This is a genomic window from Devosia sp. YR412 (assembly GCF_900110945.1).
GTDB lineage: Bacteria > Pseudomonadota > Alphaproteobacteria > Rhizobiales > Devosiaceae > Devosia.
This window is the reverse complement of sequence record NZ_FOFL01000001.1, coordinates 453,628-566,624: the sequence shown is the minus strand read 5'-3', so window position 1 is coordinate 566,624 and position 112,997 is coordinate 453,628. Positions and strand designations below refer to the sequence as shown.

The following is a 112,997-nucleotide window of genomic DNA, read 5'->3' as shown; positions in this document are numbered from 1 at the left end:
AGCGGTAGCGGATCGTCGCCCAGCCGCTCGCGATAGACCAGGTAATTGCCCAGCACGCGCTTCACATAGGTCCGCGTTTCCGAAAACGGGATCAGCTCTACCCAGAGCACCGGATCGACATTCTCGGCGCGCGGATCGCCATAGGCTGCGATCCATTTATTGGCATTGCCCGGCCCGGCATTATAGGCCGCCGCCGCCAGCACCAGCGAGCCGTCATAGCGATCGAGTTGCGTGCTGAGATAGGTCGAGCCGAGCAGGGCGTTATAGGCCGCATCGCTGACCAGCCGGTTCGGCGAATAGTCGACGCCCACCTTGCGCGCCACTTCCTTGGCCGTGCCCGGCATCAGCTGCATCAGCCCGCGCGCGCCGGCCGCTGAAACCGCATCGACCTGAAACATCGACTCCTGCCGCATCACCGCATAGACCGCCGCCCGGTCGGCCGCGAGATCGGCCTCGGCCAGTCGCGCATCCTTGGGAAAACTATAGGCGTCCAGCGGGGTGCCGCGCTGGTCGGCCTGGGTGGCGATGGCAATGGCCACCTGATGCGCGCCGATCTCTTCGGCAAGCTGCGCCGCCAGCAAAAGGTCGCCGCCGGCGGTGAGCGTGGTGCCGAGATGGCGCAACAGCGTCACGGCATAGCGCGACTGGCCATTGGCCGCGAGCAGGCGCACCGCCTGGACGACGGGCCTGGTATTGAACAGCGTCGCACTGGTGTTGGCCTCAGGAAGGGGACGAATGCCGGCGCCGGCCTGGCCCAGCTCGGTGCGTGCCAATTGTCCGTAATAGACCGTGCCGAACTGCGCGGCCTTTTCCAGCGCCGCCCTTGCGCTGTCCACATCACCCAAGGCGACATTGGCACGAGCCAGCCAGTAATTGGCCTGGCTGATGCTGTCGGGCAAGGTAGTGTGGGCGGTCAGCTCGGTGAAATGGGCTTTGGCCGCCGCCGCATCATCGAGGAAGGACAGCGCGATCCAGCCGGCCTGGAACAGCGCATCCACCATGCGGGCTTCCGGCCCGTTCGTGTAACCAGCCGCCACGCGATAGGCGAGCGCCGGCTGTCCGGTGTCGAGCAATTTGCGCAGCAACACCCGCCGCTCATACCACCACTCATCGGCATCCGGCACGGTGGCCGGCGCCTTGTCGAGCCAGGCAACGGCATCGCTCCAGAGCTCGAACTGCCGCGCCCGCTGGGCCCGCGAAAAGATATAGACCGGATTGCTGCGCAGGCTCGGATCGACCTTGTCGAGCAGCGCCTTGGCATCTTTGTCATCGCGCGACACGGCCGCCCGCGCCACCACCAGCGTCTTCTGCGCCGCGGTCAGATGCGGCAATAGCCGCTCGCTGCCGCGCGCTCGGTCATGCATCATCAGATGCATAGCCCGCGCCCAATGCGCTTCGCGATCCAGCAGGCTGCCGAGCTTGTCACTCACCTCGGCCTCTTGGGTTTCGGTCAGGAAATTCTCGATCCAGAGGCTTTTGGCAAGTGTAGTCGCGTGCTCGGTGTCACCACTGTCCAACAATGCCACGGCGAGCGCAATCTGCCCATCCACGGTGCTCGGCTTCCCGCCATCGAACGCTGCAATCACCGCCTCTGCCGGGGCATCTACCTTGCCTAGCGACTGTTCAATCCGCGTGCGGTAAAGGCTCTCCGGTGCGAACTCCGGCGCATCCGCCGCAAAATCCACGATCGCCTGATAGCCAATCTTGCCGCTGTTGAACTGGATGGCTGCCCACTGAACGGCCCGCCGTTCCACGTCGCTGCTGAGGCTCGCGGCCTGCTCGAAAGCGGCAACGGCATCGCCATCGACAAGCACCTTCAGCGCCGCCCGAAATTCCGCACTGCCCTTGGCCTTGACAACCGGCACGGCTTCGCCTGCCGGAATCGAGCCGGTGATTGCTAAATCGACTTCTTCATTGGCCGTCGCAAGGAAGAGGGGGGCAATCGTGGCCAGGCCCAAAACCGCTGCGATGAGCCCCGCCGCAAAGCTTCGCTGCATCTGCCGTCCTGTTGTCAGCCGCCAAGGTTGCCCCCCATCCTTGCGGTTAACCCCACGTTACCCCGCTTGGGTAAACATCGGGTTGCGCGCATGGACCTTGCCGGGTCGGGCGCAACAAAGCGTTGTGATGCTGCCCGATAAAAACTATGGTGCGCCGCGTGAAAACGGCATGGAAGCCGTTCTATAACATCCCGCCACGACGGAACTGTGGCGATCCAGATTGAGGAAATTTCGGCAAATGCTGCGAGGATCTATTACGGCGCTCATCACTCCCATGCTCAATGGGACTGTCGATGAGAAAGCCTTCGCCAGCTTTGTCGACTGGCAGATTACCGAGGGCACGCATGGCTTGGTGCCCGTCGGCACCACCGGCGAAAGCCCCACGGTCAGCCATGACGAGCATCGCCGCGTCGTCGAAATCGCCATCGAGACCGCCAACAAGCGCGTCCCGGTGATCGCTGGCGCCGGCTCCAATTCCACTGCAGAAGCCGTCGAACTGGCCAAGTTTGCCGAAAAGGCCGGCGCCGATGCCGTCCTGACCATCGTGCCCTATTACAACAAGCCCAATCAGGAGGGCATGTTCCAGCATTTCTCCGCTGTGGCCAAGGCTGTGGGCATTCCGGTCATTCTCTATAGCGTGCCCGGCCGCACGGTCGTTGACCTGACGGTCGACACCATTGCGCGACTGCACGAAGCCCATGCCAATATCATCGGCGTCAAGGATGCGACCGCCGATCTGGGCCGCACGAGTCTCCAGCGCGACAAGCTCGGCAAGGATTTCATCCTGCTCTCGGGCGAGGACATCACGGCGCTCGCCTTCAACGCCCATGGCGGCCATGGCTGCATTTCGGTCACGTCCAATATCGCGCCGCGCCTGTGCTCTGAGATGCAGGAACTGTCGCTGGCCGGTGATTTCAAGGGGGCCCTGCTGGTGCAGGACAAGCTGGTCCACCTGCACAAGAACCTCTTCATGGAGCCCAATCCGACGGCGGTGAAATATGCCGCCAGCCGGTTGAACCGCTGCGCCAATGAGCTGCGCCTGCCGCTGGTGCCGGTCAGCAAGGCCACCGAAGAGGCCGTGGACTTTGCAATGCGCCACGCAGGTCTTATCTAAGCTTCATGGCTCCCAAGAACGACAAAGCGAAAAACGGTGTGATCAGTCACGGTCTCGTGGCTGAGAACCGTCGCTCGCGCTACGATTATGAAATCGGTGAAACCATGGAGGCCGGTATCGTCTTGACCGGCACCGAGGTCAAATCGCTACGCCTGGGCAAGGCACAGATCACCGAATCCTATGCCTCGCCGGAGAAGGGCGAGCTTTGGCTGATCAACGCCCATATCCCCGAATATCTGCAGGCCAACCGCTTCAACCATGAGGAAAAGCGCCCGCGCAAACTCCTCGTGTCGCGCAAGCAATTGGCCCATCTCGGCGAGGAAGTCTCCCGCGCCGGCAATACCATCGTGCCGCTAAAACTGTTCTTCAACGACCAGGGCCGCGCCAAAATCCTGATCGGTATCGGCAAGGGCAAGAAGAACTATGACAAGCGCGAAACCGAGCGCAATCGCGATTGGAACCGCGACAAGTCCCGCATCATGAAAGAAGGCGGACGGGGTTAGGGCGCTACTCCTCGGCGCTGGGTGGCCGCGTGCTGGGTGGCCGGCCGACGGTTTTTGCCAGATCAGCGATATCGATGAAAAAGTCCGCCTGGCGGCGCAGGTCATCGGAAATCATCGGCGTCGACGTGGTGAGCGTCGAGACCACCGTCACGCGCTTGCCCTTGCGCTGCAATGCGGCGACCAGAGCGGTGAAGTCACCATCGCCGGAAAACAGCACCATGTGATCGTAATGCGGCGCGAGTTCGAGCGCATCGACGCAGAGCTCGATATCCATATTGCCCTTCACCTTGCGCCGTCCGGCGGCGTCGGTGAATTCCTTGGCCGGCTTGGTGATGACGTGGAAGCCATTGTAGTCGAGCCAGTCGATCAACGGGCGGATCGAGGAATATTCCTGATCTTCGACCAGCGCCGTGTAGTAATTGGCGCGCAGCAGATAGGCGCGGGCGTTGAAGTCGGCCAGGAGTTTCCGGTAATCGATATCGACGCCAATGGCTTTCGAGGCGGCATAAAGATTGGCGCCGTCGATAAACAGAACGATCTTTTCGCGGGAATCGATAGGCATCGCGATATCCTCAAGGCCGTAACCGGCCAATACGCACGCAATTTTCCTCAAAACTGCTGTCAAATTCGGTAGTCTTATTCCTGACACACCGCAAGATCACCCGCATGGCAGGGTTACCGGCGCCGAGACCGGCTAATCGTCCGCGCTAACCTTGTGCCGGGCAGGGGTGTCGTGTATGGGAAGCGTTCATTCCATAAATTTTGGAGACGTCTGTGGCACGCGTCACCGTTGAAGACTGCATCGAAAAGATCGAAAACCGCTTCGATCTCGTTCTCATGGCCGCGCATCGTGCACGCATGATTTCCTCTGGCGCGCAGATCACCGTCTCGCGTGACAATGACAAGAATCCCGTGGTGGCCCTGCGCGAAATCGGCGACGGCGCCATTTCGCCGGACGATCTGCGCGAAGACCTGATCCACTCGCTGCAGAAGTATGTCGAAGTCGACGAGCCCGAAGAGCACGCCGCTCCGCTGATCGAAAGCGCCAATGGCGATGATTCGATCAACTTCGACACGATCAGCGAAGAAGAACTGCTGCGCGGCATCGAAAGCCTCGCCCCGCCTGAGCGTCGCGACGACTAACTTCGAACCGTCCCGTAGGGCAAATCGCTCCTGTGGAGCGATTTGAGGCGAGAAGGCCATGAGGGCTATGCCCGAATGGCTAGGGCTTCAGAACTTTTGACACCCTCGGCGCGAGCCGGGGGTGTTTTCGTTTGGTGCACACCGTTCTGCGGTTCGCAGGAGAGGCCACACCTACGGTGTCACCCCGGCCTTGAGCCGGGGCCCATCTCGAGATCAAGCCACGGCCGCGAGGTCGATCGAACGGACCACCTTGCGGCTGGTCAGAAATCTCAGGATGGATCCCGGCTCAAGGCCGGGATGACACCGTGGCTGGGATGGATTTCAAAACAGTCCGCTTCACGGCAAACGCTGAAGGGTATTCTTCCTTCCGTTCGGCAACCAACTCAGCTATTCCCGGCCCTGTCATTCGGGCCTAGCCCAATGGCCTTCGCACCCAAAATCCCTCCACCGGCGTGATTTTGCCTTTGGCACGGTTCGAAGCTTCCCATTTCCCTCCAAAGCGCTAAGCTCAACGCTTAAGCGAGCGGCGATCTCTTCCCATGATGCGTCAGTATGAGCTTGTCGAACGCGTTCAGGCCTATAACCCGAACGTCGACGAGCAGTTGTTGAACAAGGCCTATGTCTACGCCATGCAGAAGCATGGCTCGCAGAAGCGTGCCTCGGGCGACCCCTATTTCAATCATCCGCTCGAAGTCGCGGCCATCCTGACCGAGCTCAAGCTCGACGATGCCTCCATCGCCGTCGGCCTGTTGCACGACACGATCGAGGATACCGACGCCACCCGCGCCGAAATCGATCAGATGTTTGGCTCGGAAATCGGCGCCATCGTCGATGGCCTGACCAAGATCGAGCGTCTCAACCTGGTCTCGCGCGAAGAGGCCCAGGCGGAGAACCTCCGCAAGCTGCTGCTCGCCATCAGCCAGGACGTCCGCGTGCTTTTGGTCAAGCTCGCCGATCGCCTCCACAATATGCGCACCCTGCAATATATGCCGCCCGAAAAGCGCACCCGTATTGCCCAGGAAACCATGGATATCTATGCCCCGCTCGCCGGCCGCATGGGTATGCAGGACATGCGCAACGAGCTCGAAGACATCTCTTTCAAGATCCTCCAGCCCGACCATTATGAAGCGATCATGGCGCGTCTCGACGAGATGCAGGCCGAATATCGCGAGACGATCTCCACCATTTCGACCGAGCTCAGCGAGCGCCTCGCCGCCGAGGGCATTACCGCGCGGGTCAAGGCGCGGGTGAAGTCACCGTTTTCGATCTTCAACAAGATCGAACGCAAGTCGATCGCGCTGGAACAGCTGTCCGACATGATCGGCTTCCGCGTCATCGTCGGCTCGATCGACGAATGCTATCACACGGTTGGCGTGGTCCACACCAAGTGGAAGGTCGTGCCCGGGCGTTTCAAGGACTATATTTCGGTCCCCAAGCACAATGACTACCAGTCGATCCACACCACCATCGTTGGCCCCGGGCGCCAGCGCGCCGAACTGCAGATACGCACCGAAGACATGGATCGCGTCGCTGAATTCGGCATTGCCGCCCATGCGCTCTACAAGGATGGCGCCTCGGCCGATCTCAGCCGTATCGAGAACGAGAGCCAGGCCTATGGCTCGCTGCGCCAGACCATTTCGCACCTCACCACCGGCAATTCTACCACCGAGGATTTCCTCGAATACACCAAGCTGGAACTGTTCCAGGACCAGGTGTTCTGCTTCACCCCCCGTGGCCGGCTGATCGCTTTGCCGCGTGGCGCAACGCCGATCGATTTCGCCTACGCGCTGCACACCGATATCGGCGACACGACGGTCGGCGCCAAGATCAACGGTGCCATCCTGCCGCTGGTCACCCAGCTCCGCTCGGGCGACGAAGTGGAAATCATCCGCGACCAGAACCACGTCCCGCCGATGAACTGGCTGGGCATTGCCGCCACCGGCAAGGCCCGCGCCGCCATCCGCCGTTCGGTGCGCCATGCCACCACCCAGCGCGCCTTCTCGCTGGGCGAGCATGTGCTCAACATGATGCTCGAGCGCGAAGGCGTCATGCTCGACGAGGCCGAGGCCAAGGCACTGGCCGAAGCGCTGGGCTCGCCCGGCCGCCGCGAACTGCTGATCGCCGTGGGCGAAGGCAAGATCGGCTCCGAACCGCTCGGCGTCGAACTGGCCAAGGTCAAGGGCCTGCGCAAGCGCCGCCGCAAGCTCGACCTGCCGGTTGCCGATACCGCCGATGGCTGGTTCGCCCTGCGCTCGACCGACCTGTTCCGCTTCCGCGTGCCGGGCGGTCAGCGCTCCGGCCCCAAGGCCAAGACCGCTTTGGCGCAGCTCGATTTTCACATGCCGGTCTCGGTCTCGGGGGAGGGCGTCGTGCCGGGCGATCGGCTGGTCGGCATCCTGCAGCCCGACAAGCCCATGCTGGTCTATCCGATCCACTCGGACGCGCTGATCGACCTGCATGACAGCGACGTGGCCTGGGTCGATGTGCGCTGGAACATCAAAAGCCAGGACGACAAGCTCTATCCCACGGTCATCACCATGGAGAGCGTCAACAAGCCCGGCTCGCTGGCGCAGATCTCGGCGGCCATCGCGGCCTGCGAGGCCAACATCAACAATCTGGTGATGCGCATGATTTCGCCGGACTTTCACCAGATGATCTTTGAAATCGAGGTGCGCGACCTTGCGCAACTGACCGATGTTCTGGCAACGCTCAAACGCAGTCCCGGCCTCTCAGCCGTCCAGCGCGCCGGGGTCCGCGAAGCGGGCATGATTTCCACGCTCGAATGGGACGGCAAGGTCGACAAGAGGTTTGCTGATGACGAAAGATGAAGTTCTGGCCATTTTCCGCGACTGCGGTGCCATGCTGGAGGGCCATTTCATCCTCTCGTCGGGCCTGCGCTCGCCGGTGTTTCTGCAGAAGGCCAAGGTGTTCCAGTATGCCGCGCAGACCGAAAAGCTCTGCAAGGCATTGGCCGAGCGCATCAAGGCTGAAGTCCCCGGCGTGACCAAGGTGGTCTCGCCGGCCATCGGCGGCATTATCCCAGGCTATGAAACCTCGCGTCATTTGGGCGTGCCCGCGCTCTATACCGAGCGCGTCGAGGGCAAGTTCGAGCTGCGCCGCGGCTTCGAGATCGAGCCGGGCGACAAGGTCATCGTCGTGGAAGACATCGTCTCCACCGGCCTCTCAATCCGCGAATGCGTCGAAGCGCTGCGCGGCATTGGCGCCAATGTGGTCGCCGCCGCCTGCCTGATCGACCGCTCCGGTGGCGAAGCCGATGTCGGCGTGCCACTGGTGTCGCTGATCGAGTTCAAGGTCCCCGCCTATCCCGCCGACGCGCTGCCGCCCGAACTGGCCGCCATCCCCGCGGTCAAGCCCGGCAGCCGCGGCATCCAGGGGGTGAAGTGAGTCCCTTCTTCACCTCTCCCCTGAGGGGAGAGGTCGCCGCGCAGCGGCGGGTGAGGGGTTCAGTGTCTGGGTGGAGCATGATGGTCAGTCTAACCTCTGAATCCCTCACTCCAACCCTCTCCCCTCAGGGGAGAGGGGGCCATGCCGCGGATGCGGACGCTTCTGTGGAAAGGCCAATCCCATGATCATCGGCCTCGGCTCGGACCTGATCCAGATCGAGCGCGTCGCCAAGACGCTGGAAAAGTATGGCGACCGGTTTACCCAGCGCTGCTTTACCGAGATCGAGCAGAAAAAGTCCGACCGCCGCGCCCAGCGCGCCGCCTCCTATGCCAAGCGCTTTGCCGCCAAGGAAGCCTGTTCCAAGGCGCTGGGTACCGGCATTTCCTGGGGCGTCTATTGGCGCGACATGGGCGTGGTCAACCTGCCGTCCGGCAAGCCGACCATGAAGCTGACCAATGGTGCGGCAAAAGCCCTCGCGCGCCTTGTCCCGGCGGGCCATGAGCCCCACATCCATCTCACCATCACCGACGACGCCGGCCTCGCTCAAGCCTTCGTCATCATTGAGGCGCTGCCGATTGCTGGCAATTGACCCGGCTCCTGCAAGGGAATAACGCTTCGCCACTGCATTTCCGGGGAATTCCATGAGTCAGCCCGCCGACAAGTCCATCAAGAAGTCTGCCGCCAGCGAATGGTGGGAGACCATTGTCGTCGTGGTCGAAGCGCTGCTGATCGCCATCGTGCTGCGCAGCTTCCTCTACCAGCCCTTTTCCATTCCCACTGCCTCGATGCAGCAAACCATGATGATCGGCGACTACTTCGTCGCCAATAAATTCGTCTGGGGCTATGGCAAGCATAGCTTCTCGCTCGGCCGCTATGGCGATTTTTCCGCGCTGGATTTCGAACTGCCGATTTCCAACCGCATCTTCGGCCGGGAGCCGAACCGCGGCGATATCGCCGTTTTCCGCCCGGTGCCGCAGAACATCGAATATATCAAGCGCGTCGTCGGCCTGCCGGGTGACCGCATCCAGGTCACCGCCGGCCGCCTCTACATCAATGGCGTGATGGTCGAGCGCGAAGAAGTCGGCAAGGCGCAAGATACCGACAGCAACAACCAGACCGTGGAAGTGACCGTCTATCGCGAGACCTTCCCCGAGGGCACCAACCACATCATCCAGGAAATCTCGGATAACGCGCCGCTCGACAATACCTCGGAATATGTTGTGCCCGCCGGCCATTACTTCATGATGGGCGACAATCGCGACCGCTCCGCCGATAGCCGCGTGCTGAGCCAGGTCGGCTATGTCCCGGCCGTCAACCTGATCGCCAAGGCCGAAGCGCGCTTCTTCTCGATCAAGGACAACCTGCCGCCATGGCAGCTCTGGCAGTGGCCGGCCAACGTCCGCTGGGACCGCATGTTCCAGGGCGTCGATACGCAACACGTTCCATGAGCCGTGCAGCGCGCAGTACCGAAAAGCTCCAGTTCCGCCTCGGCTACAAGTTTGCCGATCCGGACCTGCTGAACCGCGCGCTCACCCATTCCAGCGCCATTTCGCCGGCCAAGCGCATCGAGCGCTCCTACCAGCGGCTTGAGTTTTTGGGCGATCGCGTGCTCGGCCTCGTCGTCGCCGACATGCTGTATCGCCGCTACCCCAAGGCCAATGAGGGCGAGCTTAGCCGCACGCTCAACACGCTGGTGCGCAAGGAAACCTGCGCCGTCATCGCCCGCACTCTTGGTCTCGGCCAGGAGATGATCCTCGGCGAAAGCGAAGCCCGTACCGGCGGCGCCGAAAAGGAAGCCATTCTGGGCGATGTCACCGAAGCGGTGATCGGCGCCATCTATTGCGACGGCGGCATGGGCAAGGCCTATGAATTCGTCGAGCGCATGTTCGAGGAATTTCTGGCCGACGGCCAGGCCAACAAGGCCGATGCCAAGACCACGCTGCAGGAATGGGCCCAGGCCCGCGGCCTCGAGCCCCCCACCTATACCCAGACCGCGCGCACCGGTCCCGACCATGCGCCCGAATTCACCATCGCCGTCACCCTGGGTGATTTCGAACCGTTGAGCGCTATCGGACCTTCCAAGAAGATCGCCGAACACAAGGCCGCCGAACTGTTCCTGATCGCCCAGCAGGTGTGGCAAGAACCCAAAGATCAAAGCAAATGACAGATATTGAACCGATCGACACCGCCTGCGGCTTCATCGCCCTCGTCGGCGCCCCCAATGCCGGCAAGTCCACGCTGCTGAACTCGCTGGTCGGCACCAAAGTCTCCATCGTCACCCACAAGGCGCAGACCACCCGCAGCCAGGTGCGAGGCGTGGTTACGCTCGACAAGGCACAGCTGGTTTTCATCGACACGCCCGGCATCTTTGCCCCCAAGCGCCGGCTCGACCGCGCCATGGTCGATAGCGCCTGGGGCGGGGCCGGCGATGCCGATATCGTCGCGCTGATCGTCGACGTCGATCGCGGCCTGACGTCCGACCTCGAAAAGCTGATCGAGGGCCTCGAAAACATCAATCACCCGCGCATCCTGATCCTCAACAAGATCGACACCATCAAGAACGAGGAACTGCTGAAGCTCTCCGAGGCGATCAACGCCAAGTTGCGCTTTGAAGCCACCTTCATGATCTCGGCCCTCAAGGGCTATGGCGTGCAGGACTTCATGGACTGGTGCGTCAAGCATATCCCGCCCGGCCCCTGGCACTTCCCCGAGGATCACCTCACCGACCTGACCATGGCCATCACCGCGGCAGAGATCACGCGCGAAAAGCTGTTCCTGCGCGTCCACGACGAGATCCCCTACAATTCCACCGTCGAGACCGAGAGCTTCAAGATCCAGAAGGACGGCTCCTACAAGATCGACCAGGTGATCTATCTGTCGCGCGAGAGCCACAAGAAGATCGTGCTCGGCGCGGGGGGCCAGACCATCAAGTCGATCGGCGCGGAATCGCGCAAGGAACTGATGGCCATGTACGAGGTGCCGATCCATCTGTTCCTCTTCGTGAAAGTCCGCGAAAAGTGGGGCGACGATCCCGAGCGCTACCGCGAAATGGGTCTCGACTACCCGCACGGCAAGGACTGACCGCTCTTTGCCCTTGAAGGTCTGAGCAGATGGAATGGACCGGTGAAGCCCTGCTCATAGGCGTCCGTCGTCACGGCGAGTCGAGCGTCATTGCCGAGGCCATGGTGGCGGGCAGGGGGCGTCATCTCGGCCTCGTCCGCGGTGGCCGCTCGCGCCGCCTCTCGCCCGCGCTGCAGCCCGGCAATACCATCCAGCTCACTTGGCGCGCCAGGCTCGAAGACCAGCTCGGCATGTTCAGCGTCGAATTGCTGCAAGGCCGCGCCGCCGCCCTGATCGAGGACCGCACCCGGCTCTACCTCAGCCAGACCGTCTGCGAATTGCTGCACCTGCTGCCCGAGCGCGACCCGCATGATCGCCTGCTCGGCATGGCCGTCCGCCTGATCGACAGCGCCCCCGATGGCGCCGCACTGGCCCGTTTCGAGCTGGCCCTGCTCGACGACCTCGGCTTCGGCCTCGATCTCTCAACCTGCGCCGCCACCGGCACTACCGAAGACCTGACGCATGTCTCTCCAAAGTCGGGCCGCGCCGTCTCCCGCGCCGCCGCGCAACCCTACCTCGACCGCCTGCTGCCGCTGCCGAGCTTCCTCACCGGCCTCGGCAATGCCAGCCCACACGACATCGCCGACGCGCTGAAGCTCACCAGCCATTTCCTCGATGCCCACATCTGGGGGCCAAGGCAAGAGGCACGACCGGCGATGCGCGATGGGTTGGTGGAGCTGCTGAGTCGGGAGCGGGAGTAGCGGGGGATATCCGTGCTTTCTGGCAACGCTATCCACCTTATCCACGCCCCTCCACCAGCGCGCATAATGCCGCCATCCACCCCGCATCGGCGGCCTGCAGGCGACAGTGGCGGGAGTGGGCCGGGCACGGGACTATGCCAGTCGCCGTGGGTTCACGCCCGGGCCGTCGGTATGCGAGGTTATGCCGGCCGCCTGACGCGGTTCATAAAACCGGACGTCCCGAGACGGCGATCGTCTCACACTAAAAATCTCAAGAGGCGAAAGCCGTCTCGGGATCCGCCCACTCATGAAAACCGCATCCAGGCGGCGCTTCCGCTTGGGCGGTGATTGACACCGCGTCTCGCCCGGCTATGGTCCGGCCAGCATTTACGAGGACCTAATCCCATGACTTACGATCTCGCCAAGACCATCGATGACGCCTTCGAGGCTCGTGCCGAGATCAAGTTCGATACCAAGGGTGAAGTGCGCGAGGCCGTCGAGGAAGCGCTGCGCCTGCTCGATAGCGGCGAAGCGCGGGTTGCCGAAAAGGTCGATGGGCAGTGGCAGGTCAATCAGTGGCTCAAGAAAGCCGTGCTGCTGAACTTTCGCCTCAACGACAACAAGCTGATCGAGGGCGCACCGGGCGGTTCGCACTATTGGGACAAGGTGCCGACCAAGTTCGAGGGCTGGAGCGAGAACCAGTTCCGCGCCGCCGGCTTCCGTGCCGTGCCCGGCGCCGTGGTGCGCAGCCCGGCCTTTATCGGCAAGAATGTCATCCTGATGCCCAGCTTCGTCAATGTCGGCGCCTATGTCGACGAGGGCACCATGGTCGACACCTGGGTCACTGTCGGCTCCTGCGCGCAGATCGGCAAGAATGTGCATATTTCAGGTGGCGTCGGCATTGGCGGCGTGCTCGAGCCGCTGCAGGCCGGCCCGGTGATCATCGAGGACAATTGCTTTATCGGCGCCCGTTCGGAAGTGGTCGAGGGCGTGATTGTCGGCGAAGGCGCGGTGATTTCCATGGGCGTCTTCATCGGCGCCTCGACCAAGATCGTCGATCGCGCTACCGGCGAAATCCACATCGGCAAGGTGCCGCCCTATTCGGTGGTGGTCTCGGGCTCGCTGCCCGGCAAGCCTTTGCCCAATGGCGAACCCGGCCCGAGCCTTTATTGCGCGGTGATCGTCAAGACGGTCGACGCGCAGACCCGCAGCAAGACCGGCATCAACGAGCTGCTGCGCGACTGATGACACTTGACCCGCTCGACCTGCTCAAGCGCCTGATTGCCTGCCCCTCGGTGACGCCCGAGGAGGCCGGGGCGCTGGATGTGCTGGAGCAAGCGCTGGCGGCGATCGGTTTTACCGTCACCCGCCTGCGTTTTGAGGGCGATGGGTCCTATCCGGTCGATAACCTGTTTGCCATTCGGGGCACGGCTGGGCGGCGGCTGCTGTTTGCCGGGCATACCGATGTGGTACCGCCCGGCGATCTGGCGGGTTGGACGTCGGACCCGTTCATGCCGCGCGAGGCGGATGGCAAGCTTTATGGGCGCGGCGCGGCGGATATGAAGTCGGGCGTCGCGGCTTTTGTCGCGGCGGCGGCGGCCATCCCAGAGGATGCCGGCACGGTGATGCTGGCCATCACCAATGACGAGGAAGCCGACGCCATCAATGGCACAGACAAGCTGATGGCCTGGGCTGAAAGCCAGCAGCAGCATTTCGACTTTGCCATTGTCGGCGAACCGAGTTCAGCTGCCCAGCTCGGCGACAGCATCAAGATCGGCCGGCGTGGGTCGCTGTCGGGCACGATCACGGTGGCTGGCACGCAGGGCCATGTGGCCTATCCAGAGCGGGCCAACAATCCGATGCCGGCGCTGGCGCGGGTGGTGACGGCGCTGGATACGCAGATTGACACCGGCACGAAGCATTTCCCGGCGAGCAATCTCGAAGTCACGTCCATTGACGTCGGCAATCCGACCGGCAATGTGATCCCGGCCGCTGGGACCATCAAGTTCAACATCCGCTACAATGACCTGTGGACGCCAGAAACGCTGGCGGACTGGGTGCGCGGACGCATTGCCACGGTCGATGCCAAGGGCGCGGTATTCAGCTTCAGCGTGGCCGGCGTGCCGTCAAAATCTTTCCTGTCGCCACTGAGCGATGATGTGGCGACGCTGAGCGCAGCCATCAAGGAAGTCACAGGGCGCAAGCCGGAATTCTCGACCGGTGGCGGCACATCGGATGCGCGCTTCATCGCCCAATATGGGCCGGTGGTGGAATGCGGATTGGTCGGGCCGTCGATGCACAAGGCGGACGAACATATCCTGGTTTCAGACCTCGTCGGGTTGACCGAGATCTATCGCGCCTTCATGGTCCGCTTCTTTGGAGGGGCGGCATGAAAATCTGGGGCGCGATCAGCAACGCCGTGACCGGCTGGATGATGATCCTGCGCGGCGAACCGGGCTGGCGCGAGCGCTTCTCGATCAGCACGCCGGGTCTGATCATCGCGCTGATCATCTATGCCTGCGCCGCGTTTCTTGCTGTCGCCATTGCCTCGACCAGCATCGGCATGCCCAGCCTGCCGGGCGTGCTTGCCGCGATGTTCGTACTGGGCCTGCCGGTCATTGCGCTGGTGCTGACGCTGTTGGGCACGCGCATGGGGCTCAAGAGCAATGAGCCCATCTATCCCATTCTGGTGCCCGGAACCTATGTGCTGACGGCCTTCCTGTTGATCGAGGGTGCGCTGGCGATGATCGGCGGGCCGGTCGTCATGCTGGCCTGGGTCGGGCTGGGTTATCTGCTGTATCGGCTGGCCCGAGCCGCGACGGGCTGGAACTTAGGCATTGCTGCGGCATTTGCGGTTTTGACGGTCGTGCTGCTTGTGGCGATGCGCATGGCGCTCTACATGCTCAGCAATCCCGGCACCTGAACCCTCGAGACAAGCCCTTGGCCAAAACGACCACGACCTTCCTCGATGAGCTGATCGGCGCCGCCCGCGGCTGCCTCGCCCTGATCGTCGGCGACAGGCAATCCTCCGCCTATTTCGATTTCCGCCAGACCGGCTTGGTCGGCTCGTTCATCGCGCTGGTTGTGGCGCTGGCCGTACAGGCCTTCGGGCCGCAGCTGCTGGGTATTCCAACCCCATCCGGCGTGGCCGGCGGTGTGGTGATCCTTGGCGCGCTGGTGATCGGCGTGCAGTTCGGCATTGCCTGGATCGTGCTGCGCCAACTTGGCCGTAGCGATGGCTTTATCCCCTTCGTCGTGGTGCAGAACTGGGCGACGATGTTTCAGGCGGTGCTTGCCGTGGCGCTGATCGGCATTTTCGGCCAGCCGATCGCCATCGAACCGGGCGGGGAAATGGCGCAGCTGACCAGCGGCAGCATTCCCTTCATCGTTCTGGGCATTGCCGCCTTGGTGATCTCGGTCAATATCGCCCGGCTGATCCTGACGCTGAAGCCGCTGCATGTTGCGCTGTTCGTGAGCGCCCAGCTAACCACCGCGCTGGTGATCCAACCCATATTGGGCATGGCGCTCTAGTAGCTGACGCCGGTCAGATAGAGGCCGGCTGACGGCGCCATGGCGCCGCAGCGGGTGCGGTCTTTGGCATCGAGCGCGGCGCGGAAATCGCGCGGGCTCCACTTGCCCTCGCCGACCAGCCGGAGTGAACCGACCATCGAGCGCACCTGATGATGCAGGAATGAACGGGCGCTGGCGGTGATGACGACATGATCCGGCTCGGCCCGGACGGAAAACCTGTCCAGGGTCCGCACTGGTGAGTTCGCCTGACATTCCGATGAGCGGAAGGTCGTGAAATCATGCTGGCCAAGGGCAAGGCTGGCCGCGTGATCCATCGCCTCGGCATCAAGGCTTTTGGGAATGTGCCAGACATGGTCGCGCTCGATCACCGGCGGGGCGCGGCGGGTGAGGATGCGATATTCATAGTGGCGCGCCGTGGCGGAGAAGCGGGCCTCGAAGGTATCGGGCACAGCTTCGGCCGTGATGATGGCCGCCGGCTGCGGCCGCAGGTGAAAGTTCAGCGCCTCGCGGATGCGGAACGGGTCCCACTCTTTGCTGAGATCAAAATGAGCGACCTGGCCGAGGGCATGGACGCCCGCATCAGTGCGTCCCGCAGCCTGGGTGGTGACGGTCTCGCCCGACATGGCAAGGATCGCCTCTTCGAGCGCCTGCTGCACCGAGGGCCGATCGGCCTGGCGCTGCCAGCCCGAGAAGGGCGTGCCGTCATATTCTATGGTGAGCTTGTAGCGCGGCATTTAGCTGACGCTGGCGGGCAAGGTCCCTGCCCCACGCAGGAAGGTCGCGGCATCCATGGCGCCCTTGCCTTCGCGCTGCACCTGGGTGAGGCGAACGGCACCGGAGCCGCAGGCAATGGTGAGGTTGTCGAGCAAGGCACCGGGCGCACCGCTGCCCGAACCGAGCGTCGAACGCAGCACTTTCACGCGGGTCGGCTTGCCGGCCAGTTCGACTTCAAACCACGCGCCGGGGAAAGGCGAGAGGCCGCGGATGTGATTGTGCACGTCTTCGGCCGGCAGCGACCAATCGATGCGGGCCTCGGATTTTTCGATCTTTTTGGCATAGACCGCGTCATCTTCGGGCTGCGGCTTGAAATCCAGGCTGCCGCGGTCGAGCGCGGCCAGCGCCCGGCCCATCAGGTCGGCGCCGGTGCGCATCATGCTGTCGTGCAATTCGCCGGCGGTCATGTCCGGAGTGATCGGGATCACCTCGCCGAGCGCGACCGGGCCGGTGTCGAGGCCTTCGTCCATCTGCATAACCATGACGCCGGTCTGGGCATCGCCGGCCATGATCGAACGCTGAATCGGCGCGGCACCGCGCCAGCGCGGCAGCAGCGAACCATGGAGGTTGAGGCAGCCAAGTTCGGGCGCTTCAAGAATGGGCTTGGGTAGCAGAAGACCATAGGCAACGACCACGGCAAGGTCCGCACCATGGCTGGCGAAGACGATCTGCTCGGCCTCGCCTTTCAGCGACTTGGGCGTATAGACCGGAATGCCAAAACCTTCGGCCGCCAGGTGTACAGGCGACTTGCGCTCTTCCTGGCCACGGCCGGCCGGCTTGGGCGCGCGGGTATAGACCGCGACGACCTCATGGCCGGAGGAGACGATTTCAGTCAGCGTGGGAACGGAAAAATCCGGCGTGCCCATGAAAATGATACGCATGGGTACTCCTACCGAGCCTGTGCTTTAGCGAGCCGCCAGCTTGGCCTGCTTGTCGAATTTCTTGATGACGCGGTCGCGCTTAAGGCGGCTCAGGTAGTCGATATAGAGCACGCCATCGAGGTGATCGAGTTCGTGCTGGATGCATACGGCGAGCTTGCCTTCGGCTTCCTTGGTGACCTGCTGGCCGTCGAGATCGGTATAGGTGACCGTGACGTCATTGGGCCGTTCGACCTCGTAATAGAGCTCGGGGATGGAGAGGCACCCTTCTTCGGTGACCTGCATCTGCTCGCCGAAATGGGTGATTTCGGGATTGATCATCACCAGCGGCTCGGGCGTTTCGCCTTCGGGCGCCAGATCCATCACCACGATGCGCTTCATCACGCCGATCTGTGGCGCGGCCAGGCCAATGCCGGGCGCGTCATACATGGTGTCGAGCATGTCCTTGGCCAGCGTCTTGATCTCGTCATCGACCTCGATGATGGGATCAGCGACAGCGCGCAGGCGCGCATCGGGAATGACGAGAATTGGGCGGATGGCCATGGTGAAGGTCCGGCGAAAAGGGATTTTCCCTTCGATATGGTATTTTCGCCTGCGGGGTCAACTCTTGTGCCCCGCACCATGAGAACATTCTGCGAACGGACGAATCGCGGTAAGCTCACTTTATGGACACCATACTCTTCTCGATCGCCGATTATCCCGTGACACTGGCCATGGCCCTGCTGGGCGGGCTGGCTGTAGCGGCCCTCGTCTTCGCTGCCGTCATCATTGCAGTGACCAGCGGCAATGCGCGGCAGGCTGCCGAGACCGGCGCCCGGTTTGCCGAGCAATTGCGCGAGAGCTTTACTGCCCAGTTGGGCGAACGCGATCGCCGCATTCAGGAACTAGATCATCAGGTTCGGGTGGAGCGGGAGCGCGGTGCGGAACAGGCCGAGCGGCTGCAGGAAAAGAATTCCGAGCTTTTGGCCGATGCGTCTGCCCTGCGGGCGCGCATGACCGAGCAGGTGGCGCAAGCCCAGGCCAGCGAGGCACGGTTCCTTGCCGCCCGGCAGCAGATGACAGACGAGTTCAAGGCGATTGCCGGCGATGTGCTGAAGAACCAGAGCGAGACCTTCACCAAGCAGAACCGCGAGCAGGTCGATACGCTGCTCAAGCCGCTCAACGACAAGATTGGCGAATTCCACACTGGGCTGATCAAGGATCGCGCCACCATGGGCGAGCAAATCCGCGCGCTACTGGAAAGCAATGTGCAGATAACCACCGAGGCCAGTAACCTGACCAAGGCGCTCAAGGGCAATGCGCAGACGCAGGGCGCCTGGGGCGAGATGATCCTGTCGACCATTCTGGAACGGTCTGGCCTGCGCGAGGGCGAGCAGTATGTGACGCAGCAGAGCCATATCGGTACGGATGGCTCCCGGCTGCGCACCGACGTCGAAATCCTGATGCCCAATGACGACAGGCTGGTGATCGATTCCAAGGTCTCGCTGACGGCCTTCGAGGCCTATACCAATTGCGAGGACGAGACGCGGGACAGTCACCTGCGGGCGCATATCGTCTCGGTGCGCGGGCATATCCGCACGCTGGGCGAAAAAACCTATCAGAAGCATGCGCGGTCGAGCCTCGACTATGTGATGATGTTCGTGCCGATCGAAAGCGCGCTGGCCACCGCGATTCAGGCCGATGCGACACTGGTCGAATATGGCATGAGCCAGGGCGTCATGCTGACCACACCGACGACGCTGATGACCGTTTTGCGGACAGTACGGAACGTCTGGGACATCGAGAAGCGCCACCGCAATGCCGACGAGATCGCCGAGCGAGCGGGCGCGCTTTATGAGAAGGTCGCCGGGTTCTTGGCGAGCATGGACAAGCTCGACGGACATCTGGAGAAGGCGCGGCTGAGCTTTGAGGATGCCAAGGGGCAGCTCTCGACCGGGCGCGGCAATGTGGTGCGGCAGGTGGAAATGCTGCGCGACCTGGGTGCCAAGTCCAACAAGACACTGCCAAGCGGCTGGGATGGCGGCAGCGAGGACGCGCCGGTGTTGCGGATCGTCGGCAAGGATGAGCCGGGCGACTTGGCCTAGCCTGCACTGAGCTCGCTGCGGCTCTTGAGCACTTTGTCGCCGTCGTCCTGCTCGATCAGATAGGCCGGTTCCTTGCGACTGGCTTCGCGGGTGACTTCGGTGCCCTTGATGGTGCGTGAAACCTTGCTGGTGAAGCGCTCGACAATCTTGCCATGGGCTGTATTGGCGCCCCAGCTCCAGCTGACTTTCGAGCCTGTTCGGAATGCCATGTAACCTCTCCACGTCTTGGCGAGATCAACCCGGAACGATCACAACCGTTCCCCCGGGCGAACCACATGGGCGCTGTCGCGTTGGTGCAGACGATCAACCATGCGGGAGACGGAAATGGCGCAGCATCACGACCATCACGGCACCATGGTGCCACAGGATACCAATTTCGATAATGCCGACCAGCCGGGCATTGCCCAGCCCTATACGCAAAGCGAAGTGGAGGAACTGCTGTATGGCGAGGATCGCCCGGCCTCCGAGCGCCTGGCGCGGCTGCGGGAGTTGCGCGAGGAAAGCGCCATTCGCGAAAGCGGCGACTGGGGCGGGCAGGATCCGGCCGCGATGCTGGACGAGCTGGACCGGGCGATCGACGAACTCAGCGCGGTGATCGCCAATGGCGAAGAGGACGAGGAGTATGCCGGGCTCGCCACCAATTTCGACAATGACCCGAACGACCGGCTCGATGCGCTGTCACCCGACGATGATGAAGCGCGCTTTGCCATCGAGGGCGATGACGATGGCGAAGAGCCGGACGATGCGCTCGAAGAAGAGAACTGGGACGGTGGCGATGAATTCCGCACCGAGCGGGATTTGCACTAATTAGTTGTCGCGCTTTCGAACTGCAAAACCGGCAACCACTTTTGCTGAAAGCGCTCTAAATCTCGGTGCGGGCCTTGAGCGCTTGGCTGAGCGTGCCTTCGTCGAGATAATCCAGCTCGCCCCCGACGGGAACGCCGTGGGCGAGGCGGGTCACCTTGGCGCCCGAGCCGGCAAGGCGATCGGTGATGTAATGCGCCGTGGTCTGGCCTTCGACCGTGGCGTTGACGGCGAGCACGACTTCGCGGAAATCCGGCGCGCGGGCGATAAGGGCATCGACGGTGATATCATCCGGGCCGACGCCATCGAGCGGCGAGAGCACGCCCCCAAGGACGTGATATCTGACCTGGCCGACGCCGGCCCGCTCCAGCGCCCAGAGGTCGGAAACGTCCTCCACAACGATCAACATGCCACTATCGCGGCGCGGATCGGCGCAGATGGTGCAGGGGCTTTTGGTATCGATATTGCCGCAGACTTCGCAAGTGCGGACGACGGCGACGGCGCGGTCGAGCGCAGCGGAAAGAGGCAGCATAAGCTGCTCTTTCTTTTTCACCATATGCAAAACGGCCCGGCGGGCCGAACGCGGTCCCAGCCCTGGCAGGCGGGCCAGGAGCTGGATCAGCTGTTCAATCTCGGGTCCGCCGGAGGCCATTATCGGTTAGCACACTGTTAACGTTGAGACGCTCAGAAAGGGAATTTCATGCCGGGCGGGATGGGAAGGCCGGCGGTGACTTCGCTCATCTTGCGCTGCATTTCGGCTTCCGACTTGGCCTTGGCATCGGCGTGGGCGGCGATGATCAGGTCTTCGAGCACGTCGACATCGTCTTCCTTGAACAGGGACGGATCGATCTTGAGGCCCTTGAGATCGCCCTTTCCGCTGAGCGACACGACGACCATGCCGCCGCCGGAGCGGCCTTCGACGACGAGATCGGCAAGCTCGGCCTGCATGGCCTCCATCTTGCCCTTCATCTCGCCTGCGGCCTTCATCATACCCATAAGGTCTTTCATTCGTCGTCCTCTTCAACGGGGGGCGGGGGCGTCTCGGCCTCGGTGACGAGGGCGTCGTCGCGCACCGTCACATTGACCAGCTTAGCGCCGGGAAAGGTTTGCAGGATGGCCTTGACCAAAGGATCGTCATTGGCCGCGGCATGCGCTGCCTCGACGCGCTGTTCCTTCTCCTGCCGGGCGGTGAGGCCCTCGGGTGGCTTGGTCGAAACCATGACCAGCCAGCGCTGGCCGGTCCAGAGCTGCAGGCGGGCGGAGAGCGTGGCGATAATGCCCGGGTCGGTGCCGTCGGTGAGGGCAACCTCGATACGGCCCTGCTCGAAGGAGACCGGACGCATCGAGCCTTCGAGCGCCAGCTTGACCAAGACATCGCGCTTGGCCTGGGCCAGAGCGATCAACTCCTTGTAGGAGCTGACGGTCGAAAAGGCAGGGGCGATTTCGGGCTGGGCCGAGGCCTGCGGCACGGCGGGCTGGGTGGCCACGGCCTCGGTCATCACCGGACGCGGGGCTTCGACGCGCATGGCGGAAGCACCGCCACCGCCACCATTGGACGGGCCGCGCGCGATGGGCGCGGATTGCGGCAGGCTTGGCGCCGGCATATTAGCCAGCTTGGCGATCAGGTCATCGGGGCTAGGCAGGTCAGCGGCATAGGCTAGGCGGATCAGCGACATTTCGGCGGCTTGCAGACCGTTGCTGGCGCGGGCGACTTCGTCATGGCCCTTGAAGAGGATCTGCCAGGCACGGGTCAGCGCCCGCATCGGCAGCTTGCCGGCGAGTTCAGCGCCACGACGGCGCTCGTCGGGGGTGAGCGAAACGTCGTCGGCGGCAGCGGGCACGACCTTGATGCGGGTCACCAGATGGGTGAAATCGGCGAGGTCGGCGACGAGGGTCTGCGGATCGGCGCCCATGTCATAGAGCGCGCGCATGGTGTCGATGGCCGCCCCGATCTGGCCGCCCATCAGTTCCTCGAAGAGGTCGATGATGCGGGCGCGATCGCCGAGGCCGAGCATGGCCTTGACCGTCGATGCCGTCACCGTGCCATTGCCATGGGCAATGGCCTGATCGAGCAGGGAGAGATTGTCGCGAGCCGAGCCTTCGCCGGCGCGGACAATCATCGCCAGGGCCTCGGGCTCGAAGGTTATGCCCTCCTGGCCGAGGATGGATTCGAGATAGGCCGACATGATCTCGGGCGTGATGCGGCGCAGGTCGAAGCGCATGCAGCGGCTGAGGATGGTCACCGGCACCTTGCGGATTTCGGTGGTGGCGAAGATGAACTTCACATAGGGCGGCGGCTCTTCGAGCGTCTTCAGCAGCCCGTTGAAGGCCGCCGTCGAGAGCATGTGCACTTCGTCGATAACATAGACTTTGTACTTGGCCGAGGACGGCGCGTATTTGACCGAGTCGATGATCTCGCGAATGTCGTTGATGCCGGTATTGCTGGCAGCATCCATCTCGATCACGTCGACATGGCGACCTTCGATGATGGCGCGGCAGTGCTCGCCCTCGACGCTGAGATCAAGCGTCGGGTGAGCTCCATTGGCATCTTCATAGTTGAAGGCGCGGGCCAGGATGCGGGCCGTGGTGGTCTTGCCGACGCCGCGGACGCCGGTGAGGATGAAGGCATGGTGGATGCGGTTCTGCGCGAAGGCATTGCCCAGCGTCTGCACCATGGCATCCTGGCCAACGAGCGTGGTGAAGTCGCGCGGCCGGTATTTGCGGGCGAGAACGAGATAGGGCGATGATGGGGAATCGGAACCAGCCATTTCGCTTTCTTACCACATCGGGTGGGAAAGCCTCTGCTTGAGCTATTTCAAACAGCTTGAATGGGCAAAAGGCCGAAGTAGGAGGCTGGCAACGACCCGTGAAGGTCTCGTTGGGGCTGCTTCCTTCCGGACCTGACCCGGTTGGCGAGGAACACGTCCGCGCCAACCTCCCGGAGCGCTATATGCGAATAAATGGTCACAAAGGCAAGAGCGCGACACCCCGAATTGATGGCCTATCCCCTTTCCCTGCGACCCATTGATCCTTAACTCGGCTCTGCGAGCATCAGGAAGAATCAAGGAGAAGCCGGATCATGGCCAAGCGTCGCCCTACATCTTTGCGGACTTCGGTCGAGGACGTTGCTGCGTCCAAGCGGGCGCCGTCGACGCCACAGACCGAGTCGCCGGCGTTTCGGCTGGCCTTTGCCGATGATGACTTTCTCACTTCGGAAGAAACGCGCGGGGTGCGGTTTCAGCTCGAATATATGAAGCCAGAATTCCGCCTGCGCGAGCGCGGCATCAATTCGACGGTGGTGCTGTTTGGCGGTGCGCGCATCCCGGCGCCGGGCAAGCCGGCCTGGGCGGCCAAGAATGAGGTGCAGAAGGCCAACCTCGAGGCTGCGTCGAAATACTATGACGAGGCACGGCGCTTTGCGCAGCTGGCTTCGGCAACGTCGAAGGCGCTGGATTTCAAGGAATTCGTGGTGACGACCGGCGGCGGGCCCGGTGTGATGGAGGCGGGCAATCGCGGCGCGGCGGATGTCGGGGCGCCGTCGATCGGGCTCAATATCGTCTTGCCGCATGAGCAGGCGCCCAATGCCTATGTGACGCCGGACCTGAGCTTCAACTTCCACTATTTCGCGACGCGGAAGATCCATTTCCTGATGCGCGCCAAATGCGTGGCGGTCTTTCCCGGTGGCTTCGGCACGCTGGACGAATTCTTTGAGACACTGACGCTGATCCAGACCAAGCGTATGGACCCGATCCCGCTGATCCTGTTCGGCGCGGAATTCTGGAACAAGGTGATCAATTTCGAGGCGCTGGCCGAGGCCGGCACCATTGCGCCGGACGACACCAAGCTGTTCCACTTCGCCGACACGGCCGAGGAAGGCTGGGAAGTGGTGCGCAAGTTCTATGACCTGCCGGTGGTGAAGGAGGCCTAGCCCCCTTTCCTACTTCGTGTCGCTGGCCGGATAGACGCCGAGGATGCGGAACTGGTCGGTGAAGAAGCCAAGCTCTTCGAAGGCATGCTGCACGCTGACATCGGAGGGATGACCTTCGATATCGGCATAGAACTGGGTGGCGGTGAAGGCGCCGCCGACCATATAGCTTTCGAGCTTGGTCATGTTGACGCCATTGGTGGCAAAGCCGCCCATGGCCTTGTAGAGCGCGGCCGGCACGTTGCGGACGCGGAAGACGAAGGTGGTCTTGACCTTGCCGCTATTGGCGGGCGCTTCCTTGGGGGTCGGCGATAGCACGAGAAAGCGTGTGGTGTTGTGGGCGGCGTCCTCGATATTGGACGCCAGGATGTTCAGGCCATAGATTTCGCCGGCAAAGCGCGAGGCGATGGCGGCAACGGATTTGTCGCCCTTTTCCGAGACTTCGCGCGCCGAGCCGGCGGTATCGACGGCGTTGATGGTGCGGAAGCCATTTTCGGAAATGAACTTGCGGCACTGGCCTAGCGCTACGGAGAGCGACTGCACGGCCTTGATATCGCCAAGGGTGGCGCCGGGCACGCCGAGCAGGGTCATCTCGACGCGCAGATAGGTCTCGCCGATAATGTGGAGGCCGCTTTCGGGCAGGAGATGATGAATATCGGTAATGCGGCCATAGAGCGAGTTCTCGACCGGAACCACGGCATAATCGGCCTTGCCGGACTGCACCGCATTGAGGGTTTCCTCAAAGGTGACGCAGCCGAGCGCTTCTTCGCCGGGGAAGACATTGCTGGCGGCGGCGTGGCTGAAGGCGCCAGGTTCACCCTGGAAAGCGATCTTCTTGGTCATCGGGAGGTCCGTATCTGCTAGGCGAGAGGCTTTTGAACCGGGCGACAGACGGAGTCAATTGAAGCGCCACCCGGGGCTGCCACTCGCCCATGAGTCTCCTGGCCTCCTTTCCTAAAGGCCGGCGCCATTCGGGCGTAGCCCTCATGGCCTTCTCCCCTAAAATCGCTCCACCGGAGCGATTTTGCCCTTCGGGCCGGCTCGAAGTGTCGCAGCACGGTTTTGACCTGTTGCGCCGCTGAGCCTCTGCGACTATCTTCCGCGCGCGTTCGGACCCCTCCGTTGAGCCGATTTCCCTATGGGCTATCGAAAGTTGGGCGGGGTTCGCGTATCGTCCACAGGGGATGGACCGGCAGAGAGACCAAATGGATTCGTTCGAGCTTAACAAGATCATGGGCGCCGTGCTCGGCACGCTGCTGTTCGTCATGGGCGCCGGCTTCGTTGCTGAAGCCATCTACCATCCCATCGAGGGCCGTGGCCCTGGCTATGCCCTGCCGGAACCCGAAGTGGCCGCCGGCGGCGAAGCCGCGGAAGCTGCACCGGAAGTGCCGCTCGGCATTCTGCTGGCCAGTGCCAGCGTCGAGCGCGGCCAGGCTGCGGTGCGCAAGTGCCAGTCGTGCCACAATTTCGGCGAAGGCGAGCCCAACAAGCAGGGTCCGCATCTGTTTGACGTCGTGGGACGCCTGGAAGGCTCGATCTCCGATTTCGCCTATTCCGAGGGCATGCTGGCCCATAACGCTGCCGGCGACACCTGGACCTACGAAAACCTCAATCACTTCCTGACCAAGCCAAGCGACTATGTGCCCGGCACCAAGATGAACTTTGCCGGTATCCGTACCGCCGAAGAGCGCGCCGACATCCTGGCTTACTTGCAGACCCTGTCGGGCAGCCCGGTGCCATTCCCGCCGGCTGAAGAGGCCGCCGCTGCGCCAGCCGAAGGCGTCGATCCTGCAGCGCCGGCCGCTGAAGCTGCTGGCACGCCGCAGCCTGATGCGACTGCACCGACCGACCCGGCAGCGACCCAGCCTGACAATGCGGCCGAACCTGCTGCGCCTGCTGCCGTGACCGACACGCCGACCACCACCCAGAGCGAAAGCCCCGTACAGGGCACTGCAACGGGTAGCGGTACGCCAGCCGGCACGACCAATGGCGCGGCCCCTGCCGCACCGGCAGCAGCGCCTGCCGCACCCGCAGCGCAGTAGAACCTGCCGACTGCCTGACCTATTCAAGCCGCGCCCGTCAAACGGCGCGGCTTTTTGTTTCGAGGAGCCATTCATGCTGTTGCTGCACCTGTCCGACGTCGATGAAGCTGACTGGGCCGCAAAGCTCAAGGCGGAACTGGCGCCCTATCCCGTGGTGCAGCGCGGCGATGCCTTCGATCCGGCCGAGGTCCGCTACATCTTCGTCTGGAAGCCCAAGCCGGACGCTTTCGAAGGGCTGACCGGGCTCAAGGCCGTGCTGTCGCTGGGGGCGGGCGTCGACGCCTTGCTCAAGCATCCCGACCTGCCCGATGCGCCGATCGTGCGCTTCGTCGACAAGGACCTCAGCCAGCGGATGAGCGATTATGTGGTGGCGCATGTGACCATGCATCATCGGCTGTATTCGCGCTTCCGCGCCGACCAGCAGGCGAAACGCTGGAGCCAGTTCTATCCACCGTCCGCCTCGGAAACCACGGTCGGCATCATGGGCATGGGCGTCTTGGGGCAGGATGCCGTCAGCCGGCTGAAGCCGCTGGGCTTTGATCTGCGCAGCTGGAGCCGGACGCCCAAAGCGATCGAGGGTGTAGAGGGCTTTGCCGGGCAGGCGCTGTTCGGCGAATTTCTCGGCGGCACCGATATCCTCGTGAACCTGCTGCCACTGACGCCGGAAACAGCGGGTATTCTCAATTACGAGACCTTCAGCAAGTTGCGGCGCGGCCAGCTCGCGGGCGGGCCGGCGATCGTCAATGCGGCGCGCGGCGGGCATCAGCGCGAGGCCGATATCGTCAAGGCGCTGGGCGATGGCACGCTGGCGGCAGCGAGCCTTGATGTGTTCGAGGTCGAGCCGTTGCCTGAAAGCAGCCCGCTGTGGGAGATCGAGACCTGCTACATCACCCCCCACATCGCGGCGATTTCCGACCCGGCCAGCGGCGTGCGTTATTTCGGCGGCATTATCCGCGCGCATGAAGAGGGCAAGCCGCTGATCAATGTGGTGGATCGCAGCCGGGGCTACTGACGCGATTGTTATCGGCGCGTAAGGGGACGCGAGGGACTTGGCGGGCGATAAGGAAACGTTGACTGCCTGCAAATCAGCAAGGATCGCATGACCGAAACCACCGCGCCGCAGAAGCTCAAGCTCTATGACCGGATGAAACTGGCGACCAAGCACCGGCTGGCCGAACCGATCCTGGCGCTGCTGTGCTTTCTCGAAGCGATGATCCTGCCGATCTTTCCCGAGATCATGCTGGCGCCGATGATCGTGGCCGACCGCACGCGGGCCTGGCGGCTGGCGGCGATCTGCACGGTGTCATCGGTTGTGGGCGGACTGGCCGGCTATGCGATCGGCTATTTCCTGTTCGACACAGTCGGCAAGGCGATCATCGACTTCTATGGTGCCGGCGACGGCTTTAATTCGCTGAAGCAGAGCTTCAATGAGAATGGTCCGCTGATGATCATCATCGGCGCGATATCGCCGATCCCCTACAAGGTCATCACCATCACCAGCGGCGTCGCCGGGCTCGATCTGTGGACCTTTGTGTTCTACGGGCTCATTGGCCGCGGCCTGCGCTACTTCGTGCCCTGCGGGCTGTTCTATTTCTTCGGCAAGGCGGCCAATGAGTTCATCGAAAAGCACAAGGCGCTGGCCGGCTGGGCCATGGTGGTGCTGGTGATTGTCGGCTTTGCTGCGGCGCCGCTGCTGTTCCCCAAGGCTGATGCGACCATTCCTGCCGTGCTGGAAGCGGAAGACACGCTGACCGACCTGGGCGACGCCAGCTAGAGCGTCAGTGCCCAATATTGGCCATTGAGGTCGGCGCCGAAGGACTGGTGCCGCTCCTCGCGCTCGAGGGTAAAGCCGGCGGCCTGATAGATGCGGCGAGCTGAGACCAGGCAGTCCTGGGTCCAGAGGATGACCTTGCTGTAGCCCGAGGCGCGGGAGAAGCGCACGGCTTCATCGACCAGCCGCTTGCCGATGCCCCTGCCCCGGAAGGCGGGATCGACGTAGAGCATGCGCAGTTGGGCGGTGCCGGGCGCTTCATCGGCGGCCGGGATGATGAAGATGGAGCCGGCGACTTCGCCGCCCAGCTCGGCGATCCAGAGCGATTTGGGCGGATTGGCCGGCGCGGTTTCGAAATCGGCATAGATGCGGGCGATGAGGGTTTCGAACTCTCCGTTCCAGCCCTGTTCGAGATGGTAGAGCAGGCCCTGGCGATGGATCAGCCAGCCGAGTTCGCCGATGCGATGCGGGCGCAGGACCAAGGGTTCGTCATCGGGTTCGCTAAGCAACGTTTCGATGCGGCGCATGGCGCTGACCAGGTCGCGGCGGCCGAATTCGTCGAGCGGCTCGAGCAGGGCATCTGCGGCGGCGGCGTCACTCATAGCGTTGAGATGGGCAAAGACCTTGTCGCCATGGGGCGTCAGCGCCATGGGTGCGGCGCGGCGATCACCAATGCGTGGCAAGGTAGCAAGCACGCCCTGGTCGATAAGCCGCAACACCAGCCGGCTCATCTGGCCGCGATCCATGTCCAGCGTCTCGGCAATGCTGGAGGCAGTGGCCCTTCCCCGACGACCCAGTTCGTAGATGATCCGGGCTTCGGTCAGTGTGTAGGGGCTGTTGTGCATGCCATCTTCGAGCAGGCCGATGACCTTGGTGTAGAAGCGGTTGAAGGCGCGAATCTGGGCGATATCAGCGGCATTGATCGGCATGGCGGCGCTCCCAAAGGCTATTATTGATATAGACAACCATTTAGTTGTCAAAGTCAACTATATGATGGATGGTCGCAAACCAGTCGGCTTGGCCTCCTGGCGCACCAGCAAGCTTCCTCAACCATTACTTTAACTGGCTGTTAGGGTTAATGATTTATTCCATGGGCAGGTGCCGGCTGGCCCGAGGAGTTGCCTGTGACGTCGCTGATCCCCTTCATCAAGCCCTTGCGCAATCTGCTGCTGGCCGGTGTCGCGGTGGTGGCGCTGACAGCCTGCGCCTCCAATCGGATGCCCTCGCCGGACTATTCGGGCATGGCAGCCGGCCAGACCCAGCAGACGCTGGGCGAGCTGACGGCGCGCTACAAGAGCAATCCCAAGGATCGCAATATCGCCATCCACTATGCGGCAGCCCTGCGTGCTGTCGGACAAAACAAGCAGGCGGTATCGGTGCTGGAAATCAGCATGGACCAGTATCCGCAGGACCCCGATGTCAACGTGGCTTATGCCAAGGCGCTGACCGCCGATGGGCGGTTCGAGCAGTCGCTGCAGGTGCTGGACAATGTGATCCGCCCCGAGGCGCCGGACTGGAATGCGCTGCTGGTCAAGGGCGCGACGCTCGACCAGCTGGGCCGCAATGGCGAAGCGCGGGCGCTCTATACTCAGGCGCTGGTGTTTGCGCCGGGCGAGGCAGCGATCGAGGCCAATATGGGCCTGTCCTATGCCATGACCAATGAATTGCCGGCCGCCGAGCAGCACCTGCGCCGCGCGGTGCAGATGCAGGGCGCCACCAGCCGTGTCAGGCAGAACCTGGCGCTGGTCGTCGGGCTGCAGGGGCGGTTCGATGAATGCCGCGCGCTCTATGCGGCCGAGCTGCCGCCCGAGCAGGTCGAGAGCAATATGGCCTATGTCCGGGCGCTGCTCACCCAGCAGAACCGCTGGGACATGATCGACAAGGGCTAAGAGCTCTTCCCACAGCCAGAACGTTTATCGCGCGGACGGGTCACCGCCTGCGCAAAAACTGTTTGCCTTAGCCGCCGAATGTCGTGGCGACGGAGCCGCTCATCACCTTGATGATGGCGGGGGAGAGAATGACGATGAACAGCACCGGCAGAAAGAACAGGATCAGCGGCACCGTCAGCTTGGGCGGTAGGGCGGCGGCCTTCTTTTCGGCCTCCATCATGCGCTGTTCGCGGCCTTCCTCGGCCATGACGCGCAGGGCCTGACCGACCGAAGTGCCGTAGCGGTCGGCCTGGATCAGCGCGGTCATCACCGACTTGACGCCATCAAGGCCGGTGCGGCGGGCGAGGTTGTCATAGGCGCGGGTGCGGTCTTCGAGGAAGGAGAGCTCGGCCGTGGTGAGGGTCAATTCCTCTGCCAACTCGACGCTCTGGGCACCGATTTCCTTGGCGACACGCTTGAAGGCGTGTTCCACCGACATGCCGGCCTCAACGCAGAGCAGCATCAGGTCGAGGCAATCGGGCCAGGCGCGGCGGATGGAAGACTGCCGCTTGGTGATGGAGTTCTTGAGCAGGACATTGGGCAGATAGGCGCCGAGCAGCGCCGCACCGATGGCATAGGTCAGGTTGAGATAGAGCGGCCTCTCGCCGGGCGACAGCACCAGCAGATAGAGGGCGGCGACCAGGAAGATGCCGATCGGCGTGGCCAGGCGGGTGAACAGGAAGGTGGTCAGGTGTCCCTGCCCGCGAAAGCCGGCCATGGCGAGCTTGTCGACGGTCGCATCGTCCTGGAACGCCTTCTTGAGGTCGAAGCGTTCGACCACGTTTTTCATATAGGTCTTGGTTTCGCCCGTGCGGCGGATACCACGACTGTCGGGGGCAACGGCGCCGCGCAGGCGGGCCATTTCCTCGGCGCGCATCTTCTCGCGTTCGAGCGCAACGCGCTTGATGCGATCGCGCATCTTGGACTTGACGACAAAGCTGGAGCCGAAGGTGAAGACCACCGCCGCAGCGGAGACGGCAGCCAGTACCGAAATCAGGAATTCGCGCTGCGCCAGAAGAGCAAAGACGTCCATTTGGTTTCCCCGCTCAATATTCGAACTGGACCATGCGGGTCATGACGAAGATGCCCGCCGACAGCATGGTGACGCCGACGCCGAGCCAGATCTGACCAATTGTCGTGGTGAAGAGCGGGCCCAGATAGGCGGGGGACACCACACTGACCAGCGTGCCGACGACGAAGGGCAGCGAGCCAATGATGCTGGCCGAGGCCTTGGCTTCGGAGGACATGGCCTTGATCTTCTGCTTCATCTTCTTGCGGTTGCGCAGCACCTTGGCGAGGTTGGTCAGCGCCTCGCTGAGATTGCCGCCCGACTGCTGCTGCACGGTGATGACCACGACGAAGAAATTGACCTCGGGCAGCGGTACGCGTTCGAGCAGAACGGCAATGGCTTCGCTCATCGACATGCCGAAGGCCTGCTGATCGAGCACGCGGCCGAATTCGGATCGCACCGGCTCCTTGGCATCCTTGGCCACGACGCGCATGGAATCGTTGAGCGGCAGGCCCGTCTTGACGCCGCGCACGATGGCTTCCACCGCATTGGGCAGTTCGTCGAGAAAGCGGCTCTGATATTTCTTCCGCTTGCGGTTGATCCACATGCGCGGCAGCAGATAGGCGGCGGCCACGGCAAACACCGGCGCCAGATAGATCGGCACCTGCACCAAGACCAGCAGGACGAAAACCACGCCGCCGAAGATTATGGAATTGCGAATGAAGGTCGCCGGCTTGGTGGTCATGCCGGCCTGGAACAGCATTTGCGGCAGGGTGACGCGCTTCTTGGCGTTGAGCGCATCGGTCTGCGACTTGAGGGCAGACTGCACGCTCTTGCGTCGCTCGTCGCGGCTGCGCGTTGCTGCCACCTCGAGGCGGTTGACGCGAATATCCCCCTGCAGCGCCTTGCGCCGCTTTTCGGCTCGGCCGCCACTGAAGGCATTGGGCACCAGGGCGAAACCTGCCGCGCCGACGGTAACCATGGCCAGGATAATGAGGAGGATGGTGGTCATTTACGAATCCAGCAGAGCATGCTGCTCGGTATTGGACTTTTCGAGCGCTTCGATGAGGTTGGCTTCTTCGTTGAAGTAGCGAGCGCGCTCGGCAAACACCGGCTTGGTGATGCCGGTGGAGCGGTGCTTGCCCATCAGCATGCCGTTGCTGTCTTCGCCCATGATGTCATAGACGAAGATGTCCTGGGTCACGATCACGTCGCCTTCCATGCCGAGCACTTCGGTGATGTGGGTGATGCGGCGCGAACCGTCGCGCAGGCGGGCGGCCTGCACCACGACGTCGATGGACGAGGTGATCATCTCGCGGATGGTCCGGCTCGGCAGGCTATAGCCGCCCATGGTGATCATGGATTCAAGACGCGACAGGGCTTCGCGCGGGCTGTTGGCGTGCAGCGTGCCCATAGAGCCGTCGTGGCCGGTGTTCATCGCCTGCAGCAGATCGAAGCTTTCCGGGCCGCGGACTTCGCCGACGATGATGCGTTCGGGACGCATACGCAGGCAGTTCTTGATGAGATCGCGCATGGTGATCTCGCCTTCGCCCTCAAGGTTGGGCGGGCGGGTTTCGAGACGCACGACGTGGGGCTGCTGCAGCTGGAGTTCGGCCGAGTCTTCGCAGGTGATGACGCGTTCGTCCTTCTCGATGAAGGCGGTGAGGCAGTTGAGCAGCGTGGTCTTGCCCGAACCGGTACCGCCCGAGATCAGCACATTGGCGCGAACCCGGCCCAGGATGCGCAGCACTTCGGCGCCTTCGGGCGAGATGGAATTGTATTTGACGAGCTGCTGCAGCGTCAGCTTGTCCTTCTTGAACTTACGGATGGTGAGCGCTGCGCCATCGATGGCCAGTGGCGGTGCGATGACGTTGACGCGCGAACCGTCGGGAAGGCGAGCGTCGCAGATCGGGCTGGATTCATCGACGCGGCGGCCGACCTGGGAAACGATGCGCTGGCAGACGTTCATCAGGTGCGCGTCGTCGCGGAAGCGCACATTGGTGAGCTTCACCTTGCCGTTGACTTCGATGTAGCAACGCTGCGAGCCATTGACCATGATATCAGCGATGTCGTCGCGGGCCAACAAAGGCTCGAGCGGGCCGTAACCGAGCACGTCGTTGCAGATATCCTCGAGCAGGTCTTCCTGCTCGGAGATCGACATGATGATCGACTTGAGCGCGATGATTTCGGCGACGATGTCGCGGATTTCCTCGCGCGCCGCGTCCTGGTCCATGGTGGCGAGCTGGCTGAGATCGATGGAGTCGATCAGCGCGTTGAAAATCGCCGACTTGGTCTGGAAATACTCCTTGTCGCGCGCGGCATCGACCGGTGCGCGCACGTCGACGACTTCCTCATTGGAGCGGATACGGCTGGCCATGCCATCGCTGTCGGAGGCACGGCGCGCAGGCGCAGCGGGCTCGGCACGTGGCGGCGTGCTGAGCACCGGACGCGCCATTTCGCCGACGCCCGGAGTGTTGCCGCCAAAAGTTGTGCGCTTGCCAAACATGGTAACCTACCGTTCTGGAGGGCTCGTGGATGAGCGCCCTCAGGCTCGTTTTTTGAGGAACGACGGCAGCTTCATCAGGCTCGATGACTTGCCGCCGGAATGCGTGGTCTGCCGCCCCGTCACATGCATGGAAATGGCGCGATAGACGTCGTTGATCTTGTTGTTGGCGGCGACCTCGGCGATCATCTGGCCGTTGTTGGCTGCCGTGCCGAACAGGGCGGCATCAAAGGGGATCTGGCCGAGCAGCTGGCATTCCACCGATGCGGCGAATTCAGCCGGGCTGATCTCGGGCCGGCGCGGCATGGCTACCTTGTTGAGCACGAGGCAAGGTGCGCTTTCGGTGGGGCGCAAGGCGCGGATAGTGTCGGCCAGGTTTTTGGCATTGCGCAGGTTGGCGAGGTCTGGTTCGGCGACGATCACCACCTCGTCGACCGTGGCCAGCGTCTGGCGCACCCAGGCATTCCAGGCGTGCGGAATATCGAGCACCACGATGGGCATGGTGTTCTGGCACAGCTCGAGCAGCTGCTCGAACTCGCGCTCTTCGAAGTCGTAGGTGCGATCCAGCGTCACTGGAGCGGTGAGCAGGTTGATGTGATTGGCTGCCTTGCTCATCAGCCGGTCCAGCATGGTCTGGTCGACCTTCTGGTTGGCGTTGACGGCATCGGCGAGGCCGTGCGGCGGATCCTGGTTGAAATTGAGTCCGGCGGTGCCAAAGGCCAAATCCATGTCGAGGATCAGGCTGTCCTGCCGCAAGGCGGTGGCAATGGCCCAGGTGACGTTATGAGCGACGGTCGAGCCGCCAGCCCCGCCCTTGGCCGAGATGAAGCCGACGGTGCGGCCGATCGGCGCGGTGTTTTCCGAGGCAAACAGATCGGTGATGGCGCCGACGATCTGCTGGGCCGTAGCGGGCAGCACGATATATTCGGAAATGCCCGAGCGGATCAGCTCACGATAGAGCAGCACATCGTTGACATGGCCGAGCACGACGACGCGGGTCGAGGCATCGCAGACCTCGGCGAGCCGTTCCAGCGCGCCGGGGATCTCGTCGGGCGAGAGGTTGGTTTCGACGATGATGAGGTTGGGCGTCGGGTTGGACTTGTAGGTCTCGACGGCGCCGTCGATGCCGCCGTTATGCGTGGTCAAGGCAACCTTGGACATGCGCCGGTCGTGGATGGCGCTTTCCACCAGCTGGGCGGTCTGGGAGTGTTCGCAGAAGGCCTGGATGGTGATGCGCGGAATCAGCCGGGCGCCCGAGGCGATTTCGGCTGCCGGCTCTTCGGCTTTCCGGGGTTCTGAAGTCAGGAAACTCATGAACTAAACTCTTTCTTGACGCCCGGATCAGTCGAGGACGAAGCCGACGGAACCACTGATGCTGCCGCGCATTTCGCCCGTCTGGCCGACGCCGTACATGTTCTCCAGCCGGCCGAGGAAAATGCCCTCGGCATCGCTGGCCGCGGTGGTGCGATCGGTTGGAACGGGGATGGAATTGGCGGGACTGGGCGCCACAAGATAGGGCGTCACCAGGATGACCAGTTCAGTCTGGTCGGTGCGATAATCGCGCGAGCGGAACAGGGCACCGAGGATCGGGATATCGCCGAGCCAGGGGAACTGGTCGATCTGGGTGCTGGTGCGCTCCTCGAGCAGACCGCCGATCGACAGCGTCGTACCGCTCGGCAGTTCCACCGAAGTACCGGCCTCACGCTTGGTGATCGACATGTCGGCCTGCGGCTCGGAGACCGAGGTCTTGACGGTCAGGCCGATGCTGCCATTGGACTTGACCACCGGGGTAAAGGCCAGCTCGACGCCATAGGGCTTGAACTCGACTGTCCGGCTCAGGCGCGAGTCTTCATCAGTCGGGTCGTAGGTGACATAGGGCATTTCCCCGCCGGCCAGGAAGGTTGCCTCCTGCCCGGAAATGGCGGTCAGGGTCGGCTGGGCCAGGACACGCAGCGCGCCACGGGCTTCAAGGGCCCGGATCGCGGCATTGGTGGACGATCCATTCGAGCTATTGGCGAAATTGGCGCCATGCGGAATGTCCTCGTCGACCATCATGTTCGCAAAGCTGAGCAGGTTGGTGGTACCGACGTTGAAAGCGGTGCTCAGGTTGATGCCGAACTGCTTGGCGACCGAGCGTTTGACCTCCGACACCGTAACCTGCAGCATGACCTGCTGTGCCCCGGAAATATCGAGGATATTGGCGACGTTCTCGGGGCTACCGGCAAATTGAATGGCCACTGCTTCAGCACGATCTCGGTCTTCTGCAGAAAGAACGTTGCCGGTCAGCACGACGCGGTTGGTTTCCAGACCACCACCGCCGAGCGTGACGGATTCAACCCGGATGTGGGAGCCGGGGATGACCCGCGCCAAAGCCAGTTCGAGCGCATTGCCGACCTGGGATGGCTCTTCGGTGACCTTGACGTCGAGCGTCTGGATGGTGCGACCATTGTCGTCGATGAAGAAGATATTGGTGTCGCCGCCGGTGACGCCCTGGATCAGGGCGCGGGTGCGGCTGCGCATGATGGCCGCCGCGACCGTCGGCTGGGAAACAATGACTTCGGCAGCACCGGCCGGCAGATCGACCAGCACGGTCTTGTTGAGTTCAACCTGCAGCTCGCGCGTCGCGCCATAGGCGGCGCCCGAAATGGCGATGTGATTTTCCTGCGCCAGAACGAGCGAGGGCCCCGCGCTGGCCAGCATAGCGGCGGCAAGCAAGGGGGCGGCAAGCAGTCTGGCAGCGCGGCGGCGGGGCAAGGTGTGGTTCTGGTTCATGATCATCTCCGCCCTAGAGGGGCACCGAGGCTGGGTCGATGGTCGGTGTCGCCTGGGGCGTTGCGAGGGGCAGGACCGGTTGGGTAAAGGTGGTGGGGGCCGTTGTGGACATTGGCTGGCTGGCCACGGAGGTCGAACCGCCTGATTGGACAGCCTGTTCCTTGCCGAAGCGGATCAGCCGCACCGTCTGGCTCGTAGCGGGCCCTTCGACGGTGTTCTTGTTGAAATCAACCACCGAACGAAGCGACAGGCTCAACTCGCCGGCGGTTGAGCCATTGACCAGGGTTTCTGCCTGGTTTGGTGTCAATTCCAGCGTTGCGATGGTCGCATCGACGAAGGCTGTCGGCGCCGTGACGGCGGAGTTGGGGTCTTCCTGATTACCGGTGGTACCGAGTTCACCCAATTGCTGGCCGATGGCGATGACACGAACATTGGACAGAATGAGTTCGGACTGTTTTCCCGCGGCGCCCTCGGTCGTCAGGATGACGTCCACATGGTCATTGGGCACGATGAAGCCGCCGGCGCTGGACACGGCGGTCACGCCGACGGAAACGCCACGCATGCCTTCGGATAGCACGGCCGACAGATAGCCCTGGTCGGCGCGGACCAGCTTGGCCTCGCGAATGGGTTCGCCGGGGAAAATCTCGAAGCGGGCGACGGCGCCGGAGAGCTCGGCCGGCGCGTCGGGCATGACGGAAATATCGACATATTCGGAGCGCAGCGCAGCCTGCGGCCAGTCCTGCCAGGTGACGCTATCGGCGGTCAGTCGCTCGCCGACACCGATCGGCTTGTTGGCGACCAGGATCTGGGTGCTGACCTCCTCGACGCGCTCGGCGGTAACCACCGGCTGGGGCGCGGGATCGCCACGCGTCACCAGAAAGGCCGCAAGGCCCCCGGCGACAAGCGCCACAATCAGCAAGATGATACGCGCCGGCCTCATGACTCACTCCGGTTGTACGCGGGCATAACGCGCCCAATTCCACCAGGTCGAATTGTGAGGCCAAAGGGTCAAAGTTTGGTTAACCGGAGCTTTGCCGACGCAGTTAACACTCTGTGAATTTTATGTTTATGCGATCAATGGCAGTAACTTCCACCGGCCATACTCGCCAGCGTCACTATGCTGGTAGTCGGCCTTCAGGTGGTCAGGCGCTCGAAAATCGTCGAGTTGGTGTAGACCAGCATTCCGGCCAGCGCCAAGGCGATGCCATAGGGCACGCCCTGCTTGGGATCATGCAGGCGTTCGATCCAGTGATGGCGAGCGAGGAACGGCGTCAGCGGCAGGTTGCGCAGGCCTAGGATCGCCAGGGTCAGCGCGCCGCCCAACAGCGCTGCATAGACCAGGTAGGGCAAGGTGAGGCCAAAGCCCAGCCAAAGCGTCGTTGCAGCTGCCAGCTTGGCGTCGCCGCCGCCGATCCAGCGCAGCGCAAAGAAGGTAAAACCGACGGCCAGCACCACCAGCGAACAGGCGATGTGCATGCCAAACTGCTGCAGCGGCAGGTTGATCGCCAGCGCCACGACAAAGAAGCTGACGACAAGGAAGAGCACGAGCTTGTTGGAAATGCGCATGGTCAGCAGATCCGACGAGGCGGCCAGAGCCATGCCGATCGGAAAAAACAACATCGCCAGGGTGGACATAGCTCAACTCACGCGTCTTTGGACTGGGCCTAAACTGCGCGCTCGGCGTTAAGAAAGCTCAAAAGAAAAAGGGGCGCAAGCGCCCCTTTTGGTCGTCAGCGAGGAACCGGTCTCGATATTACGAGACGCCGGTAACCTTCAGCTTGTTAGCGATACCGTTGAACAGGTTGCTCAGGTTGGTACCCAGGGTGGTGGCGGCAAGAATGATGCCGACAGAGATCAGTGCAGCGATAAGGCCGTATTCAATTGCGGTTGCGCCAGACTCGTCCTGCGCGAAACGTGCGAAGATGTTCATTACCAGGCTCCATTACTACGTCATCCAGTGACGCTCATCGTTCGACACGTGATACATCGAACGGTGTGGAAACTAGCGAGAAGGTCTTGATATTGCGTTAATCGGAAGCATTGACATGCCCCAGGTATTAGACAAATTCTATATACTAATCATACGGTTAACGCATTGCGTCGCATTTTAGGCAGTCTAGAGACCAAGTACACCGCCTGACGCTTCTATTTCGATATTCAGATTATTACTCTTAGGATCAAATAGTATCAAATCATCGCACGCCAACTGCTACGCTCAACTTTCACGACATCAAACCTCACCCGCATTTTCGTTTGCCAATTGTAAACCATTCGGGCGGAAAATGGTGGGCATCGCGTATCAGTACCGCCGGAACCGCCCATGCGTCCCATGCTTGCCGTTTTCTTCGCCATCAGCCTGTCGCTGACGTCGAGCCTCGTTGCAATGCCGGCCATGGCGCAGGATGGCGCGCCGATCAGCGTCAACGTTAACATGGCACGCATCCTGCGTATCAATGCCGCGGCGGCGACGGTGATCGTCGGCAATCCGGGCATTGCCGATGTGACCATTCAGGATCCGCAGACCCTGATCCTGACCGGCAAGAGTTTTGGCCAGACCAATCTGATCGTCCTCGACAGCGCCGGCAATCCGATCGCCGATACTCTGGTCGAAGTGGCGCAGCTGCAGGCCGGTGTCGTCACTGTCTATCAGGGCCAGGCGCGCACCAGCCTTGCCTGTGCACCGACCTGCCAATCGGTGGTGATGATGGGCGACGACGTCCAGTTCACCAACAATGTGATCACATCGTCGCAGCTGGTGCAGCAGCTGGCCGATTGACGTTCACCAGCGCTTAACCGTGATCGCAGGCGCGCCACGGCGTCGGCGATTTCCTAACCATCAGTTAGCGATAGCTGCCTAGTTTTGCCCTGTTGCAAACCGGTGGACCCATGGCGACCAATCTCGCCTCGCTGATCAAGAGAGCCTTGCTGCCCAAGCGGCGGCGCGACTTCGTGCGCGACGAGCGCGGCGTGACCGCGGTCGAATTCGGCATCCTGGCCGTACCGTTTTTTTCGATCATTGGCGCCATCCTTGAAACCTCGCTGGTGTTTCTGTCCGGCCAGATTCTGGACAGCGCAGTGCAGGATTCAGGTCGCCTGCTGCGCACCGGGCAGGTGCAAGCGGCCAATTACACGCCGGCGAAATTCCGCGAATATGTCTGCGGCCGGCTCTATGGGCTGTTCAACTGTTCCAATCTGTTCGTCGAAGTGCAGGTGCTGACCTCCTTCAACGCGGCCACGATCAAGCCGCCGGTCGACTACAGCTGCAAGACCCAGGACGAGTGCAAGTGGAACCGCCCTGAAGCCTATAGTCCGGGCGCAGGTTCGAGCATTGTCGTGGTGCAGGTCTATTACAAATGGCCGATCATGCTGAATTTCGGCAGCCTGCTGGCCAATCTGGGAACCGGCGAACATCTGCTTGGTGCCGCAACGGTGTTCCGCAACGAGCCATTCTCATGAGCACGCTCCGCAGCCTGATGGCACGGCTTCGCCGGCTCTGGCTGGTCGACGAAGGCGTGGCCGCCGTCGAATTTGCCCTGATCCTGCCAGTGATGCTGCTGGTCTATATCGGCTCGATGGAGGCCAGTACGCTGATCGCCATGGATCGGCGCGTGCAACTGGTCGCGGGCGCCGTGGGTGACCTCGTGGCGCGCGCAGACTCGACCATTTCATCGAGCATGCTGACCGACTACTTTCGCGCCGCCAGCGGCATCATGACCCCCTACCCCTCCGGCAACGTTCGCCAGGTGGTGACACAGGTCGATGTGTCCTCAACCGGCGTCACCAGCGTGGCCTGGTCGCGGCAATATGTGAACGGCGTCTATGGCACGGGGACCGAGCATCCCAAGAACAGCACCTACAAGCTGCCCACGGCGATGATCGACATCTCCAAGGGGCAGAGCGTGATCGTGTCCAAGGCCAGCACGTCCTACCTGCCGCTTTATGGCATCGTGATCAACCAGCCGGTGTCGCTGTTTCGCGAAAACTTCTTCATTCCCCGCTTCGGGAATGGTCTCTCCGCGCCATAGCCGGCCCGCCGTCTTGCGCGGGTCATTGACGCATGGCACAAGCCGGGCATCCCTTTCCTATCCGGCGGTTACCTCATGAACGACGATACGCTTGTCCCCGTGTTCGACCTTGGCGGCGTGTTCGTCGACTGGAACCCGATGTATCTGTTTCGCAAGCTGTTCGAGAGCGAGGACGATGCGCTGTGGTTCCACCAGAACATCTGCACGCTGGACTGGAACCTCGAATTCGACGCTGGCGAGATCTATTCGGAAGGCGTGGCCAAGCTGATCACCCGCTTCCCCAAATACTGGCGCGAAATCCAAGCTTTCGACCTGCGCTGGAAAGAAACGCTGGGCAGCTTTATCCAGGGCACGATCGACATTCATGACGAGCTCATCGAGCAGGACATCCCGACCTTCGCCATCACCAATTTCTCCTGGGAGAAGTGGGTGAGCTGCCTCGGCGAATGGCCGTTCCTCGAAAAGTTCGACGGCGTGATCGTCTCAGGCCTTGAAGGTCTGGTGAAGCCCGATCCGCGGCTCTATCGCGTGTTCTGCGAGCGCTATGGCGTGGCGCCGGAGAATTGCGTCTTCATCGACGACAGCGAACCTAATATCGTCTCGGCCCGCAAATTCGGCATGAAGGGCATCCACTTCAAGGACCCGGTGGCGCTGCGCCAGGAGCTGATCGGGCTCGGCCTGCCGCTCAAGGCGAAGTAAAACAAGACCCCGGGGCGACCCGGGGTTTTTCATATCCGCTACTGGAAGCGGCCGCTCTTCTGGATGACTTCGATCTTGTAGCCATCGGGATCAGTGGCGAAGAAGAAGCGCGCCACGGGCACAGTGCCATTCTTGAAATCGACCAGCTTGCCGACGGTGAAGCCTTCGGCGATGAAGCGGTCATATTCGGCCTGGAGGTTGTTGACCACCACGGCCAGGTGGCCATAACCATCGCCGAGATTGTAGGGCTCGGTGCGGCCGTGGTTGATGGTCAGCTCCAGCTCGAAGCCATCGAGCTCATGGGCCATGTAGACCAGGGTGAAATCGGCAAATTCCAGCCGATTGACGATTTCGAGCCCGAAGGCGCGGCGGTAGAAATCGACGGAGCGGTTTTCCTCGATGACGCGGATCATGGAATGGGCGAGCTTGGCCATATTCATATCTCGTAGTTTGGGATGGACGAGGCAGCGAGGACCCCGCGCGTGGCGCGCCCCGTATGGAGCGCGACCAGCGCGTGAAGACCTATTTAGTCCCGTACATGCGGTCGCCGGCGTCGCCGAGACCGGGGATGATATAGCCCTTCTCGTTGAGATGGCTGTCGATCGAGGCGGTGAAGACCGGCACGTCGGGATGGGCTTCGGCAAAATTCTTGATGCCTTCGGGCGCGGCGAGCAGGCAGAGGAAGCGGATATTGTTGGCGCCGCGTTCCTTGAGCTTTTCGATGGCGGCGGTGGCCGAATTTCCGGTGGCCAGCATGGGATCGACCACGATGATCAGGCGATCTTCGAGATTGGACGGAGCCTTGAAGTAATATTCCACCGGCTCGAGCGTCTCGTGATCGCGGTAGATGCCGATATGGGCGACGCGGGCGGCGGGAACGAGGTCGAGCATGCCATCGAGCAGGCCATTGCCGGCGCGCAGGATCGAGGCGAAAACCAGCTTCTTGCCCTTGATCGAAGGAGAATCCATCAGCGCCATCGGCGTCTCGATCGGGATCATCTCCAGCTCAAGATCGCGGGTGACCTCATAGCACATCAGATGGGCGATCTCGCGCAGCAGGCGGCGGAAACCGGCAATGGACGTTTCCTTGTTGCGCATGATGGTCAGCTTGTGCTGGATCAGCGGGTGATCGATGACGGTTACGTTGCTCATGGGATCACCTCTTAAAGGAATGATTTGCCGTGGTGGCCGGGCTTTAGGCCGAGCCAGTGGGCTATGCTCTCACCTATATCAGCGAAGGTGGGGCGAATGCCAATCTCTCCCTGCGGCAGGGCTGGGGAAAAGACCAGGATGGGCACCTGTTCGCGGGTGTGGTCGGTGCCCGGCCAGGTCGGGTCATTGCCGTGATCGGCGGTGAGGATCAGCAGATCGTCGTGCCGCAGCTTGCTGATCAGTTCGGGCAGACGGCTGTCGAAATATTCCAGCGCCGCGGCATAGCCGGGCACGTCGCGGCGGTGGCCGTATTCGCTGTCGAAATCGACGAAATTGGTCATGACGAGGGCGTGGTCCTCGGCCATTTCCATGGCGTCGAGCGTCCTGTCGAAGAGCTGCGGCAGGCCGGTGCCCTTCATCTTGTGGGTCACGCCATGGCCGGCATAAATGTCGGAAATCTTGCCGATGGCATAGACCTGATGACCGGCGGCCTGATTGCGATCGAGCAGGGTCAGTTCGGGCGGGGAGATGGCGAAGTCGCGGCGATTGCCGGTTCGCTTGAAGCTTGTGGCATCCTCGCCGACGAAGGGCCGGGCGATGACGCGGCCGATATTGAGCGGCGCGGTGAGCTCGAAGGCGATCTGGCAGATGTCGTAGAGCTGGTCGAGACCGAAGGCGGTCTCGTGCGCGGCAATCTGGAAGACGCTGTCGATCGAGGTGTAGCAGATCGGCTTGCCGGTGCGGATCGACTCTTCGCCCAGCGCAGCAATGATGTCGGTGCCCGAGGCGTGCTTGTCGCCCAGGATGCCGGGGAGTTTGGCGCGTTTGATGAATTCCGCGATCAGCTCCGGCGGGAAGGTCGGTTCGGACTGCGGGAAATAGCCCCAGTCGAAGGGCACCGGCACGCCGGCGATTTCCCAATGGCCGGAGGGCGTGTCCTTGCCCTTCGAAACTTCACGGCCGACGCCGAAGCGACCGCCCTTGGCGGCGGCGGAAAGACCGGGTGGGAGGGTGCCCGTGGAGAGCTTTATCGCCGCACCAATGCCCAGGGCGTCGAGATTGGGGACGTTGAGCGGGCCCGCGCGCAAGCCGGCTTTGTCCGCCTTGCCGCTGGCCGCCCACTCGGCGATGTGGCCGAAGGTGTTCGATCCCACGTCGCCATAAAGATTGGCATCGGGCGCGCCGCCGATGCCGACGCTATCGAGGATGCAGAGTATGGCGCGGGGCATGGGAAAGTCCTCAGGCGGTGGGGGCGATGTGGTCGGCGATAAGCGGGAAGGCCGGGGCAGCGTCGCCGAGGCGGTAGGCGGCTTTGAAGCGGGTTTCGGCACCCTTGGCGGAAACCTCATCGCGGGCGTGGATGCGGGCAATGGGCGTGCCTGCGTCGACGCTTGTGCCGAGGCCGAGCAGGCGGTCGAAGCCGACCGTGTAGTCGATGCTGTCGGTGGGCGTGGCGCGGCCACCGCCGAGGGCGACGACGGCCATGCCGACGCCGCGGGTGTCGATGGCGGCGATGGTCCCCTGCCCCGTGGCGAAGACATCGCGGATGATCGGGGCTGGGGCGAGATGGGTATCCATGTGCTCGACGAAATTGGTTGGGCCGCCCAGCGCTGCGACCATTTTGGCGAAACGCTCGGTGGCGCGACCGCTGTCCAGCGCATCCTCCACTAGCTCGCGCGCTGCAGCGGCGCTGGACGCAGTACCGGTCATGGCGGCGACCTCGGCGCAGAGGGCGAGGGTGACTTCCTTGAGGCGGGCGTCCTGATGCTTGCCGGTGAGGAAATCGACCGCATTGCGGACTTCGAGGCCATTGCCGGCGGCCGAGGCGAGCGGTTCGTTCATGTCGGTGATCAACGCTGAGGTCTTGAGGCCGGCGCCATTGGCGACGTCCACCAGGCTTCGGGCCAGGTCGCGCGACCTGTCCAGCGTCGGCATGAAGGCGCCCGAGCCGGTCTTGACGTCGAGCACCAGCGCGCCGAGGCCGGCGGCGAGCTTTTTGCTGAGGATCGACGCGGTGATCAGCGAAATGGATTCGACCGTCCCGGTGACGTCGCGAATGGCGTAGAGCGTCTTGTCGGCGGGGGCTAGATCAGCGGTCTGGCCGATGATGGCGCAGCCGGCCTCGCGAACGACCTTGCGGAACAGGGCATTGTCGGGGCTGGTGCTATATCCGGGAATGGCATCGAACTTGTCGAGCGTGCCGCCGGTATGGCCAAGACCACGGCCGGAAATCATCGGCACAAAGATGCCGATGGCAGCCAGGATCGGCGCCAGCATGAGCGATACGTTGTCGCCGACGCCACCGGTAGAATGCTTGTCGGCGACGGGACCGTCGAGATCAGACCAGTCGAGCACGGTGCCGCTATCGCGCATGGCGAGCGTCAGCGCGACGCGTTCGGACATGGTCATGTCCTGGAAGTAGACCGCCATGGCGAAGGCGGCGGCTTGGGCATGGGAGACCGTGCCGCCGGCAAAGCCGGCGATAAACTGGGCGATGTCCTCGGGCGGGAGGGCATCGCCATTGCGTTTTTTCAGGATCACTTCCTGGGGCAGGAAGACCATTGGCTTGGTGCCTTCCTAAGCCCCGTAGGGAATCCAGACGTTTTTGACTTGTGTCGCCTTGCCGAGGAAATAGTCGCCCTCGAAGCGGCGATCGGCGAGATCGTAGTACAGGCCGCGGCTGGTCCAGGTCTGCTTGAGATTGGAGATCGAGGCCTTTTCCACCATGGTCGAAGCTTCCGCATCGCCGGCAAACCAGAGGCCATCGACGCCGTCGTGTTCGGCCAGGGTTTTGGCCAGGATGACGCTGTCGCCGGTCACGATGTTGATTACGCCATTGGGGACATCCGAGGTCTCGATGACCTGGTAGAGGTCGGTGAGCGACAGCGGCGACCGGGCGGAGGGAACGAGAACGACAGTGTTGCCCATGGCCAGCGCCGGGGCGATTAGGGCGATGGAGCCGAGCAGCGGGCGGCTTGGCGGGGCGACAATACCGATGACGCCGAGGGGTTCGATCATGGCAGCAGCGACGGCGCGCAGCGGCGGATTGTGCACGGCGCCATCGTATTTGTCGGCCCAGCCGGCGAAGGCAAACAGGCGTTCGACGGAGAGGGCGACTTCCGAAGTGCCATCCTCGCCGGTCTGCGCCTTGATGCGGGCAGCGAATTCATCACGACGATAGTCGAGGTTTTCGGCGAGGAAATAGAGGATCTGGGCACGGGAATGGGCGGCCGTGGTCGACCAGCTCAGCGCGCCACGGGCGGCTTCGACGGCGTTGCGGATGTCCTTGCGATTGCCCTCGCCGACTTCGCCGATCAGCTTGCCGGATGGGTCGACCACGGCGCGGGTATAGGCGCTGTCAGGCCGGGCCTGCTTGCCACCGATATACATTTTTGCCGTCTGGTCGACATGGCTGGCGTCGAGAGGGTTGCCGGCTTTTGCCGCTACGGGCTTGGCGGCGGGCGCTGGCTTGAGTGCCTTCTCCCAGGCGGGCCTGAGGTAGGCGCCCATGCCTTCGCGGCCGCCTTCGCGACCGAAGCCGGATTCCTTGTAGCCGCCGAAGCCGACGGCCGCGTCGAAATTATTGGTGCCGTTGATCCAGACCACGCCGGCTTTGATCTTGGGCGCGATGTCGAGGGCGAGGTTGATGTTCTCACTCCAGATGGTGGCGGCGAGGCCGTATTTGGTGTTGTTGGCCAAAGCCACCGCCTCTTCGGGGGTGCGGAAGCTCATGGCGACCAGCACCGGCCCGAAAATCTCTTCGGCCACCAGAGTGTTGGCGGGCGAGACATTGGTGACGAGAGCGGGCTTTAGGAAGCAGCCCTTGGCGGGCACGGGGCCGTCGGCCTCATAGATCACTGCGCCTTCGGCGGCGCCGCGCTTCATCAGGTCACGGATGCGCTCGACCTGCACCGGTGCGACCAGTGCGCCGACGTCGATCGACTTGTCCATCGGGTCGCCGACCCGGAGGCTGGCCATGCGCTTCTTGAGCTTGGCGATGAAGCGGGTTTCGATCGATTCCTGCACCAGAAGGCGCGAGCCGGCGCAGCAGACCTGGCCCTGGTTGAACCAGATGGCGTCGACGAGGCCTTCGATCGCCGAGTCGATATCGGCGTCCTCAAAGACGATGTAGGGCGACTTGCCGCCCAGTTCGAGGCTGAGGCCTTTGCCAGTGCCGGCGGTGGCGGCGCGGATCAGCTTGCCGACTTCGGTGGAGCCGGTGAAGGCGATCTTGTCGATATCGGGATGATTGACAATGGCTTGGCCGGTGTCGCCCTCGCCAGTGACGATATTGACCACGCCCTTGGGCAGGCCGATGCGGTCGCAGATTTCGGCAAACAGCAGCGCGGTTAGCGAGGTGAACTCGGCGGGCTTGAGCACCACCGTATTGCCGGCGGCCAGCGCCGGGGCGATCTTCCATGCCAGCATGAGAAGTGGGAAATTCCACGGGATGATCTGGCCGCAGACGCCATAAGGCACGGCATCGGGGAATTCGCGGGAAAGGTGCTGGGCCCAGCCGGCGTGATGGTAGAAGTGACGGGCGGCCAATGGGATATCGATATCGCGGCTCTCGCGGATCGGCTTGCCGTTGTCGAGGGTTTCGAGCACGGCAAAAAGGCGGGCGTGTTTCTGTACGGCGCGGGCGATGGCGTAGAGATATTTGCCGCGCTCATAGCCACTTAGGGCCGACCAGGCGGGGAAGGCGGCGCGGGCCGCTTTGACGGCGGCATCGACATCCTGGGCTGTGCCGTCGGTGATGTCGGCAAGCTTGTCGCCATTGGCCGGATTGTTGCTGGCAAAGGTCTTGCCGGGGGCGGTCCATTGGCCGTCAATGAAATGGCCGAATTTGCGAGAGTGACTGTCGAGCCAGGCAATCGCCTGCTCGGGGCCTTCGGGGGCCGGGCCGTAGTCAAGCGACTGGAATATCTGGGCAATCTTGTTCATGTGTGGCCTCCTCTAGAGTGCCTTAAGCCTCGATCAGACGAGAGGCTGCCTGTAGTCAGCGGCGTAGTGCCCGGTCAGGCCGTGCTCCAGCTGGCGCTCGATATCGGTTAGCAGACTGCTAGCACCGAAGCGGAACAAATGCGGTTGCAGCCAGTGCGTGCCGAGCTCTTCTTTCATCAGCGCCAGATATTTGAGCGCGTCGCCGGCAGTCGCAATGCCGCCAGCAGGTTTGTAACCGATTTCAATGCCGGTTTCCTCGTGGAACCAGCGGATCATGCGGATCATGGTCAGCGAGGTGACCAGATTGGCATTGACCTTTTCCTTGCCGGTTGAGGTCTTGATGAAATCGGCCCCAGCCATCATGCAGACCAGGCTTGCCTTGGCGATATTGGTCTGGGTGGCGAGTTCGCCGGTGCCCAGGATGGTCTTGATATGGGCGTCGCCGCAGGCCTTGCGGAAGGCCTTGACCTGATCGTAAAGCGCCTGCCAGTCACCGCGCAGCACCATGCCGCGCTCGATGACGATGTCGATCTCCCTGGCGCCATCGGCGACCGACATTTCGATCTCCTTGAGCTTGGTTTCGATCGGCGCGAGGCCATGCGGGAAGGCGGTCGAGACGGCAGCGACGGGAATGCCGGTACCCTCGAGGGCGGCGACGGCGGTCTTGACGAAGCTATGATAGACGCAGACGGCGCCGGGGAGGATCCGCAAGCCGCCGATATCAAGCTTGTCGAGAATGTCGCTGCGCAGGGGATGACGGGCCTTGGCGCAGAGGCGTTCCACCCGGCCATCGGTATCGTCGGCATTGAGCGTGGTCAGGTCGATCAGCGTAATGGCTTTGAGCAGCCAGGCGAGCTGATAGTCCTTCTTGACGGTGCGGCGCGCGCCAATGCTGCCGGCGCGGCGCTCCAGCGCCGAGCGGTTCATGCGGACGCGTTCGACCCAGTCGAGATCGAGCGGGAAGCCGGGATTGCGCTTGTGTGGCGTTTCGGTGTGCGTGTTATCGACGACGCGTAGGCTCATAGTTCCTCCACCAGCGCGGGAATGAGCTTTTTCAGCTTCTCCGCGCCCTGCACTGCCATGATCTTGGTGTGCTCATGGCTGATGTTTTCGGTCGAGAGGCCGGCGCCCATATTGGTGATGGACGAGCAGGCCCAGACCTTCATGCCAAGGAAACGCCCGAGAATGACTTCGGGTGCCGTCGACATGCCGACTGCATTGGCGCCGAGGCGGACGGCCATCTGGATTTCGGCGACCGTCTCGAAGCTGGGGCCGGAATACCAGAGGTAAATGCCTTCGCCGATCTTGATGTCGAGCTTTTCGGCAAGACCCGCTGCCTTGGCGCGCAGGTCAGGGGCATAGCAGTTGACCATGTTCACAAAACGGCGGTCGGTGGGTTCGCCGATCAGCGGGTTCATGCCGGCATAGTTGATATGATCGCTCAGCATCATCAGGTCGCCGGGGCGGAAGCGTTCGTCGAGCGAGCCGGCCGAATTGGTCAGCAGCAGGGTCTGGGCGCCCAGCTCGGCCACGGCTTCGAGCGCCGGGCGCATGGCGGCGGCATTGCCGTGTTCGTAATAGTGCTCGCGGCCGGTGAGGACGGCGACGCGCTTGCCGCCCATGGTGCCGATCAGCAGATCACGGCCATGACCGGAGACGCCACCGCCGGGAAAGCCCTTGAGCTCGGAATAGGGAATGGTGACCTCGTCGGTGAGCAGGTCGCCGACTGCAGAGAGGCCCGAGCCCAGCACGATGGCAGCGGCAATGGGTTCCTTGCCAGCGATCTTGGCGATCGTCTTGGAAGCCTTGGTCATTTGGGCAGGTACTCCGGGCCGAAAGAATAGGGCAGCAATTTTTCGAGGGTGGTGACGAGGGCGGTGCCATCGACGCCGTGCGAAATAACCTCGACATCGAGATCGGCGAATTCGCGGATGCGCTGGCGGCAGCCGCCGCAGGGGGTGACCGGGGCCGAACCAGGGCCGGTGACATAGATGCGCTTGATGCGCCTGGCGCCACCGGCGATCATGGCGGCAATGGCCGAGGCTTCGGCGCAATTGCCAACCGGATAGGCGGCATTTTCGATATTGCAGCCCGCATAGATCTTACCGTCATCGGCCAGGATGGCGGCGCCGACCGTGAAGCGTGAATAGGGCGCATGCGCCTTGGCGCGAACGGCTTCGGCGGCCGCAAAGAGGGCCTGGTCCATGGTATCGGTCATTCACGTCCTCCTGCCCTACTACCCTTCTCCCCTGAGGGGAGAAGGTGGCCCGCAGGGCCGGATGAGGGGGTCAGCATAGCGGGTTATCCTTGGGCATTCACCCCTCACCCCAGCTTTGCCAGGTCGCTATGCTCCCGGCGTCGCTACCCTCTCCCCTGAGGGGAGAGGGAAAGGCTAGCGCTCCTTGGTATACGGCACGCCGCCTGCCTTGGGGCCCACAGCTTTACCGATGAAACCGGCCAGCAGGATGACGGTCAAGAGGTAGGGCAGCGCCTGGATGGCCTGGACCGGGATCTCGATACCGCCCAGCTGGGCACCCTGCAGACGAATCTGCAGCGCATCGAGGAAGCCGAACAGCAGGCAGGTGAACATGGCGGGCACCGGCTTCCACTTGGCAAAGATCAGCGCGGCGAGCGCGATATAGCCCTTGCCGGCGGTCATGTTATTGCCGAAGCCCGAGCCCTGGGCGATGGAGAAATAGGCGCCGGCGAGACCCGCCAGCAGGCCGGTTATGATGACCGCCTGATAGCGCAGCTTCACCACCGAAATACCGGCGGTATCGACGGCCTTGGGGTTTTCACCGACGGCGCGCATGCGCAGGCCGAAGCGGGTGCGATAGAGCACATAGGCGGTGACGCCGACCATGATGAAGGCGATATAGACCAGGATATAGTGGCCCGAGATCAGGTCGGCATAGATCGGCCCGAGCACCGGCACACTGGCCAGCTCATTGGCAAAGGGCAGCGTGATCGGCTCGAAGCGCCCGCCTTCGGGCAGTGGCGGGGTGCGGCCGCCCTGGGAGAACCAGGTCTGGCCGAGGAAGGTGGTCATGCCGGCCGCCAGCATGTTAATGGCGACGCCCGCGATCAGCTGATTGCCCTTGAGCGTGATGGCGGCAACGCCCTGCAGCAGCGCCGTCGAGAGCGAGACAGCCAGGCCGGCGAGCAGGCCCAGCCAGGCCGAGCCGGTGATGGCGGCGACGGCGCCAGCAGCAAAGGCGGCGGCCAGCATCTTGCCTTCGAGGCCGATATCGAACAGGCCGGCGCGCTCGGAATAGAGACCGGCGAGACAGGCGAGCAGCAGCGGCGTCGAGAGGCGGATGGTGGCGTCGAGAATGGAGAGGACGGATGAAATATCCATGTCAGCTCTCCGACTTGGCGGTGGAGACCGCAATGGCATCGGCCTTCTGTTCCGGCGAGAACAGCATGAAGGCCCGTTCGAGCGAGGGACGGAACAGGCCTTCCATGGCACCGGTGAAGAGGATCACCAAAGCCTGGATGACGACGATCATTTCGCGGGTGATGCCGGGGATGACGAATTGCAGTTCCTGGCCGCCCTGATAGAGCGCGCCGAACAGTAGCGCTGCGAGCAGGATGCCGATCGGGTGGTTGCGGCCCATCAGCGCCACGGCGATACCGACGAAACCGGCACCGGCGACAAAGTCCAGCACCAGGCGGTTTTGCACGCCCATGACTTCATTGATCGCCACCATGCCGGCCAGCGCACCGGAAATGGTCATGGTGATCATGATCATCTTGGAGTTGGAAATGCCAGCATAGCGCGAGGCGGTCGGATTGGCGCCGAGCACGCGCATGGCATAGCCGAACTTGGTGTGCCAGACGAGAATATAGACCCCGATCAGCGCCAGCACGGCGATGACGATGGAGAGGTTGACCGGCGAATAGCCAAAGAAGGAGAAAAACTGGCGCAGCTGCGGCACGCGACCGGCGACCTCGATGGTTTCCGATTCCGGCGCCATGGTCGAGGCGGGCTTGAGCACGCGATTGACCATATAAACCATCAGCGCCGCGGCGATGAAGTTGAACATGATAGTGGTAATGACGACGTGCGAACCACGCTTGGCCTGCAGCCAGCCGGGCACGAAGGCCCAGAAGCCACCCACCGCGCCAGCGGCAATCACTGCCAGCGGCATGGCGATCAACCAATGGGTCTGGTCGAGCGCCAGCGCCACGACGACGGCGCCTAGGCCGGCCACATAGGCCTGGCCATCGCCACCGATGTTGAACAGGCCGGCCTGCGCGGCGACCGCCACGGCAAGGCCGGTGAAGATGAAATTGGTGGCGTAATACAGCGTGTAGCCGAGGCCTTCGCCATAGCCGAAGGCGCCATAGATGATGACCTGGATGGCGTGGAACGGGTTTTCACCGACCAGCAGCACGACGAGGCCGGAGACGAGGAAAGCCAGCAGGAGATTGATGGCGGGCAGCAGGGCAATGTCGGCCCAGCGCGGAATGGGTCTGCGGGCGCTCATGGTAGGGGTCCCTGTTCGGCAATGCCGAGGCCGCGAGGCGCGTCCTTGCCGATGCCGGCCATCATCAGGCCGAGTTCGCCTTCGGTGGCGGTGGCGGGATCGGCTTCGCCGACGATAACGCCGTCGAACATGACGAGGATGCGGTCCGCCAGCGAGCGGATTTCGTCGAGTTCGACCGAGACGAGCAGGATGGCCTTGCCCTCGTCGCGCATCTTGATGATTTCGTTATGGATGAATTCGATGGCGCCGATATCGACGCCGCGCGTCGGCTGGCCGATGACCAGCACGTCGGGGTCCTGCTCCATCTCGCGGGCCAGCACGATCTTTTGCTGGTTGCCGCCGGAGAACAGCGAGCTCTTGAGGTTGATATTGGCCGGGCGGACGTCGAACAGCTTGATGTGCTCGGCGGCGGCCTTCTTGGCGGCTGATATGTCGAGGAAGGGGCCAGCGCCATATTTTGCATTGCCCTGGTAGCCCAGGATGGCATTTTCCCACTCGGCAAAGGTGGTGACGAGACCCATGCGTTGGCGGTCCTCGGGCACGTGGGCGAGGCCGGCTTCGCGGGCGCGGGCGGCGCCGTCGTCGCCCTTGAGCGAGAGCGCGGTGCCCTTGAGCAGGACATTGCCGGATTTCTGGTCGCGCATGCCGGAGACCGATTCCAGCAATTCGCTCTGGCCATTGCCGGAGACGCCGGCGATGCCGACGATCTCGCCGGCGCGAATGGAGAAGCTCACATCCTTGACGCGGACATGGCCCATGTCGTCGGCGACGACGAGGTTTTGCACTTCGAGCAGGGTGGCGCCGGGATTGGCCGGGGTCTTGTCGACGCGCAACAGCACGCGACGGCCGACCATCAGCTCGGCCAGCTGTTCGGGGCTAGTTTCGCTGGTCTTGACCGTAGCGACCATTTCACCCTGGCGCATGACCGAGACATTGTCGGTAATGGCCATGATCTCGCGCAGCTTGTGGGTGATCAGGATCACCGTCTTGCCCTGTTCGCGCAGGGTTTCGAGCACGCGGAACAGGTCGTCGGCCTCCTTGGGCGTCAAAACGCCGGTGGGCTCGTCGAGAATGAGGGTTTCGGCGCCGCGATAGAGGGCCTTGAGGATTTCGACGCGCTGCTGCTGGCCGACCGAGATATCCTCGATGATGGCATCAGGATCGACCTCGAGGTCGTATTCATGCTCCAGGCGATTGAGTTCCTTGCGGGCGCGATCAAGGCTCGGCTTGATGAAGCCGGAATCCTCGGCACCCAGAATGACGTTTTCGAGGACGGAGAAATTTTCGACCAGCATGAAATGCTGATGCACCATGCCAATGCCGAGCGCCAAAGCGTGGCGGCTGTCGGTGATGGCGTGTTCCTGGCCGTTGACGCGGATCACGCCGCTGTCGGCGGTATAGAAGCCATAGAGGATCGACATCAGCGTCGACTTGCCCGCGCCGTTCTCCCCCACGATGCCGTGGATGGTGCCGCGCGCGACCTTGAGGTCGATGTCCTTGTTGGCGTGAACCGCGCCAAACCGCTTGTTGATCTTCTCAAGCTCGATCGCCCAGCCGTTGGCCGGGACGGTTGCAGCGGCCGTTTCCGGCCGCTGCGTGTTCATGGGGCCATCCTGGCTCATACTGTCGCTTAGAGCGGGCAGGTCGAGTCGGTGGTGTAGTCGTGCACCGTGAGGGTGCCGGCCTGGATTTCGGCGGACAGTTCGTCGACCTTGGCCTTCATGTCATCGGTGATGAGCGAGGCGTTGTTGTCGTCGAGCGCATAGCCAACGCCTTCTTCGCCGAGGCCGAGAACGGTCAGGCCGGGCTTGAAGGTGGCATCGTCTGCCGCTTCGGTCAGCGCGGTCTTGACGGCGACGTCGACGCGCTTGAGCATCGAGGTCAGCACCGAGCCGGGCTGCAAATAGTTCTGGTTGCTGTCGACGCCGATGGAGAACTTGCCGGCATCCTTGGCAGCCTGCAGCACGCCGAGGCCCGAGCCACCAGCAGCGGCGAAGACGACGTCAGCGCCGCCATCGATGGCAGCCTTGGTCAGCTCGCCAGCGGTGACCGGGTCATTCCAGGCAGCCGGGGTGGTGCCGGTGTAGCTTTCGATCAGCTTGACGTCGGGGTTCACGGCCTTGGCGCCCTGAGCATAACCACAGTAGAACTTGTGGATCAGCGGAACGTCCATGCCGCCGACGAAGGCGACAGTGCCGGTTTCGGACTTGAGGGCAGCCAGAGCGCCGACCAGGAACGAGCCAGTGTGCTCATCGAAGACGATCGACTGCACGTTTGGTGCGTCGACGACGGTGTCGATGACGACGAAATTGGTGTCGGGGAATTCGGCAGCGACGGTGGTCAGCGCAGCGGTCCAGGAGAAGCCAGCCATGACGATCGGGTTTGCACCCTGACCGGCGAAGCGGCGCAGGGCCTGTTCGCGCTGGGCATCGTTCTGCAGCTCGAGATCAAGGAAGGAACCACCGGTTTCCTTCTTCCACTCTTCGGCGCCGTTATAGGCAGCTTCGTTGAACGACTTGTCGAACTTGCCGCCCAGATCATAGATCACGGCGGGATCAGCAAGGGCAGCGCCGGTGAGGACCGCGGAAAGCGCGATGCCGCCAGCAATGGCCTTGGTAAAGGTGGTGAGTTTCATTGATCAGTCTCCCTGTATCGCACATGAGCGCTGGCGCATGCTGCCAGCGGACATTCCCTGTGCGCTAGCGAAAGATACAATCGTGCAAACCGCGCGCCTGCAAGAGGGAATCGAGCAATTTTTTCCGGTTGGTCAAAATTTGGTCAGTGTGCCCACAGGTGAGGGCCGCGATTGCCGCGCGCTTGGGCGAAGAGTTTAGAAGCGGGCCAAAAGCGAGGTGAAAATCTGGTTGAGATCGGCATCGGCATAGAGCACGGCGAGAATCGCCAGCGAGGCGATGGCGAAGAGGGCTAAGGTGTCGCGGGTCTTGGCGGTCATCTGGGATTTGCTTCAAATTGGCGAAGTGGCGTTAGCCGTTTGATAACCCAGGATGGCGCGTCCGATTGTGATGCTTTGAGGGCAGAGCCGAACGTGGTTAGCGGGTGGTTAAGACGGCGGCAGCGGCGTCACCGCGGCGCCCATGGCGGTGCCGAAGCGCTCGAAGAAGCCGTCGATGATCTTTTGCGCCGAATTGCCGATGATGGCCTTGCCCAGCTTCATGATCTGACCCGAGGCGCCGCCATGGGCGGTAAAGACCAGCAGCGTATCATCACCCTGGTCGGCAAGGACGATATCGGCGGAGCCTTCGGCCATGCCGAGCAGGCCGCCCTTGCCGCGGCCGCTCAAGGTATAGCGTTCGGCGGGGACGATATCGGACAGCGTCAGCTCGCCGCCGAAGGTCGGATGCAGCATGCCGAGATTGACCTTGATCTCGAGATCGAGCGCGGTTTCGCTGGCCCATTCGATCTTGTGGCAGCCGGGAATGGCGGCCTTGAGCATTTCGGTATCGTTGAGCGCGGCCCAGACGGCGACCCGCGGGGCGGCAATGATATAGCGACCACCGAAATCCATTAGCGGGCCGCCCCAATAAGGCCTTGATGCGCCATGAAAGAATTGCTCGCCATGTCGTGGTGTCCCGCTCTTTACGTGCGGCTTTTTCGCACCAATATGGTCTAAATAGTTGCTGCGGGGACTTGTTGCAATTGTATGCGACGGCACGAGCAGCGATCTATAGCCAACAGGCGAAATACGGGGAGCGAAGAATGGCCAATGAAGTGACCACTGCACCAGAGACCAAGCTGGCTCCTGCCGCCATGACGGAGAAGCCGCTGCAGTATCTGGACAAGGCCGTCAACGCCATCCGCGACCTCGGCGTGTGGCCGGAACAGCAGGGCGAACAGCCGATTACCGGCCTGCTGAGCCAGATCACCGAGCTGGATGAAACCCGCGTCGTGTTGATCGGCCGGACCTTGAGCCAGGCTTCGGCCTTCAACGAAGTGGTGCGCGAGCAGATCGCCGCGATGAAGATCGGCGAGCGCTACGAAGAAATCACCAAGGGTTTCGATTCCATCCGCGACGATGCCAAGGGCATGGTCGACCAGCTGGCCGACAACAAGCTCGACATGCTGGAGCGCGCCAGCAATGTCTGGATGAAGGTCAGCCGCGGCGACATCGCCACGCGCTTCAACAAGATCCGCGACACCTACCTGGCCGTCACCAAGGACACCAAGGACCAGATTGACCGCGAACACACCATTCTTGAAGCCTATCGCGACTTCCGCGGCGCGCTGAAGCAGGCCGAGGTGATGGCGCTCGAAGTGCTGGAAGTTGCCGAAAAGCGCCTGGGTGACAAGAAGGTCATTCTTGACGCGGCATCGACCGCCGTCGGCACTTATGCCGGCACCGTGCCGGCCGATCGTGCGCGTCTCGAAATGGATCGCGACGAAAAGCTGCGCGACATGCAGAACGAGGAAAAGCGCTACCAGATCGCCAAGGACCTCTCGGACAATCTGACCATTTCCTACAATACCTCGGAAGTGGTGATGGCGCGGCTGATGCAGACGACCAATGCCAAGGAGCGGGTCTACCAGCAGTCGATCTCGTTCTTTTCGACCAATGAGACGGTGCTCACGGCGCTCAGCGCCTCGTTCACCGGGATGTTTGGGCTGCATGAATCGACCGAGACGCTCAACGCCATGAAGGAGGGGATGAGCAAGTCGCTCGAGACCCTCAGCGAAATCGGCGACAAGGTGCAGGAAGAGGCCGTGCGCGCGGGCTATGGCCCGACGGTGCGCGCCGATGCGGTCAAGAAGCTGGTGGATTCGGTGGTCAACTTCCAGGAGAAGAGCCGCACCATCATCAACGAAATGCGCGTCGCCTCGACCAAGAATTCGGCAGAAATCCGCGACGCGGTGGAAGACGGCAAGCGGCGCCTGGCGACTTTGGCCGCCGAGGGCAATGCCCTGCTGCTCGAAACGAAGAACTAGAGGAACCGGACCACGGGTGAACGCCAACGATGAGTGACGTGACAGCGAAGCCCGCTGCGCCCCTGGATGAAGTCATGCTGGCGATGGACGTGGTCGACACGCTCCGTCACCGGCAGGACCTTGCCACGCGCGAGCTTGCCGGCGTCACCCGCGAACAGCAGCTGATCGACAAGCTGCGCGACATCTATCACCAGCAGGGTATCGAGGTTCCCGACCATATCCTCAAGGAGGGCGTGGCGGCGCTGCAGGAAAGCCGTTTCGTCTATGATCCGCCCAAGCCCGGCTTTGGCACCAGCATGGCCCGGCTCTATGTCGGCCGCAAACGCTGGGGCAAGCCGGTCGGCGCGGCGCTGGTAGCGCTGCTGGTGCTGTCGGTCGGCTATTTCGGCGCCTGGCAGCCGTATCAGCGCGGCCAGGCCGAGGCGGCGCGGATTGAGCTCAGTGAAGGCGTGCCAGCGCGGCTCGATGCGCTGTATCAGACGATTTTCGAAGAGACCAAGGTGCAAAAGGCCGTGGTGCAGGCCGAGGGCCTGCGCAATCGCGGCAAGGCCTATGCGGCCGAGGGTAATAGCGTCGCGGCCGAAAAGGCCGTGGCCGACCTCACCGCTTTGCGCGACGCGCTGCGCCAGGACTATTCGCTGCGGGTGGTCAATCGCGCCGATGTGCAATCGGGCTTCTGGACCATTCCCGAGGTCAATACCGCCGCGACCAACTATTACATCGTCGTCGAGGCGCTGGACGCCGACGGCAATGCGCTGGACCTGCCGATCCTCAATGAGGAAACCGGGCAGACCGAAGTGGTCGCCACCTGGGGCGTGCGGGTGCCGGAAAGCGTCTATGACAGCGTGGCTGCCGACAAGCGCGACGACGGCATCATCCAGAACAATGAAATCGGCCGCAAATCGAGCGGTTTCCTCGATGTCGAATATAGCCTGCCCGTGCTCGGCGGCGCAGTAACGCGGTGGTAAAGCAATGAGCATCCGCGGACCCGAAGCTTTGGCCAGTCTAGACGAGGCGATGCGCGACATCCGCCGCGAGGAAGAGGATATTGCCAAGCGCCTTGCCCGCTCGTCGGAAAAGCTGGGCAAGATCCGCGAGAACGAGGCTGAGCTGTTCCGCCAGCTGGCGCAGCTGCGGCTCGACCCGACAATCCAGGCCGAACTCGATGGCCGGATTTCGACGGCCGAGGCCAAGGCGCGCGACATGCTCAAGGCGCATGCCAAGGAGCTGAGCACGGCGGAAAAGGCCGTGGGTGATGTGGACGCTGCCCTTGCTCGCCTGACCGCCGAGCGCACCGAGGCGCTCAAGTCTTTCGAAGGGCATCAGGGCGAGCTGAAGGCTTTGGCAACCAGGCTGGGCCCGACGATTGCGCGCGAACCGGGCTTTGCCGGCAAGCGGCAGGCGGCCAGTGAAATGGCCGAGATTGCCGCGCAGAGCATGCGCAAGACCGAACAGGCCGAGGCCGACCGCGAGCAGAAGGGCAAGCCCTACCGCGACGATGCGCTGTTCATGTATCTGTGGGAGGCCGGCTATGGCACGGCCAGCTATCGCGCGAACAATTTCATCCGTTTCCTCGACAGCAAGGTCGCGGACCTGATCGGCTTTGCCAAGGCGCGGCCCAATTTTGCCATGCTGAACGAGATCCCGCTGCGGCTGCGCGAGCATGCCGAGCGGCAGATCGAGAATGCCGCGCTGGCCGAAGAAGAACTGGACACGCTCGAGACCGAGGCAATCGACAATGCCGGCGGCAAGCCGATGCGCGAGGCCATGGCGACGGCGCAGGCACGGATCGATGCACTGGATGCCGAGATCGTCGCTACCGAAGACCGCCGCGACGAGGCGACCAGGACGGTGGGGCAGCTGTCGCAGGGCGGCAATCCGGCGGTCGAAGGCGCGCTGGGCGAATTGGCAGCCGCGCTGGGCCGCGAGGATATCCAGACCCTGCTGGCCGAGGCACGGCTGACCCGCACCGGACAGGACGACACGATCGTCGCCCAGATCGACGATGCGCGGGCCCGTTCCAAGGAAGAGGCTGGCGAGACGCGCGAGCTGAACGAACGGCTCAAGACCCTGGCGGCGCGGCGGCGCGAGCTGGAAGACATTCAGTGGGAATTCAAGAAGCAGCGGTTCGATGATCCGCGCTCGACCTTCCGCGACGACAAGCTGGTGGGCGACGTGCTCAACGACTTCCTGCGCGGTGGGATTTCGGCGGCGAGCTATTGGGACCAGTGGCGGCGCAGCCAGAACTGGAGCGCCGGGACCTCGGATTGGGGCGGCGGCGTGGGCCTACCGAACAATGGCCGGCAGCGTTCGAATTCGCCGTGGCCGAATGGTGGCGGCAGCACGATGAACTGGCCCGACAACAGCTTCGGCGGCGGCGGCAAGTCCAAGCCACGCGGCCCCTCGGGCGGTGGTTTTGGCGGCGGCTGGGGTGGTGGATCGAGCAGCGGTGGCGGGTTCTCGCGGCCGCGCACGGGGTCTACGGGGACGCGCAAGCATGGCGGGTTCAAGACGGGTGGCGGTTTTTAGGGGCGGCTGCCCGCTGCCTGCCTCCAACCCATCCCAATTCTCGATGTCATCCCGGCCTTGAGCCGGGATACATCTCGATATGGTTCAACAGCCGCAAGGTGGTCTGAACGATCGACCTTGCGGCTATGGATTGACCTCAGGATGGACCCCGGCTCAAGGCCGGGGTGACACCGTGGGTGTGGCGCATACCCTGGAAGGCCCCCTCACCCGGCGCTGCGCGCCGACCTCTCCCCCAAAGGGAGAGGTAAGGAAGGTTATGCCGGGTTGATGAAACCGAACACGGTCGCGTAATTGCCGGTCTGTTCGGCAAAGCGCTGGCGATGCACCCGCTGCACCAGCACTTCGCCATTTTCAGGCGACCCGGCCAAGAGGGTCATGGTTTCGGCGATGTAGTCGGCCAGCGGCATGGCATTGGGGTCCCTAGCCTGCTGTTCGCCCATCAGGGTCGTCTGCACATAGGGGGGCGCGATTTCGACCACCTCAACCGCCGTCTTGCGCAGCTGGTAGCGCAGCGACTGGGTGTAGGAATGAATGGCCGCCTTGGTGGCGCCATAGGTCGGGGTCGAGGCCCGGGGCACAAAGGCCAGGCCCGACGAGACGGTGAGGATTGTCGCCTTCGGCTGGGCCAGCAGATGCGGCAGCAGGGCCGAGGTCAGCCGGATGGGACCGAGCAGGTTGGTGGCAATGGTGTCTTCGGCGATGGAGAGATAGTCGCCGCCCACAACATCCTCATCGACCATGATGCCGGCATTGTTGATAACGGCATTGAGCGCCGGGAAAGACTCGGTCACCTGCTTGCCGAAAGCGGCAATGCTCTCGGCGTCGGCCATGTCGACGGTAAAGGCCGCAATGCCGGGATTGGCCGCGACCACTTCGTCCAGCGCGGACTGGCGGCGGCCGGAGATGATCACCTGATTGCCCTGGGCGTGGAAGGCTTCGGCGAGGCCGCGGCCAATGCCCGAACCGCCGCCGGTGATGAGGATGGTATTGCCTGTGGTCTGCATCGAAAGTCTCCTTGCTCTTGCGTGAGGCAGACTTAGGCCCCATACTCTCCAACTGAAAGTAGGCGCTTGAAAGAGCGATACATACCCAACGGAGAGTGTCATTGAATCCGGTCGTTTCCGCGCCAAGAATTTATAATTGGGATGACCGCAAGGGTGCACAGCCGCTCGATCCGGCGCTCGATGGGCTGGTGAAGGACATTATCGGCAAGGTGGCGGACAAGTGGACCATGCTGATTTTGGAAGCGCTGGCCGATCACGGCACGCTGCGCTTCAGCGATGTCGGCCGCAAGGTGGGCGATATCAGCCAGAAGATGCTGACCAAGACCCTGCGGCAGATGGAAGAGGACGGGCTGGTGCAGCGCGTGGTGCATCCGGTGATCCCACCACATGTCGACTATAGCCTGACCGAAATGGGCGGCAGTCTGGGCGGGGCGTTCTGCGGCGTCTGGCTATGGGCCGAGGCGCACCATGCCCAGATCGAGGCCAGCCGCAAGGCTTTTGCCGCGCGGAACGCGGCCGTCTAGTTGGCCGGCGGCTGGGCCATCAATTCCCAGACATTGCCTTCGCTATCCTCGAAATAGGCGGAATAGCCCCATTCGCTTTGCGTGCCATCGGTGAGGATGGCGCCACCGGCGATCAATACCTTGCGCAGGATGTCGTCGACCTCGGCGGGGCTCCCGGCCTGATGGCTGAGGACGAAGCCCGGCGTGCCGGCCACGGCAACATCCTTGCCGGCGGTCTGGGCGATCTGTTCGCGCGGGAAGAGAACGAAGGAAAGGTCATTGGGGAAGAAGAAGGCGACATGGTCCTCGCCCGCCGCGATCTGGTCATCGGCCAGTTCGAACAGCGCACGATAGAAGGTGAAGGCCCGCTCGAGGTCATCGACGCCGATGGTGATGATGGAAATCGATGGCTTCATGGCGACGCTCCTTATGACCGGCGCACCCTAGACAGGTCGCGCCCGGAGGTCACCCCTCAGCCGTAATAAACCGCGATCCGCTGGCCATCGATCTCATGCACCTTGATGTCCATGTCGTAGATCGACGCCAGAACCTCGGGGACGATCATCGCTGCGGGATTGCCCTGGGCGGCCAGCTTGCCGTGTTTCATCGCGACGATATGGTCGGAGTACCAGGAGGCGAAGTTGATGTCGTGCAGCACCAGCACGACGGTCTTGCCCAGCTCATTGGCGGCCTTGCGCAGCAGGCGCATCATGGATGCCGCGTGCTTCATGTCGAGATTGTTGAGCGGCTCGTCGAGCAGGACATAGTCGGTGTCCTGGCACAGCACCATGGCGACGAAAGCACGCTGGCGCTGACCGCCGGAGAGTTCGTCGAGGAAGCGGTCGGCGAGATCGAAGAGGTTCAGATAGCCGATGGCCTGGTCGATATGGGTCCTGTCGTCTTCGGTCAGGCGGCCCTTGGAATAGGGATAGCGGCCGAAGCTGACGAGGTCGCGCACGGTCAAGCGTGCGGTCATGTGATTGTCCTGGCGAAGGATGGAGAGGCGCTTGGCCAGCACGTCGCTGGGCGCCTTGGTGATATCCATACCGTCGACGGTCACGGTGCCCTTGTCCATCGACATCAGCCGGCTGACCATCGACAGGAAGGTCGACTTGCCGGCGCCATTGGGGCCGATGATCGAGGTGATGCCGCCCGCAGGAAGGGTGACGGAGACGCCGTCGACCACGCAGGAGGAACCGTAATTCTTGGTGACGCCTTCGGCGACGATCATCGCGCGGCCCTCCGCAGAACGAGAATGATGAAGACGACACCGCCGAGGAATTCGATGATGATCGAGAGCGCGGTATCGAAGGCGAAAACGCGTTCGAGTACGGTCTGGCCGCCGACGAGGCAGGTGATGGCGAGCAGCACAGCGGCCGGCAGGACATAGCGGTGCCGCGACGTGCCCACCAGCGAATGGGCGAGGCTGGCGACGAGCAGGCCGAAGAAGGTGATCGGGCCGACCAGCGCGGTTGAGACGGCAACCAGCACCGAGACCAGCATCAGGATGATGACCACGGTACGCTTGTAGTCGACGCCGAGGTTGATGGCCTGGGCGCGGCCAAGCGACAGGACGTCGAATGTATGGCCCAGCCGCCAGGCGATGAGGCTGACTACGGCGACGATGGCGGTGGCGACCAGCAGCAGCGTCGTATCGACGGTGGCGAAGCTGGCGAAGAATGAGTCCTGCAGCACGTTGAAGGCATTGGGATCGAGCATGCGCTGCATGAATTGGCTGAGGCTGCGGAACAGGATGCCGAAGACGATGCCGACCAGCACCAGCAGGGTCAGGCTGCGCTCCTCGCCGAGGAACAGCCAGCGGAACAGCAGGCCGGAAAATGCCACCATGACCACGATCTCGACGCCGAACTGCAGCTGCGGATCAAGCCAGGTCAGCGCGCCGACACCGAGGAAGAAGACAATGGCGGTCTGCAGCAGGATGTAGAGCGCGTCGAAGCCCATGATCGAGGGGGTGAGGATGCGGTTGTTGGTGACGGTCTGGAACAGCACGGTCGAGACGGCAACCGAATAGGCGACGAGGAAGAGCGCGAGCAGCTTCCTGCCACGGAAGGGCAGGACGAAGCTCCAGCTGCCCTTGGCGCCGAGCGTCATGAAACAGGCGATTGAGACCAGCGCCAGGACCGCGAGAATGATCAGCGCGAGTGCCTGGCGCGACAGGCCGGAGATGCGGCCGACACCGGGCGCGGGCATGATGGCGGTGGCTGGATCAGGCTGCATGGCGACGCGTCCGCAGCAGGAGATAAAGGAAGATGGCGCTGCCGATGACGCCGACGACGACGCTGATCGGGATTTCATAGGGGTAGCGGATCAGGCGGCCGAGGATATCGCAGGCCAAAACGAACCCCGCGCCCATCACCGCCACCCAGGGCACGGTGCGGCGCATATTGTCGCCGACCATCAGGCTGACCAGATTGGGGATGATCAGGCCGAGGAATGGGATGGAGCCAGCCGACACCAGCACCACGGCGCTGATCAACGAGACGAGGACAAGGCCGAGCACCATGACCTGCTGGTAGTTGAGGCCGAGATTGGTGGTGAAATCCTTGCCCATGCCGGCGACAGTGAAGCGGTCGGCAAAGATATAGGCCAGCACGCCGCAGCCGAGGCCGATCCACAGCAGCTCGTAATTGCCGCGCAGGATGCCGGAGAAGTCCCCCATGGTCCAAGCCAGCAGTGAGGGCAGCAGCTCGAAGCGATAGGCAAAGAAACTGGTGACGGCGCCGATGATGCCGCCCAGCATGATGCCGACCAGCGGCACCAGCATCACGTCGCGCAAGGGCACGGCACGCAGGATGCGGAGGAACAGCGCCGTGCCGGCCAGGGCAAAGCCGGCCGAGATCAGCATCTTGCCCATCAGCGGCCAGCCGGGCACGAAAATCGTGGCAACGAGAAAACCGAGGCTGGCGGATTCAGTGGTGCCGGCGGTCGAGGGTTCGACGAAGCGATTGCGCACCACCATCTGCATGACGAGACCCGCCACGGCCATGGACGAGCCGGCGAGGATGATTGCGAGGGTGCGCGGGACGCGGCTGATCAGGAGGACCTGCATGGCGCGGCCCTCCGAACTGCCCGACAGCAGGGTCGCAACCGATACGTCGCTGACACCGACAAACAGGCTGATGGCGGCCAGGGCCAGGGTCGCCATCACGGCGAGGATGAGCAGGCGCACCGGTCAACCTTCCACTGCAAGAAAAGGCCCGGGCGCCATTGGCACCCGGGCAGATCGATCGGCCAGCTTAGCTGTTGAGACCGGCAATGACCTGGTCAAGCAACTGCATCACGCCCTGATAGCCATGCATGGTGATATAGGCAGGCTGGGGATCGAGATAGACGACGTGACCTTCCTTGGCAGCCGTGGTCTGGTTGACCAGCTCGTTGTCGAGCAGGGCCATTGCGGCAGCATTGCCGCCGGTGCCGACGCCAGCGTCGCGGTCGACGACAAACAGCCAGTCGGGATTGGTTTCGAGGATGAATTCGAAGGAGACGCCGTCGCCACCGTGATCGCCGTCTTCGACGTCAGCCATGGCCGAGGGAATGCCGACCTGGTTGTGGATCCAGGCGACGCGGCTATCCGGGCCATAGACGCCGACATTGCCGGCATTGGTGACGAGCACCAGTGCATTGCCCTTGCCTTCGGCAGCAGCCTTGGCTTCGGCGACCTTGGCGTCGAGCGCAGCGTTCAGCTCGGTTGCCTTGGCCTCGAGGCCGAAGATTTCGCCGAGACGGGTCAGGTTGCCCTTGATGCCACCGATGATGTCGGAATTGTCGGCCAGCGACATGTCGACAGTCGGCAGGATGTCCTTGGCGGTCGGATATGCGGCAGCCGAACGGGCGCTGACGAAGTAGACGTCGGATTCGGAAGCGGCAATGCCCTCGAAATCGGGCTCGAACAGCGATCCGAGCTGCAGCGCGTCAGCAGCAACCGCGCCAGCGAGGTAGGAGGGCGTATTGCCAGTCGGCACGCCGGCGACCGGAACGCCAAGCGCCGTCAGATTGTCGAACGTGGCCCAGTCCTGCACCAACACCTTGGACGGCACGCCTGGCAGGGTGGTTTCGCCCTGGGCATGGGTGACGGTGATCTCCTGCGCCATGGCGAGGCTCGTCATGGACAGTGCGCCAGCAAGGGCCGCGGCGAGAATGGTGGTGTGCTTCACGAGGGGCTTCCAATCCAGAAAGGTGAACGGGAGCGCGATCAATGTTGATGACGCCTGTCCGGTTTGGTAGCCGCGTGAACCAGGCGAGTCAAAAGATAAGATGACGCAGCGTGTCATCTTTAAAGTGCCCGATCCGAATTTAACCGGATCGGGCCATCTGACTACGACTTGGCTAACAGATTGCGCAGCTTGCCGAGCGCTGTCGCCGTGTCTTCGCGGTAGGCGATTGTGCCGGAAAACTCGCCCTGCTTGTCGAGCAGGAAGACCGAGGCGGTGTGATCCATGGTGTAATCGCCGCCTTCGAGCGGGACCTTTGCGGCATAGACGGCCCAGGCTTTGATGGCCTTTGCCGTCTCGTCGGGCGTGCCGACGAGGCCGGTGACCTTGCCGGTCCAGGCGACATAATCGCCGAGTACCGCGGCGGTATCGCGCTCCGGATCTACGGTGACGAAATAGGCGTTGAGGTCCTTGGCCTCGTCGCCCAGCGTCTCATACCAGGAGGCGATTTCGGCCAGCGAGGTCGGGCAGACTTCGGGGCAATGGGTGAAGCCGAAGAACAGGATCGACGGCTTGCCGTTGAAGCTGTCGCGGGTAAAGGGTTCGCCGGCAACGGTTTTCAGCTGGTAGTCGCCATGACCGAGGCCGGCCGCCTGGGCAGAGCGGGTGGTGGCGGCATAGGCGTAAAAGCCTGCGGCCACCAGAGCGACCACCGCCACCAGAGCCCAAAGGCCGGTGCGGACGCGTGAAAGCGCAGCCATCAGTGGGCATGCCCGGCGGCGGGCGCGTCGGCGGCCGAGGTCATCACCGGCAGCTCGACATCGACCGTGCCGGCCTTCTCAAAGGTCAGGGTCACGGTGACCTTTTCGCCTTCGACGAAGGCCTGGTTGAGACCCATGAACATCAGATGGAAACCACCGGGTGCAAGGGTCACGGTTTCGCCGGCGGGGATTTCGAGGCCATCGGCCAGCGCCCGCATCTTCATAACGTCGCCTTCCATGGCCATTTCGTGAATCTGGGTTTCCTTGGCAGCGCTGGAGGTGGCGGAGACTAGCCGATCAGCCTCGGTGCCGGTGTTTTCAATGGTCAGGAAGCCGCCGCCGACCGGGGCATTGGGCAGGGTGGCGCGGGTGAACGAGCCGGAAATATTGAGCGGGCCGAGATGGATGACGCCGTTATGGGCGAAGGCAGGCGTGACGATGAGGATAGCGGCCGCAAGAGCGGTGCGAAGCAGACGGATCATGATGAGCATTCCGGTTTCGAAAGGGGTCTGATGGCGCAAGCGCCGGGAAATCAGACCGCAGCCGGAGGGGCGCGGGGACCGCTGGGCGGCGCCGTCTGCGCGGGCAGAAACGCCTGCGTGACCGGCGGCAAGGTTGCGGCGACGGCGATGATATCGAGACCGGCCGGCAGGACGGTGAGGCTGGGCAGGATGAGGTCCTGCTTGCCGATGCCGGCGGCGGGGCATTTGGCGATGGAGATATCGCTGTCGTCGCCGGTAGCGCCCTGGGGCGTGCAGAGCACCCAGCCGGTGGTGGTGGTGGTATAGCCGAGCTCTTCGAACACCAGCTGGCTGGCGCGGGCCTGATGCAATGGCGCCAGCAGCGTCAGCAGATAGATGGCCAGCACGGCGAGTGCCGTCCCGATCTCTCTGGTGATGCTGCGTCTGGTGTGCATGGCGGCAGTCATAGATTGTCGGCGCGGCGGGTGGAAGGGGTGAAGTGTCGCAATCAGATCGCCCGATGATCCGGGTCAACCATCACACCACCCGACCCCTCTGGGGCCACCCTCCCCATTCAGGGGAGGGAGAGGAGAGTTCAGCGGCCTCGATGCCCCTTAACCCTCCCCCGTGTGGGGAGGGTGGCCCCCGTAGGGGGTCGGGTGGGGGGGTGGGTTTAAGCGCCGGCCTCACGGCTAAACACTAGGGACATAGGTCTCGCTGCACAGCGCGATGAAGCTTTTCATTGCGGCCGACAGCGGACTGGTCTTGCGGCGGGCGACCAAGAGTTGGCGCAGGGCCCAGGGTTCGGCGAGCGGGGCGCAGACCAGGTCGGTGCCGGCAAGGAGATGGAGGCTTGTCGAGCGGAGGAAACCGATGCCGAAGCCGGCTTCAACCATGCGCACCAGGGCTGGGAAGCTCTCAACGCGGACGCTTTCGACCAATGGCTTGCCGGCCTTTTCGGAGGCTTCGCCGAGCAGGCGATTAAGCGAGCCGACCTGATGGATGCCGACGATGGGGTGGTCCATCACCTGGGCAAACTGGATATCCTTGCGCGGCTCGATGCTGGCGGCCAGCGGGTGATCAGGTGGCGCGAGAACCCAGACGCGATCGTCCTCGAAGGGTTTGATCTCGAAGCGGGTGAAGTCGTAATTGTCCGAAACAATCGCCACATCCGCCCTGCCCTCGTCGAGCGCCAGTAGCGCCTTTGCGGCCATCATTTCCTGGATATCGAGGGTGATGCCAGGATGCTTGGCGGCATAGCGCGCCAGAAGCTCCGGCAGGCGGCCGGTTAGTGCCGAGCTGGTGCAGGCGAGCCGCAGGCTGCCGCGCAGGCCGGAGCCGAAATCGGCCATCACCACGTCGAGATCGGCAATGGAGCGGAGCACCAGCCGGCAGCCTTCGGCATAGGCCTCGCCGGCGCTAGTCAGTTTGACGCCCTGGGCCGAACGATCGAACAGCACGACGCCAAGCCGGCTTTCGAGATCGGAGACGCGGCGGCTGACAGCCGAGGAGGCAATGCCCTCGCGCTCTGCGGCGCGGCCGATCGAGCCGGTTTCGGCCAATAAAAGAATGAGGCGCGCCGTAACGCTATCAAAAGGTGCCATGTCGTCTCCCGAGGGCACCATACTGATCGGCGTCAGATCAGCAAGGAAATGCCGCGCGCCATATAGAAAATCCCGATGGCGGTGACCACCCAGCGGGTCCATTTGCGGAAATTGGCATCGGTCAGGCGCTGCAGTATCCAATGGCCGGCGCTGGTGCCGGCGATGGCGAAGGGCGCGGCCATGGCAATGGCGAACCATTCGAAGGGCGTCAGGATGCCGGCGGCGCCCCAGTAGAACACAACCTTGGAGGCATGCGAGATGACCTGGGTGGCGGCCTTGGTGGCGACGATGGCGCGGCGGTCCATCATGGTGCGGATGAAGAAAATGTCGACGGTGGGGCCCGAGACGCCGACGGCGAGGTTAAGGCCGCCGCCGAGCAGGCCGCACAAAAAGGCGTGATGCGGCTTGCTGGCATCGAGAGCCAGCCAGTCCTTGGGAATCCAGACCAGGATGGGCATCAGACCGATGGCGATGCAGACCGTGGCGAGATCGGGCGTGTAGCGCACGATCCAGAGGATGACACCGGCAGCGACGAGGCCGAGGGTGATAAAGCCGAGGATTTTCCAGTCGATGAAGGCGCGGGAAAAAATGGCGCGCGAGCCATTGGCGATGATCTGGATAGCGCCCTGCACGGCAATGGCGGTGCCGACCGGCAGGATCATCAGGAGGATGCCGAGCAGGACGAGGCCACCTGCCATGCCGAAGACGCCCGAGAGGGTCGAGGTCAGGAAGACCGAGAACAGCAGGGCAATGGCAATCGGCAGGCTCATGCGAAAATCCTTTGTGTCACAAAGGCTTCATGCGCCCGCCAGATAGCGAGCGCCATGGCTTATGCGGCAAGAGGGGATGCCGAACTAATTGGCGAGATCGGGGAAATAGTCGCTGGCCGTGAGGGCGAGCAGTTCGGGAATGTCGCTGAGGCTGACGGTCAGCACATCCTCACTGCAGGCAAAATTGGCATGGGCCAGGCCGGTAATGGCAAAGACCAGCTTGTTTTCGGGGGCAAAGCGGAAGCCGAGATTGCCCTCGGCGATGAGGTCTGGAAGCTGGCATTCGCTGGCAAGGTCGGGATCAAGGCCGGCTTCGTCGAGATAGGCCAAGGCATAGTCGATCAGCGGCTGGCCAGGGGCAAAGAGGTAGCCGTTCGGATTTTCGAGCGCGGCAGCCTGGTCGGTCACCGGCTCGTAATTGGTGGTGTCCGCGGTGGCGATCCAATCCTTGAGCACCCAGCCCAGGGCAAAGTCTGCACCTGTCCTGGCGTCGATGATATAGCTGTCGAAGTGATTGTTGGGATAGGCGCCGCCGCAATAGGTGCTGCCGGTCTCGGTCCAGTTGATGACGGTGGGGGAGAGATAGGCAATCTCGATGCTTTCGCCATCGAAATCGCCGAGGCCGCCACCGCCCATGCCGTCCCGATAGCCGAGGCCGGCATAGGCCTTGGACAGGCAGGCAAAGGCGCTCATGTTGATCTGGGCGTGGCGCGCAGCCAGCCGTGTATTGGCGGCCTCAACCGGGCTGCCGTCGGCAAAGGCAACGACGCGCGGGAAAGGGAATTTGGAGCGCGGATCGATCACGTCGCGATAGCTATTGCCGTCCATGGTCCGGGTCGGACCCTCGGTTAGCGCGACGTCCATCTTGGCAAAATCATAAGGCGCGCTGTCACGCGAGAAGGCGGCCGGATTGTCATAGGAGGCGACCCAGGCGCTATCGGCCAGATCAGCAGGAGTGATGGCCATGTCTTCGGGCAGCGTGCGACGGGCCACTTCGGTCAGTTCGATATCGAGCACGGCGCTGCCGTCGGCCGGGTTCCAGCCACCGGTGATGCTGCCGTCGTCCTTGACGCGCAGCTGCCAGTGGGCGCCGATGGGCACCTCGACGATCTCGTAATTGTCATCAAAGACGCAGGTGGTTTCGGTGCAGGGCGCTTCTTCTGCAAGCGTGACCACGCCTTCGCTGGTATCGACCGAGCTCAAGGGAATGTCGCCGCCCTGGGACAGATAGCTGTAGCGCCCAACCACCTGGTCGGCCGACGGATCGGTCAGCTCGACGACAATGTCCTTGCCTCCCAACGTGCCCTTGTAAATGACCGCGTCGGCGGCAAAGGCCGGTGCAGTGGACAGCAGCAGAGCTATGACAAGGACAAGGCGCATATGGATCTCTCCCAAGGTGAGACCGTCTAGCATCCTGATCCGGACGGCGGCAGAATATTATTGTGCGGCAAGACTTTCAGGTGCTCGCCGCTTTCGCATTGGCCTGGGTAACCAGTTCGTCGGGAATGTCGTCGAAGCTGGCGTAGTTCATGTTGTAGAGCTTGGAATAGAGGCCGTTCTTTTCCATCAGCTCGTCGTGATTGCCGGTCTCGATCAGCTCGCCGTTCTGCAGCACGATGATGCGGTCGGCGCCGCGGATGGTGGCGAGGCGGTGGGCGATGACCATGCCAGTACGGCCTTCGAGCAGCGTGAGCAGGGCCTTCTGGATCTGGCGCTCGGTATAGGAGTCGATATTGGCGGTGGCCTCATCGAGGACGAGGATTTTGGCATCGGCGACGAGGGCGCGGGCAAAGCTCAGCAGCTGGCGCTGGCCGAGGGAGAGGTTGGAGCCGCGCTGTTCGAGAATGCTGTCGTAATCGCCGGGGATGCGCATGATGAAATCATGCGCGCCGACTGCGACGGCGGCATTGATGACCTGTTCGCGGGTGGCGGACGCCTTGTTGTAGCGGATGTTGTCAAAGATCGAGCCGGTGAACAGGAAGGGCTCCTGCAGCACCATGGCGACCTGTTCGCCCAGCGACTCCTGGGTCACGTCGCGCACGTCATGGCCGCCGACCAGCACGGCGCCGGAGTCCACTTCGTAGAAGCGATGCACCAGTGACATGGCCGAGGTCTTGCCGGAACCGGTGGGACCGACCAGAGCGACGGTTTCGCCGGGCAGGACGGTGAAGCTGACATTCTTCAGCACCGGGCGGTCGGGGTGATAGCCGAAGACCACGTCGCGGAATTCGACCGAGCCGTCCATGCTGCGGTCCAGCGTGACGGCATCGGGCTTGTCATTGATCGAGGACGGGACATCGAGCACTTCGGTGATGCGGCGGCCCGAGGTCATGGCGCGCTGCATGATCGAATATTGCATGGTCAGCGAGCGGATCGGGTCGAAGAAGCGCTGGATATAGAAGATGAAGGCGACGATGACGCCGATCTCGAGGCTGCCATTGAGCACCAGCGAGCCGCCGACCACCACGACAATGGCCATGGCGATGCCGGTGAGGCTGTCGACGATGGGCACCATGACCTGGGCGAAGCGCGAGCCGGTCAACTGGGTCTGGAGGTTATTGAAGGCCTTGTCGTCATAGAGGTCGAAATTGACCTTCTGGCGATCGAGATTCTGCACGGTGCGCACGCCGTTGATGCCCTCGGCCATGGCGCCGGCGGTGATCGAATTGGTCTCATGCGCCGCCCAGAAGGCGCGCTTGGCGGGCGGCAGCCAGAAGATGCGGACCACGAAGAGCACCGGCATGGTCGACAGCGTCAGCAGGCCGAGGCGGAAATCCAGCGACAGCAGCACGACGACAATGCCGACCAGCAGCACCATGTCGCCGACCGAGATCACCGAGGTTTCCAAGAATTCCTGCATGGAATTGACGTCGCCCTGCAGGCGGCTCATCAGGCGGCCGACTTCGGTCTTGTCCATGAAGCTGAGCGAGACGCGCTGCAACTGGCTGAACATGGCGCGGCGCATGTCGAACAGCACGTGTTCGGCCACCTGCCCGACCTGGCTTTCCTGGATCCAGGAGGCGGCATAATTGACCACCACCACGGCCGCGAAGCCGACCACGGCCCAGAGCAGGTTGGTGGTATTGCCACCCTCTATCATGCCGCTATCGATGGCGCGGCCGATGATCAGCGGAATAGCCAGCTGCGTCGCGGTGAAGACCAGCACGGCGGCGACCGAGAGGTAAATTTTCAGCCGATAGGGTTCGACGAAGGCCCAGATGCGGCGGACGGTGCGCGGGTCATAGGCCTTGCCGAAGATTTCCTCTTCGATGCGGTGCGAACCGACGCTGGCGCGCGGCGGGCGCTGGCCGGGAAAGCTGGCGGTTTCGCGGTCTTCTTCGTCTTCCATCACGCTCATTGGGCGGCGCTCCCGATTTCGAGGTCGTCGCTGGGACGGGTCTGCAGATCATAAAGCGCGCGATAGCGCCCGCCCTTGGCCAGCAGTTCCTCGTGGCTGCCGCGTTCGACGATCTGGCCACCATCGAGGAAGAGGATCATGTCGGCATGCATCAGCGAGCTCAGCCGGTGGCTGATGATCAGGGTGACACGGTTGCTGGCATAGCGGCGCATGGCAGAGCGGATGCGGTGCTCGGTGCCGGCATCGATGGCGGCGGTGGAATCGTCGAACACCATCACAGCGGGCTTGAGCACCAGGCTGCGGGCGATCGACAGGCGCTGGCGCTGGCCACCGGAAAGGGAGACGCCGCGCTCGCCGACGACGGTGTCGTAACCGGCCGGCAGGCCCATGATGTAATTGTGCAGCTGGGCGCTTTCGGCGGCCTTTTCGATCTTGGTTTCCTTGGACCAGGGATCGCCATAGGCGATGTTGTTCTCGATCGTGGTGGTGAACAGGAAGCTGTCCTGCTGCACCACGGCAACCGAGCGGCGCAGCGACTGCAGCGAGACCTGGCCGACATCCTGGCCATCGATGGTGATGCGGCCGGAGGTGACGTCGTAAAAGCGAGGAATGAGGTGGGCGAGGGTCGACTTGCCGCTGCCCGGCGCACCGACAATGCCGATGGTCTGGCCGGCGCGCGCCTCGAACGAGACGCCATCCAGCGTCGGATGATTGGCGCCGGGATAGGTGAAATGCACGTCCTCGAAGCGCAGCGTCCCCTCGGTGACCTTGAGATCGGCGACGCCGGGCGCGTCGGCAATGTCGATAGGCTCGTCGAGAAAGCCATAGAAGCGGTCACCGCAAGTCGAGGCGCGGGCGAAGGAATTGACCAGCATGCCGAGCTGGCGCACCGGCATCTGCAATATGGTCATGAAGGTCAGAAAGCTCGACAGCGTGCCGACGGTCATCTCGCCGGATATGACCTTGTTGCCGCCGAACCAAAGCACGAGGCCCATGGCAGCGAAGAAGGAGAACGTCATCATGGACGTGTTGCGGACACGGATATGCACACGCTCATGCGACAGGTCGAGCGCTTCCTTGCTGGCCTCGTCGAACTTGGCCATTTCAAATTTCTGGCCAGAGAAGGCGCGGACGACGCGGATACCGCCGAGGTTTTCTTCCATCACCCGGGTCAGCGCCGAGAGCTTTTTCTGCAGCACGAACCAGGTGCCGCGCAGCTTGAGCTGGGCGGCAGAGGAGCGCCAGGCGACGAAGGGCACAAAGCTCAGCGCCAACAGGCCCAGCAGGACGTCGGTGGTCAGCAGCATCCAGGCGCCGACACCGATCAAAATGGTCAGCAGCACCATGCGCACCAGGCCGGTAGCAAAGAACATGCGCAGCCCGTCGAGATCGAGCAAGCCGATGGTGATCAGATCGCCGGTATGGACCTTGTCGTGATAGGAATAGGAGAGGCGCTGCACCTTGTCGTAGAAGGCCAGCCGCAGCTCGTAGCCGACGTGGTGGCCGACGCTTTCCGAATAATAGTTCTGCACCAGCGTGAAAAAGCCGCGTGCCACCGAGACGCCGAGCAGTGTCATTGCGCTCCAGAACAGCGCCTGTTGCGCACCTTCGGCACCCGCCGCCAGAATGCCCTGGGCCTGATCGACCGCATGGCCGAGCAACCGCGGGATCAACAATTGCAGCACCGAGGCAATGATGGTGGCGCCGACCGCAAAACTGGCCTGCCAGGGATGACGCAGCGAATAGAGGGTGATCCGCAGCAATGGGCTTTGTCCCTTGCCCAGATGGGCTGCGGCGACATGTGCCTGTGCATCGCCGCGTGAATGGACGCGGCCAGCCTTGTCGGTGGTCAAGGAAGTATCCAGACTTCGAAATATGTGTGGGCCCGGGCCGGCGAGGAAGAGAAGGTTGCCGTGACTCGGAAAATCAACTCGCGCGATTAATCAACGCCCGTTCGACCTGCCATTCAAGACCAAATCTACGCAAAATTCGCAAAGAATGTCCCGTAAGCACCCTGCTTTGGTCTTACTGCGGTACGTTGAGCTCGGGATAGATGACGGCAGAGCATTGCCGGTTCTGCGCATCGAGCAGGACCTGCTCGTCGGCGGTCACCATGCCGGAATTGATGGCATTCCAGAGGTCATTGCTTTGGACGCCTTCGAGGCCACACTGGCAATAGGTCACGCACATGGCCGGTGACGTGCCGCCAGCTTCGCAGGAGCTTTGGCAGGAGCGCAGGAAATCCACCTCGCGCATGGCGACCTGCGGCTGCAGCACGGCAGCGGCGGGCGCGATCAGCGCCAGAAGCAACGGCTGGTGCAGCAGATAGATCAACAGGCTCCAGCGACCGAGGAAGGCCAGCAGGCGCGGCAGGCGGCCGGTGGGGACTATGGCCGCAAGGCGGGCCGCCAATGGCGAGGCGAGCACCAGGCGCGTGGCGATAATGCCGAGCAGGACGGCGCCGAACCACGGGAAGACCGGGACCAGGTCATTGGTCGGCGGCGGTTCCTGCCAGAAGCCGAGCCAGGAGGTCCATTTGAGGTCGAAGAAGGGATCGGAGTAGACCAACGGCAACGCGATGACGATCACGGCGACGCCGATGGCCAGCCAGAGCGGGGTGCGGACGAATGCGAGGCCGAGCAGGCTGAACAGCGCGATGGCGTGCAGCACGCCGAAATAGACGAAGCTGTCGGGGAAGGCGAAATATGTCGCGGCGGTAATGGCCAACGCGCCGAGCACGACGAAGATCCAGCGGCGCCAGAAGGCGCGCCAGCGAATGCCCTGGCCATGGCCGAGCACCAGACCGATGCCGACCAGGAACATGAAGACGGCAAGGATCGAGCGGGCGATCAGCACCCAATTGGCATCATAGCCGACATCAGGAGCGATGAAGCGGAAATAGCTCAGGTCCCAACAGAGGTGATAGGCCGCCATGGCGATGATGGCGACGCCGCGCGCGATATCGACAACCGCAAAGCGAGGGCGTTTGATGGTGTCGCTCAAGCTGCCACCCGCCGGACCACAGCGAGGAAATCGTCGCCATAGCGGTCGAGCTTTGCCTGGCCGACGCCGGGGAGGTTGAGCATGTCATGCGGGTGTTTGGGCACGGCCATGGCCATGGCGCGCAGGGTTGCGTCGTGGAAGATGACATAGGGCGGTACGCCCTGGGCCTTGGCGATGCGGGTGCGTTCTTCGCGCAGGGCTTCGAACAGCGGCAGGGCATGGGGCGGGATATTGGCGGCGCGTTCGAGGGAGCGGCGCACTTCAACCGACTTGCGCGGGCGATCCTTGCGCAGGATGACCTGGCGCTCGCCCTTGAAGACGGCATGAGCCCCTTCGGCGAGGGTCAGCGCGCCATGATTGGCGTGGTCGACGATGATCAGGCCGGAAGCGGTCAGCTGGCGGATCACCGACTGCCAGGCCTTGGCATCGAGATCTTTGCCCTGCCCGAAGACCTTCTGGTGCTGATGGCCGAAACGGGTGACCTTTTCGGTCTCCTTGCCCATCAGCACGTCGATGACATGGGCGGCGCCGAAGCGCATGCCGGTGCGATAGATGGCTGCGAGCGCCTTGATGGCGGCCTCGGTGCCATCCCAACTCTCGACCGGCGAACGACAGGTATCGCAATTGCCGCAATTGCCGGGATGGTCTTCGCCGAAGTGACGCAGGATGGCCTTGCGGCGGCATTCGGCGGTTTCGCAGACGCCGAGCAGGGCATTGAGCTTGCCGTGCTCGACGCGCTTGATCTCGTCGGGGGCATTGCCCTCGTCGATCATGCGGCGGCGCTGCACGACATCGGCCATGCCATAGCTCATCCAGGCATCGGAGGGCTGGCCGTCGCGACCGGCGCGGCCGGTTTCCTGGTAATAGGCCTCGATGGAGGACGGCAGGTCCATATGCGCGACATAACGCACGTCGGGCTTGTCGATGCCCATGCCGAAGGCAACCGTCGCCACCATGCAGATGTTTTCTTCCTTGAGGAAAGCATCCTGGTTGCGGTTGCGCAGCTCCGGCGAGAGACCGGCGTGATAGGGCAATGCCGGAATGCCTTTGGAGGACAGCCAATCCGCCGTGTCCTCGACCTTGGCGCGGGAGAGGCAATAGACGATGCCCGAGCTGCCCTTGTGGGCGGCGAGGAAGTTCAGCAGCTGATCGCGGGCCTTGTCGCGCTCGACGATGGAATAGGAAATATTGGGGCGGTCGAAACTGGTGGTGAAGACGCGCGCCTGTTCGAGGCCGAGCCGTTCGATGATGTCTTCGCGGGTGGTCGGATCGGCAGTAGCGGTCAAAGCGATGCGCGGCACGCCGGGGAAGAGCTCGACCAGATGGATCAGCTCGCGATATTCCGGGCGGAAGTCATGGCCCCACTGGCTCACGCAATGGGCTTCGTCGATGGCAAACAGCGCGATATCGATGCCCGACAGCATATTGGCAAAGCCCGGCGTCGCCACGCGTTCTGGCGCCACATAGAGCAGGTCGAGCTGGCCATTGCGCAGCTTGCGGCGGACTTCGGCGGATTCTTCCGAGGAGAGCGAGGAATTGAGCGCGGCGGCTTCAACGCCGGCCTGTTTGAGCGCCTCGACCTGGTCGCGCATCAAGGCGATCAGCGGCGAGATGATAATGCCGACACCGGGGCGGCAGATGGCCGGGATCTGGAAGCACATGGATTTGCCGGCGCCGGTGGGGAAAAGCACCACAGCATCGCCGCCGCCGACCACATGCTCCACGACGTCAGCCTGCTGGCCGCGGAAGCTCTTGTGGCCGAACACATCGCGCAGCACGGCGTGCGGATCGCGTGGCGTCGCAAGCGCATCGCGCTGCGGGGCCATCGCGCCGCTCGTGAAAAGATCCCATGCCGATTCAAGCGTGCTCACGCCGCTGTTGAATCACAGGGCGGGGTCAGCCGCAAGGATGGCGCGATCACAGCAACGCGCTATCCACCGTGGATCGGTCAGTGATGGGCATGCAGCTCGGCATTGCGCTTGCGCGTGGCCGCCGCCTTCTTGGCCGAGGCGGACCGCTCTGCCGCCGAGCGGTTGGCCGAGGCCTTGCCACCTTTTTCACCACCCTTGTGGGCGGCAGGATGACCGGTGTCGGCGCCACGGCCGGAGCCGGATTTCTTGCCGCCGCCGTCATCCTTGTTGACGGTGGCCCAGGCGCGGGCTTCGGCTTCCTTATGGGAAACGCCCTTGGCCTCGTAGCTCTCCTCGATGGCCGAGGCCTTGCGCTTCTGCTTGTCGGTATAGGCGGATTTGTCACCCTGGGGCATGGTTCTCTCCTCACTTGGAATGTATTTCCGGACGGAAACTGGTGGCCACTTTTCCTGGAAATGCTTGTTTGGGCGAGACCAATGCGGGCGGGATAAGGGCTCGGCTGCCGTTTCGTTGGCCGGGAGGGGAGACCGGAAAAACCGACCCGTTCCCTGTGCCGCCACGTCCGGTCGACGCGCATTGGTCTCTGTTTGACCAATCCTTGCGGGTGGCGGTTGGTTCCGTCAGCGCAGCGGCTTGCTAAGGAAGGGCGAGCCGCGGCGGACGAAGCGCCAGGGGGTATCCATGCCCTTGGTGATGCCGATGCGCGGGCCGGTGGCGACCTCGTGGCTTTGACTGGCCGGAAGCAGTTCGAACGGCTGCGCGTCGAGCGGCAGGCCATTGTGGGCGATGGTGATGCCCAGCGCCTGGCACAGCTTGCCGGGGCCGGAGCAGAGCTGGCGCTCGGGCATGGTGCCGCGCCGCTCCTGCATGCGGCTCAGCCAATGGAGCGGTTCAAGTGCCCGGATCAGTACGGCGCTGCCGGGCTGGCAGACGAAGTTGAGGCACCAGTGGATGCCGTAGATTTTATAGACATAGGCGTGGCCGGGCGGGCCGAACATGGCGGCATTACGCGGGGTCTGGCCGTTGAAACTATGCGAGGCGGGGTCGGTGGGATCATAGGCCTCGACTTCCACAAGCGGGCCGCCGACGCCGTCGACGAGCAGCGTCACGCCGATAAGATCGCTAGCGACCTCGGCGGCGGGGCGGGCGAAGAAGTCAGGCGGCAGGGCGGTCATTGGCGCCGGTCAATCCACCCTGCCCCGCGCGGCGACGGCGACGGTCTCGACCAATTGGCCGTCGCGCACCAGATGGACGTGGTCGAACAGGTTGGTGACCGGGCAGCAATGGTTGGGGATGATGACGATCTGTTCGCCGATCTTCGGGCCGCCTTCGGCGCAGGCGGAGACGTCGAGCGTGCCATGCTCTTCACTGAGGCCGACGACCTTGGCATCGGGATAGGCGGGGATGTAGCCGTGGCCGACAAGGCCGAGCAGGTCGCTGGTCAAGGCCTTGCTGCCAGCGTCTATGATGGCGCGGCCGGTTGTGGGGTGGCTGACGACGGTGGCGAGGACGGTGAGCGCGCAATCGTCATAGCTGGCGGAACCGGCGGCGACCTGCGAGCGATCCATATAGATATAGGTGCCGGGGCGATATTCCGTAGCGACGCCGGCTTCATCGGCATGCCAGATGTCGGGCGTGCCGCCGGTGGTGATGATGGGCACGGCAATGCCCTCGGCGTCGAACAGGGATTTGGCGGCCGCCAGCCAGGCGGCGGCTTCATGATATTTTCCGGCGGCGGGATAGGTCATCAGGCCGAAGAATTCGAGGCCGGGCGCGGCGATGATGATTTTCGCCAGTTCCAGCGCCGCTTCGGGCGATTGTACGCCGCAGCGGCCCATGCCGGTGTCGCATTCGACCAGGACGCCGAGCGGATTGGCGCTATCGGCAAAAGCTTCCGATAGGCCGGCGACGCATTCCGCGCTGTCGGCCACGACGCGAATGGTGACGCGGTCGCTGAGCGCCCGCAGGCGCTTGAGCTTGGCGGCGCCGATGATGTTGAAGGTCAACAGCATGTCGGTGATGCCAGCGTCGGCCATGACCTCGGCCTCGCCGAGCTTTTGCACGGTGATGCCGACCGCGCCGAAGTTGATGGCGCGTTGGGCAAAGCGTGGCAGCTTGTGGGTCTTGATATGGGGGCGGAGTTTCAGCCCGCTCTCGTCAGCAAAGGCCTGGGCGCGCTGGAGATTGGCTTCGACGCGGTCGAGATCGACCAAAACACAGGGGGTATCGAGTTCGGAAATGTCGGTCATTTGCCCCTCAGGACTTCATCGACGAAACGCAGGTTGCCAGCGGTCAGGCCCGCATCGACCGGCAGCACGGTGCCGGTAATGCCCGAGGCGGCGTCGGAGCAGTAGAACACGGCCGCATTGGCGACCTCAACCGGCAGCACCATGCGGCCGAGCGGGTAATGCGGGAGAACGTTGTCGAGCAGGGTTGGGTCGGCCGCGAGGCGATGATCCCAGGCCGGGGTGCGGACCGAACCTGGGGCAATGACATTGGCGCGCACGCCCTCGCCACCGCGCTCGACGGCGATAGCCTTGGCATAGGCGATCAGGCCCGCCTTGGCTGCGGAATAGGCAGGATTTCCGAAGTGTGCCAAGGCATTGACGGAAGAGATGAAGACCAGGCTCCCCCTGCCCCGTTGGGCCATGGCGGCAACGATCGGGTCGGTCATGGCATAGGCGCCGTTGAGATTGATGGCGAGTTCGCTGGCCCAGACGTCGTCATCGACCTGGCCGAAATGCTCGGCCCGGGTGAAGCCGGCGTTGGAGACGACGGCGTCGGGGGTGCCATGGTCGATGAGGTACGCTTCTATCGCGGCCCGAGCGGCCTTGGGATCGGCTTGATCGAAGATCACTGTGCTGGAAAGACCCAATCCCTCCAGTAGTTTGGCCTCACGATCAGCGCCGATCACCGATGCTCCCGCCTCGCGGAAAGCATTGACCAGCGACTGGCCAATGCCACCGCCGGCGCCGCTTATGAGAACGGTCTTGCCATCGAGGCGGAAGGGGGAGGTCATGCAGGGTCCTTGTAGGCGACGCATTCGATTTCGACTTTGCAGTCGACCATCATGTGGCTCTGGACGGCAGCCCGGGCTGGCGGGTTTTCGCCAAAATAGCTTTTATAAACAGCGTTGAAGCTCCAGAAGTCGCGGGGGTCGTCGAGCCAGACGCCGCAGCGGACAACGTGTTCGAGGCCGTAGCCGGCTTCTTCGAGGATGGCGATAAGGTTCTTGATGGTCAAATGGGTCTGCTCGACAATGCCAACCCCTTGAATTTCACCATCTTTCATCGCCACCTGGCCGGAGACGAACAGGAAGCCGCCGGCCTCGACGGCGCGGGCGAAGGGGAGGTTCTGGCCACCGGCCCCGGCTTTTTCAGCACCATAGCGTTTGATCGGCATTTTCGTGGCCTTTCTGAAATTCAGTTTCATTTCATGGCATTCTAGCGCGCGTTTCGGCGACGACCAGCAAGAAATTGCGGGAAATTCTGTAAATTTCTTACGTGATCGGCACAGTCACACTATGCTAGCCTCAACAAGCAAGCGTGCAAGCTTTCGTCCTGTTTGCAGCCATCTTGCATCCAGATTGCCGGTTTTTTTCTTGCGAGTTTCTCGTGCGCATTTTCACTGCAGCTCTCGCCACCGAGACCAATACATTTTCGCCCATCGCGGTCGACAAGCGCGCCTTTGAGGCATCGCTTTATGCGCGGCCCGGCGAGCACCCCGTGACGCCGACTTTGTGCACGGCGCCGATCACCGTCGGGCGCGAGGTTTGTGCGCGAGAGGGGTGGGAGCTGATCGAGGGCAGCGCGAGTTGGGCCGATCCGGCAGGGCTGGTGGCGCGGGCGACCTATGAAGAGTTGCGCGACGAGATTTTGGACCAGTTGCGGGCGGCGCTGCCGGTCAATGCCGTGGTGCTCGGGCTGCATGGCGCCATGGTGGCGCAGGGCTATGACGATGCCGAGGGGGATATTCTGTCCCGGGTGCGCGAGATCGTCGGGCCGGAGGTGCTGGTCTGCGCTGAGCTCGATCCGCATAGCCATCTCACGGCGAAGCGCGCGGCGGCGGCGGACTTCTTTGTCTACTTCAAGGAATTTCCGCATACCGACTTCGTCGATCGGGCGCGGGACCTGTGGGATATCGCGGTGCGGACGCTGAAGGGCGAGATCAGGCCGGTGATGTCGGTGTTCGACTGCCGGATGATCGATGTGTTTCCGACCAGCCGGCAGCCGATGCGTGGTTTCGTCGACAGGATGTTTGCGCTGGAAAAGAGCGAACCCGGGCTGCTGTCGCTGTCGGTGGTGCATGGCTTCATGGCCGGCGACGTGCCGGAGATGGGCACCAAGGTGCTTGCTGTGACCGATGGCGATGCGGCGCTGGGTGCGGCACTGGCGGAGCGGCTGGGGCGCGAGCTTTATGCGCTGCGTGGCACCTTCATGGTGGCGCAGGTGGACGAGGTTGCGGCGGTGGATGCAGCGATTGCCGCGCCGGTCGGGCCGGTGGTGATTGCCGATGTGTGGGACAACCCGGGTGGCGGCACGGCTGGCGATGCGACGGTGGTGCTGGCCGAGCTGCTGGCGCGCGGCATAACCGATGTCGCGGTGGGGACGATCTGGGATCCGATGGCGGTGCAGATCTGCATGGCGGCGGGTGAAGGCGCGGTGATCCCGCTGCGCTTCGGGGCAAAATCGGCGCCGCATACCGGGAACCCGATCGACCGGCGGGTGACGGTGCGGAAGCTGGTGCGCAATGCCGAGATGAAGTTCGGCGAGAGCTTTGCGCCATTTGGCGATGCGGCGTGGATCAGCTTTGACGGGGTGGATGTGATCCTCAATTCGACGCGGGCGCAGAGCTTTGATCCGTCACTGTTTTCCACGATGGGGATCGATCCGACGTCGCGGAAGATCTTGCTGATCAAGTCGACCAATCATTTCTACGACAGCTTTTCGAAGATCGCGTCGGAGATCGTGTACTGCTCGGCGGGCAAACCTTATCCGAACAGGCCGGCGGAGACGGAGTATCGCAAGGCGAGACGGGATATTTGGCCGATGGTGGAGAATGCTTGGCTTTAAGACGCTGACGTTTCAGTCGTCACCCTCCCCCTTGAGGGGAGGGATCAAGGGAGGGGGTAGGCCACAGGCGCTGTGCTTGCGGAAGAATACCCCCTTCCTGCTCGATGACGGACTTAGCAAACGCTAAGTGCTAACTCGCTTCCCTCCCCTCAAGGGGGGGGTGGTGCTCCACTCTTTTGGCCTTACACCAGTGGGGCGTCTGTTTCCTACTCTGCAGCCCAGTTGCCGTACATGATTGGCATGGTGCCCACGAGCGCCTTGAAGCGGTCCCAGCTTTTGCGCTCGGGCGTGGTCCAGCCGGATTCGGCGATGGCGGACAAGCGCGGGAAGACCAGGCGGTCGAAGATGGCGCGGTCGGTCATCGACTCGCTCCAGATGCAGGCCTGGATGCCGAGCAGGTGCTTGAGGCCGTTTTCGGACATGCCTTGGCGGCTTTCGAACTCATAGGTTTCCTGCGGGCCCGACCAGCCGGCCCAGCCGGCGCCGGGTTCGGCCCAGGCGACGCCATTGGCCATGTCGAGGTAGTAGCGCTGGCCGGGCGAGACCACGATGTCATAGCCGCGCTCGGCGAGGGCCGCGTTGATTTCGACATTGCGCCAGCCGATGACGAAGCTCTTGTCCTTGTCGACGGCATCGCCATGGGCGGCCTCTTCCCAGCCGCCGGTGATGGCGCCCTTGGACGAGATGTAATCGTGGACGCGGCGGATAAAGGCGGCCTGGATCAGTGCGGTGGGCGAGCCTTCGATGTCGTCGGCGCCGTGGTGATTGCCGAGAACGTTGAACTGCGCCTCGTGCTTCTTGCGCATGGCCGGACCGCTCAGCTTTTCGATCATGTCGAGGGCGAGCGGCGAGCCGGACCACGCGGCGAGTGGAACCTCGTCGGCGCCGAGGTGGAAAATGCCGGCGGGGAAGAGTTCGAGCATTTCGTCGATGACGGTTTCGACAAATTTGTAGACCGGCTCATGCGCCGGGTTGAGCGAGTTATTGGGGAAGCCTTGCACCGACTGGTATTCGCCGGTTTCATTGGGGTCGCGCAGCTCGGGCACGGCCTGCAGCGCGGCGTAGAAATGGCCGGGCATGTCGATTTCGGGGATGACGGTCACGGCGAGGCTATCGGCCAGAGCGACGATCTGGCGGATGACATTCTTGGAGTAATAGCCGCCGGTGGGGTGCGGGCCGGAGCCAAGCAAGGGCGGCAGGGCCTTGCCGTGGCCGCGCCAGGCGCCGACTTCGGTGAGCGCCGGATAGGCATCGATTTCGACGCGCCAGGCTTCGTCTTCGCTGAGGTGCCAATGGAACTTGTTGAGCTTGTTCCAGGCGAGCAGCTTGATCAGGCGGGAGACTTCGGCGCCGGAATAGAACTGGCGGGCCACGTCGAGATGGCAGCCGCGATAGGCAAAGCCGGGCTCGTCGGTGATGGTGCCGCCGGTGGGGAAGATGAAGGTCTGCGGGTGCTGTTTGGCGCCGCGCAGGATCTGGCCGAGGGTGACGAGGCCATAGAACATGCCCTGGCGGGTGGTGGCTTCGACCGTCACCGCGTCATCGGCGAAGTGGACTTCATAGGCTTCGGCGCCGAGCCCGTCCTTGTAGCGGATCGTGACCGGCAGGCCGGCTTCGGAGGCCGGGCGGACCAGGCCTTCGACGGAGAAGAGATCATCGACGAGGCCAGCAAAGGCGGCGGCGGCGCGGCCGGCGTCTGTGCCTTCGGGTTTCAGATCAAGGCCGGGAGGGGCGGTGCGAGCGCCGGTGGTGGCGACGGATTTGGGCCAGGGAATGATCGAAACCGGGACCGGCGCCTTGGCCGGCACGGGGAATTTCACCGCGCCCTTGAGCAGGGGCGAATTGTGACCCTTGCCCTTGGTGGGGGCGGTGGCGAGTGAGACGACCGTGCCGTCACTCAACACGACATAGCCGGTGTTGGCGCCGTCGCTCCAATGGCGCAGGCCATAGGAGAGGCCGCGGGCGATAGAGGTCCAGGTCTGGCCGGGCTGCAGCACGAAGTCTTCGGGTGGGGCGATCAGCGTGTGGTTGGAGAGGCGCTTGAGCAGCTTGCCGTTTTCGAGCGTGGCGTGCGGGTCGATGCGCGCGGGACCGGAGAAGCCGAGCTGGAAATTGGAGACCGCTTCGTCGCCGTCATTGGTCAGCTCGATGCCATAGCCGAGCGGGGCGTCATCGGTGGCGGGGGTCCAGGTGGTGACGAGGGAGAAGGCGATGGTCATGGCAATACTTTTTCTTTGATAGACGATCTAGGCGCTGCGGCGATGATCAACTGCCGCCGTGGACCGCTGGACGTTGGCTCCCTCTCCCCTGAGCGGAGAGGGTGGGGTGAGGGGTTCAGGGCTCGCGAGGGGTACCGTGCTGACTGCGGCGGTGAACCCCTCACCCGGCGCTGCGCGCCGACCTCTCCCCTCAGGGGAGAGGTGATTTTGGCTCCACTTGGCAGCTGAATGCCTGGCGCTTGGTGTTGCACCAATCAATCCCCCAGCGGCTGGGTGTCGTCGCCGTCGCGGTTGACGACGAGCTGGTGCTTGATGCGGCGCATGGAGGCGACGGCGGAGGGGCCGAGGCGGGTGGCGACGGTCTGGGCCAGCACGTCGACGGTGGCAAGAAAGGCGTAGCGGCCGGGCGTGGGGCGCAAGATGTCGGTATTTTCGTGCCAGTTGACCGGCAGCAGAATGTCGGACTGGGCCGAAACGATGGAGGCCGAGCGGGTGACCACGATGCGGGTGTGGCCATATTCGCCGGCGACGGTGAGCGCCTTGGCGAGCTGGGAATTATTGCCCGAGAGCGAGAAGGCGACGATGACGGTGCCGGCTGGGGCAGCAGCGGCGCGCATCATCTGGATCTGGTGATCGTCGCTGGTGGCGACCTTGAGGCCGAGGCGGAACAGGCGCGCCTCGACTTCGCCGGCCATCATCGAGGAGGCGCCGCCCGAGCCGAAGGCCAGGACATTGGAGGATTTGACAATGCTTTCGGCGGCGCGTTCGACGGCGGCGAAATCGAGATGGTCGAACGTGTCGTAGATGATTGACTGGATGCCGTTGACGACGCCCTGGGCGATTTCATGCACGCTCGAGGGGCCGGCCTGGGGCGCAAAGTAGCGCTGGCCGACGAAGCGCGACTGGGCGAGGCGCACCTTGAAATCGGCATAGCTGTCGCAGCCGAGGCGGCGGCAGAAGCGGGTGACGGTGGGCGGGGAGACCTCGGCCTGGGCGGCGAGGTCGACGATGGACATTTTCAGCACGCTATCGACATCGGCGAGGACGATTTCGGTCAGCGCGCGCTCGGAGCGGGTGAAGGCGTTTTTCTCGGTCTGCAGCAGGCCGACGATGTCCGACATGATCGGCCTCCCTTTTGTTGCATGACGCGGGTTAACCGCAGTCGATGGGGACTAGTACGGGACCATGGTGGCTCCCATCACCCACCCGACCCCTTTGGGGCCACCCTCCCCATTTAGGGGAGGGAATTGAGAGTTCAGCGGTCTCGATCTTTCTTATCCCTCCCCCTTGTGGGGAGGGTGGCCCCCGATAGGGGGGCGGGTGGGGGCCTTAGTAGACGGCCAATCCTGCCTGGTCGAACAGATGCACCTGATCCAGCGTGAAGCCGATCTGCACCGGCTTGGTTTCCTCGACTTCCGGGGCGCCTTCGAAGAGGCCGATGAAGTTTTCGCCGGCGGGCAGGTTGGCATAGAGCACGGTGTGGATGCCGAGGTGTTCGATGATGCGCGGGGTGACCGACAGGGTGAAGTCGCCGGCGCCGAGTTTGAGGTGTTCGGGGCGAATGCCGAGCGTGACCGACTGGCCGGCGCCGATCTTGGCGCTGCGTGGCAGGGCCAGGGTGCCCAGGGCGCCGAGGTCGAGGGTGATGGTGGTGCCGTCGGCGGATTTTACCGTGCCGTTGATGAAGTTCATCTTGGGCGAGCCGATGAAGCCGGCGACGAAGAGATTGTCGGGCTTGTGATAGAGCTGCAGCGGCGAGCCGACCTGGGAGATGACGCCGGCATCGAGCACGACGATCTTGTCGGCCATGGTCATGGCTTCGACCTGATCGTGGGTGACGTAGATCATGGTCGAGCCGAGGCGCTTGTGCAGTTCCATCAGCTCGATGCGCATCTCGGAACGGAGTGCGGCGTCGAGGTTGGACAGGGGCTCGTCGAACAGGAAAATCTTGGGCTGGCGGACGATGGCGCGACCGATGGCGACGCGCTGGCGCTGGCCGCCGGAGAGCTGGCCGGGGCGATGCTGCAGGCGCGGCTCGAGCTGGAGCACTTTCGCCGCGGCCTGGACCCGCTTTTCGACCTCGTCCTTGGGCAGCTTTTCGACGCGCAGCGGGAAGGCGATGTTTTCATAGACCGTCATATGCGGGTAGAGCGCATAGGACTGGAACACCATGGCGATGCCGCGTTCGACCGGCGGCAGGTCGTTGACCACCTTGCCGCTGATGGAAATCTCGCCCTCGGTGACGTCTTCGAGGCCGGCGATCATGCGCAACAGGGTGGATTTACCGCAGCCGGAGGGTCCGACGAAGACCACGAATTCGCCTTCGGAAACCTCCAGATCGATGCCCTTGATGATGCGGGCTTCGTTGAAGGACTTTTCGAGGCGCTTCAGGCTCAGTTGCGACATTTTCTGCTCGGCTCCGGGGAAAAGGAGGGGTGCCGCCGCCCCGAAGGGCGACGGCTGCGGTCAACGATTTATTTGTACTGGTCGAGCTCGCCGGCAGCCTTGGTGAGGGCAGCGGCGGGTTCAGCAGCGCCGGTGACGACGGACTGGACCATTTCGATCATGACGTTCTGGAAACCGACATAGTCGGTCAGCAGGGGCTCAGGACCACCGAATTCGATGCCGTCGATGAAGGGCTTCCAATGCGGGGTATCGGCGACGAGCTTGTCGACTTCGGCAGACGGACGCAGCGGGGTCAGGCCGCCTTCGCTGAGTTCGTAGGCCAGCTGGTTTTCAGGCGAGGTCAGGAACTTGCCGAATTCGATGACCTTGTCTTCCTGGCCAGTGCCCTTGAACACGGCCAGCGAGTCGGTGATCAGCAGCGTGCCAGGACCCTGGGCTTCCGGGCCGAGCGGCAGCGGAGCAACGCCCCAGTTGATGCCAGCTTCGGTGCCACGACCAGCACAGCTGACCGAGCAATGCAGCATGGCAAGGCCACCGTCGAGCCAGATGGCGCGGACTTCGTTCTGCTCATAGGCGGTCGGGCCTTCTTCGGAGAAGGGCACGATTTCCTTGAAAGCGGTCAGGGCAGCGAGGTTCTGCGGCGAGTCGAGGGTGATGTTGCCATCGGCATCAATGACCTGGCCGTTGTTGGTATAGAGCCAGTGCAGGAACCAGTGCATGGTGCCGTCGAAGGTCTTGGCGACCATGCCGAAGCCGGCAGCGTCGGTCTTTTCGGTGATCTGCTTGGCGAAAGCGATCTCTTCTTCCCAGGTGGCCGGGGGAACCTCGGGATCAAGGCCAGCAGCCTCGAACAGGTCCTTGTTCCAGAACAGGGCCTTGGTGGAGAAGGCGACCGGAATGCCCCACTGGGTGCCGTCGAAGGTGACGGTTTCAGGGACGTTGTTGTAGTAGCCGGCCTTTTCGTCGTCGCTCATCGGCACCGGAACGATCAGGTCGTTCTGGGCGAACTGCTTGAGGGTACGCGAACCGACATAGGCGATATCGACGGGCGTACCGGCGACGGCGAGGGTGGTCACCTTGTCCTGGCACTGGCCCCAGCCAACGAGTTCGGGCGCAACCTGGTAGTCAGGATTGGCGGCGTTCCATTCCTCGAACAGCTTGGTGTAGACCGGGGTCACCACGTCGCCGCAGAGGATGATGTTGATTTCTTCGGCGACGGCGACACCGGCCAGGCCTGTGGTACCCGAGAGGGCCACCAGCGACGCCAGCACAAAGCCTTTGGTCTTGTTCATTCTTTAGTCTCCCTTGTTGCACGCCCGAAGGCGCCTTCCCTCTCGTCCGATCCCTCCGGGGTCCGGCCGAAAACTCTACTTTTTGACCGCGACGCGGTCAGTGCGGGTCCCGGCGGGCCCCGGCCGAAAACTCTACTGCTTGACCGCCCCTGCGGTCAGGCCTGCCACGAGATAGCGCTGCAGGAACACGATGACGATCATCACCGGCAGGATGCCGACGAAGGACGCGGCCATCAGCTCGTTCCACTGCACTTCCTGCTTGCCGAAGAAGGCGAAGAGCCCCACCGGCAGCGGCATGTATTCGGTCTTGGAATTGAAAGTCAGCGCGAAGATGAACTGCTGCGCATAGGCGCCGATGAAGGTCATGATGGCGACCACGACAATGCCCGGCATGGCCAGCGGCAGGATGACCCGGCGCAAAGTGTAAAGGCGCGATGCACCATCGACCCAGGCGGCCTCGTCAAGCTCGCGCGGAATGCGCAGCATGTAGGTGCGCAGCAGGAAGATCGACGACGGAATGAGGAAGGCGGCGCCGGGCACGATCATCGCCCAATAGGTGTTGAGCATGCCGAAACCGCGCATCAGGCGGAACAGCGGGATCAAAAGAACCGCGCCCGAGAACATGTTGACCGCCAGGAACCCGGCCAGCATCAGACCCGAGGCGGGGAACTGGAAGCGGGCGAAGGCATAGGCGGCGGGTACCACCACGGCGATGACGATCAGCGTCACCACGCTCGAGATGAAGAAGGAATTGAAGATGTGCATGCCCAGCATGGGGACCGAGGTCCACATGTTGACATAGGCGTCAAAGGAGCCGTTTTTCGGAATGAAGCTATAGGGCGTCGAAAACAACTGGGCGAGCGGCTTGAGCGAGACCAGGAAGCCTTCGATGAAAGGCGCCAGGACGAAGAACAGAAAGACCGCAATGCCCAGATAGATCGAGGCGACCTCATACCACTTGTAGCGGTCGATCATCGGCTTGGCGGAGCGGACGCGGCTGGCCGGCTTGACCAAGGCGGGGCTTTCGACAGCGGCAATTTCTTCGGTGCGGGCGACATCGCTCATTTGACTTCTCCCTGGGAGAGCTTGCGGACGGCGCGGAAGTAGACGAGGCAGAAGATCGACACGAAGATGCAAATGACCACGGCGCGAGCGGCGCCTTCGCCATATTTGCGGGAGCCCATGGCGGTCTTGTAGGTGTCGATGATCATCGTCGTGGTCTGACCGGACGGGCCGCCATTGGTCAGGATGTAGATGATGTCGAAGGAATTGAAGGTGGCGATGAGCGAGAGCAGGCTCATGGTGACGATGGCCGGCAGCATCAGCGGCAGGGTGATGCGGCGCCAGCGGTAGAAGCGCCCTGCCCCATCGGTCCAGGCGGCTTCATAGAGATCGCGAGAGATCGACTGCATCGAGGCCAGGAAATAGATGGTGACCATGGGCACGCCGATCCACACGTCGGTGACGATGGTGGCCCAGAAGGCGGTGTGGCCATAGGCGAGGAAGGCGACCGGGCCATTGGTCAGGCCGAAATTCTGCAGCATTCCGGAAATCATGCCGAAATTGCCGTTATACATCCAGGCCCACATGTAGATGCCGATGGCCATGGGAACGATCCAGGGCGGCATGGTGAGGATGCGGAAGACGGTCTGGCCAGGCACGGCGGCATTGAGCAGCACGGCGCCGCACATGCCGATGATCATCTTGATCGAGACCGAAAAGAAGGTCCAGACCAGGGTGCGGATGATGACTTCGGTGAAATTGCCGGCGGTGAAGATGCGCTGGTAATTGGCCCAGCCGACGAAATCATAGGTCGGGCGGAGCGCCGCATTGGTGAAGCTGAGGATGATGGTATCGACCAGCGGATAGGCGACGATGGTCAGGATATAGATCAGCGCGGGGGCCAGCAGAAGAAGGGCGAAGGTGACTGCGCTACGGCTGCTGGTCATGGCGTTTTCCTCAATTCGCTCGCCCGAGGGCAGCATCATATTGCTGCCAGATCGGGGTCATGTCGATGACGGAGCGCGTGCGCATCGCCTGGTCCATGGTGAGGGCCAAAAGGCCCGCTTCGAGCGCGTCGGTGACGGCGACCGGCAGGGCGACGCCTTCGAGCATATGCTTGAGGATATCCTCGGCCATTTGCTCGTCGGCGCCATAATGCTGGCTAAGCTCGCTCATCTTGTAGGTGGTGTCGGTCAGCCGTTCGCCAGTGCGGCTATCGGTGACGCGCAGGAAATTGCGGATGAAATCGCCTTCGGCCATGCCCTGCGCACCCATCACGGCAAAGCGGCGGAAATCATCGGGCACGTTGAGATTGGTGTGGAAGGTCAGCGCGGCGCCGTTTTCATACTGCACCATGGCAGTCTGGAAATCGATGACGTCGCCATCGCTGTCGAACACCTTGTCGGAGCCCTCCCAGCCGGACGGCTTGCGATGATAGACCTCCATGTCGTTGATGCCGACATTGGTGGGAGCATTGGCCGGAACGAAGGTGCGGCGACCACCGAAGCTCGACACATATTGCGGCCGGCAGCCCATGACGCCGTTATAAAGATCGAGGTCGTGGCAGCACTTTTCGAGCATGAAGCTGCCCGAATAGCGCTCGTAGCGGCGCCAGTCGCGCATGAAGAAGGCGCCATGATAGGGCGGAATATGCTCGGACGCCTCGATGGAGGTGATGTCGCCAAGCTGACCTTCCGCCTGCGCCTTGCGCAGATCGACATAGAGCGGAGCATAGCGCAGCACGAGGCCGACCATGACATTGTCGGAGCCGTATTGGGCGATAAGCTTGGCCAGCTCCATGGTGTCTTCCACCGAGGTGACCACCGGCTTTTCGGTGAAGATTTTCAGACCGCGCTCGAGGCCGATGCGGATGTGGTCGAGATGGAGATGATTGGGCGAGCCGACCATCAAGAGATCGAGCTCCTGATTGTCGAGCAGGGCTTCGAGCGAGTCGTAAGAGGTGCCGACCGAAACGCCATGCTCCTGCGTGTATGGCAGGCCAGCCGGAGCCGGATCGACATAGCCGACAATCGTGAAATCGGAGCGGGCGGCGGAGAAGACCCGCGCCAGATAACCGAGACGATAGCCGAGGCCGATAATGCCGACTCGCATGAGCATTCCCTGTTTATTCTTCGGCCGATCTCTGCTGGATCGGTACGGAATTCTGTAAACGATTTTCAAGACTAGGGTCGTTGTGAAATGGATGTCAACACGAATCCGTCACACGTTCAATACCAATTTAAGCCACCCCATCACTTTGCCCAATGAGGCGCCATTTTGCCGAATTTCTGGGCGTTTATCCTGCATTTCAGGGCCGCAGGCATGTGGACAAGAGGTTTCAAAAGGGGCAGCATGTTCAGATTGGTATTCATCTGGGCTCCTCAGGAGTGTTTCATCCAGATGGTCTCCATGAAAATTTGAAACAGGACTGCAGCCAGCGCAATTCGCTACCTGCAGATGAGCGAGAGCTGAGATGCCGAGCACCAATCCCTTCCCCCAAGACACCGACCGCAGCGCCATCTGGACCATGCTGGTCGAGCGCGACATTGCCGCTTTCGTGGCCGCCGACTGGAGCCTGGTCGACGGCGATTTCGTCAAGGAGGGGTTCCTCGGGATCAACGGCGGCAAGTCGGGCAATCCCGACGCCTGGAAGATCAGCTTTCCGACGCTGGAGGCCTATCGCGACGACTGGATCCGGCAGGCCAAGGAGAGCCAGAAGCTCGACTATGCCGAGGACGTGCTGGAAGGAATCCACCGCGCCACGTCGCTGACCGAGATCGAGATCAATGGCGAGATTGCCATCGCGCATAAGAAGTTCGACGGTGAGATCGCGCTGAGCGACGGCGGCAAGGATGTGTTGAACTGGCAGACGCTGTATTTCTGCCGCAAGGTGGACGGGATTTGGAAGCTGACGGGGTTTGCGGGGTATTTGCCGTATCCGATGGGTGCTTAGGTTCATCGGTCTAGGGAACGACGGTCATATCGGGGCTCCCCTACCCCCACCCGACCCCTGCGGGGCCACCTTCCCCACAAGGGGGAGGGATAAGAAAGAGCCGAGGCCACTGAGCCCTCAATCCCTCCCCTGAATGGGGAGGGATTGAGGGTGGGGTGATGGGAGCCCCGATCCAAGCCAAGGAAAAGACCCCTCATCCGCCCTTCGGGCAACTAGCCATTCGGGCATAGCCCTCATGGCCTTCTCACCTCAAATCGCTCCACTGGAGCGATTTGCCCTACGGGACAGTTCGAAGTCCCTCAAGGTGAGAAGGACACCGACTGAAACTTCGAGTGCACAATGTTAAGTCCCCAGCGCCTGACCATGTTGATCTTTTTCCTGCAGCCGATTGCCTTTGGGGCATGGTTGCCGCGGATTCCCGAGGTGCAGCAGGCGCTGGGTCTGGGGCCGGCTGGACTGGCAGTCGCTTTACTCGGCCTGCCCTGCGGGACGCTGCTGACGCTGCCGTTTGCCGGGCCGCTGGTGGGCAAGATCGGGCCACGGATGGCGATTTTTTCGGGGTTTTTCTTCTATACGGCGGCGGTGAGCCTGCCGGCCTTTGCGACCAATCCGGCACTGCTGTTTATTGCCCTGATGTTTGCCGGCTCGTCGCTGAGCTTTGTCGAACTGGGGCTGAATGTGCAGGCCGATGCTGTGGAGAAGGGCGGGGGCAAGATGATCATGACCACGTCGCATGGCTTTTGGTCGGTGGGGATCATGGCGGGCAGCCTGATCGGTTCGGGCCTCGCGGCACTGGGGCTGGCGGCGCAATGGGCCATTCCGCTGGTGGCGATTGTGGTCCTGCCGCTGGCGCTGCTGGTGGCGCGGGTTCTGCCGGTCTATCCGGTGGAACTGCCGCAGGGCGCGACGCAGCGATCGGCCTGGGCGCTGCCGAGCTGGGCGCTTCTGGGCATCTGCCTCTTCGTCTTTGGCGTGACCATGACCGAGGGTGCCATGGCCGACTGGTCGGCGATCTTCTTGCGCGATGCGCTGGGTGCCGAGGGCGGCATGGTGGGACTGGGCTATTCGGTGTTTGCCGCCATGGTGGCGGCGGGACGATTTGGCGGCGACCGGCTGAAGGCGCGGTTCGGGGCGGTCAACACCGCGCGGATCTGCGGCACGCTGGCACTGGCGGGCGCGGCGGTGCTTTATATGTCGCCCAATGAAGTGGTGGCGCTGTTTGGCTTTGGCATCATTGGCCTCGGCGTTTCAGTCGGTTTTCCACTGGCGGTGACCGCCGCGGCGGGGCTGGGCGACCGGGCGGCATCGGCCAATGTGGCGACGCTGAGCTTTGTGGCGCTGCTGGGCTTTCTCGTCGGCCCGCCGGTGATTGGCTTTGTTGCCGAACACTTCGACATGCGCTGGGGCATTGCCTGTCTCGTGCCGGTGTTGCTGATCAGCCTGCTGCTGACCGGGCGGCTGGCCGTGGGCAAGAAGCCGATCAACAATCCTGAAGCCGAAATTCCTGGAGTATTGTGATGCGCATAGCCGTTGCTGGTCTTCACACTGAATGCAGCACCTATAATCCCGTCCTGGCGCGCGAGGCCGACTTCCGCGTGCTGCGCGGCCCATCGATGCTCAAGGACGCGTATTTCGATTTCCTGACGCATTTCCCGGCCGAATTCATCACAGTGCTGCATGCGCGGGCGATTGCCGGCGGCCCGGTTGAGGCCGGAATTTACGCGCGCTGGAAGGCGGAGATTCTGGACGGGATCAAGGCGGCGCTGCCGCTGGATGGCGTGTATCTGGCCATGCATGGGGCGATGTTCGTAGAGGGCATGCAGGACGCCGAAGGCGATTTTATTGCCGCGGTGCGCGCGCTGGTCGGGCCGGAGGTTTTGATTGCCGCGAGCTATGACCTGCATGGCAATGTGAGCCAGAAGATCGTCGACGCACTGGACATTTTTTCGACCTATCGCACGGCGCCGCATATCGATGTGCAGGACACGATGCGGCGGGCGGTGACCATGCTGGTGCGGGCGCTGCGGACCGGGCAAAGGCCGATGCTGGCCTGGGCGCCGGTGCCGGTGCTGCTGCCAGGCGAGCGGACGTCGACGCAGGACGAGCCGGCGAAGACCTTCTATACGCAGTTGCAGGCGGTGGAGGATCCGACGGGGATCTGGGATGCAAGTTTCCAGGTCGGCTATGTCTGGGCCGACGAGCCACGCGCCACGGCCTGCGCGATGGTGACCGGGACCGACCGGGCGGCGATGACAGCGGCGGCGATGCATCTGGCGCAGGATTATTGGGATATCCGCGAAGGCTTTGTGTTTGGCACCAAGGTCGGGTCGATTGCAGAGACGGTGGATTGGGCGGTGACTTCGGCGACCGGTCCGGTGGTTTTGGCGGAATCGGGCGACAATCCGACTGGCGGCGGCGTGGGTGACCGGGCGGAGGTTCTGGCTGCGCTGATCGCGCGGGATGCGCAGGGCGTGGTGTTTGCCGGCATTGCCGACAAGGTAGCGACGGATGCGGCCTATGCGGCAGGTGTCGGGGCGACATTGCCACTCAGCATCGGCGCGAGCCTTGATCCGTCGAGCGCCAAGGTGATGGTCAATGCCGAAGTGGTGTTTTTGGCGGAGGTCGAGGAAGAGCGGCTACGCGAGGCGGTGGTGCGGATTGGCGGCATCGAGCTGGTGCTCACGGCGCGGCGGCGGCCGTTCCACAATATTCCCGATTTCACCAAGCTCGGACTCGATCCGCGCACGGCGAGGATCGTGGTGGTCAAGTCGGGCTATCTGTCGCCGGACCTGGGGCCGATCGCCAATCCCAGCCTGATGGCGCTGTCGCCGGGCGTAGTAGACCAGTTTGTCGAGCGACTGGAGCGCAAGCACAAGAGCATTGCGCAATATCCGTTCGACAAGGACTTTTCCTACACGCCCGAGGTGAAGTGGTCGGCGGGAGCGCAGCGCTAACAACCAAACCTGCTCCGATGCGTTGCCTTTGCAAGCAAGCATCGGAGTGCACAATGGAATTTGATGGCAAGGTGGCGCTGGTGACCGGCGCTGGTTCGGGGATCGGCAAGGCGGCGGCGCTAAGGCTGGGGGCGGGTGGCGCAAGCGTCGTGGTGATCAGCCGGACGCTTGAAGAGGTCGAGAAGACCCGCGACGCGATCATCAAGGCGGGCGGTAAGGCCATTGCCATTGATGCGGACATTTCCGAGGAAAAGGAAATGACCAAGGTGATCGAGGCGACGATCAAAGAGTTCAAGCGGCTCGATGTGGTGGTGGCCAATGCCGGGATCAACGGCATGTGGGCGCCGATCGATGACCTGACGCCCGATGAGTGGGACCAGACCATGACGGTCAACCTGCGCGGGACTTATATGACGCTGCATCTGGCGGTGCCGCATCTCAAAAAGCGCGGCGGCTCGGTGATTATCGTGTCGTCGATCAACGGCAATCGCACCTTCACATCGGCTGGCGCGACCGCCTATTCGGCGACCAAGGCGGCTCAGGTGGCGATGGCGCAGCAATTGGCGCTGGAGCTGGGCAAGCACAAGATCCGGGTCAATGCGGTGTGCCCGGGGGCGATCGATACCGAGATCGACGACAATACCGACAAGCGGAATGTGAAAGAGGCGGAGATCCCGGTGAAATGGCCGGAGGGGGATATTCCGATTACCGGTGGCAAGCCGGGGTCGAGCGATGCGGTGGCGGATGTGATCGCGTTTCTCGCGTCAGATGCTGCCCGCCATGTGACCGGGGTGCCGGTCTATGTCGATGGCGGGCAGTCGCTGCTCAGGTAAGCACCACGTGCTGGGTCAGCTCTTCGATCGTGGTATCGGCCTTGGCGACGTCGAAGACCTTGGTGCCGTGGCTCATGATGACGAAGCGGTCGCAGACCTGGTAGGCGTGGTACAGATTGTGGGTGACCAGGACGCTCGAGACGCCTTCAGCCTTGAGCTTGAGCACCTGGTGCAGCAGCGCCTCGGTTTCGCGGACGGAGAGGGCCGAGGTCGGTTCGTCGAGCAAGAGCACGCGGCGCTTGAAGAAGACGGCGCGGGCGATGGCGACGGCCTGCTTCTGGCCGCCGGAGAGATCGCCGACCAGCTTGTCGGGGCTGTCGATGCCCGAGATATGCACGGCGCTTTCGAGCACCTGCATGGCGATGTCGCGCATCTGTTTCAGATCGAGGAAACCGAAGCGGGTGGTCAGTTCGCGGCCGAGGAAGATGTTGCGCGAGATCGAGAGGCAATCGACCAGGGCCGTGTTCTGGTAGATGGTCTCGATGCCCGCTTCGGCGCTGTCGCGGCGGTTGGCGAAATCCTGCTTTTTGCCGTCGACGGAGATGTAGCCGGAACTGGGGCGATGGATGCCGGAGAGCATGTTGACCGTGGTCGACTTGCCGGCGCCATTGTCGCCGAGGAGGCCGACGACTTCACTGTGGCCCACTTCGAAGCTGAGATCGGTTAGCGCCTTGAGCGGCCCGAAGGTCTTGTTGATATTGTGCAGGGCCAGCAGGCTCATAGCGAGGCTCCCCGGCGATCGAGGCCGTGGTTGAAGATCGACGCCACCACGATCAGCGTGGCGATGAACATGTCGAGATAGAAGCCGGGCGCGCGCATCAGCAGCAGCACGTCGGTGATGGTGAAGATCAGCATCACACCAAGGAAGACGCCGAGGATCGAGCCACGGCCGCCGCGCAGGGACAGCCCGCCGATGACGCAGGCAGCAATGGCCTGCAGTTCGAGGCCGGCGCCCTGCCCCGGTTGCACCGAGCCGACGCGCGTGGTGGCGAGAATGCCGGCAAAGGCGGCCATGAAACCGGCGATGGCGAAGGCGAGGAGCTTGATGCGGTTGGTGTTGACGCCGATGGCGGTGGCGGCCTGGCGATTGCCGCCGGTGGCGAAGACGTGATTGCCGAACTTGTGGCGATGCAGCATGGCCCAGAAGACGAGGCACAGCACGATGAACCAGATGAAGGCGGCATTGATGCCGAACAGCGTGCCGGAGAATAGTTCGTTGAAGACCGGGTTCGGATCGAAGCGGACCTGAACGGCGCCGTTGATCAAGAGGACCGCGCCGCGCCAGAACAGCAGGCCACCTAGGGTGACGATGAAGCTGGGGAGATTGAAGCGCAGGGTCAGCGCGCCGTTGAGAAGGCCGATTGCGGCGCCGATCATAAGGCCGACCGGGGCGGCCAGGAAGGCATCGACGCCCATGCCGACCAGCATGGCCATGATGATGGCGGTGAAAGTATAGACCGAGCCGATGGAGAGATCGAATTCACCGGCGATCATCAGCACGCCAGCGCCGAGCGCCAGGCAACCGAGCACCGGCACCGAGCGCATCATGATGCCCATATTGGCCGACGAGAGATAGCGGAAGTCATCGGGGAACAGCAGGCCAGCCGCGATGCAGCCGAGCTGCACCACGACGAAGACCAGGAGAATGGCACCGGCGGGCATGTCGAGCAGGCTATGCAGCCGATTGGCGAGCGTTGGTCGCGGCAGGACTGCGCGATCGTGGGTCATGGCGGTCACGGTCAAGATCTCGGAAATGGAAAGGGGCTTCGGCCGCGCGCCTTTGGGACATCGCGCGGCCGAAGCGTCACATCAGCGATAGGTGCCGATGAAGGGTTTCACGACGCCGATGCGTTCCTTGTCGAGGAAGGCGCCCTGGCCGGTGTCGACATCGGTCGGGGTCAGGCCGTAGCGTGCGGCCATGGCGATCTGGGCGATCGGATAGTAGCCCTGCAGGTAGGGCTGCTGGTCCATGGTGGCGAACATGGCGCCGGATTCGACGGCGTTGACGATTTCGACGGCAAGGTCGAAGCCGCCGAACGGCACGTCGACGCCCGCATCCTTGATGGCGCCCGCGCCAACGGTGGAGGTGACCGAACCGGTGCCGAAGACGGCCTTGATGTCCGGGTTGGCGATCAGAGCCTGGGCCATGATGTTCTGGGCTTCGGCGGGGTCGAGACCGGCACGAACGGTTTCAACCTTGATGCCATGTTCGCTCATGGCGCGCTCGATGCCGCCGCCACGGGCCACGGCAAAGCTGGCCTCGGGGATTTCGCGCGGGTTGAAGACGGTGTCGCCTTCCTTGAGGCCAAAGGCTTCGATCATGCGGATGCCGAGTTCATAGCCCGAGGCTTCTTCATCCATGCCGACATAGGCCTGGCGGCAATTGCCGGCGGCGCCTTCGAGGTCGTCATTGTTGAAGCCGATGACCACGACGCCGGCCTCGACGGCCGAGCAGATGCTCTCGTCGAAAGCGTCGGAAGACGAGATGGCGACGGCAATGCCATCGACGCCGGTGGCGACGGCCGATTCGATCAGGTCATTCTGGCGGACCGGATCGTTGTTGGCATATTGCACGTCGAGATCGACGTTGAAGGCAGCCGCAGCATCCTGCGCGCCCTTCACCACCGGATTGAAGAACTGCACGCTGGGGTCGAGATAGATGATCATGGTGGCCTTCACCGGATCATCCTGCGCGATGGCACCGCCGGCCGAAGCCAGCATAGTGCAGCCGGCCAACAGGCCTGCCGTCAGTTTGGTCAGTTTCATTATAGTCCTCCCTGTTGATGAAACGGGCCCTCCTCAGGTCCCGCTCCGATGGCGTCCTCTCGCCATCGAATTCTGTTGCCCGGTTCAGCTACTCCTTAGTGCTCAAACCAAGGCTGCCCGCGTCCGAGGGTCATGTGCAGACCCTTGAACTGGGAATATTCGTCGAAGCCGAAGCGGCCGAGCTCGCGGCCGGTGCCGGATTTTTTGTAGCCACCGATCGGCAGTTCGGGCGTGCCGTCGATCACCGAATTGATCCAGCAGCGGCCGGCGCGCAGCTTGCGCGTGGTCTGGATGGCGTTCTCCAAATCGCGCGTCCAGACCGAGGCCGAGAGGCCGAAGGGCGTGCCATTGGCGAGAGCGACCGCCTCTTCGGGCGTGTCGAAACCGATGGTGGCGAGCACTGGCCCGAAGATTTCCTCCTGGGCGATCTTCATGTCGGGACGGACCTTGTCGAAGACGGTCGGGGCGAAGAAATTGCCATTCTTGGCATCGACCATGTCGCCGCCGAGCAGCAGTTCGGCGCCCTCTTCCACGCCGGCCGCCACATAGGATGCGACCTTTTCGAGATGGGTCTGGGTGACCATGGCGCCAAAGCGGGTGCCGGCGCCGAGCGGATCGCCGAAAGGCAGCTTGCGCGATAGTTCAAGCAGGCGTTCCAACAGGGCCGGACGGATGGAGTTCTGCACGATCAGGCGGCTGCCGGAAATGCAGCACTGGCCGGCATTGTGATAGACGCCATAGGCAATGCCATCGGCAGCGGCTTCGAGATCGGCATCGGCGAAGACCACCTGGGGGCCCTTGCCGCCCAGTTCGAGACCGACGCGCTTGACGCCGGCGGCAGCGATGCCGGCGAGCTGGGTGCCGACGCGAACCGAACCGGTAAAGGCCAGCACATCGACGCGCGGATCTTCGGCCAGCACCTGGCCGACGGCCGGGCCGTAGCCGGTGATGACGTTGAAGACGCCAGCGGGGAGACCAGCCTCAAGCGCCAGCTCAGCCAGACGAATGGTGGTGCCGGAGGTGAATTCGCTCGGCTTGACCACGACGGTGCAGCCGGCGCCCAAAGCCCACGGCACGCGCTCAGAAACGATGATGAAGGGGAAATTCCACGGCGTGATGATGCCGACGACGCCAGCCGGCTCGCGCAGCACCAGGCCGAGGCGGTTTTCGCCGATATTGTTATGGGTGGCGCCTTCGAGGCCGCGCGACATGCCGGCGGCATAGTTCCACAGGTCGGCGCAATAGCCGATCTCGCCCTTGGCCTGTTCCAGCGGCTTGCCGGTTTCGAGGCATTCGATCAGGCCGAGTTCATCGACGTGGGCGAGGATTTTGTCGGCGATGCGATGCAGGATTGTCGAGCGCTCGGCGCCACTCATCGTCGCCCAGGGGCCGTTATCGAAGGCCTTGCGGGCGGCAGAAATGGCGAGATTGGCGTCGGCGGTGGTGCCGGCGGGCCATTCGCCAACCGCCTTGCCGCGATGACCCGGGCTTTCGCGGGTCACCGTTTCGCCGGACTGCGCGTCAATCGATTTGCCGTCGATCAGCATGCGATAGGCGCGTTTACTCGCCAGCCGCGGATCACTAAGGTTCGGCACGACGAAATTGTCTTGAAAGCGTGACTGCATGAGTATCGCAACGGCGGGCTAAGCCCACCCTCCCCGAGCATTCGGACGTTTTCATTACGTCCTGTATGGAATTGTATGGTACCGTATGGCGCATTGGCACTGACTGTCAATGGCATGGGCGAGATGTAAGATGACTCTTGAAATGCAGGTGGCGGAAAGCGGCGAAAGCGCCGCCGCATCGATCGAAAAAGACCTGCGCCGGTCGATCATCGAGCTTGAGCTGCTGCCCGGTTCACGCCTCAGCGAACAGGATATTGCGACCCGACTCGGGGTGTCGCGGCAGCCGGTGCGCGAGGCACTGATCAAGCTGGCCAATTCGCGACTGATCGAAATCCGTCCGCATCGCGGCACGGTGGTGGCACGCATCTCTGCCAAGGAAATGACAGAGGCGTTGTTTGTGCGGCAGTCGGTCGAGATCGCCGTGGTGGAGAAGGCGGCGCAGAATTTTGACGCCTGGCAGCGCAAGCGGATCAATTCGATCCTCGGCCAGCAGGAAGAGGCGGCGCGCCGGCTCGACCATGCCGGCTTCCGCGAACATGACGAGGCGTTTCACATCGCCATCGCCACCGGCGCCGGGGTGGGGATCGCCTGGATCGCCATTGCCGACATGAAGACGCATATGGACCGGGTCTGCAACATGACGCTGCGCGATGAAGAAGACATGCTGCGCAGGATCGGCGAGCATCATGCCATCATGGAAGCGATCGACGCGCGGGATGTGGATGCCGCCCGGCAGGCCATGAGCAAGCATCTCGCCAGCATTCTGGACGACCTGCCCGAGCTCGAAACCAAGCATGCGAGCCTGTTTATCTAAATCTTGTAGCGAGCCTGACCTATGCCTGACTTTGCCCTCTATCCCAGCCTCTCCGGTGTTCCCGTCGTGATCTCAGGCGGTGCCTCGGGCATTGGCGAGTCACTGGTGCGCAATTTTGCGGCGCAGGGCGCCAAGGTGGGGTTTGTCGATATCCAGGCGGACAAGGGCGCGGCGCTGGTCGAGGAATTGTCTAGCGCCGGACAGGTGGCGAAATTCACCCAGTGCGATGTGACTGATACAGCGGCCTATCAGGCCGCGATTGCGGGTTTTGCCGCGGCGCATGGCGATGCCCTAGTGCTGGTCAATAATGCGGCGCATGACCACCGGCACGACTGGGCCGAGGTGACGCCGGACTATTGGGACGACCGCATGGCGGTCAATCTCAAGCATGCCTTCTTTGCCATCCAGGCGGTGTCGCCGGGGATGATAAAGGCCAAACGCGGCTCGATCATCAATACCGGTTCAATCAGCTGGATGATCATGTCACCGAAGATCCCGGTCTATGAGACGGCCAAGGCGGCGACGCATGGGCTGACCCGCGGCATGGCGCGCGACCTCGGCAAGCATGGCATTCGCGTCAATACGCTGGTGCCGGGCTGGGTGATGACCGAACGTCAGCTGACCCATTGGGTGGATGAGGCGGCCGAAAAGCAGATCGAAGCGACGCAGGCGCTGGCCGGCCGGGTCTATCCCGATGACTGCGCGCGGATGGCGCTGTTTCTGGCGGCCGAAGACAGCGCGATGATCTCGGCGCAGCAGTTTCTGGTGGATGGCGGCTGGGCAAACACCTGATCTTATTGCCAGTTTCATGGCGCATGCTATGGGGTGCGCATGAGCATCAAAGTTGAAATCGAAACCGAACTGGGCCGCTTCACGCTGGCCCTCGAACAGGACAAGGCGCCGATCACGGTGGCCAATTTCCTCCGCTATGTGGATGGCGGGCATATCAGCGGCATGACGGCCTATCGGATCGTCACGCTGGGCAACCAGCCGGCCGAGACCGTGCACCGGATCGAAGTGGTGCAATGGGGCCGCAAGGCGGTCAATGACGCCTATGACGACCTGCTGCCGGGCATTGCGCATGAGCCCACGTCCGTCACCGGTATCCGGCACGAGAACATGACGATCTCCATGGCGCGCTATGCACCGGGCACGGCCGGCGCGGGCTTTTTCATCTGCATCGGCGACCAGCCCTTGCTGGATGAAGGCGGCGCGCGCAATCCGGACCTGCTGGGCTTTGCCGCCTTCGGCAAGGTGGTCGCGGGCGAGGATGTGGTGCGGGCTATTTTTGCCAAGGCCAAGCCGGATACAGAGCACCAGGATGAGCCGGTGCAGTTCACCGGCGCCGAGCGGCTGCAAGACTGAACACCAAGGCTTGACGCGACTCACGCAGGCAGACACTATATATAGTGTTAGAGGTCATCCGGATCGCAAGGACGGGTGATAATAGGGAAGCCGGTGCGAACCTCAGGTTCTAGTCCGGCGCTGCCCCCGCAACTGTGAAAGCGTGGCGTTTCCTCGGAAATGCCCGCCAGCCAGATACCTGCCTCTCACGAAGAAACGTCCACGGGCGGGGTGTCCCATTGGTCGCGAGGCAGCTGCCTGGCTGATCGAGCCATTGCCCCTGCGCGCGCCCTTTGCCCCTGCCGTCACCTACGGGTTCTGGGGTCCAATGTCGCAAATTCAAACTGATCATCACGCTCATTCCGCTGTTCCACCGGGCTTTGCCGGTGAGCGCGCGCCGGCCAGCGAGCCGGGCTATTCCATCATCAAGCGCAATGGCGGCACGGTGCCGTTCGATCCCAGCAAGATCGCCGTGGCGCTGACCAAGGCGTTTCTTGCCGTGGAGGGCAACAAGGCGGCCGCCTCGCGCCGGGTGCATGAGATCGTCGAGGCACTGGGCGCGGAAGTGTTTGCCGCGCTGACCCGCCGGGCCAAGGATGGCCGCGTGTTCCACATCGAGGATGTGCAGGATCAGGTGGAGCTGGCGCTGATGCGCGGCGAGCACCAGAAGGTGGCGCGGGCCTATGTGCTGTATCGCGAGGAGCATGCGCGGGCGCGGGCCGCCGGCAAGGTCAGTGCCGTGGTGGCATCCGGCATTGCCATGGCGGATGGCTCGCCGCTGGATGAGGTTCGGCTGGCGACGGTGATCGGCGAGGCTTGCGCCGGGCTGGAGGGGACGGCGCCGGAGACGATCGTCGAAGAGACGCGGCGCAATCTCTATAGCGGGATTTCGCTGGATGAACTGGCGCTGGCGCCGATTCTAGCCGCGCGCACATTGGTCGAGACCGAGCCGAACTATGCCTATGTTTCGGCCCGGCTGCTGCTCGACAAACTGCGCCGCGAGGCCCTGAGCTTTGTCGCCGGCCGGCCGGACCAGGCAACGCAGGCCGATATGGCGACGCGTTATGTGGAGTATTTCCCGGAGTATCTGGCGACCGGCATCCAGCATGAGCTGATCGATCCGGAGCTTTCCCGCTTCGACCTCAAGCGCATGGCCGCGGCGATCAAGCCGGAGCGCGATACGCAGTTCCAATATCTCGGGCTGCAGACGCTGTATGACCGCTACTTCCTGCATGTTGAGCGCAAGGTGTTCGAGCTGCCACAGGCGTTTTTCATGCGCGTGGCCATGGGGCTGGCGGTGCGCGAGATCGACCGCGAGGCGCGAGCGATTGAATTTTATGACCTGCTGTCGAGCTTTGATTTCATGGCCTCGACGCCGACGCTGTTCAATTCGGGCACGCTGCGGCCGCAGCTGAGCTCGTGTTTTTTGACCACCGTGGCCGATGATCTCGACGGCATCTTCAAGGCGGTGAAGGACAATGCCCTGCTGGCCAAATATTCGGGCGGGCTGGGCAATGACTGGACGCCGGTGCGGGGGCTCGGCGCCCATATCAAGGGGACCAATGGCGAAAGCCAGGGCGTGGTGCCCTTCCTCAAGGTGGCCAATGATACCGCCATTGCCGTCAACCAGGGCGGCAAGCGCAAGGGGGCGGTCTGCGCCTACCTCGAAACCTGGCACGTCGACATCGAGGAATTCCTCGACCTGCGCAAGAACACCGGCGACGACCGCCGCCGCACGCATGACATGAACACCGCCAATTGGGTGCCGGACCTGTTCATGGAGCGCGTCGAGGCGGGCGGTGACTGGACGCTGTTTTCGCCCGACGAGGCGCCGGACCTGCATGACCTCTATGGTCCAGCGTTCAAGACGGCCTATGAGAGCTATGAAGCCAAGGCCGCGGCTGGCCAGCTCAAGGTGTTCCGCACGGTCAAGGCGCTGGATCTGTGGCGCAAGATGCTGACCATGATCTTTGAGACCGGGCATCCCTGGATCACCTTCAAGGACCCCTGCAATATCCGCTCGCCACAGCAGCATGTGGGCGTGGTGCATTCGTCCAATTTGTGCACTGAAATCACGCTCAACACGTCCAAGGACGAGGTGGCGGTGTGCAATCTCGGCTCGATCAACCTGCTGGCCCATGTGGGCGCGAACGGGCTCGATCTGGTGCGGCTGAAGCACACGGTCGATGTCGCCATGCGCATGCTGGACAATGTGGTGGACATCAATTTCTACACCATTCCGGAGGCGCGGAAGTCCAACCTGCGGCATCGTCCGGTCGGGCTTGGGCTGATGGGCTTTGCCGATGCGCTGCAGGCGCAGGGCATTGCCTATTCGTCGGATCGCGCGGTGGAATTTGCGGATACATCGATGGAAGCGATCAGCTATTTCGCCATTTCGGCTTCGACCGATCTAGCCGAAGAGCGTGGGGCCTATGCGAGCTTTGAGGGGTCGCTATGGAGCCAGGGGATTCTGCCGATCGACAGCCAGGAGCTGCTGGCCAAGACGCGCAGCGAGATCAATGTGGATCGGACGCAAAGGCTGGACTGGGAGACGTTGCGGAGCCGCGTGAAGAGCGTCGGCATGCGCAATTCCAACACCATGGCGATCGCGCCGACGGCGACGATTTCCAATATCTGCGGCGTCAGCCAGTCGATCGAGCCGGGCTACCAGAACCTCTATGTCAAATCCAACATGAGCGGCGACTTCACCGTGGTGAATGCCCAGCTGGTGCGCGACCTCAAGGCGCGTGGGCTGTGGGACGCGGTGATGATCTCGGATCTCAAATATTTCGACGGTTCGGTGGGGCAGATCGACCGGGTGCCGGATGATCTGAAAGCCATCTACGCCACCGCTTTCGAGATGGATTCGCGCTGGATCATCGCGGCGGCCTCGCGGCGGCAGAAGTGGATCGACCAGGCGCAGTCGCTCAACCTCTATCTCGCCAATCCATCGGACAAGGCGCTGGACAATCTCTATCGCTCGGCCTGGAAGGCGGGGCTGAAGACCACCTATTACCTGCGCTCGCGCTCGGCAACGCATGTCGAGAAATCGACGCTCAAGGGCACCGACGGCAAGCTCAATGCCGTGGCGGTGAGTGCGCCGGTGGTCGAGGCGGCGCCGGTGCGGACGGGGCTGGTGATGCCGGTGATTGATGGTCCGGCCTGCCTGATCGACGATCCCGACTGTGAAGCCTGCCAGTAATCCCGGACCATAGGAGTTTATCATGTCCCTCGATTGGTCCAGTGACCTGCCCAAGCCCGCCGCCGCGCCCTTGGCGTCCAATGAAACCCGTATCGACACGGCCGGTGGCCGGGTCTCCGTCGACGACAAGGCGATGATCAATTGCCGGGCCGACGTGAACCAGCTGCTGCCGCTCAAGTACAAATGGGCCTGGGAGAAATATCTCAATGGCTGCAACAACCACTGGATGCCGACCGAAGTGTCGATGCAGGCCGATATCGCGCTGTGGAAGTCCAAGGACGGGCTGACCGACGATGAGCGGCATACGCTGAAGCGAAACCTGGGGTTCTTTGCCGCCTCGGAAAGCCTTGTGGCCAACAATATCGTGCTGGCGATCTACCGCCATCTGACCAATCCGGAATGTCGGCAATATCTGTTGCGGCAGGCCTTCGAGGAGGCGGTGCATACGCACACCTTCCAGTACATCGTGGAAAGCCTTGGCCTAGATGAGGGCGAGCTGTTCAACATGTATCGCGAAGTGCCGTCCATCACCGACAAGGCGGCCTGGGCGCTGAATTACACGCAGCATCTCGATGATCCCGATTTCACCACCGGCACGCCGGAGACCGACCAGGCCTTCGTGCGCGACCTGATCGCCTTCTATGTGATCTTCGAGGGCATGTGGTTCTATACCGGCTTTGCGCAAATCCTGTCGCTGGGCCGGCGCAACAAGATGGTCGGCATTGCCGAGCAGTATCAGTACATTCTGCGCGACGAGAGCATTCACCTCAACTTCGGCATCGACGTGATCAACCAGATCAAGGCGGAGAACCCGCATATCTGGACCAAGGACTTCCAGGAGGAAGCGCGCGGCATGATCAAGACCGCGGCGGAACTCGAGGCCGCCTATGGTCGCGATACCATGCCGCGCGGCTTTCTCGGGCTGAATGCCGCGCTGTGCGAGCAATATATGCATTTCATCGCCAACCGGCGCTGCGCCCAGCTGGGGCTGGCGCCGGTGTTTGCCGAGACGGAAAACCCGTTCCCCTGGATGAGCGAGGCGATGGATCTCAAGAAGGAGAAGAACTTCTTCGAGACCCGCGTCATCGAATACCAGAACGGTGGCGCGCTGAGCTGGGACTGAGCGGCTACCCCGCCGCCGCGAGGGAGCGGGCGGTGGCGGGAATGCCGGTTTCGAAGGGCGTCGGCACGAAGCCGAAGCGCGTCATGAACTTGCTCGCGTCGACGGTATAGGGACGATCCCAGGTATAGCGCACGTCCCAGACTTCCTTGATGAAGCGGGAGAACAGGCCCACGACGGGCAGTGTCCAGAGCGGCAGGACCGTCAGCTTGAGCGGCACGTTCAGCGCTACGGCGCCAAGCTGCAGCAATTGGCGCGGGGTCTGGATTTCGGCGCAGGGCATGTTCCAGACCTGACCGTAAGCGTCGTCATCGGCATCGAGCAGGGTGACGGCGGCGCGGGCAATATCGGGCGCATAGGCAAAGGCATGCGGAATGTCGGGTGGCACGATCATCGACGCGCTGCGGCCCTGGGCCAAGGCACCAAAGGTGCTCGGCCCGAGGTGGGAGGCGACGACGCCGGGACCGTAGAAGTCGGGGCAGCGCAGGGCGGCAAAGCGGACGCGGTCGCGGGCCGCCATCCAGATGGCGGTGGCGCCGGTGAGGATGGCGGCCTTTTCGCCAGCGGTGCTCAGCGCCATGTCTTCGCGGCGCGGCTCGGTCTGGGGGCCGAGCTGATAGAGATTGTCGATGAAGACCACCTTGGCGCCGACTGCGGCGCATGCCTCGACCACATTGCGGATCGTGGTGGGCCAGGCGGTTTTCCAGACCCGGGCATCATAGGGAAAGGCCACGGCGAGAAGGACATGCGTGGCGCCATCTACCGCATTGCGCACGGCGGCGGCGTCGAGCACGTCGCAGGGGATGTGTTCGAGGCCCGGCTTCAGGGTGGCGGGACGGCGGCGCTGGGCGATGCGGACGTCACCGCCGCGGGCGAGCAGGATGTCGGCGACGAGGCTACCGATGGTGCCATTGCCGATGATGACGGTGCGTTTGGTCATGGGAAAGCTCCTTGGTGATGCCCAAAGCTAGCCATGGCGGCGCTCTAACGATATTGTGGAAATTCGTGGGGTCGCTAGAACATTTATTATGAACTCGGAACTCGACTGGAATCTGGTCCGCACGTTTCTTGCCATCTGTCAGGAGGGCTCGCTATCGGGTGCGTCGCGACGGCTCGGCCTGTCGCAGCCGACGATTGCGCGGCATCTAGCGGTGCTGGAAGACTCGCTGGGCGTCGAACTTTTCGTGCGCTCGCAGCGCGGGCTGACGGCGACCGAACAGGCGCTGGAGCTGTTGCCGCTGGCCGAGGTGCTGGGGGCGACGGCGACGTCCTTCCTGCGCAAGGCGAGCGGGCCGGCTGGCGAAATCCGCGGCACGGTACGGGTCAGCGCCAGCGAGATCATCAGCGTCGAACACCTGCCGTCGATCCTGGCGCGGCTGCGGCGCCAGCATCCGCAACTGGCGGTCGAGCTGGTGGCGAGCAATGCGGTAGCCGACCTGTTGCGGCGCGATGCCGATATTGCAGTGCGCAACACCGATCCACGACAGGAGGCGCTGATCGCCAAGCGCCTGCCCTCGGCCAAGCTGGGGTTTCATGCTAGCCGGGCCTATCTTGAGCGGTGCGGCGTGCCGAGCAGCCTCGCGCAATTGGCCGAGTTCGATGTCATCGGCTTCGATACGACAACGCCGGCCATGCGCGCCATGATCGGGGACAATGCCGGCTTTGACCGTTCGGCCTTTGCGCTGCGGACGGACAGCAACCTGGTCCAGCTGGCGGCGATCCGCGCTGGCTTCGGCATCGGTATCTGCCAGGTCGGGATAGCGGCGCGGGAGCCGGACCTGGTGCGCGTGCTCGCGGAGGAGATCGATATCGACCTCGACATCTGGGTGGTGATGCACGAAGACCTGCGCGCCAACGCCCGGTGCCGGGCGGTGTTCGATGCGCTGGTGGATGGGCTCAGCCAAGTCTGATTGGCGGAAGCGGTTGCATTACTCCGCCGGCTCGGCCGGTGTATCCATGGCGTCGAGTTCACGCTGCAGCCGGGCCTCTTCCTCGACTTTGGGCTTGCTGAAGCGGGCGAGCAGCAGATAGGCGACCGGGGTGAGGTAAAGCGTGGCGACAGCCGCAATGCCGAGGCCGCCGACGATGACCCAGCCGAGCGCGGCGCGGGCTTCGGCACCGGCGCCCGAGGCCAGCACCAGCGGCACGCCGCCGAGGATGGTGGCGAGGATGGTCATCATCACCGGCCTGAGGCGGATATTGGCGGCTTCTTCCACCGCCTCGCGCACCGAGCGGCCCTGATCGCGCAGCTGGTTGGCGAATTCGACGATCAGAATGCCGTTCTTGGCCATGATGCCGAGCACCAGCACCAGGCCGATCTGGGTGAAAATGTTCATGCTGCCGCCGCTGAGCAGGATGGCATAGAGCCCCGCTGCAATGGCGAAGGGCACGGTGGCCATGACGATGATGGCGCTCCAGAAGCTTTCGAACTGCGCGGCAAGCACCAGCAGGATGATGACCAGCGCAAAGCCGAAGGTGACCAGCAAAGCATTGTTGGCCTCGCCGATGGTCTTGGCTTCCGACAGCGGCAGGATGGTGGTGCCATCGGTCAAGAGCGGCGCGGCGATGGTCAGCAGCTCGCTATAGGCGTCGCCCAGCGCCAGACCGTTTTCGAGATCAGCGGTCACCGGCACGGAGCGGCGCTGTTCCTCGCGGCGCAGCGAGGGCGGCACCGGCGCTTCGGTCAGCGTGGCAATGGTCGAGAGCGGTACATAGCGGCCTTCGCCGGTGCGCACGAACAGCGTTTCGAGGTCGCGCGGATCATTGACCGGATTGCTGGTCGACAGCATGCGCACGCTATAGCTGGTGTCATTGATGAAGACGCTGCCGACATCGCTGCCGTCGATCATGGCCTGCATGGTGGTGGCGAGGCCGTTGATGTCGATCCCCATGGCATCGGCGCGGGCGCGGTCGACGGTGAGGGTGAGCTGCGGTTGCGTCGTGTCGTAATTGACCGAGACGCGGCCGAAGCGGCCGTCGTCTTCCAGAGCTTTAGAAATCGCAGTCGCGGTTTCGGCCAGCTGGGCATAGTTGGAGCCGGTGACGGCGAACTGCAGGCCCGAACCACCGCCGCGGATGCCAAGGCTATTGCCCTGGCCGACCGAGGCGCGCACGCCGGGCACCTGGGTCATCAGGGTGGAGATTTCGGCGGCGATTTCCTGCTGGCTGCGCTCGCGCTCGCCCCAGGGGGCCAGAGTCAGCGTCATCGAGCCGCCATTGCCCCAGCCGGAGAGCACGAAGATCGACTTGATCTCGCCGCTGTCGACAAAGGGCTTCAGCATGGATTCGACCTGGGTCAGTCTTGTGCGGACGAAGTCGAGGCTGACCGTATTGGGGGCCTGGATGCGCAGGGATATCTGCGAGCGATCCTCGGAAGGGGTGATCTCCTGGCGCAGGCTGGAGAAGGCGTAATAGGACGACCCAGCAAACAGCACGGCCACCAGGATGACGATCATCGGGTTACGCAGGGCCAGCGAGAGCGTCACGCGGTAGAAGCCGGCCAGCGCCCGGCCGAGGCCGGCGAAGGGGCCACCGCTATGGTGCTTGGTATCGGCCTTGAGCAGGCGCGAGGCGACCATCGGCCCGAGCGTCAGGGCGACGACGGCCGAGATCATCACGGCGATGGCGAGGGTGAAACCGAATTCGCGGAACAGGCGGCCGGTCTGGCCATCGAGGAAGGATAGCGGCACGAAGACGGCCACGAGCGTCAGCGTGGTGGCGACGACGGCGAAGAACACTTCCTGGGTGCCGAGCACGGCGGCGGCGCGCGGGCCGGCGCCCATGGCCTTGCGGCGCATGATGTTCTCGAGAACCACGATGGCGTCATCGACGACGAGACCGGTGGCGAGCACCAGGGCCAGCAGCGTCAGGATGTTGAGCGAAAAGCCCGCGAGATACATGCCGGCGACGGCGCCGAGCAGCGCGATCGGCATGGAAATGGCCGGCACGATGATGGCGCGCCAGTCGAGGAGGAACAGGTAGATGATGCCGATGACCACGACGAGCGCGACGAGCAGCGCGATTTCAACCTCGTGCAGCGCGCCCTCGATGAAGACGGCTTCGTCGCTGGAGATGGAGAGGGTGACGCCGGCAGGCAGCGTCTGGTTGAGGCTATCGACGGCCGCATGAACGGCTTCCGAAATGGCGACGGTGTTGGACTGGGCCTGGCGGACGAGGCCAAGGCCGATGCCCGGCTTGCCATCGGCGCGGATCGAGGAGGTGCCGGCGGCGGCATCAAAGACCACGGTCGCCACATCGGAGAGGCGGGTGCGGCCGTTGATGATGATGGATTCAAAATCCGCCGGGCTGGTCACTTCGGAGACGGCGCGGACGGAGATATTCTGGTTGGGGCCGTTGATCGAGCCGGCCGGGGTATCGAGGGCCAGTGTGGTCAGAGCCGTGCGGATATCGGCGACGGTCAGACCGTGGCTGGCGAGCTTGATCGGATCGACGTCGATCTCGAAGGCGGTATCGCGCGTGCCATAGACCTGCACTTCGGCGACGCCGGGCACGGCGCCGAGGCGCTCGGCGACGACGTCTTCCACGAGAGCGCTGAGGTCAGCGGTGCTCATGCTGTCGGAGGTGACGGCGAGCTGCATGACGGCCTGGGCGTCGCTGTCGGCCTTGGAAATGGTGGGCGTTTCGACATCGTCGGGCAGCGAGCGGTCGATGCGGCTCAGCGCGTCGCGCACGTCGGAGGTGGCGATATCGAGATTGGTGCTTTCGGAAAATTCCAGCGTGACGCGGCTATTGCCGACCGAAGAGCTGGAGGAGATCGCCGTGACGCCCTGGACGCGGGCGATGGCGCCTTCGACAATGGCGGTGACTTCGCGATCGACCGTTTCGGCGGCAGCGCCGGGGAAGCTGGTGGAGATGGAGACCACCGGGCTTTCGACACGCGGCAGTTCGCGCACTTCGATGCCCAGAAGCGCGGCGAGCCCTGCCACCATGATCATGGCGTTGATGACCACGGCCATGACCGGGCGGCGCACAAAGAGCGTCGCGATGGAGCCGCCCTGTTCGTTCTTCTTGGCGATCGACATGGCGGAGCCCCCTAGTTCTGCGCTGCTGCCGTGGCGGCGGCGCTACCGTCCGGCCCTTCGAGCAGGGCGACGTCGGCGCCATCGCTCAGCTGCAGGATGCCTTCGGTGATGATCGCATCGCCTTCCTTGAGGTCGGCACGGACCAGCACGCCATCGCTATTGCGCTGGATGATTTCGGCCGGCACGCGTTTGGCTTTGCCATCGACATATTGCCAGACATAGGAGCCTTGGGCCGACCACAGGATGGCCAGCGGATTGACGGCCGGATAGCGCTCGCCTGCAAAGCTGACCGAAACGGTGAAGCTCATGCCCGAGCGCAGCACGCCGTCGGGATTGGGGATTTGCGCCTGCACCTGGAGGGTTCGGCTGGCGGGATCGAGGCGGTTATCGACGGCGGAAATATCGCCGGTAAAGACCTGGCCCGGCAGGGCGACGGCCGCGACATTGACCGACATGCCCGGCTCGATCTGACCAGTGTAGCGTTCGGGGACCCAGAAATCGATCAGGATGGTCGAGGTATCGTCCACGGTGGTGACAGGGCTTTGTGCGGCGACGTAATTGCCGGGGGTGACCCGGAGCAGACCCACAGAGCCACCAATCGGGCTGGTTATGGTGCGGCGATCGAGCTCCATCTGGGCATTGCGCAGTTCAAGCTCGGCGGTATCGGCGGCGAGCTGGGCAGCCGAGAGGGCGGTGCCGGCGACCACATTGGTGCTGGCCAGGCCTTGGGTGCGGGCCAGCGTGGCGCGGGCATCGGCGATGGCAAGGGCAGCGCTATCGACGGCGATCTGCTGCGCTGCGGCGTCGAGACGGGCGATCACGTCGCCGGCTGCAACCACCTGGCCGGGACGGACCAGCACTTCGGCCAGTTCTCCACCAGTGGCGGCAGAGACCGTCACCGAGCGATCCGGCGTGCCTTCGCCGATGGCGGTCAGGGTGTCGTTGATGGTGGAAAAGGTGACGCCAGTGGTCACGACATTGTTAACCCGAGCGGCAAAACCACGGCCACCGCCGGGCCCGCCACCGCCACCCGGACGCTGTCCGCGCGGCGCAGCATCAGCCTCCGCTGAGGCGGGTCCAAACGGCACGGCGATGCCGGCGCGGGCCAGCACTTCGGGTGCGCCCGGCACGTAAAACAACCAGGCAAACCCTGCCGCAACAAGGAGAATGACGCAAATGAGCAGCTGCCGGATCAACCCAGACCTCAATTAAACCGATGAACGAACAGGATAATTTCAATCAAGAATAGCAGATCGCTCCTAACGGCAACATTACAATCCGGTAAGGGGCTGTGCAGCAGCCGCCTGCGCGGGCAAAAATTGATCGCCACAACAACTTGCCTGCGCCAAGGAGCGGGAGGACAGTGGCGGCATGTTCCCGCTCGGAGCCTAGCCATGCTGCCCATCATAACTGCCTTCCAGAGTTCGCCCGATCGCGGCCAGGGTCTGGCGCGGGACATGCGGGTGCGATGGGCGCTGGAGGAAGTGGGGCGGCCCTATCAGGTCCGGCTGGTGTCTTTTGCCGAGATGAAGGCGCCGCCGCATCGGGCGCTGAATCCCTTCGGCCAGATTCCGACCTATCAGGAGGGTGCGCTCACCCTGTTTGAAACCGGCTCGATCATTCTGCATATCGCCAAACAGCATGCTGGGCTGTTGCCGGATGAGCCAGCCGCGCAGGCGCGCGCCATCAGCTGGATGTTTGCGGCAGTCAGTACGGTGGAACCGCCGATCCTCGAGCGGGCTTCGGCTAAGCTGTTGGAGGCGGACCAACCGTGGACGCCGCAGCGACTGCTGCTGATCGATGATCGCATCCGCGCGCGGCTGGACGAACTTGCCGCGCATCTGGGCGATGCCGAATGGCTCGATGGCGGCTTCAGCGCCGGCGACCTGATGATGGTGCATGTGTTGCTCAGGCTGGGTTCATCGGGTATTCTTGGCGCTTATCCGACCCTCTGCGCCTATCTTGCGCGAGCGCAGGACCGTCCCGCCTACCAGCGGGCCTTCGATGCTCAACTGGCGGTTTTCACGGCGGCGACATCGCGCTGATCTAGTCTTGTTTCGCCTCAAATGAATGGTCGCCAGAG

General features: G+C 63.0%; 109 protein-coding genes, 1 other RNA gene and 1 riboswitch (1 of these 111 running past the window's edge). Of the genes, 41 read left to right on the top strand and 69 right to left on the bottom strand.

Annotated elements, in window-relative coordinates; translation table 11 throughout:
* Positions 1 to 1,997, bottom strand: the 5' portion of a protein-coding gene (locus BM045_RS02755) for a lytic transglycosylase domain-containing protein (protein WP_092179452.1). The gene continues 28 nt to the left of window position 1, outside the view; 1,997 of the gene's 2,025 nt are visible here — the first part of the coding sequence; it begins with the start codon at positions 1,995 to 1,997; its stop codon lies off the left edge, out of view.
* Positions 1,998 to 2,235: 238 nt separating this feature from the next.
* Here BM045_RS02755 and dapA point away from each other — a divergent pair, with 238 nt between their 5' ends.
* A complete protein-coding gene (gene dapA / locus BM045_RS02750) occupies positions 2,236 to 3,111 on the top strand; it encodes a 4-hydroxy-tetrahydrodipicolinate synthase (RefSeq protein ID WP_092179451.1) in 876 nt (291 codons plus the stop codon).
* Positions 3,112 to 3,116: 5 nt separating this feature from the next.
* The gene (smpB, locus tag BM045_RS02745; RefSeq protein ID WP_092179450.1) at positions 3,117 to 3,614 is read left to right on the top strand and encodes an SsrA-binding protein SmpB; all 498 of its coding nucleotides are present in this window, start codon (positions 3,117 to 3,119) and stop codon (positions 3,612 to 3,614) included.
* Positions 3,615 to 3,618: 4 nt separating this feature from the next.
* Here the strand turns inward: smpB and BM045_RS02740 are convergent, their stop codons facing one another.
* Complete coding sequence (locus BM045_RS02740; protein WP_092180831.1) at positions 3,619 to 4,176, bottom strand: LabA-like NYN domain-containing protein; 558 nt, start codon at positions 4,174 to 4,176, stop codon at positions 3,619 to 3,621.
* 212 nt (positions 4,177 to 4,388) lie between these two features.
* Here BM045_RS02740 and rpoZ point away from each other — a divergent pair, with 212 nt between their 5' ends.
* The 12 genes from rpoZ (at position 4,389) to BM045_RS02680 (ending at position 15,493) form a co-directional block, all read left to right on the top strand.
* On the top strand, positions 4,389 to 4,757 hold the full coding sequence (gene rpoZ, locus BM045_RS02735) for a DNA-directed RNA polymerase subunit omega (RefSeq protein ID WP_092179449.1): 369 nt from the start codon (positions 4,389 to 4,391) through the stop codon (positions 4,755 to 4,757).
* A gap of 539 nt (positions 4,758 to 5,296) precedes the next feature.
* Positions 5,297 to 7,585, top strand: a complete 2,289-nt coding sequence (locus BM045_RS02730) for a RelA/SpoT family protein (RefSeq protein ID WP_092179448.1) — start codon at positions 5,297 to 5,299, stop codon at positions 7,583 to 7,585.
* Positions 7,572 to 8,162: an orotate phosphoribosyltransferase gene (gene pyrE, locus BM045_RS02725; RefSeq protein ID WP_092179447.1), complete on the top strand. Its 591-nt coding sequence runs from the start codon at positions 7,572 to 7,574 to the stop codon at positions 8,160 to 8,162. The genes BM045_RS02730 and pyrE overlap by 14 nt, the downstream gene beginning before the upstream one ends.
* A 181-nt stretch (positions 8,163 to 8,343) precedes the next feature.
* Positions 8,344 to 8,751 (top strand): holo-ACP synthase, encoded by a 408-nt coding sequence (gene acpS / locus BM045_RS02720; protein WP_092179446.1) that lies wholly within the window; start codon positions 8,344 to 8,346, stop codon positions 8,749 to 8,751.
* Positions 8,752 to 8,803: 52 nt separating this feature from the next.
* On the top strand, positions 8,804 to 9,610 hold the full coding sequence (lepB, locus tag BM045_RS02715; protein WP_092179445.1) for a signal peptidase I: 807 nt from the start codon (positions 8,804 to 8,806) through the stop codon (positions 9,608 to 9,610).
* Complete coding sequence (rnc, locus tag BM045_RS02710; RefSeq protein ID WP_092179444.1) at positions 9,607 to 10,326, top strand: ribonuclease III; 720 nt, start codon at positions 9,607 to 9,609, stop codon at positions 10,324 to 10,326. The genes lepB and rnc overlap by 4 nt, the downstream gene beginning before the upstream one ends.
* Positions 10,323 to 11,243 carry a GTPase Era gene (gene era / locus BM045_RS02705; protein ID WP_092179443.1) on the top strand — a complete coding sequence of 307 codons (921 nt, stop codon included), beginning with the start codon at positions 10,323 to 10,325 and terminating at the stop codon, positions 11,241 to 11,243. The genes rnc and era overlap by 4 nt, the downstream gene beginning before the upstream one ends.
* A gap of 29 nt (positions 11,244 to 11,272) precedes the next feature.
* The gene (recO, locus tag BM045_RS02700; RefSeq protein ID WP_092179442.1) at positions 11,273 to 11,983 is read left to right on the top strand and encodes a DNA repair protein RecO; all 711 of its coding nucleotides are present in this window, start codon (positions 11,273 to 11,275) and stop codon (positions 11,981 to 11,983) included.
* 384 nt (positions 11,984 to 12,367) lie between these two features.
* Positions 12,368 to 13,207: a 2,3,4,5-tetrahydropyridine-2,6-dicarboxylate N-succinyltransferase gene (gene dapD, locus BM045_RS02695; protein WP_092179441.1), complete on the top strand. Its 840-nt coding sequence runs from the start codon at positions 12,368 to 12,370 to the stop codon at positions 13,205 to 13,207.
* On the top strand, positions 13,207 to 14,355 hold the full coding sequence (gene dapE, locus BM045_RS02690) for a succinyl-diaminopimelate desuccinylase (RefSeq protein ID WP_092179440.1): 1,149 nt from the start codon (positions 13,207 to 13,209) through the stop codon (positions 14,353 to 14,355). Before dapD ends, dapE begins: the two co-directional genes overlap by 1 nt.
* Positions 14,352 to 14,885, top strand: a complete 534-nt coding sequence (locus tag BM045_RS02685; protein ID WP_092179439.1) for a hypothetical protein — start codon at positions 14,352 to 14,354, stop codon at positions 14,883 to 14,885. Before dapE ends, BM045_RS02685 begins: the two co-directional genes overlap by 4 nt.
* A 17-nt stretch (positions 14,886 to 14,902) precedes the next feature.
* Positions 14,903 to 15,493, top strand: a complete 591-nt coding sequence (locus BM045_RS02680) for a hypothetical protein (RefSeq protein WP_092179438.1) — start codon at positions 14,903 to 14,905, stop codon at positions 15,491 to 15,493.
* Here the strand turns inward: BM045_RS02680 and truA are convergent.
* Genes truA through def form a run of 3 tightly spaced genes read right to left on the bottom strand, consistent with a single transcriptional unit; the run spans position 15,490 to position 17,688 of the window.
* Positions 15,490 to 16,227 carry a tRNA pseudouridine(38-40) synthase TruA gene (gene truA, locus BM045_RS02675; RefSeq protein ID WP_092179437.1) on the bottom strand — a complete coding sequence of 246 codons (738 nt, stop codon included), beginning with the start codon at positions 16,225 to 16,227 and terminating at the stop codon, positions 15,490 to 15,492. The genes BM045_RS02680 and truA overlap by 4 nt on opposite strands.
* Positions 16,228 to 17,148, bottom strand: coding sequence for a methionyl-tRNA formyltransferase (gene fmt, locus BM045_RS02670; protein WP_092179436.1), 921 nt, complete (start codon positions 17,146 to 17,148; stop codon positions 16,228 to 16,230).
* A gap of 24 nt (positions 17,149 to 17,172) precedes the next feature.
* Positions 17,173 to 17,688 carry a peptide deformylase gene (gene def, locus BM045_RS02665; protein WP_092179435.1) on the bottom strand — a complete coding sequence of 172 codons (516 nt, stop codon included), beginning with the start codon at positions 17,686 to 17,688 and terminating at the stop codon, positions 17,173 to 17,175.
* Between the two features lie 122 nt (positions 17,689 to 17,810).
* On the opposite strand from def, the gene BM045_RS02660 reads away from it, so the two are divergent.
* Positions 17,811 to 19,229, top strand: coding sequence for a DNA recombination protein RmuC (locus tag BM045_RS02660; RefSeq protein WP_092179434.1), 1,419 nt, complete (start codon positions 17,811 to 17,813; stop codon positions 19,227 to 19,229).
* Here BM045_RS02660 and BM045_RS02655 read toward each other — a convergent pair.
* Positions 19,226 to 19,438: a hypervirulence associated TUDOR domain-containing protein gene (locus BM045_RS02655; RefSeq protein WP_092179433.1), complete on the bottom strand. Its 213-nt coding sequence runs from the start codon at positions 19,436 to 19,438 to the stop codon at positions 19,226 to 19,228. The two genes, BM045_RS02660 and BM045_RS02655, sit on opposite strands and share 4 nt — an antisense overlap.
* A gap of 115 nt (positions 19,439 to 19,553) precedes the next feature.
* Here BM045_RS02655 and BM045_RS02650 point away from each other — a divergent pair, with 115 nt between their 5' ends.
* The gene (locus BM045_RS02650) at positions 19,554 to 20,036 is read left to right on the top strand and encodes a hypothetical protein (RefSeq protein ID WP_139198680.1); all 483 of its coding nucleotides are present in this window, start codon (positions 19,554 to 19,556) and stop codon (positions 20,034 to 20,036) included.
* A 55-nt stretch (positions 20,037 to 20,091) separates the two neighbouring features.
* Here BM045_RS02650 and recR read toward each other — a convergent pair whose 3' ends face one another.
* The 4 genes from recR to ffs all read right to left on the bottom strand — a co-directional run bounded on the left by recR (position 20,092) and on the right by ffs (position 22,973).
* Entirely contained in the window at positions 20,092 to 20,685 is a 594-nt protein-coding gene (recR, locus tag BM045_RS02645) for a recombination mediator RecR (RefSeq protein WP_092179431.1), read from the bottom strand.
* A 32-nt stretch (positions 20,686 to 20,717) separates the two neighbouring features.
* Positions 20,718 to 21,041, bottom strand: a complete 324-nt coding sequence (locus BM045_RS02640; RefSeq protein WP_092179430.1) for a YbaB/EbfC family nucleoid-associated protein — start codon at positions 21,039 to 21,041, stop codon at positions 20,718 to 20,720.
* On the bottom strand, positions 21,038 to 22,801 hold the full coding sequence (locus BM045_RS02635) for a DNA polymerase III subunit gamma/tau (protein WP_092179429.1): 1,764 nt from the start codon (positions 22,799 to 22,801) through the stop codon (positions 21,038 to 21,040). The genes BM045_RS02640 and BM045_RS02635 overlap by 4 nt, the downstream gene beginning before the upstream one ends.
* Positions 22,802 to 22,877: 76 nt before the next feature.
* Positions 22,878 to 22,973, bottom strand: an RNA gene (gene ffs, locus BM045_RS02630) — signal recognition particle sRNA small type.
* A gap of 139 nt (positions 22,974 to 23,112) precedes the next feature.
* Here ffs and BM045_RS02625 point away from each other — a divergent pair.
* Positions 23,113 to 23,961 carry an LOG family protein gene (locus tag BM045_RS02625; RefSeq protein ID WP_092179428.1) on the top strand — a complete coding sequence of 283 codons (849 nt, stop codon included), beginning with the start codon at positions 23,113 to 23,115 and terminating at the stop codon, positions 23,959 to 23,961.
* Between the two features lie 9 nt (positions 23,962 to 23,970).
* Here BM045_RS02625 and BM045_RS02620 read toward each other — a convergent pair whose 3' ends face one another.
* Positions 23,971 to 24,801 (bottom strand): prephenate dehydratase, encoded by an 831-nt coding sequence (locus BM045_RS02620; protein WP_092179427.1) that lies wholly within the window; start codon positions 24,799 to 24,801, stop codon positions 23,971 to 23,973.
* Positions 24,802 to 25,163: 362 nt separating this feature from the next.
* Between BM045_RS02620 and BM045_RS02615 the strand changes: the two genes are divergently transcribed.
* From BM045_RS02615 to BM045_RS02605, 3 genes are all read left to right on the top strand, one after another.
* Positions 25,164 to 26,000 carry a c-type cytochrome gene (locus BM045_RS02615; protein WP_092179426.1) on the top strand — a complete coding sequence of 279 codons (837 nt, stop codon included), beginning with the start codon at positions 25,164 to 25,166 and terminating at the stop codon, positions 25,998 to 26,000.
* A gap of 73 nt (positions 26,001 to 26,073) precedes the next feature.
* Positions 26,074 to 27,012, top strand: coding sequence for a 2-hydroxyacid dehydrogenase (locus tag BM045_RS02610; protein WP_170848340.1), 939 nt, complete (start codon positions 26,074 to 26,076; stop codon positions 27,010 to 27,012).
* Between the two features lie 87 nt (positions 27,013 to 27,099).
* Positions 27,100 to 27,774 (top strand): YqaA family protein, encoded by a 675-nt coding sequence (locus tag BM045_RS02605; RefSeq protein WP_244522850.1) that lies wholly within the window; start codon positions 27,100 to 27,102, stop codon positions 27,772 to 27,774.
* Here BM045_RS02605 and BM045_RS02600 read toward each other — a convergent pair.
* A complete protein-coding gene (locus BM045_RS02600; protein ID WP_092179424.1) occupies positions 27,771 to 28,700 on the bottom strand; it encodes a bifunctional helix-turn-helix transcriptional regulator/GNAT family N-acetyltransferase in 930 nt (309 codons plus the stop codon). The two genes, BM045_RS02605 and BM045_RS02600, sit on opposite strands and share 4 nt — an antisense overlap.
* Positions 28,701 to 28,895: 195 nt before the next feature.
* Here BM045_RS02600 and BM045_RS02595 point away from each other — a divergent pair, with 195 nt between their 5' ends.
* A complete protein-coding gene (locus BM045_RS02595; protein WP_092179423.1) occupies positions 28,896 to 29,660 on the top strand; it encodes a tetratricopeptide repeat protein in 765 nt (254 codons plus the stop codon).
* 67 nt (positions 29,661 to 29,727) lie between these two features.
* On the opposite strand, the gene BM045_RS02590 is transcribed toward BM045_RS02595, so the two are convergent.
* The 8 genes from BM045_RS02590 to BM045_RS02555 all read right to left on the bottom strand — a co-directional run bounded on the left by BM045_RS02590 (position 29,728) and on the right by BM045_RS02555 (position 37,913).
* Positions 29,728 to 30,732 carry a type II secretion system F family protein gene (locus tag BM045_RS02590; protein WP_092179422.1) on the bottom strand — a complete coding sequence of 335 codons (1,005 nt, stop codon included), beginning with the start codon at positions 30,730 to 30,732 and terminating at the stop codon, positions 29,728 to 29,730.
* A 13-nt stretch (positions 30,733 to 30,745) separates the two neighbouring features.
* A complete protein-coding gene (locus tag BM045_RS02585; protein ID WP_092179421.1) occupies positions 30,746 to 31,720 on the bottom strand; it encodes a type II secretion system F family protein in 975 nt (324 codons plus the stop codon).
* Positions 31,721 to 33,214, bottom strand: coding sequence for a TadA family conjugal transfer-associated ATPase (locus tag BM045_RS02580; protein ID WP_244522849.1), 1,494 nt, complete (start codon positions 33,212 to 33,214; stop codon positions 31,721 to 31,723).
* Positions 33,215 to 33,253: 39 nt separating this feature from the next.
* The gene (locus BM045_RS02575) at positions 33,254 to 34,525 is read right to left on the bottom strand and encodes a CpaE/TadZ family protein (protein ID WP_092179420.1); all 1,272 of its coding nucleotides are present in this window, start codon (positions 34,523 to 34,525) and stop codon (positions 33,254 to 33,256) included.
* Positions 34,526 to 34,552: 27 nt separating this feature from the next.
* Positions 34,553 to 35,983: a type II and III secretion system protein family protein gene (locus BM045_RS02570; RefSeq protein ID WP_170848339.1), complete on the bottom strand. Its 1,431-nt coding sequence runs from the start codon at positions 35,981 to 35,983 to the stop codon at positions 34,553 to 34,555.
* Positions 35,984 to 35,996: 13 nt separating this feature from the next.
* Positions 35,997 to 36,923 (bottom strand): Flp pilus assembly protein CpaB, encoded by a 927-nt coding sequence (gene cpaB / locus BM045_RS02565; RefSeq protein WP_092179418.1) that lies wholly within the window; start codon positions 36,921 to 36,923, stop codon positions 35,997 to 35,999.
* 194 nt (positions 36,924 to 37,117) lie between these two features.
* Positions 37,118 to 37,618, bottom strand: coding sequence for an A24 family peptidase (locus BM045_RS02560; RefSeq protein WP_092179417.1), 501 nt, complete (start codon positions 37,616 to 37,618; stop codon positions 37,118 to 37,120).
* A gap of 118 nt (positions 37,619 to 37,736) precedes the next feature.
* Complete coding sequence (locus BM045_RS02555) at positions 37,737 to 37,913, bottom strand: Flp family type IVb pilin (protein ID WP_092179416.1); 177 nt, start codon at positions 37,911 to 37,913, stop codon at positions 37,737 to 37,739.
* Between the two features lie 390 nt (positions 37,914 to 38,303).
* Here BM045_RS02555 and BM045_RS02550 point away from each other — a divergent pair, with 390 nt between their 5' ends.
* The 4 genes from BM045_RS02550 (at position 38,304) to BM045_RS02535 (ending at position 40,707) form a co-directional block, all read left to right on the top strand.
* Positions 38,304 to 38,759, top strand: coding sequence for a pilus assembly protein N-terminal domain-containing protein (locus BM045_RS02550; RefSeq protein ID WP_092179415.1), 456 nt, complete (start codon positions 38,304 to 38,306; stop codon positions 38,757 to 38,759).
* 110 nt (positions 38,760 to 38,869) lie between these two features.
* Positions 38,870 to 39,439: a TadE/TadG family type IV pilus assembly protein gene (locus BM045_RS02545; RefSeq protein WP_092179414.1), complete on the top strand. Its 570-nt coding sequence runs from the start codon at positions 38,870 to 38,872 to the stop codon at positions 39,437 to 39,439.
* Positions 39,436 to 40,008: a TadE/TadG family type IV pilus assembly protein gene (locus BM045_RS02540; protein WP_170848338.1), complete on the top strand. Its 573-nt coding sequence runs from the start codon at positions 39,436 to 39,438 to the stop codon at positions 40,006 to 40,008. Before BM045_RS02545 ends, BM045_RS02540 begins: the two co-directional genes overlap by 4 nt.
* A gap of 75 nt (positions 40,009 to 40,083) precedes the next feature.
* Positions 40,084 to 40,707, top strand: coding sequence for an HAD family hydrolase (locus tag BM045_RS02535; protein ID WP_092179412.1), 624 nt, complete (start codon positions 40,084 to 40,086; stop codon positions 40,705 to 40,707).
* 38 nt (positions 40,708 to 40,745) lie between these two features.
* Here BM045_RS02535 and BM045_RS02530 read toward each other — a convergent pair whose 3' ends face one another.
* The 14 genes from BM045_RS02530 to BM045_RS02470 form a co-directional block, all read right to left on the bottom strand.
* The gene (locus BM045_RS02530) at positions 40,746 to 41,141 is read right to left on the bottom strand and encodes a VOC family protein (RefSeq protein ID WP_092180822.1); all 396 of its coding nucleotides are present in this window, start codon (positions 41,139 to 41,141) and stop codon (positions 40,746 to 40,748) included.
* 88 nt (positions 41,142 to 41,229) lie between these two features.
* On the bottom strand, positions 41,230 to 41,859 hold the full coding sequence (gene upp, locus BM045_RS02525) for a uracil phosphoribosyltransferase (RefSeq protein WP_092179411.1): 630 nt from the start codon (positions 41,857 to 41,859) through the stop codon (positions 41,230 to 41,232).
* A gap of 11 nt (positions 41,860 to 41,870) precedes the next feature.
* Entirely contained in the window at positions 41,871 to 43,088 is a 1,218-nt protein-coding gene (locus tag BM045_RS02520; protein ID WP_092179410.1) for a phosphopentomutase, read from the bottom strand.
* Between the two features lie 10 nt (positions 43,089 to 43,098).
* Entirely contained in the window at positions 43,099 to 44,421 is a 1,323-nt protein-coding gene (deoA, locus tag BM045_RS02515; protein ID WP_092179409.1) for a thymidine phosphorylase, read from the bottom strand.
* Positions 44,422 to 44,436: 15 nt separating this feature from the next.
* Positions 44,437 to 46,803 carry an aldehyde dehydrogenase family protein gene (locus BM045_RS02510; RefSeq protein ID WP_092179408.1) on the bottom strand — a complete coding sequence of 789 codons (2,367 nt, stop codon included), beginning with the start codon at positions 46,801 to 46,803 and terminating at the stop codon, positions 44,437 to 44,439.
* A 33-nt stretch (positions 46,804 to 46,836) separates the two neighbouring features.
* Positions 46,837 to 47,826, bottom strand: coding sequence for a deoxyribose-phosphate aldolase (gene deoC, locus BM045_RS02505; RefSeq protein ID WP_092179407.1), 990 nt, complete (start codon positions 47,824 to 47,826; stop codon positions 46,837 to 46,839).
* Positions 47,823 to 48,617: a purine-nucleoside phosphorylase gene (locus BM045_RS02500; protein WP_092179406.1), complete on the bottom strand. Its 795-nt coding sequence runs from the start codon at positions 48,615 to 48,617 to the stop codon at positions 47,823 to 47,825. Before BM045_RS02500 ends, deoC begins: the two co-directional genes overlap by 4 nt.
* Entirely contained in the window at positions 48,614 to 49,021 is a 408-nt protein-coding gene (locus BM045_RS02495) for a cytidine deaminase (RefSeq protein WP_092179405.1), read from the bottom strand. The genes BM045_RS02500 and BM045_RS02495 overlap by 4 nt, the downstream gene beginning before the upstream one ends.
* A gap of 174 nt (positions 49,022 to 49,195) precedes the next feature.
* Complete coding sequence (locus BM045_RS02490) at positions 49,196 to 50,161, bottom strand: ABC transporter permease (protein ID WP_092179404.1); 966 nt, start codon at positions 50,159 to 50,161, stop codon at positions 49,196 to 49,198.
* A 1-nt stretch (position 50,162) separates the two neighbouring features.
* Positions 50,163 to 51,293 (bottom strand): ABC transporter permease, encoded by a 1,131-nt coding sequence (locus tag BM045_RS02485; RefSeq protein WP_092179403.1) that lies wholly within the window; start codon positions 51,291 to 51,293, stop codon positions 50,163 to 50,165.
* Positions 51,290 to 52,897, bottom strand: coding sequence for an ABC transporter ATP-binding protein (locus tag BM045_RS02480; protein WP_092179402.1), 1,608 nt, complete (start codon positions 52,895 to 52,897; stop codon positions 51,290 to 51,292). The genes BM045_RS02485 and BM045_RS02480 overlap by 4 nt, the downstream gene beginning before the upstream one ends.
* A 26-nt stretch (positions 52,898 to 52,923) precedes the next feature.
* A complete protein-coding gene (locus BM045_RS02475; RefSeq protein ID WP_092179401.1) occupies positions 52,924 to 53,928 on the bottom strand; it encodes a BMP family lipoprotein in 1,005 nt (334 codons plus the stop codon).
* Between the two features lie 195 nt (positions 53,929 to 54,123).
* Positions 54,124 to 54,246, bottom strand: coding sequence for a hypothetical protein (locus BM045_RS19265; protein WP_280139420.1), 123 nt, complete (start codon positions 54,244 to 54,246; stop codon positions 54,124 to 54,126).
* Positions 54,247 to 54,354: 108 nt separating this feature from the next.
* Positions 54,355 to 54,819: an SRPBCC family protein gene (locus BM045_RS02470; RefSeq protein ID WP_092179400.1), complete on the bottom strand. Its 465-nt coding sequence runs from the start codon at positions 54,817 to 54,819 to the stop codon at positions 54,355 to 54,357.
* A 191-nt stretch (positions 54,820 to 55,010) separates the two neighbouring features.
* On the opposite strand from BM045_RS02470, the gene BM045_RS02465 reads away from it, so the two are divergent.
* Genes BM045_RS02465 through BM045_RS02455 form a run of 3 tightly spaced genes read left to right on the top strand, consistent with a single transcriptional unit; the run spans position 55,011 to position 58,763 of the window.
* On the top strand, positions 55,011 to 56,234 hold the full coding sequence (locus BM045_RS02465) for a cell surface protein (protein ID WP_210184973.1): 1,224 nt from the start codon (positions 55,011 to 55,013) through the stop codon (positions 56,232 to 56,234).
* Positions 56,235 to 56,272: 38 nt separating this feature from the next.
* The gene (locus BM045_RS02460; protein ID WP_210184972.1) at positions 56,273 to 57,202 is read left to right on the top strand and encodes a DUF6384 family protein; all 930 of its coding nucleotides are present in this window, start codon (positions 56,273 to 56,275) and stop codon (positions 57,200 to 57,202) included.
* A gap of 4 nt (positions 57,203 to 57,206) precedes the next feature.
* Positions 57,207 to 58,763: a coiled-coil domain-containing protein gene (locus tag BM045_RS02455; RefSeq protein ID WP_139198679.1), complete on the top strand. Its 1,557-nt coding sequence runs from the start codon at positions 57,207 to 57,209 to the stop codon at positions 58,761 to 58,763.
* Between the two features lie 254 nt (positions 58,764 to 59,017).
* On the opposite strand, the gene BM045_RS02450 is transcribed toward BM045_RS02455, so the two are convergent.
* The gene (locus tag BM045_RS02450; protein WP_092179397.1) at positions 59,018 to 59,767 is read right to left on the bottom strand and encodes an SDR family oxidoreductase; all 750 of its coding nucleotides are present in this window, start codon (positions 59,765 to 59,767) and stop codon (positions 59,018 to 59,020) included.
* A gap of 128 nt (positions 59,768 to 59,895) precedes the next feature.
* Between BM045_RS02450 and BM045_RS02445 the strand changes: the two genes are divergently transcribed.
* Positions 59,896 to 60,291, top strand: coding sequence for a winged helix-turn-helix transcriptional regulator (locus BM045_RS02445; protein WP_244522901.1), 396 nt, complete (start codon positions 59,896 to 59,898; stop codon positions 60,289 to 60,291).
* On the opposite strand, the gene BM045_RS02440 is transcribed toward BM045_RS02445, so the two are convergent.
* From BM045_RS02440 to BM045_RS02345, 20 genes are all read right to left on the bottom strand, one after another.
* Positions 60,288 to 60,686, bottom strand: coding sequence for a VOC family protein (locus BM045_RS02440; RefSeq protein ID WP_092179396.1), 399 nt, complete (start codon positions 60,684 to 60,686; stop codon positions 60,288 to 60,290). The two genes, BM045_RS02445 and BM045_RS02440, sit on opposite strands and share 4 nt — an antisense overlap.
* A gap of 56 nt (positions 60,687 to 60,742) precedes the next feature.
* Entirely contained in the window at positions 60,743 to 61,501 is a 759-nt protein-coding gene (locus BM045_RS02435) for an iron ABC transporter ATP-binding protein (RefSeq protein ID WP_092179395.1), read from the bottom strand.
* Positions 61,498 to 62,481, bottom strand: a complete 984-nt coding sequence (locus BM045_RS02430; RefSeq protein WP_092180813.1) for an iron chelate uptake ABC transporter family permease subunit — start codon at positions 62,479 to 62,481, stop codon at positions 61,498 to 61,500. Before BM045_RS02430 ends, BM045_RS02435 begins: the two co-directional genes overlap by 4 nt.
* Positions 62,482 to 62,497: 16 nt before the next feature.
* Positions 62,498 to 63,436: an ABC transporter permease gene (locus tag BM045_RS02425; protein ID WP_092180810.1), complete on the bottom strand. Its 939-nt coding sequence runs from the start codon at positions 63,434 to 63,436 to the stop codon at positions 62,498 to 62,500.
* Between the two features lie 91 nt (positions 63,437 to 63,527).
* Positions 63,528 to 64,445, bottom strand: a complete 918-nt coding sequence (locus BM045_RS02420) for a siderophore ABC transporter substrate-binding protein (protein ID WP_244522848.1) — start codon at positions 64,443 to 64,445, stop codon at positions 63,528 to 63,530.
* Between the two features lie 161 nt (positions 64,446 to 64,606).
* Entirely contained in the window at positions 64,607 to 65,203 is a 597-nt protein-coding gene (locus tag BM045_RS02415; protein ID WP_092179393.1) for an SCO family protein, read from the bottom strand.
* A complete protein-coding gene (locus tag BM045_RS02410; RefSeq protein ID WP_092180808.1) occupies positions 65,203 to 65,685 on the bottom strand; it encodes a copper chaperone PCu(A)C in 483 nt (160 codons plus the stop codon). Before BM045_RS02410 ends, BM045_RS02415 begins: the two co-directional genes overlap by 1 nt.
* 50 nt (positions 65,686 to 65,735) lie before the next feature.
* Positions 65,736 to 66,119: a hypothetical protein gene (locus BM045_RS02405; RefSeq protein ID WP_139198678.1), complete on the bottom strand. Its 384-nt coding sequence runs from the start codon at positions 66,117 to 66,119 to the stop codon at positions 65,736 to 65,738.
* 237 nt (positions 66,120 to 66,356) lie between these two features.
* Positions 66,357 to 67,268, bottom strand: coding sequence for a LysR family transcriptional regulator (locus BM045_RS02400; RefSeq protein WP_170848337.1), 912 nt, complete (start codon positions 67,266 to 67,268; stop codon positions 66,357 to 66,359).
* Positions 67,269 to 67,300: 32 nt separating this feature from the next.
* Positions 67,301 to 68,038, bottom strand: coding sequence for a TSUP family transporter (locus BM045_RS02395; protein WP_092179390.1), 738 nt, complete (start codon positions 68,036 to 68,038; stop codon positions 67,301 to 67,303).
* A gap of 84 nt (positions 68,039 to 68,122) precedes the next feature.
* Positions 68,123 to 69,418: a hypothetical protein gene (locus tag BM045_RS02390; protein ID WP_092179389.1), complete on the bottom strand. Its 1,296-nt coding sequence runs from the start codon at positions 69,416 to 69,418 to the stop codon at positions 68,123 to 68,125.
* Positions 69,419 to 69,494: 76 nt separating this feature from the next.
* Positions 69,495 to 71,396 (bottom strand): ABC transporter ATP-binding protein, encoded by a 1,902-nt coding sequence (locus BM045_RS02385; protein WP_092179388.1) that lies wholly within the window; start codon positions 71,394 to 71,396, stop codon positions 69,495 to 69,497.
* Entirely contained in the window at positions 71,393 to 73,249 is a 1,857-nt protein-coding gene (locus BM045_RS02380; RefSeq protein WP_092179387.1) for an ABC transporter ATP-binding protein, read from the bottom strand. The genes BM045_RS02385 and BM045_RS02380 overlap by 4 nt, the downstream gene beginning before the upstream one ends.
* A gap of 172 nt (positions 73,250 to 73,421) precedes the next feature.
* Positions 73,422 to 74,399, bottom strand: a complete 978-nt coding sequence (locus BM045_RS02375) for a heparan-alpha-glucosaminide N-acetyltransferase (protein WP_092179386.1) — start codon at positions 74,397 to 74,399, stop codon at positions 73,422 to 73,424.
* Positions 74,396 to 76,225: a DNA helicase RecQ gene (recQ, locus tag BM045_RS02370; protein ID WP_092179385.1), complete on the bottom strand. Its 1,830-nt coding sequence runs from the start codon at positions 76,223 to 76,225 to the stop codon at positions 74,396 to 74,398. The genes BM045_RS02375 and recQ overlap by 4 nt, the downstream gene beginning before the upstream one ends.
* A 122-nt stretch (positions 76,226 to 76,347) precedes the next feature.
* A complete protein-coding gene (locus BM045_RS02365; protein WP_092179384.1) occupies positions 76,348 to 76,665 on the bottom strand; it encodes a plasmid stabilization protein in 318 nt (105 codons plus the stop codon).
* 225 nt (positions 76,666 to 76,890) lie between these two features.
* On the bottom strand, positions 76,891 to 77,445 hold the full coding sequence (locus BM045_RS02360; RefSeq protein ID WP_092179383.1) for a DNA-3-methyladenine glycosylase: 555 nt from the start codon (positions 77,443 to 77,445) through the stop codon (positions 76,891 to 76,893).
* A 9-nt stretch (positions 77,446 to 77,454) separates the two neighbouring features.
* Positions 77,455 to 78,519: a D-TA family PLP-dependent enzyme gene (locus tag BM045_RS02355; protein WP_092179382.1), complete on the bottom strand. Its 1,065-nt coding sequence runs from the start codon at positions 78,517 to 78,519 to the stop codon at positions 77,455 to 77,457.
* Complete coding sequence (locus BM045_RS02350; RefSeq protein WP_092179381.1) at positions 78,516 to 79,289, bottom strand: SDR family oxidoreductase; 774 nt, start codon at positions 79,287 to 79,289, stop codon at positions 78,516 to 78,518. The genes BM045_RS02355 and BM045_RS02350 overlap by 4 nt, the downstream gene beginning before the upstream one ends.
* Entirely contained in the window at positions 79,286 to 79,672 is a 387-nt protein-coding gene (locus tag BM045_RS02345; protein ID WP_092179380.1) for a RidA family protein, read from the bottom strand. The genes BM045_RS02350 and BM045_RS02345 overlap by 4 nt, the downstream gene beginning before the upstream one ends.
* Positions 79,673 to 79,884: 212 nt before the next feature.
* Between BM045_RS02345 and BM045_RS02340 the strand changes: the two genes are divergently transcribed.
* Positions 79,885 to 81,342, top strand: a complete 1,458-nt coding sequence (locus tag BM045_RS02340) for a M81 family metallopeptidase (RefSeq protein ID WP_092180805.1) — start codon at positions 79,885 to 79,887, stop codon at positions 81,340 to 81,342.
* 206 nt (positions 81,343 to 81,548) lie between these two features.
* Here BM045_RS02340 and BM045_RS02335 read toward each other — a convergent pair whose 3' ends face one another.
* The 7 genes from BM045_RS02335 to BM045_RS02305 form a co-directional block, all read right to left on the bottom strand.
* Positions 81,549 to 83,561 carry a beta-N-acetylhexosaminidase gene (locus tag BM045_RS02335; RefSeq protein WP_092179379.1) on the bottom strand — a complete coding sequence of 671 codons (2,013 nt, stop codon included), beginning with the start codon at positions 83,559 to 83,561 and terminating at the stop codon, positions 81,549 to 81,551.
* A gap of 254 nt (positions 83,562 to 83,815) precedes the next feature.
* Positions 83,816 to 84,682: a MurR/RpiR family transcriptional regulator gene (locus BM045_RS02330; RefSeq protein WP_092179378.1), complete on the bottom strand. Its 867-nt coding sequence runs from the start codon at positions 84,680 to 84,682 to the stop codon at positions 83,816 to 83,818.
* A 208-nt stretch (positions 84,683 to 84,890) separates the two neighbouring features.
* The gene (gene ugpC, locus BM045_RS02325) at positions 84,891 to 85,967 is read right to left on the bottom strand and encodes an ABC transporter ATP-binding protein (protein ID WP_092179377.1); all 1,077 of its coding nucleotides are present in this window, start codon (positions 85,965 to 85,967) and stop codon (positions 84,891 to 84,893) included.
* A 68-nt stretch (positions 85,968 to 86,035) separates the two neighbouring features.
* Positions 86,036 to 87,259, bottom strand: a complete 1,224-nt coding sequence (locus BM045_RS02320) for an extracellular solute-binding protein (RefSeq protein WP_092179376.1) — start codon at positions 87,257 to 87,259, stop codon at positions 86,036 to 86,038.
* A gap of 132 nt (positions 87,260 to 87,391) precedes the next feature.
* Positions 87,392 to 88,234 carry a carbohydrate ABC transporter permease gene (locus BM045_RS02315; RefSeq protein ID WP_092180801.1) on the bottom strand — a complete coding sequence of 281 codons (843 nt, stop codon included), beginning with the start codon at positions 88,232 to 88,234 and terminating at the stop codon, positions 87,392 to 87,394.
* An 86-nt stretch (positions 88,235 to 88,320) separates the two neighbouring features.
* A complete protein-coding gene (locus BM045_RS02310) occupies positions 88,321 to 89,208 on the bottom strand; it encodes a carbohydrate ABC transporter permease (protein ID WP_092180798.1) in 888 nt (295 codons plus the stop codon).
* A gap of 10 nt (positions 89,209 to 89,218) precedes the next feature.
* Positions 89,219 to 90,373: a Gfo/Idh/MocA family protein gene (locus BM045_RS02305; RefSeq protein WP_092180795.1), complete on the bottom strand. Its 1,155-nt coding sequence runs from the start codon at positions 90,371 to 90,373 to the stop codon at positions 89,219 to 89,221.
* 361 nt (positions 90,374 to 90,734) lie between these two features.
* On the opposite strand from BM045_RS02305, the gene BM045_RS02300 reads away from it, so the two are divergent.
* From BM045_RS02300 to BM045_RS02285, 4 genes are all read left to right on the top strand, one after another.
* Positions 90,735 to 91,214 (top strand): hypothetical protein, encoded by a 480-nt coding sequence (locus tag BM045_RS02300; RefSeq protein ID WP_092179375.1) that lies wholly within the window; start codon positions 90,735 to 90,737, stop codon positions 91,212 to 91,214.
* A gap of 339 nt (positions 91,215 to 91,553) precedes the next feature.
* Positions 91,554 to 92,732, top strand: coding sequence for an MFS transporter (locus BM045_RS02295; RefSeq protein WP_244522847.1), 1,179 nt, complete (start codon positions 91,554 to 91,556; stop codon positions 92,730 to 92,732).
* Positions 92,732 to 94,168: a M81 family metallopeptidase gene (locus BM045_RS02290; protein ID WP_092179373.1), complete on the top strand. Its 1,437-nt coding sequence runs from the start codon at positions 92,732 to 92,734 to the stop codon at positions 94,166 to 94,168. The genes BM045_RS02295 and BM045_RS02290 overlap by 1 nt, the downstream gene beginning before the upstream one ends.
* 53 nt (positions 94,169 to 94,221) lie before the next feature.
* Positions 94,222 to 95,001 (top strand): SDR family oxidoreductase, encoded by a 780-nt coding sequence (locus BM045_RS02285; protein WP_092179372.1) that lies wholly within the window; start codon positions 94,222 to 94,224, stop codon positions 94,999 to 95,001.
* Here the strand turns inward: BM045_RS02285 and BM045_RS02280 are convergent.
* From BM045_RS02280 to BM045_RS02265, 4 genes are all read right to left on the bottom strand, one after another.
* A complete protein-coding gene (locus BM045_RS02280) occupies positions 94,994 to 95,722 on the bottom strand; it encodes an ATP-binding cassette domain-containing protein (protein ID WP_092179371.1) in 729 nt (242 codons plus the stop codon). The two genes, BM045_RS02285 and BM045_RS02280, sit on opposite strands and share 8 nt — an antisense overlap.
* Positions 95,719 to 96,729 (bottom strand): ABC transporter permease, encoded by a 1,011-nt coding sequence (locus BM045_RS02275; protein WP_092180792.1) that lies wholly within the window; start codon positions 96,727 to 96,729, stop codon positions 95,719 to 95,721. The genes BM045_RS02280 and BM045_RS02275 overlap by 4 nt, the downstream gene beginning before the upstream one ends.
* 81 nt (positions 96,730 to 96,810) lie before the next feature.
* Positions 96,811 to 97,767: a sugar ABC transporter substrate-binding protein gene (locus tag BM045_RS02270; RefSeq protein WP_092179370.1), complete on the bottom strand. Its 957-nt coding sequence runs from the start codon at positions 97,765 to 97,767 to the stop codon at positions 96,811 to 96,813.
* A 95-nt stretch (positions 97,768 to 97,862) separates the two neighbouring features.
* A complete protein-coding gene (locus tag BM045_RS02265; protein ID WP_092179369.1) occupies positions 97,863 to 99,314 on the bottom strand; it encodes an aldehyde dehydrogenase family protein in 1,452 nt (483 codons plus the stop codon).
* Between the two features lie 208 nt (positions 99,315 to 99,522).
* Between BM045_RS02265 and BM045_RS02260 the strand changes: the two genes are divergently transcribed.
* The 5 genes from BM045_RS02260 (at position 99,523) to BM045_RS02240 (ending at position 105,875) form a co-directional block, all read left to right on the top strand.
* Entirely contained in the window at positions 99,523 to 100,206 is a 684-nt protein-coding gene (locus BM045_RS02260; protein ID WP_092179368.1) for a GntR family transcriptional regulator, read from the top strand.
* A gap of 21 nt (positions 100,207 to 100,227) precedes the next feature.
* Positions 100,228 to 100,998, top strand: coding sequence for an SDR family NAD(P)-dependent oxidoreductase (locus tag BM045_RS02255; protein ID WP_092179367.1), 771 nt, complete (start codon positions 100,228 to 100,230; stop codon positions 100,996 to 100,998).
* 39 nt (positions 100,999 to 101,037) lie between these two features.
* Positions 101,038 to 101,571 carry a peptidylprolyl isomerase gene (locus BM045_RS02250; protein WP_092179366.1) on the top strand — a complete coding sequence of 178 codons (534 nt, stop codon included), beginning with the start codon at positions 101,038 to 101,040 and terminating at the stop codon, positions 101,569 to 101,571.
* Between the two features lie 34 nt (positions 101,572 to 101,605).
* Positions 101,606 to 101,772: riboswitch (cobalamin riboswitch) on the top strand.
* Positions 101,773 to 101,878: 106 nt separating this feature from the next.
* Entirely contained in the window at positions 101,879 to 104,752 is a 2,874-nt protein-coding gene (locus BM045_RS02245; protein ID WP_092179365.1) for a ribonucleoside-diphosphate reductase subunit alpha, read from the top strand.
* A 22-nt stretch (positions 104,753 to 104,774) separates the two neighbouring features.
* Positions 104,775 to 105,875 carry a ribonucleotide-diphosphate reductase subunit beta gene (locus tag BM045_RS02240; RefSeq protein WP_092179364.1) on the top strand — a complete coding sequence of 367 codons (1,101 nt, stop codon included), beginning with the start codon at positions 104,775 to 104,777 and terminating at the stop codon, positions 105,873 to 105,875.
* A 4-nt stretch (positions 105,876 to 105,879) separates the two neighbouring features.
* Here the strand turns inward: BM045_RS02240 and BM045_RS02235 are convergent, their stop codons facing one another.
* Positions 105,880 to 106,812, bottom strand: a complete 933-nt coding sequence (locus tag BM045_RS02235) for an NAD-dependent epimerase/dehydratase family protein (RefSeq protein ID WP_092179363.1) — start codon at positions 106,810 to 106,812, stop codon at positions 105,880 to 105,882.
* A gap of 88 nt (positions 106,813 to 106,900) precedes the next feature.
* Between BM045_RS02235 and BM045_RS02230 the strand changes: the two genes are divergently transcribed.
* Complete coding sequence (locus BM045_RS02230) at positions 106,901 to 107,782, top strand: LysR family transcriptional regulator (RefSeq protein WP_092179362.1); 882 nt, start codon at positions 106,901 to 106,903, stop codon at positions 107,780 to 107,782.
* Between the two features lie 18 nt (positions 107,783 to 107,800).
* On the opposite strand, the gene BM045_RS02225 is transcribed toward BM045_RS02230, so the two are convergent.
* Positions 107,801 to 110,914 carry an efflux RND transporter permease subunit gene (locus tag BM045_RS02225; RefSeq protein WP_092179361.1) on the bottom strand — a complete coding sequence of 1,038 codons (3,114 nt, stop codon included), beginning with the start codon at positions 110,912 to 110,914 and terminating at the stop codon, positions 107,801 to 107,803.
* Between the two features lie 11 nt (positions 110,915 to 110,925).
* Complete coding sequence (locus BM045_RS02220; RefSeq protein ID WP_170848336.1) at positions 110,926 to 112,110, bottom strand: efflux RND transporter periplasmic adaptor subunit; 1,185 nt, start codon at positions 112,108 to 112,110, stop codon at positions 110,926 to 110,928.
* A 198-nt stretch (positions 112,111 to 112,308) separates the two neighbouring features.
* Between BM045_RS02220 and BM045_RS02215 the strand changes: the two genes are divergently transcribed.
* Positions 112,309 to 112,959: a glutathione S-transferase family protein gene (locus BM045_RS02215; protein WP_092179359.1), complete on the top strand. Its 651-nt coding sequence runs from the start codon at positions 112,309 to 112,311 to the stop codon at positions 112,957 to 112,959.
* Positions 112,960 to 112,997 lie beyond the last annotated feature (38 nt).

Bases quoted from the DNA above. Each gene is read 5' to 3' on its own strand.
- BM045_RS02575 (WP_092179420.1), bottom strand. From the start codon at position 34,525: ATGAGTTTCCTGACTTCAGAACCCCGGAAAGCCGAAGAGCCGGCAGCC.
- BM045_RS02585 (WP_092179421.1), bottom strand. From the start codon at position 31,720: ATGACCACCATCCTCCTCATTATCCTGGCCATGGTTACCGTCGGCGCG.
- BM045_RS02620 (WP_092179427.1), bottom strand. From the start codon at position 24,801: ATGACCAAGAAGATCGCTTTCCAGGGTGAACCTGGCGCCTTCAGCCAC.
- BM045_RS02520 (WP_092179410.1), bottom strand. From the start codon at position 43,088: ATGCCCCGCGCCATACTCTGCATCCTCGATAGCGTCGGCATCGGCGGC.
- BM045_RS02655 (WP_092179433.1), bottom strand. From the start codon at position 19,438: ATGGCATTCCGAACAGGCTCGAAAGTCAGCTGGAGCTGGGGCGCCAAT.
- dapA (WP_092179451.1), top strand. From the start codon at position 2,236: ATGCTGCGAGGATCTATTACGGCGCTCATCACTCCCATGCTCAATGGG.
- BM045_RS02555 (WP_092179416.1), bottom strand. From the start codon at position 37,913: ATGAACATCTTCGCACGTTTCGCGCAGGACGAGTCTGGCGCAACCGCA.
- rnc (WP_092179444.1), top strand. From the start codon at position 9,607: ATGAGCCGTGCAGCGCGCAGTACCGAAAAGCTCCAGTTCCGCCTCGGC.
- smpB (WP_092179450.1), top strand. From the start codon at position 3,117: ATGGCTCCCAAGAACGACAAAGCGAAAAACGGTGTGATCAGTCACGGT.
- BM045_RS02540 (WP_170848338.1), top strand. From the start codon at position 39,436: ATGAGCACGCTCCGCAGCCTGATGGCACGGCTTCGCCGGCTCTGGCTG.
- BM045_RS02640 (WP_092179430.1), bottom strand. From the start codon at position 21,041: ATGAAAGACCTTATGGGTATGATGAAGGCCGCAGGCGAGATGAAGGGC.
- dapE (WP_092179440.1), top strand. From the start codon at position 13,207: ATGACACTTGACCCGCTCGACCTGCTCAAGCGCCTGATTGCCTGCCCC.
- BM045_RS02600 (WP_092179424.1), bottom strand. From the start codon at position 28,700: ATGCCGATCAATGCCGCTGATATCGCCCAGATTCGCGCCTTCAACCGC.
- BM045_RS02290 (WP_092179373.1), top strand. From the start codon at position 92,732: ATGCGCATAGCCGTTGCTGGTCTTCACACTGAATGCAGCACCTATAAT.
- BM045_RS02660 (WP_092179434.1), top strand. From the start codon at position 17,811: ATGGACACCATACTCTTCTCGATCGCCGATTATCCCGTGACACTGGCC.
- fmt (WP_092179436.1), bottom strand. From the start codon at position 17,148: ATGCGTATCATTTTCATGGGCACGCCGGATTTTTCCGTTCCCACGCTG.
- BM045_RS02490 (WP_092179404.1), bottom strand. From the start codon at position 50,161: ATGGATATTTCATCCGTCCTCTCCATTCTCGACGCCACCATCCGCCTC.
- era (WP_092179443.1), top strand. From the start codon at position 10,323: ATGACAGATATTGAACCGATCGACACCGCCTGCGGCTTCATCGCCCTC.
- BM045_RS02385 (WP_092179388.1), bottom strand. From the start codon at position 71,396: ATGAGCGTGATGGAAGACGAAGAAGACCGCGAAACCGCCAGCTTTCCC.
- BM045_RS02310 (WP_092180798.1), bottom strand. From the start codon at position 89,208: ATGACCAGCAGCCGTAGCGCAGTCACCTTCGCCCTTCTTCTGCTGGCC.
- BM045_RS02335 (WP_092179379.1), bottom strand. From the start codon at position 83,561: ATGACCATCGCCTTCTCCCTCGTCACCACCTGGACCCCCGCCACCGAT.
- BM045_RS02435 (WP_092179395.1), bottom strand. From the start codon at position 61,501: ATGATCGTCGCCGAAGGCGTCACCAAGAATTACGGTTCCTCCTGCGTG.
- BM045_RS02280 (WP_092179371.1), bottom strand. From the start codon at position 95,722: ATGAGCCTGCTGGCCCTGCACAATATCAACAAGACCTTCGGGCCGCTC.
- BM045_RS02365 (WP_092179384.1), bottom strand. From the start codon at position 76,665: ATGCCCCAGGGTGACAAATCCGCCTATACCGACAAGCAGAAGCGCAAG.
- BM045_RS02650 (WP_139198680.1), top strand. From the start codon at position 19,554: ATGGCGCAGCATCACGACCATCACGGCACCATGGTGCCACAGGATACC.
- BM045_RS02625 (WP_092179428.1), top strand. From the start codon at position 23,113: ATGGCCAAGCGTCGCCCTACATCTTTGCGGACTTCGGTCGAGGACGTT.
- BM045_RS02535 (WP_092179412.1), top strand. From the start codon at position 40,084: ATGAACGACGATACGCTTGTCCCCGTGTTCGACCTTGGCGGCGTGTTC.
- BM045_RS02410 (WP_092180808.1), bottom strand. From the start codon at position 65,685: ATGATCCGTCTGCTTCGCACCGCTCTTGCGGCCGCTATCCTCATCGTC.
- BM045_RS02295 (WP_244522847.1), top strand. From the start codon at position 91,554: ATGTTAAGTCCCCAGCGCCTGACCATGTTGATCTTTTTCCTGCAGCCG.
- BM045_RS02300 (WP_092179375.1), top strand. From the start codon at position 90,735: ATGCCGAGCACCAATCCCTTCCCCCAAGACACCGACCGCAGCGCCATC.
- BM045_RS02320 (WP_092179376.1), bottom strand. From the start codon at position 87,259: ATGAACAAGACCAAAGGCTTTGTGCTGGCGTCGCTGGTGGCCCTCTCG.
- BM045_RS02560 (WP_092179417.1), bottom strand. From the start codon at position 37,618: ATGTCCACCCTGGCGATGTTGTTTTTTCCGATCGGCATGGCTCTGGCC.
- recO (WP_092179442.1), top strand. From the start codon at position 11,273: ATGGAATGGACCGGTGAAGCCCTGCTCATAGGCGTCCGTCGTCACGGC.
- recR (WP_092179431.1), bottom strand. From the start codon at position 20,685: ATGGCCTCCGGCGGACCCGAGATTGAACAGCTGATCCAGCTCCTGGCC.
- BM045_RS02510 (WP_092179408.1), bottom strand. From the start codon at position 46,803: ATGAACAAGATTGCCCAGATATTCCAGTCGCTTGACTACGGCCCGGCC.
- BM045_RS02345 (WP_092179380.1), bottom strand. From the start codon at position 79,672: ATGCCGATCAAACGCTATGGTGCTGAAAAAGCCGGGGCCGGTGGCCAG.
- pyrE (WP_092179447.1), top strand. From the start codon at position 7,572: ATGACGAAAGATGAAGTTCTGGCCATTTTCCGCGACTGCGGTGCCATG.
- BM045_RS02305 (WP_092180795.1), bottom strand. From the start codon at position 90,373: ATGCGAGTCGGCATTATCGGCCTCGGCTATCGTCTCGGTTATCTGGCG.
- BM045_RS02250 (WP_092179366.1), top strand. From the start codon at position 101,038: ATGAGCATCAAAGTTGAAATCGAAACCGAACTGGGCCGCTTCACGCTG.
- BM045_RS02495 (WP_092179405.1), bottom strand. From the start codon at position 49,021: ATGACCGATACCATGGACCAGGCCCTCTTTGCGGCCGCCGAAGCCGTT.
- BM045_RS02225 (WP_092179361.1), bottom strand. From the start codon at position 110,914: ATGTCGATCGCCAAGAAGAACGAACAGGGCGGCTCCATCGCGACGCTC.
- truA (WP_092179437.1), bottom strand. From the start codon at position 16,227: ATGCCGCGCTACAAGCTCACCATAGAATATGACGGCACGCCCTTCTCG.
- BM045_RS02240 (WP_092179364.1), top strand. From the start codon at position 104,775: ATGTCCCTCGATTGGTCCAGTGACCTGCCCAAGCCCGCCGCCGCGCCC.
- recQ (WP_092179385.1), bottom strand. From the start codon at position 76,225: ATGGCCCCGCAGCGCGATGCGCTTGCGACGCCACGCGATCCGCACGCC.
- BM045_RS02425 (WP_092180810.1), bottom strand. From the start codon at position 63,436: ATGGCGACCCTGGCCCTGGCCGCCATCAGCCTGTTTGTCGGTGTCAGC.
- BM045_RS02395 (WP_092179390.1), bottom strand. From the start codon at position 68,038: ATGAGCCTGCCGATTGCCATTGCCCTGCTGTTCTCGGTCTTCCTGACC.
- ugpC (WP_092179377.1), bottom strand. From the start codon at position 85,967: ATGTCGCAACTGAGCCTGAAGCGCCTCGAAAAGTCCTTCAACGAAGCC.
- BM045_RS02440 (WP_092179396.1), bottom strand. From the start codon at position 60,686: ATGAAGCCATCGATTTCCATCATCACCATCGGCGTCGATGACCTCGAG.
- BM045_RS02530 (WP_092180822.1), bottom strand. From the start codon at position 41,141: ATGGCCAAGCTCGCCCATTCCATGATCCGCGTCATCGAGGAAAACCGC.
- BM045_RS02255 (WP_092179367.1), top strand. From the start codon at position 100,228: ATGCCTGACTTTGCCCTCTATCCCAGCCTCTCCGGTGTTCCCGTCGTG.
- BM045_RS02685 (WP_092179439.1), top strand. From the start codon at position 14,352: ATGAAAATCTGGGGCGCGATCAGCAACGCCGTGACCGGCTGGATGATG.
- BM045_RS02260 (WP_092179368.1), top strand. From the start codon at position 99,523: ATGACTCTTGAAATGCAGGTGGCGGAAAGCGGCGAAAGCGCCGCCGCA.
- BM045_RS02415 (WP_092179393.1), bottom strand. From the start codon at position 65,203: ATGGCTGCGCTTTCACGCGTCCGCACCGGCCTTTGGGCTCTGGTGGCG.
- BM045_RS02405 (WP_139198678.1), bottom strand. From the start codon at position 66,119: ATGCACACCAGACGCAGCATCACCAGAGAGATCGGGACGGCACTCGCC.
- BM045_RS02350 (WP_092179381.1), bottom strand. From the start codon at position 79,289: ATGACCTCCCCCTTCCGCCTCGATGGCAAGACCGTTCTCATAAGCGGC.
- BM045_RS19265 (WP_280139420.1), bottom strand. From the start codon at position 54,246: ATGACCGCCAAGACCCGCGACACCTTAGCCCTCTTCGCCATCGCCTCG.
- BM045_RS02615 (WP_092179426.1), top strand. From the start codon at position 25,164: ATGGATTCGTTCGAGCTTAACAAGATCATGGGCGCCGTGCTCGGCACG.
- BM045_RS02235 (WP_092179363.1), bottom strand. From the start codon at position 106,812: ATGACCAAACGCACCGTCATCATCGGCAATGGCACCATCGGTAGCCTC.
- BM045_RS02470 (WP_092179400.1), bottom strand. From the start codon at position 54,819: ATGGATTTCGGTGGTCGCTATATCATTGCCGCCCCGCGGGTCGCCGTC.
- BM045_RS02500 (WP_092179406.1), bottom strand. From the start codon at position 48,617: ATGACCAAGGCTTCCAAGACGATCGCCAAGATCGCTGGCAAGGAACCC.
- BM045_RS02315 (WP_092180801.1), bottom strand. From the start codon at position 88,234: ATGATCGACCGCTACAAGTGGTATGAGGTCGCCTCGATCTATCTGGGC.
- BM045_RS02455 (WP_139198679.1), top strand. From the start codon at position 57,207: ATGAGCATCCGCGGACCCGAAGCTTTGGCCAGTCTAGACGAGGCGATG.
- BM045_RS02400 (WP_170848337.1), bottom strand. From the start codon at position 67,268: ATGGCACCTTTTGATAGCGTTACGGCGCGCCTCATTCTTTTATTGGCC.
- BM045_RS02740 (WP_092180831.1), bottom strand. From the start codon at position 4,176: ATGCCTATCGATTCCCGCGAAAAGATCGTTCTGTTTATCGACGGCGCC.
- BM045_RS02635 (WP_092179429.1), bottom strand. From the start codon at position 22,801: ATGGCTGGTTCCGATTCCCCATCATCGCCCTATCTCGTTCTCGCCCGC.
- BM045_RS02245 (WP_092179365.1), top strand. From the start codon at position 101,879: ATGTCGCAAATTCAAACTGATCATCACGCTCATTCCGCTGTTCCACCG.
- BM045_RS02545 (WP_092179414.1), top strand. From the start codon at position 38,870: ATGGCGACCAATCTCGCCTCGCTGATCAAGAGAGCCTTGCTGCCCAAG.
- BM045_RS02475 (WP_092179401.1), bottom strand. From the start codon at position 53,928: ATGAAACTCACCACCTTTACCAAGGCCATTGCTGGCGGCATCGCGCTT.
- BM045_RS02390 (WP_092179389.1), bottom strand. From the start codon at position 69,418: ATGCGCCTTGTCCTTGTCATAGCTCTGCTGCTGTCCACTGCACCGGCC.
- BM045_RS02430 (WP_092180813.1), bottom strand. From the start codon at position 62,481: ATGCCCGCGCCCGGTGTCGGCCGCATCTCCGGCCTGTCGCGCCAGGCA.
- BM045_RS02580 (WP_244522849.1), bottom strand. From the start codon at position 33,214: ATGTTTGGCAAGCGCACAACTTTTGGCGGCAACACTCCGGGCGTCGGC.
- BM045_RS02605 (WP_244522850.1), top strand. From the start codon at position 27,100: ATGACCGAAACCACCGCGCCGCAGAAGCTCAAGCTCTATGACCGGATG.
- upp (WP_092179411.1), bottom strand. From the start codon at position 41,859: ATGAGCAACGTAACCGTCATCGATCACCCGCTGATCCAGCACAAGCTG.
- lepB (WP_092179445.1), top strand. From the start codon at position 8,804: ATGAGTCAGCCCGCCGACAAGTCCATCAAGAAGTCTGCCGCCAGCGAA.
- BM045_RS02360 (WP_092179383.1), bottom strand. From the start codon at position 77,445: ATGACCGCCCTGCCGCCTGACTTCTTCGCCCGCCCCGCCGCCGAGGTC.
- BM045_RS02465 (WP_210184973.1), top strand. From the start codon at position 55,011: ATGGCCAATGAAGTGACCACTGCACCAGAGACCAAGCTGGCTCCTGCC.
- deoA (WP_092179409.1), bottom strand. From the start codon at position 44,421: ATGGTCTTCCTGCCCCAGGAAGTGATCCTGAAAAAACGCAATGGCGAT.
- dapD (WP_092179441.1), top strand. From the start codon at position 12,368: ATGACTTACGATCTCGCCAAGACCATCGATGACGCCTTCGAGGCTCGT.
- cpaB (WP_092179418.1), bottom strand. From the start codon at position 36,923: ATGAGGCCGGCGCGTATCATCTTGCTGATTGTGGCGCTTGTCGCCGGG.
- BM045_RS02285 (WP_092179372.1), top strand. From the start codon at position 94,222: ATGGAATTTGATGGCAAGGTGGCGCTGGTGACCGGCGCTGGTTCGGGG.
- BM045_RS02450 (WP_092179397.1), bottom strand. From the start codon at position 59,767: ATGCAGACCACAGGCAATACCATCCTCATCACCGGCGGCGGTTCGGGC.
- def (WP_092179435.1), bottom strand. From the start codon at position 17,688: ATGGCCATCCGCCCAATTCTCGTCATTCCCGATGCGCGCCTGCGCGCT.
- BM045_RS02610 (WP_170848340.1), top strand. From the start codon at position 26,074: ATGCTGTTGCTGCACCTGTCCGACGTCGATGAAGCTGACTGGGCCGCA.
- BM045_RS02485 (WP_092179403.1), bottom strand. From the start codon at position 51,293: ATGAGCGCCCGCAGACCCATTCCGCGCTGGGCCGACATTGCCCTGCTG.
- deoC (WP_092179407.1), bottom strand. From the start codon at position 47,826: ATGAGCCTACGCGTCGTCGATAACACGCACACCGAAACGCCACACAAG.
- BM045_RS02330 (WP_092179378.1), bottom strand. From the start codon at position 84,682: ATGTCGGACATCGTCGGCCTGCTGCAGACCGAGAAAAACGCCTTCACC.
- BM045_RS02265 (WP_092179369.1), bottom strand. From the start codon at position 99,314: ATGCTGATCGACGGCAAATCGATTGACGCGCAGTCCGGCGAAACGGTG.
- BM045_RS02730 (WP_092179448.1), top strand. From the start codon at position 5,297: ATGATGCGTCAGTATGAGCTTGTCGAACGCGTTCAGGCCTATAACCCG.
- BM045_RS02570 (WP_170848339.1), bottom strand. From the start codon at position 35,983: ATGAACCAGAACCACACCTTGCCCCGCCGCCGCGCTGCCAGACTGCTT.
- BM045_RS02550 (WP_092179415.1), top strand. From the start codon at position 38,304: ATGCGTCCCATGCTTGCCGTTTTCTTCGCCATCAGCCTGTCGCTGACG.
- BM045_RS02590 (WP_092179422.1), bottom strand. From the start codon at position 30,732: ATGGACGTCTTTGCTCTTCTGGCGCAGCGCGAATTCCTGATTTCGGTA.
- BM045_RS02275 (WP_092180792.1), bottom strand. From the start codon at position 96,729: ATGACCCACGATCGCGCAGTCCTGCCGCGACCAACGCTCGCCAATCGG.
- BM045_RS02480 (WP_092179402.1), bottom strand. From the start codon at position 52,897: ATGAACACGCAGCGGCCGGAAACGGCCGCTGCAACCGTCCCGGCCAAC.
- BM045_RS02355 (WP_092179382.1), bottom strand. From the start codon at position 78,519: ATGACCGACATTTCCGAACTCGATACCCCCTGTGTTTTGGTCGATCTC.
- BM045_RS02215 (WP_092179359.1), top strand. From the start codon at position 112,309: ATGCTGCCCATCATAACTGCCTTCCAGAGTTCGCCCGATCGCGGCCAG.
- BM045_RS02230 (WP_092179362.1), top strand. From the start codon at position 106,901: ATGAACTCGGAACTCGACTGGAATCTGGTCCGCACGTTTCTTGCCATC.
- acpS (WP_092179446.1), top strand. From the start codon at position 8,344: ATGATCATCGGCCTCGGCTCGGACCTGATCCAGATCGAGCGCGTCGCC.
- BM045_RS02270 (WP_092179370.1), bottom strand. From the start codon at position 97,767: ATGAAACTGACCAAACTGACGGCAGGCCTGTTGGCCGGCTGCACTATG.